A 115343-nucleotide genomic window follows, 5' to 3' on the forward strand; every position below is an offset into this window, starting at 1 on the left:
AGACAGACACCCCCATCTGCCTTTCCAATTCGGTTTACTCAGGTAACTTAAAGTCAGTTACCGATTCACGTAATGATTCAGCCATGTTTGCCAACTCAGAAACTGAGCGCGCTGTATCAAACGTTGCAGTTGTTGTTTGTGAAGTAATTTCCTGTACGACATTCATCGTAGTTGCAATATGGCTGGCAGATGCAGACTGAAGTTTTGCTGCATCCGAAATGCTCGCAATCAGTTTTGCCAAGTCGCCCGATACCGTTTGAATCTCATCCAGTGCAATCCCCGCATCTTTTGCCAAGTTCGCACCACGTACAACTTCCGACGTGGTTTGTTCCATCGAAATTACGGCTTCGTTGGTATCGGTTTGAATGGTTTTTACTAAGCTTTCAATCTGCTTGGTTGCTGATGCAGAACGTTCTGCAAGACGCTGTACTTCATCGGCTACGACCGCGAAACCACGACCAGCTTCACCCGCCATCGATGCTTGGATCGCTGCGTTTAATGCCAAGATGTTGGTTTGGTCGGCAATATCGTTAATCAACGAGACAATGTTACCAATCTCTTGAGAAGATTCACCCAAACGTTTAATACGTTTTGAAGTCTCTTGAATCTGTTCACGAATATGATCCATACCTTCGATCGAACGGTTTACCACTTGCGCACCATTGGTTGCAATTTGTACCGAGCGTTGTGCTACATCAGCAGATTCAGAAGCGTTGGCAGATACTTGGTCAATTGACAATGCCATTTCGTTCATCGCCGCTGATGCACCTGCAATTTCTTGCGCCTGATGTTCAGAAGCTTCTGCTAACTGGTTGGTAATGCTCTGCGTATCTTGGGTATAACGTGCAACTTCTTGCGAGGTATCGGTAATTCGAGATACAAGGTCACGTAACTGGTCAATCGCGAAGTTAATCGAGTCGGCAATCGCCCCCGTAAAGTCTTCCGATACTGTTGCGTAAGAGCGTAAGTCACCATCCGCTAAGTCGGCGATCTCATCCAGTAAACGTAAAATCGCGTTTTGGTTACGGTCATATTCGTCTTGTAGACGCGTTACACGTTCTTTATCAGTATTACTACGTAATGCAAGTAATTGTAATGCTGAGAATACAAGTAAACCCAAAGCGCCAATCAGTACAATACCTGCAACTACATTATCCCAACCGCCTTCGGCTTTATTTGATAAATCATTGAGCGAAGTTAAAAGTGCATCGGACTGAGAGAAAATTTGTGAAGATGCCTGACGTACACGAACAATCTGGTTGGCGTTTTGCAATACCGTTGCTGCCGCAGATTTCAATACGGCATCATAATCAGATTTAATGCTGTCTACAGATTCGCGCAATGCTGCTGAACTGATGCGGTCTACACCAAGCTCTGAGCTACCATTTAACTGTGCATTTAAATACACGCCAAAGGTATCAATATCGGCACCAAAGTCATTCGCCGACACGTTTGAGTTGTCCGTACCGACCAATACCGAGTTGATTGAACGTAAAATACGTTCTGCAATGAACACTTGGTTTTTGGTGATAATTACCTGACTACTTGGCATGTTTTCACGTACCATCTGATCGACCATCAAGTTATATTCCGCCTGAATCTCAGGAATGGTTTCACTGATCGAGATGTTGGTATCGTAAAGCTGGTTAATAACTTTTTGTTGCGATGCAATCAGGTCAATATTCTTGGCAACAGTATCCCAAAGACCACTCACCTTCTTGTACTCATCAGAGCCTTTACCGTACACACTCTCAACAGTGTCTAGGTTTTCAGCAAACTGCTTCTCTGATTCAACTAGTTTTTTCATCGCTTCTGGCGTACCAGATGCAGTTGCTTCAGTTGCTTGACGCGAAATCGTTTGCGATAACAAACGCAATTCACCCAAACTACGGGTCAACTGGTTCGAGCGCGGAACACTCACGAATAAGTAAATTAAGAGGATAACTGCAAGGGCCAAAGCAATTAAAGCACGATAGATAATCGGTTTCGATTTCTCTGTTTCACCGAATAAGCGTGAAAACTGGTCAAGTTGCGCTTTAATATTATCTAAAAACGCACCACCTTTTTTCAGCCCTGCACTATCGCCATTGCCGTTCTTTTTTTTAAGTTTAAAGCCCATATCAGCTTCTCCCCTGAATACGCGTTTATGTTCCGTAGCGTATAAATTAGTTTATAAATTTTATTGATGCGTTCATGTATTGTGGATTGCTGAGCAACCGACTCAATAAAAACACATGCCATTGTTGATTATGTTGGTGGAAGTGACCTTGGCAATAATCTTTCAATTTATTATCCAGCTCATTATTTTGAGAGAAAAAACTCTTTTTATTAAAGTGTTGAATCCCCAAAACCTGATCGACGACCAACCCCACATAATGGTCTTGATGGCTAATACAAATCACTTTTTGCGTTGGGGAAAACTGACTTCGTTGCCCTGAAATAAAATGTGTTAAATCAGAAACTGAAAGTAGTCGTCCACGAATATTGGCCAAACCACGTACCCACGCCTGAGTATTTGGTACTGGTGTATATTTCGGAGGATAAATCACCTCCGAAATTTCCCCTAAAGGCGCAACAAAATATTGCCCTAACATCTCAAATGCGATACCAGACCAACGGCTGACTTCATTTTGAGTTGAAGTGTATTGTTTATTGCCTCGCTTGGATAAACGAAGCAATTCGATAAATCCATTTGCTGCCATACCCTATCCCGTATTGAGAAGGCTCATCTTGAGCAAAAAATTAACTTAATAATTGTTTAATTACATCAATAAGCTGCTGTTCATCAATCGGCTTAGTCAAATAATCACAAGCCCCTTGACGTTTACCCCATACACGGTCTGTCGCCTGATCTTTGGTACTCACGATTACAACAGGAATATGCTGTGTGTCTTTGCCCTTACTAATCTGGCGTGTTGCTTGAAAGCCATTCATCCCTGGCATCACCACATCCATCAATACCAAGTCAGGCAATTCTGCTTGAGCCATAGTGACCCCGTCAGCACCATTGGTCGCTTCAATAACGTCATAACCGTGCTTCGTCAAAATTTCTCTAAAGCGAAATGTTTCAGTAGGTGAATCATCTACAATAAGTATACGAGCCATTTTTTCCTCAATCTTAAATTTTATGCGCTAACGTGGTTGCGAATCGCATTTAACAATTCATCTTTACTGAATGGCTTGGTTAAATATTCATCCGACCCCACAACACGCCCTTTCGCTTGATCAAACAAACCGTCTTTGCTTGACAACATAATTACTGGAATATTTTGATAATTTAGAGAGTTTTTGATTAATGCACAGGTTTGATAACCGTCTAAACGAGGCATCATAATGTCTACAAAAACGATATCTGGATTGGCTTCTGCAATTTTTGACAATGCTTCAAAGCCATCAACCGCAGTGATCACTTCACAACCTTCACGTTGTAATAAGGTCTCAGCTGTACGGCGAATCGTTTTTGAATCGTCAATTACCATCACCTTTAAATTTTGAAATTTATCGTCCATTTATTGTCCTGCCCCAATACTCAATACAAACTATGGTTGGTTTAATTTGTTTTATACAGATTAGTTGATATTTTTAACATATCTTTACTTGCATTATCAATGAAGTTTTTTGAACCAACCTATCAGTTTCGCTTAACAATCACAAACAGTTCACACTTTTGATTAAATTCCTAATTTTTTTGCTGAATAACTATTTTTAAATGTCTAAATTAGCACTAATATACAACTGATTATTATTTAAAAATAAGTGATTTAATTAACTTTTTTACGGGGAATGTAATGACTGGTTCGTTAAAGTGCGGTTTCCGCATTCGTCACTTTACAACGATTACTCGTAGTTACATTTGTTGTTTTTTTCTATTGCTATTTGTCAACAGTTCCACTTTTGCAGCAACTGAACAGGTTAAACCTGTTTGGTATCGTTATTATGACAAAAATGGTGTTGCCAATGTCAGTACCTCAGTCACGCCAGAACACATCCGACATGGTTATGAAGCACTCGATCGTAATATGCAAGTGATCAAACGTAATCGTGCTTATAATGCCGCTGCCGATGTTCAGCAATCAGCCCAACGTGAGTCTCTCGCACGCCGTCGTGAACAGGATTTAAGGCTCAAACGCGCCTATGGCAGTCCACAAATCGCAGCAACAAAACGCGATCAAATTTTAGCAAACCTCAAAAAACAGCTGAATTATCAGCAAGAACAGTTACAGCAATTACAAAAGGATAAGATTGGTTTCAAACGCCAAGAAATGGAATATCACCGCAAAGGTGAAATGCTACCTGCCCAGCTTAAAAGCAATCTAGAAAATAATGCTCAAAATATTGAAAACGTCAAAAAAACCGTTGAAAGCTTACGCAATGCCTATCACAAGACTGAAGTAGAATATAGCGACATTATCAATCGCTTAAATGCACTCGGCTCGACTTAAGCTCAAAATCTTGTATAAATCCCTCCCCCTCAATATTAATTTTTAAACAATTTCAATATTTAAACATATGCCAGTGCTATATACTGCGCGAAATTGAATGTTTCATGTCATAATGCCCATTGCTCAAAACTGAGCACATTATTTTTGCTCATTTTATAGCACTTTTTAAATAACACTTAACTTTAGGACAGTTTCCATGCGCGCAAGCCGCTTTTTATTTGCAACGTTAAGAGAAACCCCAAATGATGCTGAAGTGATTTCACACCAGCTCATGTTACGTGCGGGGATGATTCGTAAACTCGCTTCTGGCTTATACTCTTGGTTGCCCATGGGAACGCGCGTTTTAAAGAAAGTGGATGCGATTGTTCGCGAAGAAATGAACCGTTCAGGCGCATTGGAAGTGTTCATGCCGGTTACACAACCTGCTGCGCTTTGGGAAGAATCTGGTCGTTTCGAACAATACGGCCCAGAGTTATTACGCTTTAAAGATCGTCATGACAATCCTTTCGTACTGGGTCCAACTCACGAAGAAGTGATTACCGACTTAGCCCGTAACGAGCTGAAAAGCTATAAGCAACTGCCATTGAATTTTTATCAAATTCAAACCAAATTTCGTGACGAAATTCGTCCACGTTTTGGTGTGATGCGCTCGCGTGAATTTATCATGAAAGATGCTTATTCTTTCCATGCTGACCAAGCATCATTACAAGAAACCTATGATGTTATGTACGACACCTATAGCCGTATCTTTACCCGTCTAGGTTTGGACTTCCGTCCAGTACAAGCAGATACAGGTTCAATTGGTGGTTCTGCATCGCATGAATTCCATGTACTTGCATCAAGTGGTGAAGATGACATCGCTTTCTCGACAGAGTCTGACTTTGCCGCAAACGTTGAAATGGCAGAAGCGCTTTTAGTTGGTGAACGTGCTGCAGCAACTCAAGCATTAACCTTAGTTGATACACCAAATCAAAAAACCATTGCTGATGTTTGCCAGTTCTTAAATGCTGATGCCAAACAGTCTGTTAAAGCATTGCTGGTACAAGGTCCAACTGACGACAAAGGCAATACACCAGTTGTTGCATTGTTCCTTCGTGGCGACCATGAACTCAATGATATTAAAGCTGAAAAGCATCCATTGATTGCTGCACCTTTAGCTTTTGCAACTGAAGAACAATTGCAACAACACGGCCTAACAGCTGGTTTCTGCGGTCCTCAAGGTCTGCTTGAAAAAGGCTTAACTGTGATTGTGGATCGTGCTGCATCGGTATTGTCTGACTTTGTAGCGGGTGCAAATGAAGTCGACAAACATGCAACGGGTGTAAACTGGGACCGCGATGCGAGATTCACGGAAGTGTTTGACCTACGTAATGTAGTTGAAGGTGACCCTTCTCCAGATGGTAAAGGGACAATCCAAATTAGACGTGGTATTGAAGTTGGTCATATTTTCCAACTCGGTACAAAGTATTCTGAAGCTTTGGGCTGTAAAGTCTTAGGTGAAGATGGCAAACCATTTACCGTCACCATGGGTTGTTACGGAATTGGTGTAACACGTGTTGTCGCTGCTGCGATCGAACAAAACTTCGATGATAAAGGTATTATTTGGCCACAAGCGATTGCACCTTTTGAAGTTGCAATTGTGCCAATGAATGCACATAAATCACCACGTACGCTTGAAGCAGCTGAAGCGCTCTATGCTGAATTACAAGCACAAGGCTATGACGTATTATTAGATGATCGTAACGAACGCCCAGGCGTGAAATTCTCTGATCTTGAGTTGATGGGTATTCCACACCGTATCGTGATCGGTGAGAAAGGTTTGGATGCAGGTACTTTTGAATATAAAGGCCGTCGTGATGCTGAAGCGACTAACCTTAATAAAGAAGAATTATTAGCAAAACTTGTTCGCTAATCTCAACTCTATCTGTAAAAAAGCCGTTTCATTGAAACGGCTTTTTTATTACTGATTTAAACAGTTAAATCTTTAATGGTTTCTGATGGTCCATTATTTTTAACAGACTCAATGCCTTTATCACGCGATTGTTCATTTGAATACAGTTGACTGGTACCAATCACCTGATGGTTAGCAGCTTTTAAATTAAAATAAGGTTTATCATTCTTAGACGTTAATCGCTCATAACGTGCATCATCTGGACTATTTTTTTGTACAGATGCAATTCCATTCTGCGCAGCTGCTTTGGTTTTATATAATTCACTATTTAAAATTGGCTCACCATTTCCTGCTTTTAATACAAAACGATATTGCCCATCACTCGCTTGACTTACTTCGAACCATCCTGCCATAAGGACCTCTATTTTTGGAGTTAGTACTGATTGTTATCTCATCCAATATAGATCAGCTCTCATCGTTTAAGAAGATTGTTTTTTGTTCACTTTTGGTAATTTGTATCAGGTAGAAAAAGGAGCATTTTCATGCTCCTAAATAAGAATTTAAACTTTCTTCACAAACTCAGATTTTAATTTCATGGCACCCACACCATCAATTTTACAATCAATGTTATGACCATCGCTTGCATCAGGCACCAAACGAATACTTTTTACCTTCGTTCCCACTTTAACGACAGATGATGAACCTTTAATTTTTAAATCTTTAACAACCGTAACGCTATCACCATCAGCCAATACATTACCGTTGGCATCTTTAATAATGTCTTGCAATTCTGAAGCAGATGCTTCCCCCTCCTTCCATTCATGTGAACATTCAGGACAAATCAATAAGTCGCCATCTTGGTAAGTGTATTCTGATTGGCATTGTGGGCAATGTGGAAAAGACATAAAAGAAACTCAAAACGACTATTATGATGGATAGACACAGTTTTTCAAAATTTAGGCTTGAATCGCTTTGCCAAGTAAATAATTTTTAAGTACCAAAGCATGATTCAGCTCAGGATCTTTTGCTGCATAAATTAGCGTCAACTGCTGTTGCTCTGCCATTTCTCGGAGCTGGTGCACATAAGGATTATCTTTAAGCTCTTGATAATACCCTTCTTGAAAGCTGAGCCAGTGCTCAGCCTTATGACAAAAGGCCTGCCGCAATTCTGTAGTAGGTGCAATTTCCTTGAGCCAAACATCCAAATGCGCACGCTCTTTAGAAATTCCTCTTGGCCACAAACGGTCAACCAGTACACGCTGCCCATCGGTTGGTTCTACAGGATCATAAATACGTTTGATCTCGATTTGCACATGACTCTCCAGCACCTTATCCGTTCAACTTTCCATTGAAATATCTATGACCTGCCCTTTGGAGTCAAAGCTCACACAAATCACATAGTTGGTGATTTCGTCTGGCAAGGTAAAATCCAGCATATCATAACTGTCTAAGTCCTCATCTTCCCACTGATGGGCAAGCACCAAAAACTCTAACACCTGTATAGGTGATGGCGTTGAAGTTGCAAAGTGCTTTTTCCAATATGCTGGCTCCACTTCCTCCAGATGGTGTTGAATAAACAATTCCACACTATCTTCGGCTTGTTGATTTTCCAAAGCTTCCCGCATGGCGATACGCGCAAGTTGTTCACGGCGTTCAACAATCGCTTGTTCTGACATAGCATCCCCCAATGTAATGATCATCAAAACTCTGTATTTAAGATTTAAACTGTTTTTCTTATTGATCTGGTATGTCTGCTTGCACCAATAAGCTCAATAAATAAAGTGATTCTTGCCACCCCAGATAACATGCCTCTACAGGAATCACATCCGGGATTCCCTCTTGTGTAATCTGTATTTCTGTGCCGACAAGCACTTGCTTCAATTGAATTGTGACTTGAATGTCACCCGGTAAATTCGGATCGTCAAAGCGATCGGTATAACGCAGAAGCTCATTGGACACCAGTTCAACATAGGTTCCACCAAAGGAATGCGAGCTCCCCGTTGAAAAATTGGTAAATGACATTTTATAAGTTCCACCTTGTTGTGGATCTAAATGATGAACTTTTGCGGTAAATCCATGCGGAGGCAGCCATTTAACCAATGCATCAGGATCAAGAAATGCGTTATACACACGTGCAGGTGGCGCATTAAATACGCGATGTAATCGAACTGTGCCTGTCATTATTATTCTCCAATATCACTATTATTCTGTTGGATCGATTCATCATAGCGATTTATTGTACAAAAGCTATGCCTTCAATCGCTCATTTGAGCACGAATATCGAGAATCTCAAGCTGCTTTTTTGTGAAAAATGGCGCAAAATAACAATCCATCTTTTAGTGTTCAGAACGCAGATTTAGGATTGATCTATGAGTCAGCTTGGTTTTACTGCTTTTAGTTTAAATGGTGTCGATGCACAAAAATTTTTACAAGGTCAAGTGACGGTTCATGTAGAACGCTTGCCTGAAAATGAAAGTCGCTATACTGCTATTTGTGATTTAAAAGGACGTATTCATTTTGGTTTATGGATTAAAAGATTAAATCCAGAAAGTTTTGAACTTGTGACTACTCAAGATCAGGCAGAAGAATTTTCTAAGCATATTAAAAAGTTTGGTGCCTTTTCTAAAATGAAGTTAGAAGAAGTTGGAACAGTTTATCCAACTGTTGTCGGTACACAAACCGAGTTTTCTACAACAATGACAGATATCGATACTTGGCAAGTTCAGGCAATTCAGTCTGGACAGGCTTGGATTACCCAAACAACGGAACATTTGTTCCAACCTCAAGAATTACGTTTACATCAACGTGATGGCGTGCATTTTGATAAAGGCTGTTACCTTGGTCAGGAAATCGTGGCACGTCTTTGGTTTAAAGCTAAACCAAAACACTGGCTTCATTTAATCCAAGCCAAAGGTGATCTTCCTGCCTCTGCAACTCAACTCAATAAAGATGTTGAAGTGGTGAATAGTATTGCGTTTGAAGAAGGCTATTTAGCACTGGTGATTGCCAAACCCGTTGCTTTAGAAGAACTCGGCGTAATCGTTTTAGATTTACCAGAAACGCTTAATGGTGATGTAGCAAGACCAAGCTAAATACTTGTAAAAATCAGGCTTTGATTTTATATTGAAAACTCATGTGTTATCGCGGCTGCTGAACCCGATCAACTCATGAGTTTTTTAATATGGATGATGTAGCACAACAACGTAATCGAGCGTGGCGGCGTAAACAAAAATTTCTATTTCGTGGTCGAGACTGTAGGCATAATTCTCTCTGTTGGAAACCTCCCAAACAATGGAAATATCTGTATACACGACAAGATAAACTTGCACGTGCCAAGCAATTAAGAATTGAATATCCTCGAATTTCCAAAGCAAAATATTTACGTGAAGCTCATTTCAACTCTTGGATTTAACATACTGAACACTCTTTTCATTTGCAGTCGCAATCAATGGCGCAGTCCTACAGCCGAACGTATTTTCGCTCAAGGGTATGGCTTACATACCCGTTCAGCAGGGACTAGCCGTCACGCCAAACATACTCTCTCTTTAAAGGATATTGCTTGGGCTGAACAAATTTTTGTAATGGAGTCTCGACACAAGCAACAGATCAAACAACAGTTTTCCAAACAGCTCCTGCATAAGCAAGTGTTCGTGCTCGATATTCCCGATGACTATCACTATATGGATGCTGAGTTAATCGAATTGCTGCAATTGGCAATGCAGCCTTATTTGAAATAAAGTTTAACGATCATTCTTGTCGAGAATCGAAATGAAGGTTATTGTTCACCTATTCTCAATACAACCGATTTCTCATGAAAATAATGATCAAAACATGGTTATCTGCACTCAGTCTGAGCCTTCTCAGCGTACAAAGCCTACATGCCGATAGCAAAACACTGGAACGAAACTTCAAACAGAATTATCCTGATATTCCAGTCAAATCCGTCAGCCCCTCTCCTTTACCCGGTATTTATGAAGTCTATGCCGCAGGTAAAATTATTTATACTGATGAAACAGCCAAATACCTATTTTTTGGTAACCTCCTCGATGTCAAAAATAAGAAAAACCTAACCGAAGAGCGCTTGGCTGAATTTGGTAAAATTGATGTTAAACAGCTGCCGCTCGATCAAGCAATTAAATATGTAAAAGGTAATGGGGAACGTATCCTCTATGTCTTTAGCGATCCTGATTGCCCTTATTGCCAAAAGCTTGAGCAACATATGACTTCGGTTGATAATGTCACCGTGTATCTGTTCTTGTTCCCGCTTAAGAGACTACATCCTCAAGCAGAAACGATTGCGAATAAAATTTGGTGTTCGAAAAACCCGTATGAAGCTTGGGAAGATTATATGCTGCACCGTAAAGCACCTAAAAATGCAGCACAGTGTGAAACCCCTATTCAGAAGAATCTCGCCCTAGGTCAAAAATTACAAATCGATGGAACACCAACTTTATTTTTGCAAAATGGGATGCGGCTCTCTGGTAGTCCACAAAATGCTGAACAAATTGAGCAACTTTTACAAGAAGCCAGTCCCCCAAAATAAAGATTAAATATGAAGGCTTGTTGACTTTTCTGCCACAAAAAATCTCAAGCCTTCTTTCATATTTTTCAACCTAAGACATTAACTTTAAACAACTAAATAAAAATAAAGTTCCAGTTCAGTCTCTTCCATTTGCTAAGATTTATACAAAATCCTTATTTACATTTTTAACTAAACTTTTATGATGGGAACAGCATATTGAGTTCTGCTATGCAAAGGATGAAAGCAGATCAACATGAAAGGAAAAAATAAACATGAAAAAATTGCTTATCGCAAGTTTAATGACGATTGCAAGCCATGCAACATTCGCAGCTGCCCCTAAAACGTCAACGATTAAACCTGATCCTGCATTTACTAAAGCGACTCAACTTTATGAAGCAAAGGATTACCCTGCTGCCTTCCAAGAAATGCAACGCTTAGCCACAACAGGAAATAAGCAAGCTGTCTATAATCTTGGTTATATGACTCAACTTGGCCAAGGTACAGTAAAAGATGATAAAAAAGCGTTGCAGTATTACCAAGAGGCATCTAATAAAGGCTATGGACCAGCAAGCTATGTCCTAGCGCAGGCCTACCATAAAAGTACGCTTGGCTTAACACATAATCCGCAAAAATATAAAGAGTATTTAGATAAGGCCTCGACTCAAGGCTCAGATGAAGCAACTGTTGAGTTTGCTGATTTATTATTCAGACAAGGAAAACCTGAATATGACCAAATTGCCATTCAGAGGTTGCTCCCTTTACTCCGAAAGGACTATTATCCAGCGAAGAATTTAAAAGCAGTATATGATCTTGGCATTGGCGTAAAGAATAAAAACCCTTTCATGCAACAACAAGCGGTTGAAAGCTTGAAAGATCTTGCCAAGAAAAACTATGCGCCATCTCTAATGATTTTGGGTAACATGCTCGCCAACGGCAATATTATCGATCAAGATTTAGAGCAGGCAAAAAATATTTTCTCTCGTTTAGCTGAAGCAAACTATCCCAATGCGAAAGAATCTTTAGCCAAGGTTGAAGAAGCAATCGCAGCAAAAAAAGCAGCAACTAAAAAGTAGAAAACAAAGAGCAGCATAATAAATGCTGCTCTTTTCACTTAGAATTGTTTGCTGACTTTAATCCCCGCACTCCAGTTGCGCCCATCTGCAGGTTCGAAGAAGCGGCTATTGCTATCATTCACAATCACAGAACTCGCATAGTTTTTATCAAACAGGTTGTCGACACGCGCAAAGCCATTTATGCCCCAATCTGCATATTTCCATGCATATCCAGTATAGATTGAAGCAATGGTGTAACTTGGTGCTGCATCACTATTGATATCATCAACATAGACCTTGTCCATATACTGAGTATCAACACCTGCATAGAAGCCTTGCTCTGGTTTCCACGCCAAGCCAAGAAAAGCTTGGTTCTTGGCAATCCCCGGAATTGCATTGCCCTTTTCAACAGCCTTGACCGTACCTACAGCCGGAATTGTGGTATCAAACTTGGCATCTAAATAACCATAACTGCTACTGATTTCCAGATCTTTCCAGAGCTTTTTATTCCATGCCAACTCAACCCCTTGGCGCAAGGTTTTATCAGCATTCCGAAAGGTCGCACGTCCATTTGAAGTGCCTGCTGAAACAATATCATCTTTGGTTTTACTTTGGAAAACAGCCAAGGTGAAATCACCTAGCGGATTTTGTGATTTTAAGCCAAGTTCATAATTATCACTAGTCGATGGTTTTAGATCAAAGTTAAACCCAGACTTTTTAGGATCAGCTTGATAAGCCATTTCAGTAAACGTTGGGGTTTCAAAACCTTTAGCATAACTGGCATAGGCCAATAACTCAGGTGTAATTTGCCAGCTTAAGGCAGCCGATGGTAACACCTTGTTATAATCCGTTTTATCACTATCATTGCCATTGCTTAAATAACGATCCTTAGATTTATAATGCACATTGCTATAACGCACACCGGTATCTAAACGCCAAGTCGGTAAAAACTGCCAAGAGGCTTGTAAATAGGGATCAACATTCCACAAGGTATTGTCTTCATCACGACGCAATGTGCCTTTTACCCCATAAGACGGCGACCCATTAACAAGATTAAAGTTCTCATACCCTTTGCGGTCTTCATCCATGCTATCAACCGCAAGCCCTGCACTAAAAGTGGTATTCGGCAACAGTTCTTTACCTGTCCAACGGAAATCAGCACCATAATAATTGCGTTCAAAATCAATCACCCCACCAGCGTGATTAGGATTTTTTTGCGCGAATTGGGGAATTGATTGATATTGAGTCACCTGACGATTGCCGAAATAAGCCATCGCATACAACTCATGCTGATCATTAATCGGTTTAGACCAAGTCACACCCGTTTGCGTTTGTTCTATATCTTTACGAACGTTATATATATTATTCGCATCATTCACCTGACGCGGATTTTGCTGCCATTGAGTTCGATTTAGGCCTTGAGGATCATCGGCATGAATCTTGACATAATTGGTGACCCAGTTAATTTTAGTGCCATCATCCAAATTCCACGTCAGCTTCGCATTATTTAAAACTTTTTCTGCACTGCTGTGGTCTCGATAGCCATCGGTATCAAAATACGAGGAACTGATGATATAGCTCGGTTCATTTTGATTTTTTGCACCGCCCTGTAGTACCAGACCTGCACGATTCTTGTTATGACTGCCTCCCGCATAACTCATCTCAATCGAATCTTTGCCTTGGCCTTCTTTGGTCGTCGCCAAGATTGCCCCACCTGATGAGTTGCCATACAGTGATGAAAATGGACCAGTTAATACTTCAAGATGACTGAGGCTACTTAAATCAATATTCGAGGTTTGACCTTGACCATCTGGCATCGTTGCTGGAATACCATCGGTATATAAACGGATCCCGCGCACACCAAAGGTAGAACGCGCACCAAAACCACGCATCGAGAGCTGCAAATCTTGCGCGTAATTTTCGCGATTGCGTAATTGAACACTTGGAATCCCTTTCACCACTTCGGTTAAGTTCACCTGCGCAGATTGATCATTTTGAGGCATATCGACCCTAAAAATTGATGCAGGCGTTTGCATATAAGTGGTATCTGTACGTGTTGCTTCAACTTTGATCGTTGGAAGCTGCACCGCTTGATCCGCATCTGATTCAGCTGCCCAGACAACGCTACTACCCGCCCCCATACACATTGCGACGCAACCGTATAAAAGGTTAATTTTCAGTGAAGGCATGAAGATTCCTTATTTCTCAAAATTTCGAAAGGATGATTTTTAAAAGTAAGCATCTGATTATTTTATATTTGTCTTACATCATTAACTTTAGCCAAAATCATCAATAATCTGGTTACTGATTGGCATTGGTAAATAAAATTAAATACCGCCATAATTGTAAGTGAAACATTTGCCCTCATTGTATCGTTGTTGAAACAACTTGAGCTTTCTATGCCCGAACTTCCTGAAGTTGAAACCACCAAAACCAGCCTGCTGCCGTTGTTGCAACAACGTGTGCAAGCGGTCAACGTCTTGAATGCAAGTTTACGCTGGCCCATTCCAAACGATCTCGAAAAACTGGTTGGACAACGTTTGACTCAACTTAAACGTCGCTCGAAATACATTTTAGCTGAATTTGAACAAGACCATATGCTCTGGCATCTGGGCATGTCTGGTAGCTTTCGTCTATGTGAACCCAATGAAGCACTCAGAAAGCATGATCATCTGGTGATTGATTTTGAAGATCTGCAACTTCGCTACCATGATCCACGTCGCTTTGGCTGTATTTTGTGGTTAGACCAACAGAATCAAAGTAAATTGATCGACACGCTTGGTCCTGAACCACTCAGTGAAGACTTTAACGCAGCTTATTTACACGAAAAGCTGAGTAAAAAGAATGTCGGCATTAAAATTGCTTTGATGGATAACCATGTGGTGGTTGGTGTCGGCAATATTTATGCGACTGAAAGTTTATTCAACATCGGGGTTCATCCAGCACAACCTGCTTCGACGCTGAGCAAAGCACAAGTGGAAAAATTGGTCATTGAAGTTAAACGCATCTTAAAACAGGCGATTGACTTAGGTGGCTCAACCTTACGTGACTATAGCAATGCGATGGGTGAAAATGGTTATTTTCAGCAGACGCTTTTGGCCTATGGGCGTGCTGGTGAAATGTGCGTGAATTGTGAAACCACATTGGAAAATATGAAATTAGGTCAGCGTGCCAGTGTATTCTGCCCGCAATGCCAGCCACTGAAGTTAAAAAAAGCGTAAGCTTATGAAATGTACGAAGGAGAACACATCATGCAAACTGCGATTGTTCGACATATTCTAGTTAAAGACAAAGACTTGGCTGAGCAGCTAAAAAAACGGATTCAGTCGGGTGCGGATTTCAGCAAGGTTGCCAAGCAATATTCAACCTGTAATTCAGCAAAACGTGGTGGTGAACTCGGTGAAGTGAAAAAAGGTCAGTTGGTCCCTGTGATCGATAAACTGGTCTTTAGCGCAGCAGAGCGTATTTTACATGGTCCGATTAAAAGCCAGTTTGGCTTCCATCTGGTCGAAGTCAAATTCCGTATGGATGGTTTGAGATAATCGCTGGGGTTGAGCTTAAATTCTAATTTAAGCTCAACAGCCTGTTCCAAGAATAAACCTTTTAATCCTGAGGCTTCATCACATAAGTCCATGCCAATCTTGTGCTGCCATCAGACAACTGAACCTGAACCTTTACACGTTGATATTGTATCCCTTCAAAATCATCCAACATTTGCCAATTCTGTTCTAATTTTTCTGTGCTAAACAAATAACCTTCAACCAACGGATCAGCCTCATTCAAAACCATTGCAGGTAAACCTTGATCTGGCCCCCAATCCAAAATATGAATGGTGCCATGCACCGAAGCCTGCTGCCAGTCACCGCCTATTCCACCCAAAATATGGGCATTTTCTCGATTTGGGCACAGCGTGCCGTAAACAAATAATTGGTTCATGTTGGTTAATCCCCCGATCATATGCACAGCATCTTAAAATGAAAGCAGCAATTTTTCTATGTGAAATGATGATTTTCACCGCATTATCCAGTGCCAATCTATTTTAATAGGCAATAAAAAAACGGCATTTCAAATGCCGTTTTTTTATTCAAGACAAATTAACCTTGTTTTTTCAACTCATCACGAATTTCACGTAACAATTGAACATCTTCAGGTGTTGCTTCAGGCTCAGGCGCAGCCTCTTCTTGTTTGCGGATACGGTTCATCACTTTCACCAACAAGAATACAACCCATGCCAATAACAAGAAGTTAATCAGAATAGTTAAGAAGCTACCATAAGCAAATACATTCAGTCCTGCATCCTGTGCTGCTTTCAGGGTTGTCACATTGTTCGGGTTGTCGCCGAGGATAAGGAACCAATTGGTGTAATCCACATCACCACCCAAGATCCATGAAATCACTGGCATCACAATATCTTTCACTAATGAATCAATGATTTTACCGAAAGCACCACCAATGATGACACCAATCGCTAAATCCATCATATTGCCTTTGATGGCAAATTCTTTAAATTCTTTAATAATACTCATCTATAACTCTCCAGAGTTGAACTTGATCGCAGCCTGTTTTTGCATTGTTTATTACACAGGCGCAGTTATCCACATAATGTTGATAATTTAATATTTTTATCAAAAAAAGAAAGTTATTTCACACTTTAACAACACTTTTTATTTTAATAAAAATATGTGTTTAAGCATGTCCCTCCCCTTAGGTTTATGCAATAAAAAACCGCTAAATAAATTTAGCGGTTTTGTCATTTTTCAGTGAAGAAAAATTATTTATCGCGGTTACGCTTACGTTCGTTTTCAGTTAAGTAACGCTTACGAATACGAATCGATTTTGGAGTTACTTCAACTAATTCATCATCTTCAATGAATTCAAGCGCTTGTTCAAGCGTGTATTCCATTGCAGGTGTTAAAGTCAAAGCTTCATCAGTACCTGATGCACGAACGTTAGTTAACTGCTTCGCTTTAGTTGGGTTAACAACCATGTCATCAGAACGAGAGTTAATACCGATGATCATACCTTCATATACTTCTAACTGTGGTTTAGCGAACAGACGACCACGGTCTTGAAGTGTGAAGAGTGCATAGCCCAAGCAAGTCCCTTGAACCATAGAGATCAACACACCGTTTTGACGCTTCGCAACAGTACCTGCTTTTGCTGGACCGTAATGCGAGAAGCTTGATGTCATGATCCCTGTACCAGAAGTCATGGTTAAGAATTCTGAACGGAAACCAATCAAACCACGTGAAGGTACAGTTGCTTCAATACGGATACGGCCTTTACCGTCAACTTCCATATTGGTCATCTCACCTTTACGGAAGCCCATTTGTTCCATTACAGAACCTTGGTGTTGTTCTTCAACGTCAAAAGTTACGTTTTCAAATGGCTCTTGTTTTTCGCCATCGATTTCTTTCATGATTACTTGTGGACGTGATACGCCCATTTCGAAGCCTTCACGACGCATGTTTTCGATCAATACTGAAAGGTGAAGTTCACCACGACCAGAAACTTTGAAACGGTCTGGACTATCAGTATCTTCAACACGTAATGCTACGTTATGAATCAATTCGCGATCAAGACGTTCACGAATGTTACGTGAAGTTACAAACTTACCTTCTTTACCAGCAAATGGTGAGTTGTTTACTTGGAACGTCATCGAAACTGTTGGTTCATCTACAGACAATGGCGGTAAAGCTTCTACATTTTTCGGATCACAAATCGTGTCAGAAATGTTTAATGCATCAATACCTGTAATACAGATAATGTCACCAGCTGATGCAGATTCTACATCAACACGCTCTAAACCGTGGTAACCCATGATTTTTAAGATACGACCGTTACGAGTCTTACCTTCTTTATCAATTACAGTCACTTGAGTGTTTAATTTTACTGAACCGCGCTGGATACGACCAACACCGATTACACCTACGAAACTGTTATAGTCAAGTGATGAAATCTGCATTTGGAATGGACCATCAACATCAACTGCTGGTGGTTCAACGATATCTACAATTGTTTGGAACAACGGTGTCATGTCTTCCGCTAATTCTTCTGGTGAAGGACCAGCAACACCACGTAAGCCTGAAGCATAAACGATTGGGAAGTCTAACTGTTCGTCTGTACCACCAAGGTTATCAAACAAATCAAATACTTGATCGATTACCCAATCTGGACGCGCGCTTGGCTTGTCAACTTTGTTGATAATCACGATTGGCTTCAAACCACGCGCGAACGCTTTTTGCGTTACGAAACGAGTTTGTGGCATTGGACCTTCTTGTGAATCTACAAGAAGCAATACACAGTCAACCATCGACATTACACGTTCCACTTCACCACCAAAGTCGGCGTGTCCTGGGGTGTCCACAATGTTAATGCGGTATTCGGTGTTTGTACGTGCGTCTAACCATTTGATTGCAGTGTTTTTTGCAAGAATGGTAATACCACGTTCAGACTCAAGCGCGTTAGAATCCATAACACGTTCAATCTCGCCTGCGCGATCACCAAGAGCACCTGATTGTTGTAAAAGTTTGTCGACTAGAGTCGTCTTACCATGATCGACGTGCGCAATAATGGCAATGTTACGGAGAGTTTTAATATCTGACATGTAAAATTCGATACGCTTTAAATTTGAGGGCAAATTATACAGAAAAATACTAAACTTTAGTAGTGACAGTTTATTGACAGTGCACTTTTTTTCTGACGAAGTGTCATAGAATCGTTGGTAAAGCGAACTAACTCTATTAGAATATTCCACTAATGCCTCTCGCTTTTTATACTCCCATGTCGAATTCACAACCTCAGCAGCAGCTTGATCTGGTCTACGGACTCAATGATCGACCGAAACCTTTTGTTGCATTTTTAGCCGCTCTACAGCATCTTTTGGCGATTTTAGTCCCGATTGTCACCCCTGGTTTACTGATTTGTTTAGCACTTGGCGTCTCTCGCGAAGACACCAACATGATCCTTTCGATGTCTTTAATCATTTCAGGAATTGCAACCTTTTTACAGTGTAAAAAGGTTGGTCCATTTGGTGCTGGACTCCTCATTGTCCAAGGTACAAGTTTTAACTTTATCGGCCCAATTATTGGTATTGGGAGTGCAATGGTTGCTGCGGGTACACCTGTTGAGCAAGTCATGGCAGCCATTTTTGGTGTTGTGATTGCGGGTTCATTTATTGAAATGGGCGTTTCTCGAATTTTGCCATGGGTAAAAAAGCTGATTACGCCGTTAGTCACTGGTATTGTGGTGCTGTTGATTGGTCTTACTTTGATTAAAGAAGGCTTGATTAGCATGGGCGGTGGTTATACCGCAATGCAGGACAACACCTTTGCCAATGCAGATAACCTAATTATGTCATGCACCGTGCTTGGCATTATTATTCTATTAAATCGTATCAAAATTATTTGGGTAAAAAGTTCAGCAATTTTAATCGCACTGGTGATTGGCTATATTCTTGCTGGATTCATGGGCCATTTAAACTTTTCAGTACTCAATGATGCACCTTTAATTCAAATTCCAACACCGATGCATTTTGGACTCAGCTTCTCATGGAGTTTGTTCATTCCAATGGCATTCATCTATTTAGTTACTTCTCTCGAAGCGATTGGTGATGTTACTGCGACCAGTAAAATATCTAATCAGCCGGTCGATGGCCCAATCTGGATGCAACGGATTAAAGGTGGCGTACTCGTCAACGGTGCCAACTCTTTCCTAGCTGGTATCTTCAATACCTTCCCAAGTTCTGTATTTGCCCAAAACAATGGCGTGATTCAATTGACTGGTGTGGCAAGTCGTTATGTCGGGATTTGGATTGCCGTACTCCTAGTTATTTTAGGCTTATTCCCTGCTGTTGCTGCCGTGATTCAAGCCGTACCGCAAGCGGTACTTGGTGGCGCTGTGATGGTGATGTTTGGGGCTGTTGCGGCTTCTGGTATCAATATTCTTTCCAGTATTCACCTCGACCGTCGCGCTTTGCTGATTATTGCAATTTCGCTCGCACTCGGACTCGGTGTTGCACAAGTACCCCAGATTCTTGAGCATCTACCTGAACTATTTAAAAATATTTTCAGTTCTGGTGTCGCAACAGGTGGTATCGCGGCCCTAATTTTAAATATTGTTTTACCTGAAACACATAAATAATCATCCAACCATGACAAGTGCCCAGTTTCACGACTGGGCTTTGTTTTTGATGAGAGATCAAAATGGATCCACGTAGTGAAGTTGTCATCAGACAGCAAGATTATTTAAGCGGGCAAGTTTTACTGATTAATGCCCCAAATGATCAACTCGCCAAAAATTTACCCAATAAAGTCCAAGCCTCAGTATGGACTTGGAATTATGCTGATCATCAAGGTTTTATCAGCTCTGGAATTCGCTCTCATTTTTCCGTGGAATTCCCACAAGCACAGTTTGATCAGGTTGTTATTTTCGTTCCAAAGTCTAAAGAACTCCTGAATTATATTCTGCACGTTGTGGTTAGCCATTTAAAACTTGATCAAAATATTTTTCTGGTTGGTGAAAAAAAAGGGGGCGTTGAGCGGGCAGCAAAACAATTATTGCAATATGGCAAAACACTAAAACTTGACAGTGCACGTCACTGCCAACTTTGGCAAATGAAGATCGAAAGAACAGAGCAGTTAAAACCACTTGAACACTGGTTAAAAACTTATACAGTTCAAATAGATCAAGAACAGTTAAATATCTGTGCCTTGCCTGGTGTATTTAGTCAAGATCATTTAGATGTCGGAACAGCTGTATTAGTCCCTTACCTTAGTCAAGTAAAATCAGGTAAGATTGCCGACTTTGGTTGTGGCGCTGGAATTATTAGTGCCTATTTGGCCAAACTAGATTCGAATCGGCAAATTTTTGCACTTGATGTTGATGCATTTGCATTACGGTCTACTGAGATGACTTTTCAACGAAATGGTCTGAATTTAACTCAGTTAAATCTCCAAGCTGTCACTGGTTTTGTAGATGCACCGAATGATTTAGATGCGATCGTCAGCAATCCGCCTTTTCATCAGGGAATTCATACCAATTACGATACGAGTGAGGAACTTTGCCAACGTGCGAAAAGACATCTGAAAAATTCAGGTGAATTATGGATCGTAGCAAATCGTTTTCTAAACTACCCTCCTATCATTGAACAAAGCTTTGGTGAATGTCTGGTGAAAGCCGATCAACAAGGATTCAAGGTGTTATATGCCTGTGCAAAATAAACATTTTAAGGAATTTTTATGAGCGATACATCTGCTCCTCAACACCTTCAGCGCAAGCTCGGGGCTCGCCACCTGAACATGATTGCCATTGGTGGATCGATCGGCACAGGCTTATTCCTTGCTTCAGGTTCAACCATTGCCACTGCAGGTCCAGGTGGTGCGTTATTGGCCTATGCCCTCATCGGTATCATGATTTATTTCTTGATGACCAGCTTAGGTGAGTTAGCCACACACAATCCAACGTCTGGTGCATTCTTTACCTATGGTAGCCGCTATGTCGAAGATGGCTTTGGTTTTGCCTTGGGTTGGAACTATTGGTATAACTGGGCGATTACGGTTGCCTTTGAATTGGTTGCCGTCCAGTTCATCATGAAGTTTTGGTTCCCCGATATTCCGGGGTTCTACTGGAGTGCCATTTTCCTTGCCATTATTTTTGGTATTAACGCCTTAACAGTCAAAGGGTTTGGTGAAAGTGAATTCTTATTCTCTTTGATCAAAGTGATCGCGATTATCGTGTTTATCATTATTGGTATCTGGATGATTTTTAAAATCATGATGACACCCAATGTATCGGTATTTCAGCACTGGACTTATAAAGAAGCGCCTTTTGTGGGTGGTTTGCAAGCCTTAATCGGTGTGGCCATGATTGCTGGATTCTCCTTTCAGGGAACTGAAATGGTTGGGGTTGCCGCAGGTGAATCGAAAGATCCTAAAAAGACCATTCCATTGGCAATTAAACAAATCTTCTGGCGTATTTTACTGTTCTATATCCTTTGTATTTTCATCATCGGTACATTGGTCAGCTATGATGATCCACTGCTATTAAAAGCAGCGCAAAGTGAAGATATTGCCCTCTCACCATTCACCTTATTGTATGAAAAAGCAGGCTTTGCCTTTGCAGCAAGTTTGATGAATGCGGTTATTCTGAGTGCGATCTTATCTGCTGGTAACTCGGGCATGTATTCTTCTACCCGTATGTTATTTGATATGGCAAAACAAGGTCGTGCACCTAAGTGGTTCTCAAGACTAGATGGCCGTGGCGTACCAATGAATGCACTCTATGCGACCACTGCGGTTGCTGCACTGTGCTTCCTAACCACCTTTATTGGCGAGAAACAAGTCTTCAACTGGTTACTCAACATGTCTGGGATGTGTGGCTTCATTGTCTGGCTAGGTATTGCGATTTCACACTACCGCTTCCGTAAAGGCTATATTGCTCAGGGTTATAAAGTTGAAGATCTGGCTTACCGTGCCAAATTCTTCCCATTTGCACCTTGGTTTGCATTTATTCTTTGTTCAATCATCATTTTAGGTCAAAACTACCAAGCTTTACTTGGCGGAAAAATTGACTGGTTAGGTTTAATTTCAACCTATATTAGTATTCCATTATTCTTAGCGATTTGGCTGGGTTATAAGTGGAAACACAAGACTAAACTGATTGCATATAAAGATATGAATGTGAAAGAAGGCGAATAAAAAAACCGCTTTTTTACTTGACCCAATTGAAAATATGAGTAAAATCTCGCTCATATTTTCAACGGCACCATATGATAGGAGGACGACATGCCATTACCACAAGGAACTACACAATAAGGTTTGGCACTGTCGACTCACGGACAAGTGTACAAATCTATTGATCACTTGTCCGAATGCTCTATTCAACCTAGCATTCGCTAGGTTTTTTTATGCCTATTCGGACGAAAAATTAAAATATCCCGAGACAAGAAAATGGGCATACAAAAAATACTCAATGCAGATGCTCAATATGGCGTTCCGGTGAAAATCTTCACCAACGATATTGATAGTGAAAGTATTGAACAACTGAAAAAAATGGCACAACTGCAATTTGTTTATTCACATATTGCCGTGATGCCTGATGTACATGTGGGTAAAGGTGCTACCGTAGGCAGCGTCATTCCGACCAAACACGCCATCATTCCTGCCGCTGTAGGTGTTGATATTGGTTGTGGAATGAACGCAATAAGGCTCAATCTAAAAGCTACACAGCTTCCAGACAACCTTGCACCGCTACGTCATGCAATCGAACGCAAAGTCCCTGTAGGCTTTGAATTACACAAACAGGTGAAAGCAAAAGCTTCGAGTATCATCCCACTTGAAAAACGCTTACAACCCATCATTAAAAAACATTCTGGCTTGATTCGAATGTTAAGAAAGTTTGATGCCACTTGGCAGAAACAACTGGGAACTTTAGGTGGTGGTAATCACTTTATCGAACTCTGCCTTGATGAAAATCAGGATGTCTGGGTGATGCTACATTCAGGCAGCCGTGGCTTAGGCAATGTCATTGGAACCTACTTCATCGAACTGGCAAAGAAAGAAGCTCAGCATCGATTTGGACATGTACCAGATAAAGATTTGAGTTATTTTGCGGAAGGTTCAAATAGCTTTAATGATTATGTGGAAGCCGTTGAGTGGGCACAAGAATATGCGTTTGAAAATCGACGTGAAATGATGCGTCTGATTTTAGAGGCAATTCGACCATTACTCCCCCCTTTTCAAATGACCAAAGAAGCGATTAATTGCCACCATAATTACGTCAGTCAAGAAACTCATTTTGGTGAGGATCTCTTAATCACACGTAAGGGGGCAATTCGAGCGGGCCAAGATGAATTAGGCATCATTCCAGGTTCAATGGGAGCTCGTTCTTATATCGTTAAAGGTAAAGCGAATCCTGAGTCCTTCTGTTCATGTTCACATGGTGCAGGACGAAAAATGAGCCGCAGCAAGGCAAAACTGCTGTTTAGCCAAGATGACTTGATTCAGCAGACCCAAGGCATCGAATGCCGAAAGGACAGTGCGGTGATTGATGAAATTCCGGCTGCTTATAAAGATATTGATCAAGTCATGGCAAACCAATCAGACTTGATTGAAATTGTGCATACCCTTAAACAAATTTTATGTATCAAAGGATAATCAAATGAAACTCAAAGAAATGCCAAAAATTAAGGTCCGTAACCCTGTAGCGCTTTCACCTTTATTACACAAAGGTGGAGTTCATGAAACCGAGAAGCCTCGAGCACAACATCGTCGTGAAAGACAAAATACTAAGCAGCAGTTAAAAAAAGAGATATGGTAAATAATTGATAGTGATTGAAATACCTTAACCCCATTAAACAAAAAGGAGAATCCCAATGCTTTATTACTTAAATCCCTCATATAAAAAAAGCGACTCTGACGAGTCGCTTTTTTCAGTTCATAAACTCAAATTACTGAGCTTGTTGACCTGGTTGTACTAAAACAGTACGGCTACCAGAAATCGCAGCGAATACGCGACGGTTCATAGCACGACCTTCTTTAGTTTTGTTGTCAGCAATCGGTTGATCCCAAGCGAAACCTTGAGTTGTCAAACGAGTTGCATTCACGTTGTATTCATTTACAAGTGCAGACTTAACAGAGTTAGCACGTGCTAAAGATAAACGTTCGTTCAACTTACGTGGACCAGTGTTATCTGTGTGACCTTCAATACGAGCAGTCGCATTCGGGAACTCAGCTAACTTCTCAGCAACTTTAGCGATTTCAGTTTTGTATTGTGGTTTGATAACAGATTTGTTCGTATCAAAGAAGACACGAAGTTCCATGTTAAGATCTTCAGTCAACTCTTGTGGTTGCGGAGCAACTGGAGTTGGTTCAACTGGAGCAACTTCCACCACTGGAGCAGCAGCAGGTTTCAAGTGGCCACCAACAACAACTTGAAGTGCTGCCAAGGCTTGACCTTCCCACCACTTATTGTCGTAGTTATAAACTGCACGACCTTCTGTACGAAGTGTTAAAGCATCGTTTACTTGCCATAACACACCACCACCTAAGTTGCTGATTGTGTCATATGAACGACGATCCCAACCTGGGTTATCTACTGTAATTTTAGAATGACCAACACCTAATAAAGCATACGGCTTGATTTTACTGTCATAATTACCAGTAAACACATCAGCAGTAGCAATTGCATTCAAACTTAAAGTTTGTTGCTTAGCATCCCACGGCTGACCATTAAAGTTAGTTTTCTCATTACGAGCTGCGTCAGCTTTTGTTTGTTGATATTCAATCTCTGCTTGTAACCAAGGAGTTAACTCAACACCAATTGCAGCACCAACAAGTAAATCACTCTGTAACGCAACGCCATTTTTTAAGCTTCCAGCATCACCACGACCCTGCGGATCACGATCTGTTAAAGTATCACGCATTTTGTCCTGAGCATTCTCAGGGTACCAGTGATAACCAAGCATTAATGGAGTGACTGTTACACCCGCATTCGCAGCAGCTAAAGGAGCAGCAACAAGCATAGCAAGTGCAATACGACTCATTTTCATGGAATATCCTCCAAAAAACAAAAAATTGTTTGTTCTCTAAACTCTAATAGTTTTTGAATACTGAGAAATAATCTTATTGTATCTTTTTCAGTCATTCACTTTATGTTGAATCATACAAATACCTGATCAATTTTCCAAGTATTTGACAACATTTAGTTAGCAGCCACTGAAAAAACCACTTATTTCTCTCCCAAAAATCTAGAAAATTCTATTTTAACAACATCTAATAAAGCTGTGAGAGCTTATCACTTTTTAATCAAAATTTTAACAAGGTATCAAAATCTTTTCAATAAAACTAAATAATTCCCACAATGTATCCAAAGTTAAGGCAAGATTATTCTAGTTTTGAATCCTTATGTTTTAGTTTTACATCAATGCTACAAAAACCTATATATACATAAAAAAAAGCGACTCTAACGAGTCGCTTTTTTTTAGTTCATAAACTCAAATTATTGAGCTTATTGACCAGGTTGTACAAGAACAGTACGGCTACCAGTGATCGCAGCGAATACGCGACGGTTCATAGCACGACCTTCTTTAGTTTTGTTGTCAGCAATCGGTTGATCCCAAGCGAAACCTTGAGTTGTCAAACGAGTTGCATTCACGTTGTATTCATTTACAAGTGCAGACTTAACAGAGTTAGCACGCGCTAAAGATAAACGTTCGTTCAACTTACGTGGACCAGTGTTATCTGTGTGACCTTCAATACGAGCAGTCGCATTCGGGTATTCAGCTAACTTCTCTGCAACTTTAGCAATTTCAGACTTATATTGCGGCTTGATGTCAGACTTGTTCGTATCGAAGAATACGCGAAGTTCCATGTTAAGATCTTCAGTCAACTCTTGTGGCTGTGGAGCAACTGGAGTTGGAGCAACTGGAGTAACTTCTACTACTGCAGCAGCAGGTTTCAAGTGACCACCAAGAACTACGTTTAAGCCAGCAAGTGCTGTATATCTCCAATACTTCTCATCAAAGTCGTAAGTACCACGAGCTTCTGTACGAAGTGATAAAGCATCGTTTAAACGCCAGAAAGCACCTAAACCAGCATTACCAATAGTATCTTTCTTAACTTCATAGATACCATCAAAATCAGTTTTAGTTTGACCAGCACCTAATAATACGTACGGCTTAATTTTGCTGTCATAGTTTTTAGTGATTAGGTCAGAAGTTGCATAGAAATTACCAGCAACTGTTTGTTGTTTATATTCAGCATTAGCTACGCCAGTACCGTCAAGATCACCTTTCACTTGGTTATATTCAACTTCAAAACCTAACCAAGGTGTTAATTCAACGCCTAATGCAGCACCAACAAATAAATCATCCTGCAACTCAGCATGAGTTGTTAGGTTGTCATTATTATGCTTACTGTCTTGCCAGCTATAACCAACCAATAATGGAGTTACAGTTATGCCCGCATTCGCAGCAGCTAAAGGAGCAGCAACAAGCATAGCAAGTGCAATACGACTCAATTTCATGGATATCCTCCAGAGATAACAATTGTTTTGTGTAAGCTCAGCCTATGATTTTTCGTCCTGAGAACACAGGTGTTCTACAGTATTATTTTTTCAGCTATTCACTTCACTTTGAATCATACAAACACTTGATGAATTTTCCAAGTGCTTGATAACTTTAACCTCATAAATTATTGACAAAATTTCTTACAATTTCCGTTGTAGTTCAGTAAATTTTCAATTCCCATCGGGTATCTGATTGAATTATTGTTCGGAAACTTGTGCTTTAGTATATCTTAATTTTTTTTTTAGAAATACTCACTAGCAAAATTAAGTTTTCATTTAACACACTGTTAATAAAAAAATTAATAAAAATAGATAGGTAGAATATGTTTAAACCATTTGGCTTTACTTTGATTGAATTAGTCATCACCCTTGGAATTCTGACAATTTTGATTACTGTTGCAATCCCCCATTTTCGTGAAATGATGATCTCTGCTGAAGTAAACTACCTTAAAAGAATCCTCACAATTCATATACAAAAAGCAAAAACGGATGCACAACTTCATCATAAAAATGTGATGCTGTGCCCAAGTTCAAATTTTGAGAACTGTGACACAAATTGGAATAAAGGTTTTATCGGATTTATTGATATTAATCGAAACAACCAACGTGATCAGAATGAGACTCTCCTCTTTAGCGTTCCTTTGAACCATAAATATGGTTACCTCAACTTTAGGTCTTTTGGACGAAGCCCCAACTCTCTTGTTTTTCAAGCTGAGAACGGCCTTCCCTTTGCCTCCAATGGCAGCTTTGTCTACTGCTCTGAATCCCCTCAGCACCATACGAAGATTGTTTTAAGTCGGATGGGCAATATTCGCTTTGAAAAGTTATCAAGTTGCTAAAAACTCCTCAGTCTAGCCTAAAATAAGTAAAACCCTTTATTCCGATCCTTTTTTTACTATACTGCTTAAGTTTGGAACATTTTTATAAATTATAAGTGTGGAGACACATCATGACTGATATCGTAATCGTTAATGGCGCTCGTACAGCAATGGGCGGCTTCCAAGGTGCATTATCTGGTGTTACAGCGCCAGAATTAGGTGCAGTTACCATTAAAGAAGCAATTGCCCGTTCTGGCCTGCAACCGACTGATGTAGAAGAAGTAATCATGGGTTGTGTTTTACCTGCAGGCTTAAAACAAGGCCCTGCGCGCCAAGCAATGCGTAAAGCGGGCTTACCAGACTCTACCGGTGCAGTGACCATTAACAAACTGTGTGGTTCTGGCATGAAAGCAGTGATGCAAGCAGCAGATATGATTAAAGCAGGGAGTGCAGAGATCGTGGTTGCAGGTGGTATGGAATCAATGACCAATGCACCATATGTATTACCCAAAGCACGTGCTGGCTACCGTATGGGTCATGGTGAAATTAAGGATCATATGTTCCTTGATGGTTTGGAGGATGCTGAAACTGGTCGTTTAATGGGTTCATTTGCCCAAGATATGGCGAATAAACGTAGCTATACCCGTGAACAGATGGATGACTTTGCCATCCGTTCTTTGCAGCGTGCACAAAAGGCGATTACTGAAGGTTACTTCAAAGATGAAATCGTTCCTGTAACAGTTTCTACCCGTAAAGGTGATGTGGTTGTTGATCAAGACGAACAACCATTAAGTGCAAAAATCGATAAAATCCCATCATTAAAACCAGCATTTGCAAAAGATGGTACGATTACTGCTGCGAACGCAAGTTCAATTTCTGATGGTGCATCAGCATTGGTATTAACCTCAAGTGAAGTTGCGGCACAACGTGGTTTACAACCTTTGGCAAAAATTCTGGCAACTGCTTCTAACTCTCAACATCCTTCTGAATTTACCATTGCCCCTGTCGGTGCAATCGAAAAAGTATTGAAAAAAGCTGGCTGGGATGCGCAAGACGTAGACCTATGGGAAATCAACGAAGCATTCGCCATGGTGACCATGTGCCCAATCGATGACTTCAAATTAGATGCTGAAAAAGTCAATATCAATGGCGGTGCATGTGCATTGGGTCACCCTGTTGGCTCTACAGGCTCGCGTATCATCCTGACATTAATTCACGCGCTTAAACGTACTGGCGGTAAGAAAGGCGTTGCAGCCCTATGTATCGGTGGTGGTGAAGCGACTGCGGTTGCGATTGAATTAATCTAAGCCCTTTGAATGCAATAAAAATCCTGCTTGATGCAGGATTTTTATTTTTTGGATTACAAAAAATAATGCACCCATTGTTAAATTCCCGATAAGTTATGCTGTGTATAAAAAAACAACAAGGAGTACAACATGCAACTTAATCATTATCTAAATTTTAAAGGACAAACAGAACAAGCATTCAATTTTTATAAATCTGTGTTTGGTGGTGAATTTGCCATGCTCAGCCGTTATAGCGATATGCCACCTACTGAAGGCGTCAGCCTTTCAGAAGCGGATAAGAACTTGGTTTTACATGTTTCCCTACCCATCAATGAATTTACCGTATTGATGGCTTCAGATGTTAATGATCAATTCTGCGCTCAAAATAGCGTATTTACCCAAGGTAACAACCACTATATTTCAATTAATCTTGATCCTGATGAACAAGACGAAGCACAACGATTATTCAATGCCTTGTCTGCAAATGGCCAAATTGAGATGCCCTTAGAAAAAACCTTCTGGGGTGCGCTCTATGGCGCATTCACTGATCAGTTTGGAATTAAATGGATGATCAATTGTCAGTTAGATGAATAATCATTGTGAACTTAGCAATTAAAGCAAAAAAAGCTGAACCAAGGTTCAGCTTTTTTCTTTCAATCTGCTTATGCGCCAGTTTGATAGCTTGCTTGTGGTACAGCAGTCGATGCTTGATAAGGATTGGTAAAATCTTGAAGCCCTGCAGCAGCTTCATGAATATCTTTCCCTTCTTTGACGACAAAAGTATCAAAGCCAGAACGTTTTAAATAGTTTAAAACATCCTTAAATATATCACCGACTGCACGTAATTCACCTTGATACCCTTGGCGACGCAATAAGGCAGCGAATGAATAACCACGGCCATCATTAAAACCAGCAAATTCAATAAAAATGGCATCTAGCTCATTCAATGGAAATTGATGGGTTTCAGGTGAATCATTCACCGTAATGTAAAGCGCCTTTTTGCCTTGCACCTTTGCCAATTGATCCAACTGTTCAGCTGTTACAACCACATCACCTTGTGGAATCGCTCCATCTTCAGCAATGACTTGATAAGTATTGTCTGCAATTGTGCCATCTTTAGAGAGCACTTGTAGCGTTGTATTAAGCATAAGCACGCTCCTTAAATGGTTGAATCCCAACACGGCGATAGGTATCGATAAAACGCTCACCTTCTGTACGTAAGTCAAGGTAAGTATTCAAGATTTCATCAATCACATCTGGTACGACTTCAGCGGCAAAAGAAGGCCCTAAGATATCACCAAGTGATGCATCATGATCTGCATGACCACCTAAAGTGATTTGATAGAACTCAGCACCTTTCTTATCTACACCTAAAATACCGATGTTACCGACATGGTGATGACCACAGGCATTCATACAACCCGAAATGTTCAGATCAAGTTCACCCAGATTATAAATGGTGTCTAAGTCGTCAAAACGACGACTGATCGCTTCTGAAATTGGAATCGATTTGGCATTTGCCAATGAACAGAAGTCACCGCCTGGGCAGCAAATAATATCGGTAATAAAACCAATATGTGCACGTGCCATGTCGCTGTGTTCAAGCGTTTGCCACAATTCAAATAGATCTTTCTGCGGCACATCGACCAATGAAATGTTCTGTTCGTGCGTGGTACGGAACTCACCGAAAGTATATTTATCGGCCAAATCCGCAATTAAGTTCATTTCTTCGCTGGTGACATCACCCGGTGCAATACCTGCACGCTTCAAAGAAATCGTAACGATACGATAACCTTTCACTTTATGTGCATTGGTATTGACGTTAAACCACTGTTTGAATTTTGGATGTGCAGCGAATAAGTCGGTGAAGTCCTCATCTTCTAAATCTTGATAATTAAATGGGGTAAATTCTTCATCTAATTTTTTCAAGATTTCAGGTTGAATCTTCAATGTTTCACGCGTGTGCTCAAATTCAGCTTCCACTTTTTGTGCAAACACTTCTGGTGTCAAAGCTTTCACCAAAATTTTGATACGCGCTTTATATTTGTTATCACGACGGCCATGTAAATTATAAACACGCAATGTCGCTTCTAAATAAGCAATTAAATCTTCACGTGGTAAAAACTCACGGATCACGCTACCAATAATCGGGGTACGGCCCAGACCACCACCGACCATGATTTTATAACCCATCTCACCTGCATCATTACGAACCAGATAAACACCGATGTCGTGGAATGCAGTGGCAGCACGGTCTTTTTCTGCTAAAGCCGATACCGCGATTTTGAACTTACGTGGTAAGAAAGCAAATTCAGGGTGGAAGGTACTCCACTGACGAATCAATTCACAGGTCGGACGTGGGTCGGCAATCTCACCTGCAACCACACCTGCAAACTGGTCAGTGGTGGTATTACGGATACAGTTACCTGAAGTTTGTACGGCGTGCATTTGTACCGTTGCTAGCTCAGCTAGAATGTCAGGTACATTTTCCAATGCAGGCCAGTTCAACTGAATATTTTGACGGGTTGAAACGTGCGCATAACCACGATCGTACTCTGTCGCAATTTCAGCAATTTTTCTGAGTTGTTTGGTATTCATCAAGCCATACGGCACAGCGATACGGAGCATAGGTGCATAACGTTGCACGTACAGACCATTTTGCAAACGTAATGGACGATATTCGTCTTCTGTTAATTTTCCAGCTAAATAGCGTTCTGTTTGATCGCGAAACTGAGCAACACGTTGGTTAATCAGTTGTTGATCGAAATCCGTATATAAATACATGGCGTATGGCTAGTCATTCATTATAAAGGCGACTAGCATAGCGAGCTTTTATTCATCAACAAAATGCTTTTTTTGCATATTTAATAACGGTTTTATTGATAAGCCTATCTAATTGCCACAAAAAGAAAAAGCCCAGATAAATCTGGACTTTTAATCTCCCCTCACCCTGAGCCACGATTATAGTGGCGCAAGGATTAAATTAGAGAACTCCTCCCTTTCATAAAGGGAGGTTGGGAGGGATTTAAGGTAAAGCATACGCAACGAGATAATCACCCATTTTGGTACCGAATGAACCATGTCCACCGGCCATAATCACCACATATTGTTTGCCATTGGCTTCATAAGTCATTGGGGTTGCTTGCCCACCTGCAGGTAAACGTGCTTCCCATAACTTATCGCCATTTGAAACATTGAATGCACGAATGTAGTTATCTTGGGTTGCACCGACAAACATCACATTACCCGCAGTCGAAATCGAGCCGCCTAAACCAGGTACACCAATTTTCACTGGTGGTAACTGGAATAAGGTTGGCAAGCTGTCACGAATGGTACCAATACGTTTTTTCCATACCACTTCATGAGTTTTCAAGTCCACACCTGCAACAAAGCCCCAACCTGGTTGTTTACATGGTAAACCCAATGGAGATAGGAACGGGCTGATATCAACACCATATGGCGTACCATACATCGGTTGCATACCCTGTTCAGTACCAGCACCACGTGCCACAGGTTGACGGTTTGGATCTGCAGGAATTAGACGACTTACGAATGGCAAGCCAATCGGGTTCATGACTGCAACCTGACGATCAGCATTCACTGACATACCGCCCCATTCAAACACACCTAAGTTTCCAGGAAATACCAAAGTTCCATTTTCAGAAGGTGGTGTATAGATACCATCGTAATTCAGACGTTTAAATTTCACACGACACATCAACTGATCAAACATGGTGGCACCCCACATATCTTTATCAGTCAATTTATCTTTCGGTGCTAAATCAAAGTCAGAGAATGGTTGAGTTTTTGAGTAGAACTCACCTTTGGTTTGTGGTCCCCATTTCACAGTTTGCGGAACAGGTTTCTCGGTAATTGGTACAATCGGCTGACCATTACGACGATCTAAAACAAAGGCATTGCCTGTTTTAGTCAATACATAAATCGCTGGAACCGTTTGACCAGATTTATCTTGAATATCAGCCAATGACGGTTGTGATGGTACGTCCATATCCCACAAATCATGATGTGTGGTTTGGAAATGCCATACCAGTTTACCTGTCGTAGCATTGATCGCCAGCATTGAGTTCGCATAACGCTCTTTCAACTCAGTACGGTCTCCACCCCAGATATCTGGTGTACCCACACCTGTTGGGACATAGACGATATCTAGTTTTGAGTCATAGGCAAGTGGCGCCCATGCATTTGGTGAATTATGAACAAACTGAGTGTCTTGACCTGGCATTGCATTTGGATCAGCTGCGCCTGTATCAAATACCCACAATAATTTACCTGTGTTCACGTCATAACCACGAATCACACCTGATGGCTCTTTATTCGAATGGTTATCTGTTACAGAACCTGCAATCACTACAGTGGTACCAGAAACCACACCCGGAGATGTTGGGTTATAACCACCTGGATATGCATATGGCATGAATTCTTGTAAATTCACTTCACCATTTTGACCAAAGTCAGAACATGCTTTACCTGTATCTGCATTAACTGCCACTAAACGACCATCATTTACAGGAACAAAGACTTTACGCGGACACTCGGTTGAGGTCGACTTTTTCGCCTGTAAACTGGTTGCAAATTCAGTGGTATTGGCAGCATCGTAGTACATCACACCACGACAAGTTAAATGCTGGAAGGTTTTATCGGTTTTGAGCTTAGGATCAAAACGCCATTTTTCCTTACCTGTCGCAGGGTCAATCGAAATTAAATGTTGATGTGGTGTACACATAAACATGTTATTGCCGATCTTGATTGGTGTTACTTGGTTGGTGGTTTCACCCGAATCATTTTCAGTTCGGAAATCACCAGTACGTAATGTCCAAGCCACTTTGAGATCTTTGACGTTTTTATCGTTGATCTGTGTCAATGGAGAATAACGTTCACCGCCCTGACTACGACCATATGCAGGCCAATCTTCAGGGGCAATACCATCCACGGCTTTCGCTTGTGCTGGCTGTGGCGTTTGAATCACACCATTAATTTCTTGTGGATCATTAAAGATCGAGTACACCATCACCACAATTGCAATGGCTAAAGTCGATGACAATGCCACTTTACTTGAAGTGAGGTTATCAATCCCACGCGTCACCGCTGGAATGAGTAACCACAAACCTAAGATGCCAAGGATATCAAGACGTGGTGCCAGTGCCCAGAAGTCGGTCCCAACTTCCCATACACCCCAAACCACACTACCTAACATCAATGCCGCATAAACCCATAAAGGACCTGAGGCACGTTTATAAAGTTGTACTGCTACAATGAGCAACAGCACGCCCGCAATCACATAATAAAAAGACCCGCCAATTGCTGCGAGCCAGATACCGCCAACGAGCAAGAACAATGCAATGAGGGCGATAATCACCACCGTCAAAGTTCTAAGCCCAGATTTTGAAGCAGATTGATTCATAAGATCACCTTGCATCTTTTATATTTTAGATCCATAAAAAGCAAGAAAAGTCTCTTTTTATGGTCGAGTTCAAATCACAACAAGAACTTTGCAGATATCGCCCATCGTATGAACTGCGTCTGCAAAATTGCTCGAGTATCAAAATTAGAAAATGGTTTGGAACTTAATACCGCCCACCCAGGTCTTATCCCCATCCTTCAATGCACCGACATGGTGGACATATTGAATATTTGGACGGATGGTGAGCCAGTTGGTGGCATGAATGCCGTAATACAACTCAGTGTTATATTCTTCATCCAATAGACTATTGTTTTTGTCATTAGCGTGAATACGAGCAACACCTAAGGCAATTTCATCTTGAGGACGTTGATCCAACAAACCTTTATAGACCAATCCAACATTTTGCATGTCTTTAATGGCATTGGTTTTAGAATCATGCACTGTGACATTGACAAAGCCAGTTAAACCACGATCTGACTGACCATCATGACGAGTCAACTGTTGTTTCGCAGTAAACCAACCGCCTTGTTTATGTCCAGTCTTGGCAGGATTCTCGATTTCTGCGGCATCCGCTGTACTGTAGTAATAACCAAAACGGTATTCACCTGGCAAAGCAAGTGCACCCAGTTTAGGATTCCAGACCACTTCTGCTGGAATAATCGCACCACGAGAGCCATCGGTACTTAGGTTAAAACCTTTGCCACGCTGTAAGTTCTCAGGGTTATATTCATACGCCCCGATTTGTGCATAAAGATCTGGCTGTAGGTTATATTTGACACGCAATGCCCATTGGCTCACAGGCCAGTTGTACCATTGGTCACCAACCCAGTTACCCACCTGAGAACCACATAGCGATAAGTTCTGGAAATCACAGTTAAAACTGTTGAAATCTTCACCTTCACCAAAACGACCCACTTTAATATCTAAAGCTTGATCTAAAAATTTCTTTTTGATCCAAAGGTCGGTTAAACGCCACGTTTGACCACGCCCCCAAACTTCTTGTACAGAACTTTGGTGACCTTGTAAGCCATCTGCGGTTTGTGACAAAGACTGACCATCACGGTATGTCACCGTGATCTGCGCCTCAGTATCTTGCCAACCTAAAATTTTATTTAGGTCGAAGTTTGTGCCCAACGCCAATTGTCCAGTGAATTCACTGCCGTGGCTTGAGTATTGTTTAGAATCTAAAACCCCTGCAAATTCACCTGTGTAATCAGCAGAAAATTTGTAACCCTGTTCTTGCAACGCAGTGCGTTGACCGTTCCAATCACCAAACAGCCATTGACCATTTGGGTCAAATGCGGAAGATGCTGCTTGAGTATGTTGTGTGAAAAGACTCAATGATAGAACGGATAAACAAGAAACAATCAAAGACTTAGAGATTGTCATGTTTACGTAACCTTTTATGTTATTGTGTATAAAAGGTTACTCTCATTTTTAAATTACAACTTATTCAAAATGTTAACAATCTGTACAATATTTTAACAATCAGTGATTAGTCGCACATATTTTCTACCATTTACCCTCACCCAAACCCTGACCGATAAAGGCATACTTCATTTGCGAACGGGAAAACTTGATCGGACAGGCCAACTGTGGCTCAGTTTGTGATGCATTTTCCGATACTGGCACATCAACCACCCAGCCTCTTTGTTGAGCCATTGGCGAGACCAACGCTTCATCCAGACTGAGTACAGGTTCAACACAAATATCTAAGCTTTGGAACAGATGCTGCCATTCTGCAAAGTCTTGTGTTTTAAACTTTTCCCGCAAGGCTTGCTTTACCGCTTGACGATCTTCTGGGTCAAACGATGTTCCTTTTACAAGCAGTACAGGTAATTCTAACGCTGCAGCCAAGCCTGTCATAAATTGTGGCTCTAAACTTCCCACTGAAAAATAGCGACCATCTTTGGTTTGATAATAATCATAGAAGCTTGCACCATTCAGCATTCCCGCCTCGGGTGCTTGTGGCGTTTTACCTGCCAGACTTGCAGAAGCAGCCATACTATTCAGACTCGCCACACAATCGGTCATTGAAATATCAAGATATTGACCTAGACCACTGCGTTGACGCTCGACCACCGCAGCAAGAATACCAATCACTGCATGCAAAGAACCACCTGCCACATCTGCAATTTGAATGCCCAATGGAGGCGGTCCACCATCTTGACGACCACTATGCCCAGACACGCCTGCCAACGCTAAATAGTTAATGTCGTGTCCTGCACGATCTTTATAAGCCCCTGTTTGACCATAACCTGTAATCGAACAATAGATAAGTCGTGGATTAATCTCCGCTAAAGTCTCATAGTCCAAGCCCAAACGGCGCATCACATCTGGACGGAACTGTTCAAGCACGATATCGAACTCAGAGATTTTATTTTTGATCAGTTCAATATTGGCTGCATCTTTGAGGTCAAGTGCAATCGACTGTTTATTCCGATTCAGATAACTGTGCGCAGTGGCCTGACCATTGGCATAGGGTGGCATAATCCGTACAAGGTCTGGACGAGTCGGTGATTCCACATGGATAACTTCTGCACCCATGTCGGCAAGGTACATACTGGCAAATGGCCCTGGTAATAAAGTCGAAAAATCGAGGACTTTCAATCCCTTTAGTGCAGATGGCATAATAATTTTTACTCAATTTGTTCAAATTTTCTTTTATACTAGGTATGGATAAACACAAAAACAATGTCATGTTCAGCCATTTACCTTGATAGTTTCGGCAATTTAACATGTACACAGAGCGCAATTATTTTTCTTGTCAATTGCCCAATTTGATATTTTAGACGGTTATTTAGGTCAATTATCGTGAATAGTAAAGAAACTGAAGGATTCAATATGAGCCGTGATACGATCAGCATCCACTTCGTGAATGCGGCTTTAACAGGTGTTAAACGCCTAGGCATGGACGTTGAAACGTTACTTTCACATGTCGGCATAGAGGCTGAACTGCTTCGCCAACCAAAGGCTCGAATCTCTCCTGAACAGTACACCCGTTTTGTAAAAATGTTATGGATGGTCACCCAAGATGAACACGTGGGTTTCGATGTACAGCCACGTCGCTTGGGTACATTCGCAATCATGTGTCAATTAATCATCCATTCCAAAACTCTTGGACAAGCACTCGAACTTTCCTCTCAATTCTACAAACTGTTTGGAGATGAATGGTCCGTTAGCTTGGAACGTGACAAGCATGAAGCACGTTTAGTCCCCCACATTCCTAAAGCTTTAGACCCTGATCACTTCATTACTGAAAGCATGCTGATGATCTGGCATGGTCTAGCATCATGGTTGATTGAACGCCGTCTCCCTTTAGAACGTGTTCATTTTGGTTATGAGCGTCCAAACCATGCTGATGAATACGATGCATTGTTCTTTGCGCCCGTGATGCAATTCGATGCACCACGTACCGAAATTACCTTTGCTGCAGATTATTTGGATCTCCCAATCCGTCAAGATGAAAAGACTTTAGAAGAATTCTTGAAAGCAGCACCTGCCCAGTTGTTAGTGAAATTCAAAAATACCAACTCGTTGACTTCGCGTATTCGTGATGTATTGAAGAGTCAGATTGGTGAAGAAATGCCAACGCTCAACGATGTCGCAGCAATGTTATATTTATCACCACAAACCTTACGTCGTCGTTTGGCTGCGGAAGGCAAAAGCTATCAAGGGGTTAAAGATGCCTTGCGTCGTGATGCTGCAATTCATTTATTGTTGACTCCAAATCTCACCCTTGAAGATGTAGCGCAACAAGTCGGCTTTAGTGAAACCAGTACTTTCCACCGTGCCTTTAAGAAATGGACAGGTGTGACTCCTGGTTTATATCGTCAGTTGCATGGTCATCACAACTAATAACGACAATGCAGTGTTCAACTTTATATAGTTGAACACTGCATTTTAAATATGCTAATAATCAAGCAGCCCCCTACGATTTGCTTGAATAACAATGACCATTAAAAAAGCTGACTTTTCTCACCCACAAGTACAAAATTTGATTTATATCCACTTGCATAGCCTGCATCAAAATACCCCACTTGAACATAGTTTTGCATTAGACCTCAGCAGTCTGCAAAAAGATTCTATTAGCGTCTATACCCTGTGGAACGATGATGAGTTACTGGGCTGTGGCGCAATCCAAGAACTGACACCCGACCATGCAGAAATCAAATCTATGCGGACTCATCCTGCCCATTTGCGTCAAGGGGTCGCAGCACAGCTACTGGAATACTTACTAGAACTTGCCCAGCAACGTCACTATCAAAAAGTCAGTTTAGAAACAGGAAAAGACGTTCATTTTGATGCAGCAATCAAACTTTATAAAAAATTTGGCTTTGTTGAAGGCGCAGCTTTCGCAGAATATACCGAATCACCTTATAACCAATTCTTTCATTTAGATTTATCGAATGAGTCCATAAACTCAACTTGAGATGATCTCGCATTGAATAGCCATTGCTCAATGCCTTTTGGATAAACAGGATATTGAGTGAGTGCGATTTGTTCTCGACTCAGCCACTGTGCGATATAACTATGTCCATTGGGTTCACAACCCTGTATGTGGTGTCGCTGATATATATACGAGTCTACAAATTCAGCATCATATACAAACACAATTTCATGGCCTTGCTGCCCATCAAAGCTAAATAGATTTTCCATGACGCAGATAAGTTTAGGCTGTGTCAGCTGCTGCTGAATTTCTTCCAAGACCTCTCTTTCAATTGCCTGAATAGATGTTTCCCCAAACTCGATACCACCACCGATGGGTCTGAAAAAATATTCATCCTTGTTGGGATCATACGCTTTTGCAAGTAACACCTTATCATTATGACGAAATAGGCATAACGCTTTTGCTCGAATAGACGTCATTGCATGGCCTTAATCTGTTCTAAAAATTTTTCTGCTTGTTGTGGAGAGGTTAAACGAATAAACCGGATATGCTGATAGTCAGGGTCTTGCATCAAAGCTAAGTATTTTTTTCGGTTTTTTGGATAGGATTTAATTAGCCAGATAAAAATAGATTCTTTGGACAGCATCAATTTTAAACTTTCCCGATTATTTGAATCTTCCCATAACTTTTTCCGACTGATCACACGCCCGAATGTACGCTTGGTCAAACGATATAAATTGATGTGAAAGGAATAATCTAACCAGATGACGGTATCTACTTTCTCCATCATCATTGGAATAGTGCGGGTATAAAGACCATCAATGACCCACCCTGTCGCAGCATTTTTCATTGAGATTTTCAGCTTCAAAAACAAGGCTTCATTTGTCAATTCTTGCCAATCATCCAGCCAAAGTAAATTATCAAGTTCGATATATTTTAATTGTTGTTTTTGCACCAACTGTCGGGCAAACGTCGATTTACCTGAACCTGTCGTACCAATAATATTAATAAACTTCATTTGTTATTAGCACAATAAAACGGCATGTGAGTTTAAACAACTTGCATCGGCTTGTGAACCAGCCGATGCAAGTTATAAATCAATTACTTATCTCTCGCCGCTTGAATAAGTTTCACAGCATTGTCCCCTGTCACCTGCCAAGTGAGGCAACGCACGCTACCGCCCATTGGACAAACACTTTCAGCATTTACAGGAATGACTTTCTTACTGGTATTCTGCTTGATGATCGTTAATGCTTTTTGATCATGCGGCATATTAAAGGTTGGCACATAAATATTGTGATGTGTGACCGTGGCATTTAAATTCACACCACATGCTGACTCAAAACCTTCCCATTGCCCTTTGGGATTGGTCTTATATTCAACAGGCACTTCCACAATTTTTGCAGTTGGAAATGATGCTTTTAACTCCTTCATTACGGTTGTTCTAAATGATGGTGTTTTTGAATAGTCATTCACAAGCAAAGTATTTTTATCCACCCAACTGACCATGCCATCTGAATGTGCCAGCACTTCTTCATCTGGTTCTAAGATGGCAACTTCGGTTGCACCCAACGTAGCCTTTAACTCTTGTTTGGCCTCGTTATAGCTAAGCTCATTATCTTCCATAAAACGTGTAGTGGTAATGACACGACCCGCATAATCATCAACAAGGTTACCACCATCAATCATCAAATCAGTTTTAGCTCTTTGAATTTTATAACGATCAGCAAACTGACTGAAACTTTTTTGCACATCTTTACTTTGTTTCTTGGTCATCGAGGCCCAAGTATAGGTAAATTGCACAGGCTGCATTGGATTAACCGTAGTAAAGTCGCGCATCCAGATATCACGGACATCATCCACCAGTAAAATATCTTCAGGCACTTTGCCCGTGAAATAAGGCTTGGTATCCTCATCCACCAAAATCACGACATTGTCATTACCCAAAATTGATTTTGCATAATCAATCTGAAAATCTACAATTCGTTGAAAAGCAGATTTGTAATACGGATCATGTACAGAAGGTGCAGACAACACCAATAGCATTTTGTCATCAGCAGCTTGATTTGAATAGGTTTGGCTCACCTTGTTTTTATCCTCGATTGCTTTGTTATTTTCAATATTCCGTCCAGATGAATCACATCCAAAAAGTGACAAGATCAATGCCATGGCAGCATAGTGACGCTTTAGTTTTATCATGTGCTTTCGCCCATCTTTTCTATCAATCATTTCCAAATGCTAGTCTAATCGAAGATGTCACAAGACATGCAGAAAAATACCAAATTTAACGCTTGGCTTGATTACTCACGCAACCTATCAAATTGGCGAAAAGCATCAAACTTGCCAATGTTTATCATCATTGCACTGACACTTAAATTGAGTACACTCGATAAACAACAATTTTAAGGTGATACAAGGAAAACCTATGAGCGAGGCCTACATTATTGATGCCATTCGCACACCACGCGGAAAAGGGAAAAAAGACGGCTCACTTCATGAAGTCAAACCGATTACTTTACTCACATCATTACTCAATGAATTACAACAACGTCATCAACTTGATACGTCAAAAGTCGATGACATCGTCTTAGGTTGTGTCACACCGATTGCTGACCAAGGTGGTGATATTGCTAAAACTGCAGCCATTGCAGCAGGTTGGAATGATGATGTTGCTGGTGTGCAAATCAACCGTTTCTGCGCATCTGGTTTGGAAGCAGTCAATTTGGCAGCACAAAAAGTCCGCTCTGGTTGGGAAGATATCGTCGTCGCAGGCGGTGTGGAATCCATGTCACGTATCCCGATGGGCTCTGATGGCGGCCCATGGGCACTTGATCCTGAAACCAACTTAAAATCTTCTTTTGTACCACAAGGCGTTGGCGCGGACTTGATCGCAACATTAGATGGCTATAGCCGAGAAGATGTCGATGCCTTTGCAGTCGGCTCACAACAAAAAGCAGCGGCAGCACAGGCCAAAGGTTATTTCGATAAATCCGTCGTTCCTGTTAAAGATCATTCGGGTGTACTGATCTTAGAAAAAGATGAATTTATTCGAGGTGCGACCACCGTTGAAGGCTTGGCAAAACTGAATGCCAGCTTTGAAATGATGGGACAAATGGGCTTCGATGCGGTTGCGCTACAGAAGTATCCTGAGGCACAAAAAATTAACCATGTACATCATGCAGGTAACTCCTCAGGCATCGTTGATGGTGCTGCGGTGGTGTTATTGGCTTCTGAAAAAGCCGTCAAAGAACAAGACTTAAAACCACGCGCCAAAGTACTTGCAACGGCATTGGTGGGGACTGACCCAACCATTATGCTGACAGGCCCTGCCCCTGCTGCACGTAAAGCCTTAGCCAAAGCTGGCCTAACGATTGATGATATTGACCTATTTGAAGTCAATGAAGCTTTTGCTGCCGTGGTGATGCGTTTTATCAATGAACTGAACGTTCCAGCCGAGAAAGTCAATGTGAATGGTGGTGCAATTGCGATGGGTCATCCATTGGGTGCAACAGGCGCCATGATTTTAGGAACTTTGCTGGATGAATTAGAACGTCAAGGCAAAAAACGTGGCCTAGCCACATTATGTGTTGGTGGTGGAATGGGGATTGCCACCATTATTGAAGTTGTATAAACATCCAACTCTCCCAGAAATATGATACTCGGAAAGGTCATTCGCAACCTGCATAGTATATGCAATTTATTGTTTCTACGATCAATTTTATAAATGAAGAAATTGAACAGGTTTTGCGAATGACAATGGTTTTGCCTACTTTTGCCGAAACAAAAGTAGGTCGAACCGAAGGTTTATCCTGAAATTAGATGAGAGCTAAACAAGACTCTGCTATGCGTATTTTCATAAATACAGATAAGCGGGTGACTTGAAACAAAGCTTATAAAATATTGGACGATGATATATGAGCGCTATTAAATACGAAAAAAACGCTGACAATATTGTAATTCTTACCCTTGATTCATCGGGTCAATCTGCCAATACCATGAATGCAGAATTCCGTGAATCACTCAATGACGTCAGCCAAAAGCTTAAAACAGAAACTGATCTAAAAGGCATTATTTTCCGTTCAGCCAAGAAAACCTTCTTTGCAGGCGGTGACTTGGATGAGTTGATTCAGGTTCAACCTGAACATGCCACTGAGTTCTTCAAAATGATTGAAGAACTCAAGGGTGACTTACGTGCGATTGAAACTTTAGGTGTACCTGTTGTTGCTGCCTTAAATGGTACGGCGCTCGGTGGCGGTTGGGAAATTGCTTTAGGCTGTCATTACCGTATTGCCATCAATGATCCAAAAACCAAATTTGGTTTACCTGAAGTGACTTTAGGCTTGCTGCCAGGCGGTGGCGGTATCGTGCGTATGGTACGTTTGCTTGGCTTACAAAATGCGTTTCCATTCTTGATGGAAGGCAAACAGTTTGGTGTCGATAAAGCTAAATCGCTCGGATTGGTACATGACACTGCTGAGAACGAGCAAGAGTTATTAGATAAAGCACTTGCTTGGGTCAAGGCCAATCCAAAGTCACAACAACCTTTTGATGTCAAAGGCTACAAAATTCCAGGTGGCGATCCTAAGACCCCTGCTGTGGCGCAAGTCCTTGCGATTGCTCCAGCGATGCTACGTGATAAAACCAAAGGCTGTTACCCTGCACCTGAAGCGATCATGGCTGCTGCGGTTGAAGGTGCACAGGTTGATGTTGATACCGCTTTGCGTATCGAATCACGTTACTTTACTCAACTCACGGTCAGTCAAATTTCTAAAAATATGATCGGCACTTTTTGGCATGGTCTCAATGCAATCAAGTCTGGTGCAAGTCGTCCTGCGGATGTTGCAAAATGGCAAGCGACTAAAGTGGGTGTATTAGGTGCGGGGATGATGGGTGCCGGCATTGCCTATTCAACTGCAATCAAAGGCATCCCTGTCATCCTCAAAGATGTCTCTGTTGAAAATGCTGAAAAAGGCAAAGCCTATTCACAAAAATTACTCGATAAACGTGTTTCACAAGGCCGTATGACGGCAGAAAAACGTGACCAAGTCTTAGCACTGATCACCGCAACGGCGGATGCGGCTGATTTGCAAGGCTGTGACCTGATCATCGAAGCGGTGTTTGAAAACCAAGAACTGAAAGCCAAAGTGACTCAGGAAGCTGAACAATATTTGGCTGAAGGTGGAATCTTTGCATCGAATACCTCTACCCTACCAATTACTGGTTTGGCGACGGCGAGTAAAGATGCTCAAAAGTTCATTGGACTACATTTCTTTAGTCCAGTCGATAAAATGCAATTGGTTGAAATTATCAAAGGTAAACAGACCTCTGCTGATACATTAGCGAAGGCTTACGACTTTGTTCAGCAAATTGCCAAAACCCCAATTGTCGTGAATGACAGCCGAGGCTTCTTCACCAGCCGCGTGTTTGGTACATTCATTCAAGAAGGGATGCGTTTACTTGCTGAAGGTGTGCATCCAGCCAAAATTGAAATGGCAGCACTGAAAGCAGGTATGCCGGTTGGCCCACTTGCCATTCAGGATGAAGTCTCTCTAACCTTAACTGAACATGTTGCAGCAGAAACCCGTAAAGCTCTGCAAGCAGAAGGTAAAGATTTACCGAAAACCCCAGTGGATGACGTGGTGCACACCATGATTCATGAGCTGAATCGTAAAGGTAAGGCTGCAGGTGCAGGTTTCTATGACTACCCTGAAAATGGCAAAAAGCATTTATGGGATGGGCTCAGCCGCTGGCAGAAAGACAATAGTATTTCTGAGCAGGACATGATTGATCGTTTCCTGTTTGTACAAGCACTGGATACTTTACGCTGCTATGAAGAAGGCGTTTTAGAATCTGTGATTGATGCCAATGTCGGTTCGATATTCGGGATTGGCTTTGCTCCATGGACAGGTGGTGCCATTCAATTTCTGAATCAAAATGGAATTGAAAAATCATTGCAACGCGCCGAGCAACTGGCGGCACAATATGGTGAGCGTTTTACGCCGCCAAAATTATTGAAAGAAAAAGCACAGCAAAATACTGTGATTCAATAATCTTGATTTAACCAAGCCGATTAAGGCCCGTATGGAACTCCTTGTCTATACGGGCTTTTTTATGCGCTCGACAAAATCACAGCAAAACATCTGAGTAATGCATCACAATTTATGCTATAAGTTTGGTAATTCTGCTTTATTTTTTTGCATCATTTGGAAATTTCTTATGTCTGAAAAACTCTGCCCAGAAACTTCGCCTTGGGGCTGGAAAGCATTAATTATCACCACAATTCTCAGCGTACTGTTTATGGTGATTTTCTACTTGGCTATTAATAATGAACCAGATTATATGCCAATGAATCAAAAGAAAGCGGCTACCCCAGCTGAAATGTCACAATCATCTGTGACAACAGAAACAGGGGCAACGGAAGCACATCAACACAATCACTAAAGTGTTATTGCCGAATATGATAAATCTGTGTAAAACATGGGTTTATCATGATATTCGAGATTTTCAATGCTTCAACAAAATCGTCAGGCACTGGTCGTTGAAGGCGGTGGAATGCGCGGTGCATTCACCAGCGGTGTCTTAGATGCATTTTTACAGCAACAATTTAATCCCTTTGATCTTTGTGTCGGTGTTTCTTCTGGTTCAACCAATGTCGCCAACTACCTTGCAGCACAACAAGGTCGTACCTTACAAATTTATTTAGATCATTCGCTCCGCACTGAATTTATCCAATATGGTCGCTTTTTCAAAGGTGGTGACTTACTGGACTTAAAATGGATGTGGGATGTGGTAGAACAAGAGCATCCGCTCAATCAAGCCCATCTATTTGCCAATCATCCCGAATTTTATATGGTATTGACCCATGCCATTTCAGGTGAAGCCACCTATATCAAAGCGTCCAAAGACAATATCTTAGAAGGTTTAAGAGCATCCAGTTCAATTCCTGTCTTAACTCGTCAAGCGGTTGAAGTCTTCGGTGAACCTTATTTTGATGGCGGTGTTGCAGATGCCTTACCCGTGCATTGGGCAGCACAACAGCATGATGTTTCTAAGTTAATGGTCCTCAGAACTCGTCCAAAAAATTATTATAAGGCCAGCAGTAAAGGTGATCAATTGCTTGCCAAATACCTGTTTAAACAGCAACGTGGTTTTGCGCAAAGTTTATTAACGCGGACTCAACGTTATAACGATGCTGTCGAATTTACCCGCTCAGCCTCTGGTCAGAAAATCTTGGAAGTTTGCCCACCTGATTTAAAAAATATGGCAGGTCGACTTTCAAAGAATAAATCCAAGATCCGTTATAGTTATGATGTCGGGATAGAAACAGGTTTAAAGGCAATTGAGGACTGGAATAGGCTTTAATCCTGATCCAATCAATTTCAATTCTACTTTGGATAGCGAAGCGTTTTTAAATTCAACCATGACAGCAGGCGCTTGGTAATACGCTTCGCTATCTAAAGTATGAGCTCATCTCTTATCCTCAATTCCATCTTTCTACTTGGCAAATCAGCCCTAAAAGGCGCAGAATCTAGTTTTGTTTTTTTGTTATTTTTGGAATTTATTATGAATAATCAACCATCCCCAAAAAAAGATTCAAATGAAGAAACGGTATTGGGATGGAAATTTGTCATCATTGTTGGTGTACTGAGTACCATCTTTTTAAGCTTTTTCTATTTGGCCATGACCCAAGAACCGGATTATATGCCAGGCGCACAACGTAAAGCACAACAACAGGAACATGCTCAAAATAGCTCTTCAGCGAGTTCTGAAGTGGCTGCCCAAACTCAGCAACAGCCATAAACTCACTCCAATTCAAGCTCATTCACTTCATTGTGAATTTACTGTAGATGTGGCATCCGCATTTCAATATGAGGGATGCCACATTCATCATATTCATCCCCTTGCACCACAAAACCAAGCTGCTGATAAAATGACATCGCATGGACTTGTGAAGACAAATGCAGGAATGCACGTTCCTGCTGCTTCGCAAAGGCAATAATATCCAGCATGATCATTTGACCAAGACCTTGCCCTCGATAGGCCTTAAGCACAGCAACGCGCCCCACACTATTATTTTGTAATAATCGTCCTGTCGCAATCGGCTGATCCTGATCATAGATAACAAAGTGTTGTGAGATCGCATCTTGCTCATCCCACTCATCCGCTTCAGCAATACCTTGTTCCTGAATAAAAACCAATGTTCGGATCAATTTCGCATCTTGCTGTAATTGATCCCAATTTCCCTGTTTGACTTGGTACATCGTTTTCTCTGTTTTAATTAACACTTACAGCCAATATTCTCGACTGGCATCTGATCTTGCAATAATAATTCCAGACTCTGTTTTTCAATCCCATACATGGTTTTCAACGCTTGGATTTGCTGCATGATTTTTGCATCAGGTTGTTGAACATCCTTTCGTTTTGTCGCCAAAATCATTTTATTCTTACTAGTATGTTCCAAAGACACAAACTCAAAAACTTTGGTTTCATAACCATAGGCTTTCAGCAATAAAGCTCGCAAGGTATCAGTGAGCATTTCAGCCTGTTGCCCCGCGTGAATACCAAATTGCAACATCGGCTGTAACACCTCTGGACTTTGTAGCTGTGGGCGGAGTTCCTTATGGCAACATGGTGCACACATAATCATGGATGCATTCAGACGAATACCAGTATGAATGGCAAAGTCAGTCGCAATATCACAGGCATGCAATGCAATCATCACATCTAACTTTTCTGGCTGATAGCTACGCACATCCCCTTCAAAGAAATCCAGATGACTAAAACCCGTTTGATCAGCCACATTCTGGCAAAACTCAACCAGATTCGAACGCAGTTCAACCCCCGTAATTAACGGTGTTTTCTGCTGCGCCTGCAAATAGTCATATAAAGCAAAAGTTAAATAGCCCTTACCTGAACCAAAATCGACAATATTCAATTCTTGCTGTGAAGCGTCAATCTGCTCATAGGCATGCGAAAAAATTTCAATAAATTTATTAATTTGCTTCCACTTGCGCGCCATACTTGGAACGATTTGTCCTTTTTCATCAGTAATACCAAGATGCTTTAAAAATGGACTTTGCTGTTGTACATAACGCTGCTTTTCACGATCGTGCTGCTGTTGCCCTACTTTGTCGGTAGATGCCTGTTTCTTCTGAGTGTTCAACATGGCTTTCTTCTTATTTTTCTTGAGTTGAACGTCTTGTTCAGTACTAAAGAGATTGGCTTGCTTAGACAGACTCAATAACTCAGCAATCTTTTCCAAACCTTCGGCAATACTATAATTTTTAGTGATGTCTTGTGTAGTGTGATGATATAAGCAAGACAAGGTTGCCTGTCCCTGCAGTTCAATCACACGAAATGTCATCTTTTCTAGTTGCGCTATTTCACCTTTGTACTGACTCAAAATCAGGCGGTCAAAGCTTTTATTTTCAATAGATTGCTGGATATCCAAGAAAAACTGCTGTTCTTGTTCAAAAGAAAAATTCGGCGCAAACATAATGAAAACCTGACAAATAGAAACTAAATTTTAAAGCGTCTTACTTTAAAAGGGAAATTGCATTACGATACAGTTGTATTTTTATGCAACCAGATCGCTTGATGAACACAAACACATTGCTGGACTATGACCCCAAAGAAGAATTGATTAATGCTTATAGTCATGGGGCTGGCGCAGTACTGGCTTTAATTGCCTCAATCTTTTTGATCATCAAAGGCTATGGCCTGCCTTTAGGGCAGTGGATCAGCTTATGGGTCTATGGCTTTAGCTTGGTTCTGTTGCTCAGTAGTTCCATGCTGTATCACTTTGCCCAAGATGAACGTAAACGCTATTGGTATAAAAAACTGGATCATACCGCGATTTACTATCTGATTGCAGGCACCTATACCCCTTTTCTCAGTATTGCCATTCCCACAGCCAAGGCGCATTACTTACTGATCGCCTTATGGGCCATTGCCCTGATCGGTACACTGTTCAAACTGGTATTCATTCATCGCTTCCAAAAAATTTCTTTAGCCGCCTATTTAGTCATGGGTTGGCTGGCGGTTTTGGTGATGGATGATATGCAACGTTACTTGTCTCGAGAAGCGGTGCAACTACTGATTGCAGGTGGTTTGGCTTATACCATCGGCACATTGTTTTATGCCTTAAAAAAGGTAAGATATACCCACGCAATTTGGCATGTTTTTGTGCTATTAGGCGCAGGATTACACTTTTTGGCAATCTACTGTTATGTATTATAAGTCCATATATAGCATTAAGTTTTCGAAGTAAAACTGCACATTCAAAAGGAATTTTCAAGACAACCGCTATTCTGTTTCTTGAATGAATAACATGAAGGTCTTGTATGTCGTCAAGCACTACGACTGCCACCCCAGAAGTGGCCAGCAATTCAAAAGTACGGGTATTATTTGCTAGCCTTGTCGGTACGACAATTGAGTTTTTTGACTTTTATATCTACGCCACAGCAGCAGTACTCATTTTTCCACACTTATTTTTCCCTGAAAGTAGCGATGGCGCTGCGGTGCTCAAGTCACTTGCGACCTTTGCGATTGCTTTTATCGCCCGCCCAATTGGTGCTGCAATTTTCGGACATCTCGGTGACCGAATCGGACGTAAAGCCACATTGGTTGCTGCTTTACTGACGATGGGTATTTCAACTGTCTGTATCGGTCTACTACCAACCTACGCACAAATTGGCCTTGCTGCACCTCTATTGCTCGCCTTATGCCGTTTAGGCCAAGGTTTAGGCTTAGGCGGTGAATGGAGTGGTGCGGTACTGCTTGCCACTGAGAATGCACCAGAAGGCAAACGCGCTTGGTACGGGATGTTTCCACAACTCGGCGCACCAATCGGTTTCATCCTTGCAACAGGTTCCTTCCTGCTACTCAATGCATTTATGTCTGAACAAGCATTCATGACATGGGGTTGGCGTATTCCATTTATTGCAAGTGCAGTGTTGGTTTTAGTTGGTTTATACATCCGTTTAAAGTTGCATGAAACCCCCGCTTTCCAGAAAGTATTAAACAAGCAAAAAGAAGTGAATGTCCCGTTTAAAGAGGTCATGACCAAGCATTTACCAATGCTCATCCTCGGTACGATCGCAGCAATCTGTACTTTTGTGGTGTTCTATCTCACCACCGTATTTGCCTTGAACTGGGGCACCACCAAGCTCGGCTATGCTCGTGGTGAATTCCTAGTATTGCAACTGGTAGCGACTTTATGTTTTGCTGCCTTTATTCCCCTATCTGCAATTTTTGCAGAGAAATTTGGCCGTAAAAATACATCAATTGCGGTATGTATTCTTTCAGCCTTGTTCGGACTGTGTTTTGCGCCACTACTCGGTTCAGGTAGCCCAATTCTGGTGTTCTTGTTCTTATGTATCGGTCTTTCGATTATGGGCTTAACCTATGGTCCAATTGGTACCGTATTGTCAGAAATCTTTCCAACTTCAGTTCGCTATACAGGCTCAGCTTTAACTTTTAACTTGGCAGGTATTTTCGGCGCATCCTTTGCACCGTATATCGCAACTAAGTTGGCAGAAAGTTATGGCTTAGGCGCAGTTGGTTTATATTTAAGTTTGGCTTCCATTTTATCGTTGATCGCATTTTTAATGATTCGTGAAACCAAGCATGATGATGTAAACAACCAAATTTAATCATTATTTTTCAGATGATCTGTGAAAAATACACGCTCAGATCATCTGAAATACCATTCAATTGCATAGTTTTTATCTTATAAAGTTGCGCTTAGGGCTGCATTCTTCCAAATATTTTTTGTGCTAAAATAACCGCCTTCATTTTTTTTAGACGATTGTGTTATGTACGCAGTGATTATCGTTGCCGTATTTTTAGTCAGCTTTTTGTATACCTATTTACGGGGTAAAGAGCGCTTAAAAGCATCTCGACAATTATTTGACCATTCGACATTTTTAGCACCGATCAACATGTTTATGACGGGCTTTTCTAAGTTGCCGAATCAGGCTTTCTTCGATGTGGCACAGTTCCCAGAACTGAAACCATTGCAAGATAACTGGCAAGTGATTCGTGAAGAAGCAATTCAACTGCAAAATCAAATTAAAGCTTCTGAAAAAAACAATGATGCAGGCTTTAATACCTTCTTTAAACGAGGCTGGAAACGCTTTTATCTGAAATGGTATCAAGATAGTCATCCATCTGCACATCAACTCTGTCCAAAAACGGTGGCGTTACTAGAAAGTATTCCATCCGTCAAAGCAGCCATGTTTACCGAATTACCTTCTGGCAGCTACTTAGGTAAACACCGTGATCCTTATGCAGGATCGGTACGTTATCATCTTGGTCTAGTGACACCCAATAGCGATGATTGCTTTATCGAAGTCGATCAAGAGCGTTATAGCTGGAGAGATGGTGAAGCTACCGTCTTTGATGAAACCTTTGTGCATTGGGCTGAAAACAAAACCGATGAAACCCGTATTATCTTATTCTGTGACATCGAACGCCCGATGAAATGGGGTTGGGCACAAAAGTTTAATCACTGGTTTGGTCGTAATGTCATGTCTGCGGCAAGTTCGCCCAATGATGACCAAGACAAAACTGGTTTTATTAACCGTATTTTCAAATACGGCTATGCCGTGCATCACTATGGCCGTGGTTTAAAAGAGCGTAATCGCCCACTTTACTACGTATCAAAGTGGCTGCTTTTTGCTATCCTGATTGGCTTAATTTTATTACCAAGCTTTTTATAATAAAATTCTTCCATAAAAAAAGAGATGCAATTGCATCTCTTTTTTATTTCAAACAAATTGAAATTAATTTGCTTTAGCAGTCTGCGTACCTGCAGTTTGTGCCGCAGCCGCATTGGCCGCCTGAACAGCTGTTTCACCGATTAAAGCAATCTTCGCTTTCTCTTGGCTTTGTGCTGATAATGCAGGGTTTGATGCCACAATACGGTTAATATTTGCTGAGTTTGCAGGTGCGATTGCAGCAGTTTGCAATACGATTGGGCGGTTGCCTGTATCACCTAAGGTATAGCGAATGCCAGTACGTGGACTAATCACAGTTGTTACTTCACGCTTGACTTGCGCTTCAGCTGTATTGGTACCTTTTGCTGCCAATACTTTATCCACAGTTGTGGTTTGTGGTGCATCGTCTGCAAATGCAAAACCAGATACCGCCGCAGTTGCCAAAATTAAAAGTTGTAATGGTTTTTTCATTGTCTTCCCGCTTTTAATGCGAACTCAATCAAGATCTGTAAGTCCAATAATGAAACTACAAAGCGTGCTTGGACTCAAGTAAATTCTCGTAAAAAAAGCAGAGGCTGATGCTCTGCTTTTTTTATTTCAGCTTAAATCAAGTCATGAACTTAGATTTTACCGTGACATTGTTTGTATTTAAGACCTGAACCACATGGACAAGGTGCATTACGACTTTCTGGTACTGGGAATGCATTTTCTGTCACTTCAGTTTCTTCAAAAGCAGTGACTTCACCCGTTAAGCCATCAACATCATCATGTTCGAAAGACAAACGCATTGATTCAGCCTGACGTTGTTGCTGTGCTTCAAGTTCAGCTAACTCTTCTGCTGTCGGCACATGCACACGAGAAAGGTCCGTCACGACATCAGACTTGATCACACCCAACATATTCACAAACAAGTTAAAGGCTTCTTTCTTGTATTCTTGCTCAGGATTCTTCTGCGCATAACCACGTAAATGAATACCTTGACGCAGATAATCCATCGCCGCTAAATGATCTTTCCAATGGCGATCAAGTGAATTCAACATAAAGTGACGTTCAAGCATTGCTGCTGATTCATCACCCATTTGTTCACGGCGTTGACGATAACGTGCAATTACTTCATCAGTAATACGTGCAATCAAACCTTCCTCATCTAAACGACGATCTTGGTCTAGCCATTGCTGTACAGGCAAGTCAATGCCTAAATCTGCATGTAAAGCATTTTCCAAGCCTTCGATATCCCACTGATCATGCACCGACTCAGGTGGAATAAAGTCCGCTATTAAGCCCTTCACCACTTCTTGATGCATTTCTTCGATGTAATCTTGTAAAGTGCTTTCAGCCAATACTTCATCACGTTGCGAATAAATGATCTTACGTTGTTCGTTGTTTACATCATCGTATTTCAATAAGTTCTTACGAATATCAAAGTTACGTGCTTCAACTTTACGCTGTGCATTCTCGATTGAACGACTGACCATTTTATGTTCAATCGCTTCACTTTCTTGTAAGCCCATCGCACGCATCATGGCAACCACACGATCACCCGCGAAGATACGCATCAAGTCATCTTCAAGCGATAAATAGAAACGAGATACACCAGGGTCACCTTGACGACCTGCACGGCCACGTAACTGGTTATCAATACGACGTGATTCGTGACGTTCAGAACCAATGATATGCAAACCACCCGAACTTAAAACATCCTCGTGATCTTTTTCCCATTGTGCTTGTAAGCGTGCTTCATCTTCAGGCGTTGAATTTTCAATTTTGGCAAGCTTGGCTTTCCAGTTACCACCCAGCAAAATATCTGTACCACGACCCGCCATGTTGGTCGCAATCGTCACCGCATTTGGACTACCCGCTTGCGCAATAATATCCGCTTCACGTTCGTGCTGTTTTGCGTTCAAGACTTCGTGATGAATACCTGCTTGTAGCAACTTAGAAGACAAGATTTCACTTGCTTCAATTGTCGCAGTACCAATCAAGATCGGTGCAACACCCTGCTGACGAATATTGGTAATTTCTTCAATAATCGCGGTGTATTTACCATTACGGTTTAAATAAATTAAATCGTTATGATCCTTACGAACCATTGGACGGTGCGTTGGAATAATGACAACATCTAGGCCATAAATTTCTTTCATTTCCGCAGCTTCAGTATCGGCAGTACCTGTCATACCTGAAAGCTTTTTATATAGACGGAAATAATTCTGGAAAGTTGTGGTTGCAAGCGTTTGGTTCTCAGGTTGAATTTCCATGCTTTCTTTGGCTTCAACCGCTTGGTGCAAGCCTTCTGACCAGCGACGACCAGGCATGGTACGACCCGTGCTTTCATCCACAATAATGACTTCTTCTTTCTGAGTCTGTGGATTAACGCCAATAATGTAGTGCACATTCTTTTGATAAAGATAGTGTGCACGAATCGCTGCAGTAACATGGTGAACTAAATTCAGGTTAGTTGCTGAATAAAGACTCTCGCCTTCAGCCAACAAGCCCATTTCAATCAGTTTTTGCTCAACCGTTTCATAGCCGACTTCAGTCATTTCAACTGAACGTTGTTTCTCATCGACCCAGAAATGCCCACCATCAGCCACTTTTTCTTCTTTCTGTGGACGTAATGTTGGAGGAATATTATTAATAAGCTGATAAAGATGAGATGAATCTTCACTTTGACCAGAAATAATTAATGGCGTACGTGCTTCATCAATTAGAATTGAGTCGACTTCATCGATGATGGCATAGCTTAAACCACGCTGCTTTTTCTCTTGTAGAGAAAACACCATATTGTCACGTAGATAGTCGAAACCGAATTCGTTATTGGTACCGTAAGTAATATCAGCAGTATACGCTTGTGCTTTTTCAGCAGGCATTTGCATGGAGTAAATCACACCAATGCTCAAGCCTAAGAATTCGAATAATGGACGGTTTAACTCAGCATCACGTTGTGCCAAGTAGTCGTTCACCGTAATCACGTGAACGCCTTGACCGCTTAATGCATTAAGATAACAAGCCAAAGTACCCATCAGGGTTTTACCTTCACCTGTACGCATTTCGGCAATTTTACCTTCGTGCAAGGTAATACCACCAATCAACTGCACGTCATAATGGCGCATGCCCATGACACGTTTTGCTGCTTCACGACACACCGCAAACGCTTCTGGCATTAACTTATCTAAACTTTCGCCATTACTAAAACGTTGTTTGAATTCTGGAGTTTTTGCAGAGAGGTCTGCATCGTTAAGAGCAGATATCGTCGGTTCAAGCGCATTAATTTGTTCAACAATTTTACGCATGCGTTTGAGCTCGCGCTCATTTTTTGTACCGAAGATACCTCCGATCAGACTTGCCAACATGAATAAACTCTCTAATCCTGTTTGTTATAAGGTTTGTCAATTTCAACAAACCCTAGGTCGGTTAATTTTTTCTTAGCTGTTATTATGGAGTCAGAAATAAGAACTACAAGTGCTTTGCATTCAAACAGGCAAAAAAATCTGCGAGGCGATTCTGACATCACACAACCAAAGAGCGTTAATGTAGCAAATTTGCATTTAACTTACATCGATTTGAATGTGTATTTCTGATCATTTTTTAGCATCACTACTTATTCATATCCAAAAAATTCATAACAAAATGAAAAAACAATCTTTTTATTTATAAAGAGAATACTGCATATTGAATAGAGATAGAAAACATAAAGAATGTATAGAGGACTGATCATGACATTACGTTTAGGCGACATCGCCCCAAATTTCCAACAACAATCAAGCCAAGGCGATATTGATTTCTATGGCTTTTTAGGGGATAGCTGGGGAATCCTTTTTTCCCATCCTGCCGACTACACCCCAGTCTGTACCACGGAACTTGGCTATACCGCAAAGCTAAAAGATGAGTTTGACAAGCGCGGAGTGAAAGCCATCGCCCTTTCAGTCGATGATGTTGAATCACATCAAGGCTGGATTCAGGACATCAACGAAACGCAGAACACCACGGTCAACTTCCCGATTATCGCGGACAAAGACCGTAAAGTTTCTGAGCTGTATGGCTTTATTCATCCAAATGCTAGTGAGACTTTAACGGTACGTTCATTGGTGATTATTGACCCGAACAAGAAAGTTCGTTTGATTATTACCTATCCTGCATCGACAGGCCGTAATTTTAATGAAGTATTGCGGGTGGTAGATTCACTACAATTAACTGACAAGCATAAAGTAGCAACCCCAGCAAATTGGCAACATGGCGAAGATGTGGTGATTGTGCCTTCATTGAAAGATGAAGAAGAAATCAAACAACGCTTCCCGAAAGGCTATAAGGCGGTCAAGCCGTATCTACGATTAACCCCACAGCCTGAGTGAGGATCAAACGAGCAACGCTCGTTACGAAACGCAAGGGGAACAGCTATGCTGTGAGTTAAGAGATTAAAGCGTATGCTTTAATCGCAGTGCAAGACAAACGAAGTACGTAGTAGAGGATAAACCCAAGCAGTAATAAAATAATATTAAATCTGAATAACATGCATCTCAGCCTATCCTCTGGATAGGCTTTTTTATATATAAGCTAAAATTGTTTTGGTATTTCTGAATCAATCGGTTATAAAAATAATTCGATCCGCTACACAATAAAAAAAGCATCATGATCTACAATATCTACCATCTACATTGCGGCAGCTTCTGCCCGACTTGTGCGCCATTATTTGGACAAAAAGGCTGGAAAGCACACCTCGTTTGTCATTGTCTATTGATTGAAACTGATCGTGGCTTAGTCTTAATTGACACAGGTCTAGGGCTTCAAGACTATTTACATACTGAACAGCGTTTAGGCCGTTTACTTAAACAGTTTGGTTCAATTGTACCGAATTTAAAACTTACTGCCATCCAACAAATTCAACAGCTCGGCTTTAACCCGAGTGACGTAAAACATATTTTTGTGACCCATTTAGATTTTGATCATGCAGGTGGAATTTCGGATTTTCCCAATGCCACCGTACATCTCTTAGCTGCGGAATTTAATGCCACTCAATCACTCACAGCCAAAGGCAAGCTCCGTTATAAAACGGAGCAATTCAAACAACATCGCCATTGGAGCTTTGCGGAACATAGTGAAGGTGAATCTTGGTTTAATCTACAAAAAGTCAAAGGATTAGCCTTATTTCAAGAGGAAATTCTGATGATTCCACTGATTGGCCATACTGCCGGACACTGTGGGATTGCGATTAAAAAGGCTGATGGCTGGGTCCTATTCTGTGGCGATGCCTATTACACCCATTTGGAGCTAAACCCGAAAAACAAACTCAGGGCTTTAGATTTCACTGAGCGCTTATTGGCTGAAAATAATCAACTGCGTTTGCAAAACCTCAAGCAGTTACAATATCTCGCTCAACATGAACCAAGCATTGAGTTAATTTGTGCGCACGATCCCGTCGAATTCAATCGTTATCAGTAATATGAAAAAAACACTCCTTACCCTCACACTCATTGCTACACTCAGTGTAGGCGGATGCATGAAGCATTCAAGCCTAGATGATGAACAACGTCCCAAAAACTGGGGAACACTGATTTCACAGCAGCATAATTTTTATCAAATTAGCAATGATGTATTTCGTAGTGATCAGCCCAGCAATGAACTCATTCCAAGCTTAAAACAATATAATATTGATACGGTCATTAATCTCAGAGCCAGAAATGAAGATGCCAAAGTTTTAAAAGATCAACCGTTTAATCTTGTGCATATTCCAATTTATACATGGGCCATCAATCGTCAAGATCTATTACAAACCATGCAAGCGATTCAAACAGCCAAAGAAAAGAATCATAAAATTTTAGTGCATTGCTACCATGGTTCTGACCGTACTGGTGCAACGATTGCCATGTATCGGATTATTTTTGAAAACTGGTCAATTGAAGATGCAGTCAAAGAAATGAAACAAGGTGGATATGGCTTCCATGTGATCTGGAAAAACATTGATCATTTATTTACGCCTGAAAATGTAAAATGGATTCAACAACAACTGTCTAATCCATCTCGCTAAATATTGTAATTATTTTGGACCAAGCTCTATTTATTTAATAGATAGAGCTTATTAAAGGAACTGGCTTATCCAGTCATTAGGAATCAATCTGCTCAAAATTGCATGATCACCAAGCAAGTTTTACTTCCCCTTCTAGTTTTCAAAAACTGAATGAGCCAACCAGACCTTTAAAATTTCAGAATCTCCGCCATCGCTATCCGTGACCAATAAGAATACTTCTCCATCGAATCTCGACTCTAACCAAGTAATCCCTTCAACTTTAATCGCGAGCGTTTTACTTTCTTCATCTTGAATCAAATGACTGGATAACGCCTTACCATCTGGCGAGAACAGCAAAATAAAACTACCCAGCACATCACCATCGTCATAGGTATTTAATGTTTGCTCAACCGCTGCCGTGGCGACAATTAGATTTTTATCCACAAAGAAATAGGCATCAGAAATCCCACTTGCAGCACCCTCAATCTCAGGCAAGTTGAGATTAAGCGAGTTGATAAACGCATTTTCTAACGATTTTCCTGCTTGAATTTCAGCTAAATCAAAAACTAAAACACCGTGATGGCGATTAATATTGCCACGTTGAAAGATATAGAGATGATGATGGTCTGAACAGATTGCTTCTATATTCAGTTCAGCTCCACCCGTTAATTCAACACTGTTTTCTAAAAAGTGATAATCAACTGCATCCAGAAAAATGCGGATTTGATTGTTAGATGGATTATAAAGTAATGCTTGTTTTCGATTTTCGGTAGAACCTGATCCCATCACCAGTAATTGCTGTTGCCCATCTAAGGTTATGCAACTTAATGCTTCAAAATCAGGCTTTTTTGCTTTGCTCAATACGCTAAATGATATTTGCTCAGACGACTCAGATAACGCAACTTTCTCAAAAACCGTTGCACTATCAATAGTGTTGTTTCGATTGGTTTTGAGTAAGTAACAAACATCGTCACCAACAAAATAAACATCATCCCCTATACAGGCGACACCAGACAGTGCACTAACATCAGAATCTTGTGAAAAAACAAATTGTTCTAATATTTTTATCGTTTTACTCATCCTCAAAATCCCCTATTGGTGGAACACTCACAGTAAAAGTAAGTGTTCCTGATTTAATCTAGGGGATGATCAAGGTTTATCTTTGGTCAAGTGGAACCCAATCAATCACCCAAGCAGATTTCATATTTAAGCTTTCATCCGTTGTGATTTTCTTACGCGTGTTATCCGCAGTATCACGATCCTTGGCAGGACCAACCATAATACGGATTCCTTTAGAGGTCTGGCTGGTCGTTACCTTGTAGCCTTTAGCACGTAATTTCGACACAACAGCGTCTGCATTGGCTTGGTTTGCAGCCAATGCCACTTGTACCATCCACTTTTTATCGCCATTTTCCATCAGATCGCGTGCTTTCTCAGCCTCAGCTTTCTTCTTGTTATCTTCGTCAGCTTTACGTTTTTTCTCATCAGCAGCTTTTTTCTCTGCTTCTGCCTTACGTTTATCTTCTGCAGCTTTCTTGTCAGCTTCTGCTTTGCGTTTATCTTCAGCGGCTTTCTTGTCCACTTCTGCCTTACGCTTATCTTCAGCAGCTTTCTTATCCGCTTCTGCCTTACGTTTGTCTTCTGCTGCTTTTTTGTCAGCTTCTGCTTTACGTTTATCTTCCGCTAACTTCTTATCAGCATCAGACTTTTGTTGATCTGCTTTCTGTTGTTCAGCGCGCTTCTTTTCATCCGCTTTACGTTTTTCATCCGCAAGTCGTTGAGCCTTGGCTTTTTCATCTTCAACCAATTCTGGTGGAATATTATCCGAGCTTTCTTGAGCTGCAGTACGACGTGCATTAATCGCTGCGTATTCTTCTGCAGCTTTACGTGCTGCTGCTGCTTCGGCCTGTTGCTGCATCTTTAAGAATTCAGCTGCACGCGCTTCTTGTTCAGCCACCGCTTTTTCACGTGAACGACGCTGTTCTTCCAGCAACCGCTTTTCTGTTTCCACATCGACAGCCAATGGTTGTAATGACACCATTTCGCTGTCTTGAGCTGGCTGTGCTGTTTTCGGTTTAGACTCAGTTTTGGGAATCGGATGAGTAACTGGAGCTTGCGTGTGATCTTGTTCAATTTCATCATTGCCCTTTAACAGCAATGCAGCTAATAAAACACCACCACCGAGTAGAACAACGCCGCCCATCCAACGTTGTTTGTTATTCATCGACATTCTTCTAAATACTCCCAGACCGCTTCTAAGGTATGAAACGAACCACAGACTAAAATCAGCTGATTGTTATTACTTTGTTTCAGCACAGTTTCAAACGCTTGCTGGATACTGCTGAACTCGTATACCTGTTGCCCTTGTAATGCATCATGTATCTGTTGCATTGGTGCGGCTCTAGGCACATCTAAATTAGCAATAAACCAATCTTTTACTGTTGTTTTTAGTAAATCGGTGACAGAAGCAATGTCTTTATCTGCCAGCATTGAAAATACTGCAACAACATCTGTGTACTGTTTATTGTATTTTAAGAATTTTCGCAACTGCTTCAATAAAAATTCGACGCCATGTGCATTATGCCCAGCATCAAAAATCACGGTTTTATCTTGGATTTGTCGTATTTCAAAACGACCTTGTAAGCGTGCTTGTTGAATCCCCGTAGCAATCGCTGCTTGCGAAACCTCAACACCACTCACCAATACAGCAGCTACTGCGGTAGAAATATTGTCGAGTGCCAGTTGTCCAACAGGAAGCTGTAAAGTTGTGCCAGAAGACGCAAATGACCAAGTTTGGCCATCATCATTCTGCTGGTAAAAATAATCTCGATTCAAAGCATATAGCTGAGCTTGGGTTTCAACCACTTTATCTTGAATGGCTTGCGGCAGTTGTTGCTGACCCGCGAACACCACTGGAATATTTGGACGAATAATCCCTGCTTTTTCAAATGCGATTTTTTCTACGGTGTCGCCGAGCCAATCTACATGATCTAGACCAATATTGGTAATTACAGCAATATCAGGATCGATCACATTGACCACATCAAGACGACCGCCTAGACCGACTTCAAGCACCCAAACATCACATTGTTGCTGTTTAAAAATCAAAAAAGCAGCCAAAGTGGTTGCTTCAAAAAAAGATAAACTTAAACCACATTCACGTCGTGCTTGATCGACTAGAACAAAAGCATCAACCAGACTTTGATCATCAACTTCAGCACCCGCCAGCTTTACCCTTTCATTAAAATGATAAATATGCGGTGATTGATACAGGCCAACCTTGTAACCTTGCGCATTTAAAATCGCAGCCAAGGTTGTGGTGGTTGAACCTTTACCATTGGTTCCAGCGACGGTAAACACCTTCGCTTGAGGTTGCATCACACCGAGCTTTTCAGCAACGGGAATGACGCGTTCTAAACCTAAATCAATGCCTGTAACATGAACATGGCCCCAATAATCGAGCCATGTTGTTAATGTGTCTGTTGAATGTGGAGCGAGTGGTTTCAAGGTAAATTCATCAGCTTAGCGACAAGTCTGTATACAGTATCACGTAATGCATGACGATGAACGATCTGATCGACCACACCATGATCAAGCAAATATTCTGCACGTTGGAACGGTTCTTCCAGTTTTTCACGTACTGTTTGTTCAATCACGCGTTTACCTGCAAAACCAATCATCGCTTTCGGTTCAGCGATATGGACATCGCCGAGCATCGCCAATGAAGCGGTCACACCACCATAAACTGGATGGGTTAATACTACCAAGTATGGAACACGCGCTTCTTTCATTTTTTGGATTGCAGCCGCAGTACGCGCCATCTGCATCAAAGACAACATGCCTTCTTGCATACGTGCACCGCCAGAAGCAGCAAAACAGATCATTGGTTGATGCAACGCGATTGCGCGTTCAGCGGCCTGTACAAAACGGTCGCCAACCACGGTACCCATTGAACCGCCCATAAAGTCGAAGTCAAATGCACACGCAACCAAGTCCAAACCTTTGAGTGAACCTTGCATAACAACAAGTGCTTCGGTTTCGCCAGTTTTGTCTTGTGCTTCACGCATACGATCTGGATAAGGTTTGCTATCCACAAATTTTAATGGGTCTTTGGCACTAAACTCCTGCCCCAACTCGCCATTCACTTGATCAAAGAACCAGTTCAAACGATCACGTGCACGCATCCGTAAGTGCTCATCACACTGAGGACACACATAGGCATTAAATGACATTGCAGTACGTGTTACCAGCGCATGGCACTCAGGACATTCAATCGTAGGCTCAGTAAAGGTCGCTTTAAATATCTGCTGTTGATCTGCAACCTGAATACCAGGGACATGACGCTCAGTCCAAGGTGTTGAAGGGTTAAGAACCTTCCCTGATGTTAACTCTTGACTCATACTAACTCATCGAGCGCAGCTCGAAGCTCCTTCACTTTATTCACCGTCTGTTGCGCAGCTTCATCCGCTGGCAATGTCGCAAAAGATTTAACGAAAGCACTTCCTACAATCACGGCATCGGCAACTTGACCCATCGCTTTTGCAGATGCAGCATCACTAATTCCGAAACCGACGCCCACGGGCACATTGGTCTTAGACTTAATTTTTGCAATACGCACTGCTGCTTCAGAGGTATCTAAAGTTGCTGCACCTGTCACACCTTTGAGTGACACATAGTAAACAAAGCCGCTCGCCTGATTGACCACATGTTGGATACGTTGGTCGGTTGAAGTAGGTGCAAGCAAGAATATCTGATCCATTCCATTTTGTTGAAGAACTTCACCTAATTGCTTAGACTCTTCTGGCGGTAAGTCCACCAAAAGCACTCCATCAACACCGCAGTCTTTCGCATAAGCAACAAACTTTTCATAACCAATGACTTCGACAGGATTTAAATATCCCATCAATACCACTGGTGTGGTTTGATCTTTTTCACGAAAGGCTTTCACCATATCCAATGCATCTAAGGTATTGGTTCCACCAGCCAAAGCACGCTCAGCGGCTAAAGCAATCACAGGGCCATCTGCCATTGGGTCAGAGAATGGAAGACCCAGTTCAATGACATCGACACCCGCTTCAACCATTTGGTGAAGCAATGGAACGGTTACCTGTGGATGCGGGTCACCTGCCATAACATAAGAAACAAGCGCTTTACGTTGCTGAGATTTAAGCTGTTCAAAACGAGTGGCAAGACGTGACATAGGATTATGCTTTCCTGATTTATATAAATTAAGGAGTTGTTTGTAGTCATACAAAAACACTGCATTGTAACGCTATTTTTTGTTCATTGAACAGAGTTTGACGTGATTGCGACAGTGAATCTTGCTACTTACAACAGCCTTGCTACATTTATCTATATTTTGAGTTTTTTCTCAATGATCAAAGCTTCCTAATTTTAGACTGATCGCGTAGCATTTTAGAAATCAGCCAAGCTCCTTTATACTAGCCGCAATTTTTAAGTTTTCTTTTTATTTTTTATGTCTGCCCACTCTCAGGAAAAAGTACAAAGCAATGCCCTTGCTTTGCTACCGCTATTGGTATTTTTGATCATCTTTCTCGGGAGTGGTGTCTATCATTCAATGATTGGGACAGAATTTGCCTTCTATCAAGTCAAGGCCCCTGTTGCAGCCATTCCAGCCGTGATTTTGGCGTTGTTGTTATATAAACAAAAACTAAATGCAGCAATTGAAGAGTTTTTGCAAGGTGCCAGTCACCCTAATCTGATTCTGATGTTTATGGTGTTCATGCTGGCCGGCGCTTTTGCCAGTGTCTCCAGTGCTATTGGCAGTGTCGATGCAACAGTACAGTTGGGACTTTCGCTTATTTCACCAGAATTTGTCTTGCCGATGCTGTTTATCATTGCCGCGTTTATTGCAACAGCAATGGGAACATCGATGGGCACCATTGCCGCCTGTGCCCCGATCGCCTTTGGTTTTGCCCAAGCCACTGATATTGCAACAGTATATGCCATTGGTGCTGTAGTTGGTGGTGCCATGTTTGGCGACAATTTATCGATGATCTCAGATACCACCATTGCTGCAACGCGTAGCCAAAATGTTGAGCTGAGAGATAAGTTTAGAGTCAATGTCTGGATTGCACTTCCTGCGGCTATTATTACCTTATTGGTCTACATTTCGATGAGCCATGAGGCGGAAGCAATTCAATCAACCCCTTATGATCTCTGGCTGATTTTGCCTTATCTGGCTGTGTTTTTCCTCGCTTTTACCCGCCTGCATGTCCTCGCAGTGCTAATGATCGGTGTGATTTTATCAGGGCTAATGGGCTTAATAGAAAAGCCAGATTTTGATATCCTCAAACTGAATAGTGCGATTTATGATGGCTTTGTCAGCATGTTTGAGGTGGCATTACTTTCCATGTTATTGGGTGGATTATCGACCTTGATGCAGAAAGAAGGTGGTTTGCAGTGGTTGATCCAACGTATCTATGCCATTACAAGGCTATTTAAATTCGGTAAACAACGTGCTGGTGAATTAGGGATTAGCTTTCTGGTGGTATTCTCGAATTTATTTGTGGCCAATAACACGGTTGCAATTATTTTATCTGGGGATATGGCACGTGAAGTGGCAAGAGAATATGGCGTAGATCCTAAACGCAGTGCGGCTTTGCTTGATATTTTCTCGTGTGTGGTGCAAGGGATTATCCCCTACGGCGCGCAATTACTGTTGGCCTGTTCAATTGCCAAACTCTCGCCTGTTGAATTGATTGGCAATATTTATTATTGCTGGATTCTTGCGATTTGCGCAGTCCTTGCTATTGTCTTTAATTATCCACGCCTCAAAACACGTTAAATCCTGTGCGAAATACGAGACTCGGAAATGTCGTTCACAACCTGAGCAAGCCAAAGCGACTGAAGCTTTGGTGAAGCGCAAGAACGAGGAAGTGAACCTTGCGGAGCTTCAATCGCTCCTCATGTGAATGACAATGGTTTTGCCTACTTTTGCCAAAACACTTGCGAAGCTTTAAACGCTTCTCAGGTCGAACCTGAACAAAGTTGAAATATATTTCAACTAAAGTGCAAGGCGTAGTGGTTTATCCAATAATTAGGTGAGAATACAGCAAGACTCTGTTGAGAAAATTTCTATTTAAATAAGACTTACGCCCAGTGGAAAGATTCATTTAAAATCTAAAGAGATTTTAAAAACTGCTTGGGAGTAACTCCTGTCCAACGCTTAAACGCCCGCCCAAACGCACTCTGATCGGCATAATTCAGTCGCTCCGCAATCTCAGAAAAAGACTTACCTTGCTGCAAATACAACTTGCTCTGCTCCAAACGATACTGGTCAAGTACATCCTGAAAATTCAGTTCATGGGCTTTGAGCTGACGTTGTAGCGTTCGTTCCGAACAATGTAGACGCTTCGCCACATAACTTTGCAACACCTCTTCCTGCTGCAATAAACCTTGCTCGATAAAGCCATGTATCTTTTGGCGGAATTGCTGCTGTTGGATTTCAAAAGAACTCACACTATTCAATGAATGCTGCGCTTGAGTAGATAAGACTTGGTTCAGTTGCAGGTCTGCGGCAATACTTTTTGCCTTTAAAATTTGATTGGAAAAACGGATCGCATATTGCCCCTGCTGGATCTGAATCGGACAACCATAAAATTTTTCAAAATGATAAAGCGCGGTATGCGGTGCATAGCCAAATTGGATCATCTGCGGTGGTACTAAAGCATCCTGCACAATCGATTGTGCAATTTTAAAGATTAAGGCCAGATTGAGTTCATACATTTCCCGATAATCGCTATAGGATGCACTCCAAACAATTTGAATATATTCAGAAAACTGCTGTACATCGAGTTGTTCTAAATTGGTTTGTTTAAACACCAACGAATAATAACGTTGTAATAATTGCAGTGCCTGTTGTAGATCAATACTGGTCGATGCCAAATAACCCATCAAACCCAAATCTTGTAGATTGGCATGCTCGGCCAATACCAAAGTAATCGGACGAGTGAAGTGTGGCTGAGCAGCCTGTAGCAACAAGGCATAGCGCTCGACATCAAAGTCACGCTCATCGGGATTTTCCAAACAGGCCTGAAAGGCTTGCCAAAGTTCAGGCGCAACAACTTTAGACAAATCAATTTGTTCTTGCTGTAAAACACGATTAAACAAACGCAAATATCCAATAATTATTTTAACTGACATACGCCAATCTCATCCTGATCTGTCGTTATTTGTATAAAACTTGGCTGTAACTGTCAAAACATTTCATCGGACTTTTTCCATACTGAGTGCATGAAGAAAAACAAGGAATAGTCAAGATGAATGCACATGTTTCCTATCAAGTTGATCCCGTTGTCAGAACCAAATTGGACTTCCACCTCGACCAAGCACCGCGCTTCTGGTTCGGTGGTGATCCATTCCGTACCCGCATGTTTGATGCTTTAAGCCTCACCTTCCCTGATGGCGAGCGTTACTTTATTGAATGTGTCCGTTTATTCCGTGACAAAATTGATGATCCAGACTTGCAGGAACGTGTTGCTGATTTTATCCGTCAGGAAGCACAACATGGCATTGCGCACGACAAAATGAACCAAGTCATGAAAGATCAAGGCATGCCTGTAGATCAATTCACCACGCGTTTAAAGAAAATTTTTAGATTTGAACTCAAGAATCGTTCTCCGCAATACAACATTGCCATGACCGCAGCAGCCGAGCATTTAACTGCGCTAATGGCCGATACTTTCTATAGCAAAAAAGAAACGTTGGCAGAAGCTGATCCTTTTGTCCGTGCACTTTTTGCATGGCATGCGATTGAAGAAATGGAGCATCGCGATGTGGCTTTTGATGTGATGCGCGAAGTCGGTGAAGTGCCTGAAGCAACCCGTCGCTTTGCCTTGGTATTCACCACAGTGATGATGTTTGGTTTTACTCTATATCGTACCGATGTGATGCTCAAAACCGATGGTTTTAATCTAAGACAACGTTTTGATATGGCACGTAAAGGTTTGCCTTGGTTCTTTGGTCGTAACGGTATTTTAACCGCGAAAAGAGCGCAATATAGCGACTGGTTTAAAAAAGATTTCCATCCAAATCAACATCCTGTTATTCGCCAATATGATGTCTGGATTGATACTTTAGCTAAAACCAATGATCCGATTGCTGCGGGTGAAGCTTTTTGGCAGGCAGGGCTTTAGTTCATTATTAGACATAAAGAAATCCCCTTCCAATTGAGGGGATTTTTTCTTTCACTCGCTACCACTTCGCATAATGCTGTTCTAACAAACCATATTCATTATCTAATGACACCAATTCAACCTGTTCATGGGCAACCGTCCCACTAACTTTGGCTTGCCATTGATTAAATTGGCTGCCGATCAACCGTAAATTAATATTTTCAAAACGACACCAGCCTGTTTTCACCATCAAATTCAAACATCCACCCAAAGAACGAATCGACCAAGTGTTTTCATTTTGCTGTTCAAATAAAACATCCGTCAGTGGAAACAAACGACCATTCACCCATAAGGCATTTTCATTACCAAAACTTTCATTGACTCCTGAAGCCAGATTAAGGCCAATCCGACGGTCCTGCGCATCACGGAACTGGCAAGACAACCAAAACCAAGCTGTTTCAGGGCGCAAAAAACCACAGGTATCATCCAAAGCTGCAAGACTCTGCGCATTAAATTCAATCTGTTGTCGATCAGGGCTAATAAAGAATCCCTCAACCGCCAATGTGGTTTGCTTCTGGGTATAAGTCCAGCCATTAATTCCCGTCGGGCTACACAAACTTAAGGCATCCGTACCTGCACAAAAAATTCGGGCTTTCAATTGTACTTCACCATGTTTGGTCACTTGAATGTAGCGCACCCCATTGGCATGCTGCATATCGAATTGATAAGCGGATTTTTTAAACGAACTTTGGCTAAATAAGGGTTGCTCGTCGAGTTGTGTTTTTAACGCTAAAGGTTGAATCGCATTCCATTCAATCACTTTTTTAGATTGATGGTCGTAGACATAGAAAAAACCATGACCTGCCCAAGATAAATCGACAATCGCAACCCCAATACTGTAATGCTCATGCTGCAAACCACAGAATTTAAATTTTTTATATTTAAGTTGTTTGCGCCAGCCTGTTAGCACCTGCCCAAAAGGCGTTTTATAAATATAGTCGTCCAGATTAATCCGCGAAGGGACTTGCTCAAAACGTCCATAACGCGGTTGACCATTGGCTTGTATCAAATCCATTTTATATTCCATGATTGCTAGGTCGCATCTACGCCCATAATAGACTGTAAGTGATCAAATTTACTACTATTTTTATATAAATAACTGCAACGAAATTCACATTTTACCGGATAAATCCAAGCCCTTAATGGACTTTTTTAGCTCACAATTTCATCAAATATTCATACAGACCTTTTATTTTAAAAAACAATCTTATACCACTCGATCAAAACCATGATGACTCAACGACTATTAAAAGCAAACGTGCTCTGTCTCATGATGCTTGCTTTAACAGCTTGTAACGACAATGATGACAATAACGAGACACCGACCGTTGAACGTAAAAATCAGAATATCAACATTCTCGCCTTCAATGATTTTCACGGTAATTTAGAACCACCAAAACGTTTCATTGAAGCAGATGATCCAACTGATAACAGTAAAACCGTACGTATTCCTGTGGGTGGAGTCAGTTATTTTGCTGACGCAATTAAAAAGCTACGTGCGCAATATCCAAACAATGCAGTGGTTTCAGCAGGCGACTTGATTAGTGCTTCACCACTCACGTCCTCGTTGTTCTTGGACGAACCCACTATTGAAGCCATGAATGATATTCAGATTGATTTCAATGCGGTCGGTAATCATGAATTTGACCGTGGTACAGATGAATTACGTCGTTTGCAAAATGGTGGCTGTCAGCAATATACCAGTGCAAAACCCTGCCAGATCAATCCAAAATTTGAGGGTGCCAAATTCAATTTCTTGGCTGCCAATGTCTCAATGAAGGCTGATCCCAAGAAAACCCTATTCCCTGCTTATAAAGTCAAAACCTATGGTGGCATTCCTGTTGCCTTTATCGGGATGACCCTGAAAGCGACACCAAGCATCGTATCCGCGGCGGGCATCAAAGATGTCGATTTCCATGACGAAGCAGATACTGTGAATGCCTTGATTCCTGAGTTAAAAAAACAAGGGATTGAAGCGATTGTGGTGGTGGTGCATGAAGGTGTAGCGCCTAGTACCAAGTTTAATAAAAAAACCTGTGATGGCCTCAGTGGCCCATTACTCGGTATCTTAGATCGCTTAGATCCTGCAGTCGATGTGGTGGTTTCTGGCCACACGCATCAATCTTATATCTGTGACTATGCCACCAAGAATCCACAAAAACCGTTTTTACTCACTTCTGCTGGTCAATATGGTACAGCCATTACCAACATCCAATTAGAACTGGATGGCAAAACAGGTGATGTGATTAAGAAAGATGCCAAACAAGTTCCGATTCAAAGTGAAGCCTATAGCTCTGGTTCAACCACAGTGAACTTGACGGATCTATACGAAAAATTTAATAAAACCCCAAGCATTGAGGCGATTCTGGATAAATATCGCCAAGCCGTCACCACCATTTCAGCCCGTGTGGTCGGTACAGCCAATGGTGTCATTAATCGTAATGCCACCGAAAGTGGTGAAAGTCCACTCGGTAATTTAATTGCCGATGCACAACAAGCGATGGCACTAACAGCAAGTAATCAAGGTTCTGACTTTACCTTGATGAACCCTGGTGGTGTCCGTGCTGATTTGTTGGTAAATAGCAGTAATAAGATCACCTTTGGTGATGTCTTTACCGTTCAGCCATTCGGCAATTCAATTGTGACGCTAAGCCTAACAGGCAAACAGATTCGTGATGTGTTAGAACAGCAATGGTCAGGTGCAAACGCAGCCACAGTTCGTATCTTACAGCCATCCAAAGAGTTCAGTTATTCATATAAGAAAGACAACTCGACTTCACCACGTGCCAGCAATATCTTGGTTGCAGGACAAGCGCTGAATGATAGCAAGGTTTACCGTGTGACGGTCAACAGCTTCCTCGCGGATGGCGGTGATAACTTCACGGTATTAAAAGAAGGTAAAAATCCAGTCGGTGGCGGACAAGATATCGATGCCTTAGAAAAGTATGTAGTGCAGCATTCTCCACTGACGGCACCTAAAACCGATCGAATCAAACTGGTTCCTTAACTATATACGCAATAAAAAAACAGGGAAGCAATTGCTTCCCTGTTTTCATTTTATCTGTCGATTAATCCAAGGTCAGATAAGTATTTTCCCAAATTGTTGGGCTAAACTCACCTTGAACTAAATGGATATAACGCCCTGCAACATGATCAATTGGAATACAATCATCGACATCCACCACACGATCGGTATGCGGTTTATGCCAATCTTGTTCGATAAATTGTTTACCCAACTGTTTTGCAATCACAGCATCTGGTGCAAGCACCAAATGATAGCGATGTAATTCACCAAAAGTATTCAGTGAATATCCACCTAAGTTGATCAAATATAATTTTTCATCCAAAGCCGACGGTGCGGCATCGGAAAACTGAATTTGATAATTCACACCTTGTGATTGAACACCTGAAATCTGTGCCCAAGCATCGATATGTAAGCCTTTCGACTCACCAAACCAAGCTTGTTTGAGCTGAGGTATGACTTCAGACAATGATTCACCTATTGCCATTACCACATCATGGACTTCGGTATTGGCTCTAGCATGTCGGCCACCCAACATCACCATAAACAAACTTGGCATTGTAAAAACTTACATCTCGACCATTTCAACGCCATCAATACGCGCAACCGTCATCAAGTCTTTATCACCACGGCCTGAAACCGTTGCAATAATGATTTGATCTTTCGACATGGTTGGCGCGAGTTTCGTGACATAAGCCATCGCATGTGAACTTTCAAGCGCAGGAATAATCCCTTCGATTTGAGTGAGATCACGGAAACCTTGTAATGCTTCATCATCATTGATTGGCACATATTCAACACGGTTCATGTCTTTCAGGAAACTATGCTCAGGCCCAACACCTGGATAGTCCAGACCCGCTGAAATACTATGTGTTTCAATGATCTGACCTTGCTCATCAGACATCAAATAGGTACGGTTGCCATGTAACACCCCCACATGGCCTGCATTTAATGGCGCAGAGTGTTTACCTGTTTCGATGCCATAACCTGCAGCTTCAACACCGTACATTTTCACGTCTTGATCATTCAGGAATGGATAGAACAAGCCCATCGCATTTGAACCACCACCTACACAAGCCACAAGAGCATCAGGTAAACGCCCTGCTTGTTGCTGGATTTGTTGACGCGCTTCACGACCAATAATTGACTGGAAATCGCGAACAAGCTGCGGATATGGATGTGGGCCAGCCACCGTACCAATCACATAATAGGTGCTATCCACATTGGTGACCCAATCACGCATTGCTTCGTTCATGGCATCTTTCAAAGTTTTTGAACCGCTTTGTACTGGCACAACCGTTGCACCCAACAAACGCATACGGTAGACATTCATAGCCTGACGTTTCACGTCTTCAGCACCCATGTACACCACGCATTCCATACCTAAACGTGCCGCAATAGTTGCGGTCGCCACACCATGCTGACCCGCGCCTGTTTCCGCAATGATGCGCTTCTTACCCGACAGCTTTGCCAATAAAGCCTGACCAATCGTGTTATTGACCTTGTGCGAACCAGTATGATTCAAGTCTTCACGTTTCAGGTAAATTTGCGCACCGCCGAGGTGCTGAGACCATCGTTCAGCATAATAAAGTGGACTAGGACGACCAACATAGAACGCAAGATCACGGTCAAACTCTGCCAAGAATTGAGCATCATTCTTCATACGACCATAAAGACTTTCGAGGTCTTCAAGTGCAGCCATCAGCGTTTCTGATACAAAACGTCCACCATGAATACCGAAATGCCCTTGAGCATCTGGAAACTGGGTGTAGTCAATCACGTTATTTTGCTGATCCACGTTGGACTCCTTGCATAAATTTTTCAATCAGTTGTTGGTCTTTTATACCTTTTGCGGACTCGACGCCTCCGCTGACATCTACAGCAAATGCCGCTGTAGTATCAATAGCTTCACTGACATTTTCAGGGGTCAACCCACCTGCCAAAATGAGTGGAATATCTAGTTGGGGAAATTGGGCCCAGTCAAAACTGTGTCCTGTGCCGCCTTTCAGTTCAGGATGCCATGCATCCAACAGCACTGCACTGGCTCCCGCTGCTTGATAGCGCTTGATTTCAGCCACAATATCTAAATCGGGTTTGACTTGAATGGCCTTATACCAACGGCGTTTACAGTGTGCTGCAATTAATTGACATTGTTCTGGCGTTTCATCGCCATGTAGTTGTAATACATCTAAAGGAACGGAATCAAGCACCGTTTGGATTTCTTCAGCACTGGCATTTACAAATAAGCCGACCAACTGCACATAAGCTGGTACCAGCTTTGCCAAGCTTTGGGCTTGTTCAATACTGACATGTCGTGGACTGGGTGGAAAAAACACAAAACCAATCGCATCTGCCCCTGCTTCTACAACGGCGTGGATATCTTGTGCTCGGGTAATTCCACAAATCTTGGCGCGGGTTCGCATTTGGCTTTGGCGCATGAGCTGTCCAATTTAAACTGAATATTTTTGAAACTCTCGCATTGTAATGCAATTTGACTTGCTTTGGGCAAAGTTCATTCGGAAATGCAATTGTTTAAAAAACGTTAACACTTTATACTTTGCGTAATCTTGCAACAAGTCTAAAGCAAATTCTTTTGTTTATAGGGAAGTTGGTGTAAATCCAACACTGCCCTCGCAACGGTAACACCGAATCACTCATCTCAGCTCAACGCCAAATCACTGCATCGGTATGATGTGGGAAGATGATGAGTAACATCATTCATTTGATGATTATAGTGAAGTCCGGAGACCTGCTTGTTGTTTATTTCCACATTATCATTCACGACGGGTGAATGTCTGGAGCGACATCATGTCTACTGTTTTTCAACCGACTCGTTTAGTTGGTGCTATCGCTATTGCGATGGGGTTTTCTTCACCTGCTTTTGCTCAAGATCAATCAAGCGATAAAACTGCGACGCTAGATACGATTGTTGTGACAGCATCTCGTACTGAACAAAAAATCAGTGAAGTTCCTGCGCGAATCAATATTATTGAACCTAAGATTCTGGAACAATCACCAATCGCTTCGTTACCCCAGTTATTACAAACTGATGCTTCAATCAATATGGTACAAACTGGTGGCTATGGGCAAGCTGCTTCTATTTTTTTACGTGGTACAAATTCGAATCACACGTTGCTTTTAAGAGATGGTGTTCGTCTAAACTCAAATACTTCTGGCGCAGCATCACTCCCATTTATTGATACCACAGATATTAAACAGATCGAAGTTCTCAAAGGCCCAGCCTCTGTTTTATATGGCGCTGATGCAATTGGTGGTGTGGTACAGCTGATTTCCAAAACACCTGAAAAAACATCAGCTTTTGTAACAGGCGAAATTGATGAAAATAAAACCTATAAATCTGTTATTGGTGCAGATCTGGCTGAAAATGGTTTTTATGCTCAAATTCGTGGACAACGTTTAGAAACAGATGGTACGCCTGTTACTGACGCAAAAGACAATAAAAAAGCGAGCTTTGATCAAAAAGGCTATAGTGCAAAAGTTGGCATTGATAAAGCGCAATATGCAGCTTCGGTTGACTATAGCGAGAACCAAGGTTATAGCGATTACGATAATTACGGTAACTTAGTTTCTCAAGACTTTAAAAACGAGGCTATCAATGTAAAAGGTCGCCTCAATGTTTTAGATAACCTTGCAGTGCATGCTCGTCTTTCACAATATAAAGATAATATTGATCAAAATACTTCTTCAGATTACGTACATAGTACAACTCAGGAAGCTGAACTTTACACAAAATGGCAAATAACGCCTGCCCAAAATATTTTAGTTGGTTCAACCTTTAAAGATATTAAAGGCGATGTCTACTCAAAAAATCTATACGGTGGACAAGACGTCAAATATAAAGAATCCGTAGATACCATTGGCTATTTTGCTCAACACCAATATCAGCACAATGGCTTAGACACCCAAGTGGGTATTCGTGTTGAAGATAATGATAAGTTTGGTACTCATACCGTTGGCCAAGGGGCTATTCGCTACCAAGTATTACCCCTTACAAGTGTATATGCCAATGTAGGTTCTGCCTTCCGTGCACCAACGACCAATGACTTATATGCCTTATCATGGGGTGCAAATCCTGATTTAAAACCAGAAGAAAGCTTTTCTTATGAAATCGGTGTAGATCAAAAGTTAAACTACAACATCGACTTAGGCTTATCTATTTATCGCAATAAAGTGGATAACCTCATTAGTTTTCAAGCAGGCAAGTTGATCAATGTTAATAAAGCAACTTTTACTGGTGGCGAAGCTTCATTTAAATGGCAGCAAGATGAACTCTTTTTAAGTACAACTTATGCTTATGTACAAGCAAAAGATGATGAAACCAAAAAAGATCTAACTCGTCGCCCACGTCAAAGCCTGACCCTTACAACAGGATGGGATGATGGAGAATATGGTGTTTCGGCTTCTGTTGTTGCGAAATCAAATTCAAAAGATTTTGCAGATTGGCCATCAACAACACCAACAACTACCCCTGGCTATGTCACCACGAATGTAAATGTGTATTGGCAACCTATCCCAATGATCAAACTCTTTGCAAACATTGAGAACATTGGTGATGTAAATTATAAAACTGCTTATAACGGTAACGGCGTGTACTACATCAACGGTGGACGTCAAGCCTCTGCAGGTGTCACATTCCGTTATTAATCGCGTGATAAAATAATAAAAAATATTTTCTTAACTCCAGTTTCGGGGTAATGTTCTGACCGACATTATCCCCTTTTTATTTTCAGGATCAGAGAAACAGAACTATGGGACATCGTTTAAGTAAAATCTATACCCGTACAGGCGACTCAGGTACAACTGGCCTAGGGGATGGTTCACGCGTTGCCAAAGATGATTTACGTATTGCTGCACTCGGTGATGTTGATGAACTGAATGCAACCATTGGCGTGCTTCGCGCACAAATCAGCGCCAGCAAAATTGAAAATAAAGTGCACTGGGACAAAAGCTTAAGCCTGATTCAGCATTGGTTATTCGATTTAGGTGGCGAAGTGTGTATTCCAAACTATCATTTACTGCAGCCTGTGAGCATTGAATTTCTGGAAAAAGAAATCGATCACATGAATGAATCACTGCCAATGTTAAAAGACTTCATTTTGCCATCAGGCACTCTAGCTTGTAGTTATGCACATCAGGCCCGTGCAGTGTGCCGTCGTGCCGAACGTGCTTTATTGTCTGTACACAATCGTGACCAAAATATTCAGGCAACCGCATTACAATTACTCAATCGCTTATCGGACTGGTTGTTCGTTGCTTCCCGTGCCTTGCAACGTGCTGAAGGTGGTAGCGAAGTGCTATGGCAAAAGAATATTAATGACAGTATTGATCAAGCATAATTTTTCAATAAAGGCAGAAACAAATGCGAATTATTGGTCATCGTGGTGCGCGTGGTGAAGCCCCTGAAAATACCTTAGGCGGCTTTCGTTATCTGCATGATTTAGGTGTACGTGCCGTTGAATTTGATGTGCGTCAACTGAAAGATGACCACTTGGTGGTGATTCATGATGATGATTTTGTCCGTACCGCGGGTCGTTCACAACAGGTAGAAAACTGTAGCTTAGTTGAAGCTCAGCAATTCGATCACCGCCATCAATGGCAGGCATGGGCCTTTGAAGAATACACACCAAGCCTGTTACATGTTTTAGACTGTCTCACTGACTTTGAGCATATCGAAATTGAAATTAAAGCGGTTGCAGATGAAGCAGCGGCTGAACGTTTGGTCTATCAACTGCATCAAGATTTAAAAGGTTTTGAAGCAACCGCGACCATTACCAGTTTTGATGTCAAAATCTTGGCAGCATTACAGCAACATCAGAGCCATTTTAAACGTGGACTATTGGTGGAAATCCCCATTGGGGAATATGCAATCGAACTGGCGCAGCAATATAGCTGCTGTCAAATTGGCTGGGGAGATGCCTTGGCAACAGATGAGATTATTCAACGTACCCAACAGGCCAATCTTGAGATTAGTGTCTGGACAGTGAATGAAGTTGAACGTGCCAAACATCTTCAGCAATTGGGCATTCAAGGTTTGATTACCGATGTACCCACCACGATGTTACAGCATTTGACGTAAGCAAAAGGCGGAATAAATTCCGCCTTTTTTATTTTATTATTTACGTTGCGCCTGAATAAGACGTTGCCCTTTAGCATCTAATAAATATAAGTTTGCCCCATCCAACTGAAAACGCTCAACCCGCTGAATTGCATCCATCAAGTCGGCCTCTTGTGCTAGAGCACGATTACAACTCTGATGTTGTGCCATCACATCAAAATCCAGTATGCGTTGAGTGAAATCATATTTATAGCGACCATAAATATTGTTGCATCCTGTATGACCTGTCACCATTTTTGAGACAGAGTTGAGTAAGAAACTTGGATACTGATTAAAGAACAATGCTCGCTTGCCCTGAATCGTTGTAATCTGCCATTCGATATCCTGAACACCATCTGTACTCTTACGCACTTGCATCGCTGGTGGTTGAACAACTCGCTTAGGTTGCAGGGTGCTTTTGGACGCAGGTTTTGGCTGGCTTTGGCAAGCCGCAAGCATGACCGCAGCAGAGAATATTAAAGTTTTGTTAAAAAATGCCTTCAAAGAAAAAATGGGATTTTTCATGGTAATTTGCTCAGACATTGATTTATTTCACCTTTTAATTCATTGATTAATTTTACAAATGAATTCTGTTACTGTTCTTTCGATACAACTGTAGAATAATGCTAGTGCTAATTGATTTGGACATGCTAATATCAGTGATAAAATAGCAATATATCGTCATGATTGGTTTTGCTATCTCGTTTAGTTTTATTATCTTGTGCAAACAAGGTTTTTAGGAGCGCTGACGGATATGACTTCCGCCCCACTCAAAAAAGCACCCATTAACTGGACTGCTAGCATTACCTTAATTGGAACACCAATTCTTGCTGCTATATTAATTCCTTTGTACGCCTATTATTATGATTTTAGTGTAAGTGCATGGGTGAGTATGATTTTCCTATTGGCACTCAGTAGCCTAGGAATTACAGCAGGTTATCACCGTCTATGGGCACATCGTGCTTATGAGGCAGCATTACCGCTTAAAATCTTACTCATGATTGGCGGCACCTTTGCTGTTCAAAACAGTATTTTGTTCTGGGCTTCAGGTCACCGTACCCATCACCGCCATGTCGATGATGTTGATGAAGATCCATATTCAATCAAACGTGGCTTTTGGTATGCCCATTTAGGTTGGATGATTCGCGATCACTCCCCATCTAAACCAGATTTTAAAAATGCACCTGATTTGATGAATGACAAATTAGTGATGTTCCAACACAACTACTATGTGCCAATGGTGATTGCAGTTCACGTTGGTGTATTAGGCTTGATTGGTTGGGCGACAGGCGATATCTGGGGTGTAATTTTACTTGGTGGTTTATTACGTTTGATCATCAGCCATCACGTTACTTTCTTTATCAACTCACTGTGTCATATGTGGGGTAAACGTCCTTATACTGATGAAAATACGGCGCGAGACAACTTCGTGTTAGCTATTTTCACTTGGGGTGAGGGTTATCATAACTACCACCACATTTTCCAATACGATTACCGTAATGGTGTGAAATGGTGGCAATATGACCCAACCAAATGGTTGATCTGGACCAGCTCTAAACTTGGTTTAGCAAAAAACCTACGTCGTATTCCTAGCTTTAATATCAAAAAAGCAGAGCTTGCGATGAAGTTCAAATATGCGGAACGTGACTTGGCGATTTATGGTCATGATGTCAATACTGACATCGTGCAAATGAAACAACGTATTGCACAAGAATATGAAGCTTTCACCCATACTTTAAATGATTGGGCTAAGCTAAAAGAACAAGAGCTTCAAGCGAAAAAAGCAGCGATGGCTGAGAAAATTCATCAGATGGATCACAAACTGAAAGTTGATTTCCAACTGCTTGAACATCGCTTAAGTCACCATCGTGAATGTTTAGAAACCTTGATGCGTAATATCAAAAAAGCGCCAGTTTCTGAATAACGAAATACCTACCGAAAATGGTCTCAAGAGAGGCCATTTTTTATGCCTGTTCATCTACCTTTCCCCTTCCTTAGGATTCCCCATTTCACACTAATTTTTGCTATAGTCATGATTCAGCTCTCTCTGATGTTTCAGTTATGCAATTCAATCCCCGCTATGCTTCCCTCAATCCTAAGCTCTATCACCAACAGCAGCCAAGTCCATTGCGTGGTGCCAAAGCAGGTCATTTCAATGAAGCTTTAGCAGATGAATTGCAATGGAGCGAAGAAGATAAAGCCAACTGGGTTGAAATTTGTAGCGGGCAAAAAACCTTTGCTGAATTTCCCCAACTTGCTATGGTTTATGCAGGGCATCAGTTTGGACAATGGGCTGGACAACTCGGTGATGGCCGCGGTTTGTTGATCGGGCAAATCCTAAATAAACAAGGTGAAACGATTGATCTACATCTCAAAGGTGCAGGTTCAACTCCCTACTCGCGTATGGGTGATGGCCGTGCTGTGCTGCGTTCGGTGATTCGTGAATATCTAGCTGGACATGCGTTAAATGCTTTGGGTGTTGCATCAAGTCATGCGGTTGGTTTTACCAGTTCGACACAAGGCGTACAGCGCGAAACCCTAGAGCTGGGTGCGATGCTATTACGTACCTCCGAATGTCATATTCGTTTGGGGCATTTTGAGTGGATCAATCAATATGCACCTGAACTTTTGGCTGAATTCACTCAGAAATGTATTGAATGGCATTATCCAGAATGCCTGAACGCTGAAAATCCAATTCTGTCTTTCGCAGAAGCCGTGATTGAGCGAACCGCGATCATGATTGCTAAATGGCAATTGGTTGGCTTTGCGCATGGTGTCATGAATACCGATAATCTTAATATTACCGGTTCAACACTCGACTTTGGCCCTTACGGTTTTATGGAACGTTTCCGCCCGAATTGGATTAACAACCATTCAGACTATCAAGGGCGTTATACCTATCAAAATCAGCCGAGTATTGGCCACTGGAATCTATGGACATGGCTAAATAATTTAATTCCCCTAGCGACCGCAGAAAATAAAGAACAGTTCAAACTCGATCTAGCAGCATGTTTAGAAAAGTTTGAGCCGACCTTCTTAGCTCATTATGGGCAAGGCTTATGTCAGAAAATGGGCCTACCCGATTTTCATAAGGACAGTCTGGATTGTAGTTTTGCCTTTCTTGGAATTCTGCAAACTGAGCAATTGGACTACACCCAAAGCTTTCTTCGTTTGCAGCAACACGATTACAAGGCCCTAAGAGGTGATTGTATCCATATACAACAGTTTGATGACTTCCTAACCCGCTATCAAAATATCCGACAACATCAAGATACTGATGCCTTAGATGAGCAAATGCAACAGGTTAATCCACAGTATATTCTACGCAATCATATGGCACAGAAAGCGATTGAACTTGCGGAGCGTGGTGATTTTAGTGAGGTTGAGCGTTTGTTTAAGCTACTGAATCAACCTTATCAAAAACAAACTGATTTAGAAACGGAAGCAGATACAGCACCATTGCCAAGCGATGTGCCTGAAATTTCTGTCAGTTGTTCATCTTAGCAGAAGAAATCTATGAAAATTGGGCTGATGATCGGATCTGCAATTTTAATCCTGTTATTGGGACTGGCTTATTTCAAGTATGGCAAGTTCATCCCAACAATGGGATCGGCACATCAGCCTCTTTCAGCTCATGAAATACAACAGCTTCAACAAAACAAACCCGTGACGTCAATTGAAGTGTTTAAAAGCCAGCGCATTTTGCAATTGAAACATCAACAGGAAGTCATTCGCAGCTATCCCATGCGTTTAGGCTTTGATCCGATCGGACACAAACAGTTTGAAGGCGATGGCAAAACACCTGAAGGGACTTATTCTATCGATTGGCGTAATCCTCAAAGCGCTTACTATAAGTCTTTGCATATCTCCTATCCAAATAAAATCGATCGCGCCTATGCCCAACAGCATAATCGATCTGCGGGTGGTGATGTGATGATTCATGGCACTGTGCCAACACGAGCCACATCCGTTCCTGCAAGTGCAACTTATATGCCACGTAAAGACTGGACACTGGGCTGTATTGCGGTGACCAACTCAGATATGGATGAAATATGGCTATTGGTCTCTGACCATACCCCTATTATTATTCACCCATGATGAGATAACCGTTCAGGTTGGTTTTGCGGATAAAGGCGGTGATTAAACTGCACAAGGCTTATGCAGAGGATAACTTTATCATCTGAAATCAGTCACAGTTCACCGTCACAACACATCACAAGCAATTGTAAAGTAATGTAAAATTTCTCTACTTCTAAAAAGCGGATACTTAAGTTATCACCCGAAAAGAAGATAATTTCGACAAAAGCTTTGCGAAACTATCCACATTTTCTGTGGATAACGCTGTGGTTATCCACAGGATAAAAGTTTTTGTAATTCCTCATCCCTTCTTATCATCAAGATCCATCTAATTTCAGCTTTACTATACGAAGGAAAAGAGACGAACTCATCCGTAGAAACTATTCCATATTTTCTTGGATATGAGCCGCGTTGAAGCGGCGCAAGGGCGACTATAGCAGTGCAAGGCGTTGAAGCGGCGCAAGGGGTAGCCACAGGATAAAACTTTTACACCCTCTCATCTATTGTCATCCATCAAGCCTCATCTTATTTCAGCCACACAATGCGAACAAAAACGATGCGCTATTTAAGAAAACTCATCCGTAATTTCTTAAGGATGAGTTCGATGTAAAACAGAATAAGGCCGACCAAAACAGCGCAGCTATAAACAAAGAATTATTTATTCATCAGGATATTCAAAACGATACCCCACCCCATACACCGCCTGAATCCATTCATGACGATTGCCTGTATCTGCCGCCTCTGAAATCTTACGGCGCAGGTTTTTAATATGGCTGTCGATTACGCGATCGGCTACATCGAAGCTATCCGGGTTAATATGATCAAGTAATTGCGCACGAGAATAAACCTGACCTAAGTGCTCCAAGAACAACTCTAATAAACGGAACTCAGTAGGGGTCAAAGTCAGTGCTTTTTGTTGATACCAAATACGTTGCTGCGCTTTATCAATACGAAATAAATCATTTTGCTCAGGCTCTGCTTTACGCTCTAAACGACGTAATACTGCTTGTACACGGGCAACCAGTTCTTTGGGACTGAATGGCTTACAGATATAGTCATCTGCTCCCATATTCAAACCTAAAACGCGGTCAATTTCCTCAGTACGTGCGGTGACCATAATAATCGGTAGATCAGACTGTTCACGGACTTTACGGCAAATGGTCAAGCCATCCATGCGTGGCACCATCAAGTCCAAAATCATCAAACTCGGTTTACGTTGCTGAAACTGAGTATAAGCATCCTGACCATCATGAAACATACTGACTTCAAAACCAGCAGCGTCTAAATAATCACGAACCAACTGTGCGAGTTCAACCTCATCTTCAACCAACATAATATGTTTCATGGTTTTCATCCTATCCATCATCCTCAACATAAGAGGATCTAAAAATTATTGAATTGATTTTGGGAAAGTCAGGACACAACGTAATCCACCTAAAGGTGAATGATCGAAAGTCAGTGAACCACCTAAAGCTTGTGCCAACTTACACGACAAGGCCAAACCTAGCCCCGTACCACCCGTACTGCGTGTACGTGAATCATCGACACGATAGAAACGCTCACCTAAACGTGCCAGTTGTTCATCATTTACGCCCAATGGACTATCATCTACATACATTATCCATTGTTGCTCATCTTGTTGAGTGTGAATCTGTATTTTTCCACCTTGTTCGGTGTAACGAACACAGTTCCCTAACAGATTGACGATAATCTGTTTAAAGCGATCCCGATCTAAAGATAGGACTGCCCCTGCTCCGGACAATGTCACTTCAAGCTGGTTTTGCTCAAACGTCGATCTAAAGTTTTCAACTTCTTGCAGTACCACATCCCACGGATTGACCTCAGCAAAATAGCATTTCAATTGTTGTGCATCGGCCTGCGCCAAATCTGCCAAGTCTTGGGTTAACTTTTTCAAGGTACTGACCTGACGCATCATGGCATTCAGGTGTTCAGGAGTCGCCTTACGAATCCCGTCCTGCACCGCTTCGATCTGTGCCTGCAACACCGCCAGAGGGGTTTTCAATTCATGTGAGGTATCAGACACCCATTGACGACGAGATTCTTCATGCTGATGTAAAATATCAGCCAAATGATTGAGTTGATTGGATAAATCACCGAGTTCATCATTTCTTTTAATCACAACTTGATGTTGATAATTGCCATCGGTCAGTTCTAAAGTTGCTTTTAATAAACGTTGAATCGGTTTTTTAAAATAGGTGGCCATCAGCAATGCCGCAACCAAACTTGAAAGTACCGTTAAAGCATAGACCAACAGCAAATATCGTTTTTGATTACTAAAGAAATTGATACTGGATGCATCATCTTGATCCAGTACTGGCTTTAATCCGAGGTAACCCACCACCTTTTCGTCAACGACAATGGGGCGGAACGAAATTTGGTCCGTTGCAGGTTCACCCACAATAAACTGCTGATTCTCATCGTATAAAGACAGCCGTGAGCTCAAACCTAAACGATCAGGAATCGAGACAAAGCGCTTTTTGCCCTGCTCAGCAGGTGCAGCATTGAGTTTACTGTCTTGTTTATCTTGTTTGCTATCCGTCTTTAAACGAAATTGACGCGGACTTAAAGGAAAGCGCAAGCCTTCAAAAGGTTGATACTCCGAAGGTAAATTCTGTTTGAGAATTTTTAATTCTTCATCATTAAATATCTGGCGGTTTTTGATCTCGACATTATTTTGCGCCAGCGTTGGAGACAGGCTGAGTAAGGTATGGTCATTAAAATAACGTTGTTGTAGAGCAATATCGTATTGACGGCGCAACCACCACTGAGACAGACGATCATAGTCATCTGGTGCTGCCGTGCCTTCAATTTGCAGAATCTGTGCCTGAATTGCATTGCCCCAGTCATGATAAACCGTATAGACGTTACCTAAATTGGCAATCAATCGGTCTAGCTTCTGCATTTCCACATCGGCCACATAACGCGCAAAGTTCTTTTGCATGGTCCAATGCAAAATCCCCAAGCTAATCGTTGCGATCAACAAGGTGGTCAGTAATACCGTTAAAAACAGGCGTAGGGCTAAGGGCACGCGGCGAACATTCAAAAGCAGATTCTCAATAGTGTTCTATTTGTGGATTGTAACCAACATGGTCGAAAAAAACTCTCCATTGTTTCTTCATCTTTATTATCTAATCTTTAACCATCGAATCACAACTGATCACGCTGGATAAAACAATGAACAAGACAAAAATCGTATTGATGACCACCCTACTCGGTTCTGTTTTAGGTTTGGCTGCCTGTCAGTCAACCACACCAGCGGAACAGTCAATGGATCGTGACCATCACCGCCATAATATGCAACGTGCACCACTTACACCAGAGCAACGTGCTGAATGGCAAGCCAAACGTGAACAGCGTTTAGAGCAACGCGAACAAATGCGTCAGGAACATCAAGCACAACGTGCCCAGATTGAACAAGCCTGCCAAGGAAAGCGTATCGGAGAACGTGTGAATGTTCAATGGAATAAGCGTGTAATTGAAGGCACCTGTGAGGTTCGTTTTACCCCAGATAAATCACAGTTCAAACGCCAAGCCAACGCAACCACTTAATCCCCCCTGTTCCTCATCGGCGCTTTTCAAGCGCCTTTTTTTATGGCCAAAGCATATTCATTTTTAAGTACACAGCTGCTTACGATTTTGCCGTTGCAGTTTCACTCAAAAGCCCAAAAAGCACCTACAATCTAAACGCTTAAACAGGTTGAACCATAAACTTTGACTTCACAGTCACTAAGAAATGACCTGCAAAAGCTTGTACCGAACTATAACTTGTTGCACGATTAGCAGTACAAAATGGTGCTGTTGGGCACATTTATCATTGACTAAGATTATAACTCTGGTTTAACCAGTATTGAGGAACCCGCTATGCCACAATACAAAGCACCCTTACGTGATATGCAGTTCGTATTGCACGAATTATTAAATGCTGAAGCACATTACGCGAAACTTCCTGCATTTCAAGACACTGTAAGCCGTGAATTGGTTGATCAATATTTAGAAGCAGCGGCTGATTTCTGCGAAAACGAACTTTCTCCTTTAAACCAAGTCGGCGACCGTGAAGGTTGTACTTGGAATGACGGTGTTGTAACAACACCTACAGGCTTTAAAGAAGCGTATCAAAAATATATCGAACTTGGCTTCCCATCTCTTTCTGCTGATGAAGAATTTGGCGGTCAAGCATTACCAAACTCTTTAGGGATCTCTATCTCTGAAATGGTGGGTACTGCAAACTGGTCATGGGGCATGTACCCTGGTCTTTCTCACGGTGCGGTTCGTACTTTAGAACATCACGGTTCTGATGAGCAAAAGAACACTTACTTGCCAAACCTTGTTTCAGGTGTTTGGACAGGGACCATGTGCTTAACTGAATCTCATGCAGGTTCTGACTTAGGTATCATCCGTTCTAAAGCAGAACCAAATGCTGACGGTAGTTATGCAATCTCTGGCGAGAAAATCTTTATCTCTGCTGGTGAACATGACATGGCTGAAAACATCATCCATATCGTACTTGCTCGTTTACCTGGTGCGCCAAAAGGCACTAAAGGGATCTCTTTATTCATCGTACCTAAATTCCACGTCAATGCTGATGGTTCAGTTGGCGAGCGTAATGCAGTACGTTGTGGTTCAATCGAACACAAAATGGGTATCCATGGTAACGCAACCTGTGTCATTAACTTTGACCAAGCAAAAGGTTATTTGATCGGACCTGAAAACCGTGGCTTAAACTGCATGTTCACCTTCATGAACACAGCACGTATCGGTACAGCGGTTCAAGGTTTATCTGCATCTGAATCTTCTTTCCAAGGCGCTTTAGCGTATGCGAAAGATCGTTTGGCAATGCGTTCTCTTTCTGGTCCTAAAGCACCTGAAAAAGAAGCTGATCCAATTATTGTTCACCCAGCTGTTCGTAACATGCTTTTAACGCAAAAATCATTTGCTGAAGGCGGTCGTGCGTTGGTTTACTTATTGGCTCAATATGCAGATATCGTTGAAAAAGGCGAAACTGAAGAAGAGCGTAAGTTTGCTGACAACATCTTGTCTTTGTTAACCCCAATTGCAAAAGCATTCTTAACTGAAACAGGTTCTGAATCTGCGAAGCACGGTGTACAAGTTTTTGGTGGTCACGGCTTCATCTCTGAACACGGTATGGAACAAATCGTACGTGATACACGTATTGCTTGCTTATACGAAGGTACAACTGAGATTCAAGCACTTGACTTGTTAGGTCGTAAAGTCTTGCAAACTCAAGGTGCAATGTTGAAAGACTTCACCAAGATTATCCATAAATTTGTTGAAGCAAACAAAGACAATGCTGCAATGCAAGAGTTCATTGCGCCATTGGCTGCTGCAAACAAAGAATGGGGCGATATCACCATGCAAATCGGTATGCGTGCAATGCAAAACCCGGATGAAGTTGGTGCAGCTGCGGTTGACTACTTATACTTCTCTGGTTATGTAACGCTTGCTTACTTATGGGCACGTATGGCGCTTGTTGCTCAAGAGAAATTAGCTGAAGGTTCAACTGAAGTTGACTTCTACAATGCAAAAGTGACCACTGCTCGCTTCTACTTTAAGAAGATCTTGCCACGTGTTCGCTCACATGTAGACGTACTTTCAACTGGCGTTGCGCCATTGTTTGAACTTGATGCGGAACACTTCGCTTTCTAAACATAGTTTAGAATGAGATGCAACGTTCATCACAGAAAAAGGACTGGTCAGTTTTGACCGTCCTTTTTTTGTTTAATCAATGCTAAATTTACACTATTCAATTTATTTGTTCGTTTTATTTGATCACTTTGCACATGAAACTGTGCGTAGAAGGGAACGATTATGCCAATTTACAATGCTCCTCTAGCAGACATGAAATTCATCTTAAATGATGTATTTAAAGCAGAACAATTTTGGCAGTCTAATGAGAAACTGGCTCATGTAGATGCTGCAACAGCTGAAGCAATTTTAGAAGAAATGGCGAAGTTTGCCCAAAACGTGACACATCCGTTAAACCGTACGGGTGATGAAGAAGGTGCACGTTGGGAAAATGGCGAAGTTTTCACTCCAGCAGGTTTCAAAGAAGCATTCCGTCAATACGCTGATGGCGGTTGGATCGGCTTAGGTGCAGACGAAGAATGGGGCGGTCAGGCAATGCCAAAAATGCTGACCGTACTGTCTGATGAAATGTTATTCGCGACAAATCCATCATTCATGCTCTACCCGCTTCTTTCTGTGGGTGCTGGTATGGCGTTAAACAGCTATGCATCACAAGAGCAAAAAGAAACCTATTTACCTAAAATCTACTCTGGCGAATGGTCAGGTACGATGTGCTTAACTGAACCCCATGCAGGTACAGATTTAGGTATTATCAAAACTAAAGCTGAACGCAATGAAGATGGTACGTATAACATTACCGGTACTAAAATCTTCATCACCGGTGGTGATAACGATCTAGCTGAAAACATCATTCATCTTGTTCTTGCTAAGACACCTGATGCTCCTGCGGGTTCACGTGGTATCTCGTTATTCATCGTTCCAAAATTCCTGTTAAATGAAGATGGTTCTTTAGGTGAGCGCAACCCTGTTGGTCCTGGTTCAATCGAACACAAAATGGGTATCAAGGCATCTGCTACTTGCGTGATGAACTTTGATGGCGCCAAAGGCTACCTCGTGGGTAAAGAAAACGAAGGTCTTGCTGCAATGTTCGTCATGATGAACTACGAACGTTTGTCAATGGGTATCCAAGGTCTTGGTGCTTCAGAATTTGCGTATCAAAATGCAGCACAATACGCAACTGACCGTTTGCAAGGCCGTAGCGCAGCAGGCGTTCAATCACCAAACAAACTAGCGGACAGCATTTTAGTACATGGTGATGTACGTCGTATGTTGCTCAATGTACGTGCGAATAATGAAGCATCACGTGCATTTGCCGTTTATGTAGGTCAACAGTTAGACATCACTAAATTCTCGACTGATGCAGAAGCTGTGAAGCAAGCGAATAACCGTGTTGCGCTGTTAACACCAATCGCAAAAGCTTACCTCACTGATACAGCCTTCCAAGCAACCTTAGATGCGCAAATGGTGTTTGGTGGTCACGGTTATATCCGTGAATGGGGTATGGAACAATGTATCCGTGATCTTCGTATTGCTCAAATTTACGAAGGGACTAACGGTGTTCAGTCTCAAGATTTAATTGGTCGTAAAACCATTAAATGTGGTGGTGCATTCATTGCTGAGTACATCACTGAAATCCGTGACTTTGCCAATGATCTAGACACTGATTTGAACTTCATTAAAGATGCAACTTTAGACGCTGCAACTGAAATTGAAGCCATCACGCAGTTCATTATTGAGCAAGCAGCTGAAAATGTTGACTTCCCGAACTCAGCTGCAGTTGACTACTTACATGCGGTGGGCTTACTCAGCTTCGCTTATATGTTTGCAAAAATCGCTGCTGCTGCAAAAGACAAGTCTGGTGATTTCTACCAAAACAAAATTGCATTAGCACAATACTTTGTAGACCGTATCTTGCCTGAATTAGATGCGCGTTTAGCGAAAATCAAAGCAGGTTCTGACTTGATCATGAACTTCAGCGAAGATTACTTCACCAACCAAGCTTAATTTTGGCGTGATGTTAAAAACTGCCTCAATCATTTGGTTGAGGCAGTTTTTTTATCGCTATAATCAAATCAGCATAAAACTTGCATAACATTCTAATGATCATGTTGAGAATATAAATCGCTATGTCGAACTCTAAAGAGAAACTTGAAGGCTTACCTCGCCTACTTGATCGCTTCGGTCACTACGCGGTTGAAGCCTTTCATTATTTAGCCTTATTTATTATCGGCTGTATGATTGCATGGTCAGCCGTACATACCGTGATTGAAATTCTAACGGTAAAACAGTACGCTACCATTGATGATATCTTACTGTTGTTTATCTATTTAGAATTAGGCGCGATGGTGGGGATTTACTTCAAGACCAATCACATGCCGGTGCGCTTTTTGATTTATGTCGCGATTACCGCACTCACCCGCCTGTTGATTGCCGATATTCAGCACAACCATAAAGCTTCTATGGATTTAGTCATTACCACAGGTTCAATCTTGATTTTAGCGGTGGCGATTTTGGTAGTCCGATTTGCGTCATGGAACTACCCTTCTGTGATTCGGGGCAAGGATCAAGAACAACAATTGCCTTCCAACAAAACACCTCGACCACAAGATGACGAACTAGCATAAATAAAAAAGCAGGCATATGGCCTGCTTTTTTATTGCATCTGCTATGCAACTCGGAAAACACGATATTTCGAGTCCACCAACACATATTTACCTTGTACCTGCATCCAGTTATAACCACGAGGTGGTTCATATAAACGGTGAGTACGATAGTTCGAAACTACATAACGATTACTACGGAATTCTGAGGGTAAACGCTCGCCACGCTTGAAGTTAATACGTTGACCATAATGATTACCACGGTCGCCATTCGACCAGCGCGGTTGTTCACGATGATCGTAACGGTGGTCATAACGATCATAGCGATTATCGTAGCGATCTTTATGATCATGATTCCAACGATTTGAATCTGCCATAGCTGAGGCAGAAACACCCAGCATAAGTGTTGATACCAGTAATACGGCTGTCTTCTTCATTCTTTAATCCTCTGTTTTTCGATCTGAAATCAGATTAAGAAAAACTCAAGGAGAAAGCATGAATAAAACTCGCAACATTGCAAAGCTTTGTAATGAATAGCGAGAAATTATGGAGAATCCTCGAGAGATTAAATTTTAGAAAACCATCAAAAATCAGCGAATAATCTCAATGGTAAAATTATCATCAGTCACTAAAAGATAACGTCCATCCACGACGACCCAATGTCTGCCACGTGGGGGTTCACGTAAGGAATAATAATCCCAGTCCCGAACCACATAACGCTCACTGCGGAACTCACCCGGTAATTCATTGCCCACCACAAAAGACTCACGGCGATAGCTGCGGTCATATTGCGTATCTGGATAATATTCGACACGGACACCCGATCGATGATTCGGATGAGGATAATAGTTATTTTGATTGGGTTGATAGTAGTAACCTTTCGGTGGCGCTGTCGGTGTATAACGCTGATTCGAAAAAGCAAATGGATCTTGTGCTGGCGGCTGATAGGCAGGAGTCGTCTGATGAGAGGAGCGGCGTTCTACCCCACTATAGCCACTCCAAGCATTGTCGGCATAGCTCATCACTGGGAGATAGCTCAATACAGCTGCCAAGCCATAAATATAAGGTTGAAATTGCTTCATCTTGATCTCCCTAAAAGCAGAGTATCTGTCTATTTTAGAATAAAAAATAAGCATAACTGTTGTAATAATATTTTTTCAGATTAGCTGTTGAATTCCCAAGATAAACAGCAGCGAGCTACAGCTCCGCCGAGATATGCTAAAATCACATTTTTGGTTTTAAGGCAACATCAGTGGCTGAAATGAATTTTGATCGTCTCTATCAATTCTTCTGTAAAGTGCCAAGCGTGCAAGAAGCGCGTATTGTTGCACATGGCGCAGATGGTCAACACGCATGGTGGTTTAAATTTAATATTGATGTTGAACATCCGTTGGCATGGCAAACCGTTCAAGAACTTGGACATGTACTCAATTATTTATCCACCAATGAGCGTTTACCGACTCAGTTCTTCCCAGTGTCTCCACCACCCTATATGAACGGTGAAGCCAAAGATTTTTTGGCTTGGGTCATTCAGTGCAATCATCCAGAATTCACTCCAGATGTGGTCTGTGACTGGCTAGAAGCACGCTTACCGAATCCTGTGGATGATGAAAGTCAGTGGAAAATCAAAACCGATTTAAGTGAACTCGAGCAAATGGCTGATAAGGATTTAGATCAATTGATTCCTCCAAGCCCTTAATTTTTTTCTTGAGGATGTAGGTCTTTCAACAAGCTGAATCGCAAATAAACATCCACATTCAGCTTGTTGAACTCTCGTTATGAATCACGATAAGTCATAACCCAAATATTCTTGTGGGGATTCTGAATAAGGTAAAATCAGATAATCATTTTTTAAAATCAGGTCTTTCATTGCCTTTTGATGAGCAAAATCTAAAGGATAAATCAAAGCCAAATCCTGAATTAAATCATTCATCTTTTCAGCTTTAAAATCTGGGGTTTTAGTCCATCCCAATAAGGCTGCTCCAAGTCCGATAAATTCGAAGCCATAGTGCTGCATTTTCTGAATCAGCGCATAATTCTCGAAGGGATCAAAATCACAAGAAAAATAGCCATTTGGTAGCATCGCCAGTTTTAATGCTTCGGTTTCAATATCAGCCACTTTAACTGCGATAACACTGTCTAATGAAATCAATAGATGTTGATTGAAATAAAGCAGTGCTTCTAAGTCATTTTCATCATAATGCTGCATTTTTTCAGCTAGGCTTTCAAAACGCTGCTGCTGTGCGGGATCATTCAACTGTTGAAGATAATGCTGCAATTGCTTTGGAACACACACATTTTGATAAGTTTGCTCCCACCGTGGATCATTGACTTCAATTCCCTTGAGGTCGTCACTAAAATCGACATACAGACGGTCATCCTCGACCGCATGCATCGAGGTATATTTTGCTTGTGCGGCGTCATCTAAAACTAGAAACACTTTTTTAGGATAAACATCTTGTTTAAGGGAGCGATAACATTCTAAGAGTTCTGCCCAACTTTGAATTTCAACGATATCTGCATAATGATTAAATTGATGTACCTCTAAATCAATCTGCTCATCCTGTCTGATATTCAGTTTAATTTTCGCCATTGCGTAGAACCCTCGTTATGCTGAATTAAAAAGTGGATAAACCCGACCATTCCATAAAACGATAGATCCAGTATTTTACTTTTGACTCATCAGCATATTTTGCATAATCCACCGTGATTTGACGTGCATTGGCGTTGGTCCATGCTGCATCAAAATACTGTCCCGCATCTTTAAACACAGGCGCTTGTGCTGCACCAATCACGCGCATGTCGGTTTCAAGATTATAATTTTTTAGATTACGTGCAGTTAAGTTAGCTGAACCGAGAATGATCTCCGCTTGCTGGGCGTTTGATTTAAGCAGCATTTTGCTATGACATTGTTCGCCACGGGTATCACACCAACGGATTGGAATACCAACTGCATTCAGTTCTGAAGCCACTTGGCGATTGGGAATACCATTCTTTTGACGACCAAACGCATCTTTATTCGGGTCAAGCATAATACGAATGTTGACACCACGTTGCTGTGCCTGCTTGAGTGCATCAATGATATTACGTTCTGATAAATAGAACATCGCCATATCTAAATGCTCTTTACTTTTCGCAGTCTGAATCATTTTTAAGACAGCATCATAAATTGCTTTTTCAGTCAGCACTTGCACTTGTGGCAATGTTTTATCTTCGGCGAGTCCGCCCATAATCACAAATGGGCTCGAACCTTTGGACATATTGGCCACAGTTTGTTCAGTTTGCAAGACATCAATCGCGGTTGGCCCATCCACCACCAAGGCCACATTGCTATGATGTGAACTACCATCATGTGGATTGGCCGAAGTTACTAAGCTTTTCCATCCGTCAACCGTATCAACCACCAAGGTTTTACGATGATTGGCTTTGAAATTAAACAATTCCAGATAACTACGCAGAGTAATTTTATCATTGCCAAATGGGCTACTTAACCAGCCACCTTCAGGATTATTGCCCAAGTTCTGACAACAGATATACCAAAAACCTGACCACAATGGATTCGAAGCACGCAATGGCTTTAAATCAGTTTCGATGACATCCACACCTGCTTGGCGTAGTTGTAGATAATGCTTTGGCGTTAACCCACCATAAACCGAATTAATCGGATCGGTAATCACTACAACTTCAACATTTGGATGCAAACGACGCTTCACGATTAAGGCATCGGTGAGCTCTTGCATTAAAGGAAACTGTTTGACTGTCGACTTACCCACTTCCTGATTAAACAGGAACATATCCAGCACAATGGTAGTCTGTGCCTGATCAATCAACTGAAACACTTCTTTGAAAATATGCTGATCTACTTGTTGCTGACCTTGCGCATCGATATAAGTCTGATCGGCTAAGAATTTCACATTGGCATGACGTAATTGCCCAGTAAAATCCAATCCCTTTGGGAGTGGTTTTACGGTGTGATAGATTGCCGAAGCAATGTATCCAATCGCAAAAATACACAATATGACTGCCATGTAACGTCGACCTGACCAGTTTAATTTTCGATGGATTCGTTGGAAGATACGCATATAAACAAAAAAAGCCCTAGCCTAATGAGTTAAGGCTAGAGCTTATGCTTTGATTTTTCAATGCTAATTTGGTGATCATTTAAAAAATCAAAAATTAAATTTTCACTTAGAAGTTAAAATTCACTCCAACCGTGAAATTACGTCCCACTTGTGGAATCGTTGATAAGAACGATGCATGTTGGTACACCTGATCATCGAGCAAATTATTGGCATTCAGATAAACACGATAATCTGTAACTTTACTATATTTACCTGTGTATGCCACACCTAAATTCAGCATGTTATAGCTTTGCGTATCATTTTCATAAGCCGCAATCTTGTCTTGTTGGAATACATGATAGTATTCAGCTGAACCGCTAAAGCCATCGCCAAAATCAGCATTCACTTTAGTCCCTAAACGACCTGCTGGAACACGTGGCGCATTTTCATTGTCGATTTTGCCACGCACATAGTCACCAAACACACCGACTTTGTACATATCCGAGATCTGATAACCCGCTTCTGCCTCTGCACCATAGAAACGCGCCTGATCTTGGGTATATTGCACCAAGCGAAAATCTTTATAACGGTCTAAAGTTTGAGCGTAGATATAGTCATCAAACCAGTTGTGATAGACATGCACATGGTAATCAAACTTGTTATTGTCATAATGGAAACCGAGTTCCACATTATTGGATTTTTCTTTCTTCAATTGATCATTACCTAGTTCATAGGTATTGGTCGCAAAATGTCCACCATTGGCATAGAGCTCTTGCGCTAAAGGTAAACGTTCTTGATGTGAAGTCACCAAAGAGAGTTTGTAGTTGGGCGCAAACTCCCAGTTGGCAGCGCCAGAAACAGAAAAGGCTGAACCGTCGAAATCTTTTTTGCTTGAGTCATCAATATCAATTTTTTGTTTTTCTGCGCGTGCTGCCAGCTCAACATGGACATCATTAAATTGTGCATGCTCTAAACCAAAGATGCTCCACTTCTTCGTGGTATTGGGTGCCAAGAATGCTTCTTCACCGGTGAGTTCCAGTTTTTGTTGACCATATTGGGTTCCAATTACCCCTTCCCATGGCCCAATTGGGTTATGTACCAATTCTAAACGGCCATCATAACCCTTATTTTTAAAGCGAGTCGCGATGGTGTCTTCTTCAATTTCATCGTGTTTATAATCAGTATAGCTGGCCTGAGCACGTAACTTTTTAAAACCTGCAAACGGATCATTCAATTCAGTACGGACATCATAACGCTCAGATTTCAGATCAATCCAAGGGCCTGCCTCATGTGCATGATCGTGGTCGTGATCGTCATGACCATGGTCATGATCATCGCCATCTTCGTGATCATGGTCGCCACAATGTAAATGAGGACGTCCTGAAAGATGAGCACTACAGCTCTCATATTCATGGCTATGTCCAGGTAGACCATACTTATCTTGGCGATTGCTATATGAAATTCCCGTAAAACCGCGATCATAAATCCAAGACAAACCGACATTCACCGTTTCACCTTTGGCAAAGGTATTACCGACACGACGCTCTTTCTCACCTTCGTGCACATAGTTCGGCGCGATATAGTCATTGGCTTCACGATTTAAGCCTTCAACTCGTAAGGCCACTTGATCACCCAAAGCAACTGTTACACCAGCCGTTGCCAGTTTTTCATCACTGCCAGTGTTGTAACGTAAGCCCACATTTCCCTCATAACCATTTTCAGGCATTTTGGTTGGAATCTTGCTATCCGTCACATTCACCAAACCACCCACTGTTCCTGCACCAAACAACAAAGTCGATGGTCCACGAATCACTTCAACCTGTTGCGCTAATGCAGGATCTACAGTCACTGCATGGTCAGGAGATAGCGTCGATACATCAATATTTTCAGAGGAGTTTTGCAAAACTTTTACCCGTGGGCCATCTTGACCACGGATCACAGGGCGGCTTGAGCCCGCACCAAATTGATTGGAATAGATCCCAGGTTCACTGCTCAATGCCTCACCAATGGTGACAGCGCCCTGTTGCAAGCGTTTTTGATCTACGACGGTATCGGCAACCGCAAAGTCTTTCGATGTTTGCTCTAATGGATGTGCTTTTATTCGTATTGTCTCTAAGCTTGTCACTTGCTCATTTTCTGCTGCAAAAGTAGATACAGATACAACAGCTAAAATAGATAAGGTCAAAATATTCTGTGGAAATGACATATCGGGTCTCGAATCAGTCGATCGTTGTTTTTGTTATATTATAACATTTCGTTTATTTTGCAATAAAAAACAGTGCAACAATGAACATTTGCTACACTGCTTCTCCATGATTCAATGAATGGTCGTTTTTCAACGATATGCCTTTTACACTTTCTCATGCAGTCCTTGCCCCACCTTTATCTAAATTAAGTCAGGGTCATTTGCCTGTCGCAGCATTGGCGATTGGATGCATGGCACCCGATCTTTATCGATTATTTACCCAAGAAAATATCGTTTTAACACACCAATGGTCAGGTATCTTATTTCCGAATCTACCAATTGGAATATTCTTTTGCCTCTTGTGGTATTTAATCTATCGCCCTGTAAGCTATCGCTGTCTTGAAATCCAACATCCTTTAAATATTCACTCACTGGATGATTTTATTTCTTTCAGCTTTCTCAGTTGTCTAGCACTTATAGTCGGGATCAGCACGCACTTAATCTGGGATGGACTCACCCATCTTGATTTTCGAACGTTTGCTTTTAAAGGGATTCTGGCTCAGAACATTTCACTGTTGGGTTTTAGTTATCCATTACATTTTATATTACAGATCGGGTCATCCATTATTGTTTTGCCGTTCCTCATAAGAATGTGCTGGCATTATTATAAGACCCATCAACATCCCGATCCCGTCCCAGCTAGACTCAAAGGATTTGCACTCATCAGTGCCATCTTCTCCATCTTATATGGACTGTTCTCAGTTTTAGACTATAGCCGTCATATCAGCTCTGATCTTTGGAACAGTGAACGCTATTTTTTTATTGGCAAATCGATTAATGAATTTACCCAAGCTGGCCTAACTGTCTTTAGCATGGCTTGTCTATTATTCTTATTTTTGGATCGAACAGAGCGTCTAAAATCATTTTAACAAAAAGCGTCTGTTTAAAATTCGCTTGAAAACATTAAGACTTGAGACTAAACGTTCAACAAGGCATAATCTCCCCTTCATTGGTGGTGCGCTGTTTACGCATTCACCGTCTACAGCCAATATAGTTTGGATACATAATTCAATATGATGCGCACTCATTACTGTGGCTCTTTAACTGAAGCCCAAATCGATCAAACAGTTACTTTATGTGGATGGGTTCATCGTCGCCGTGACCATGGCGGTGTAATTTTCCTTGATATGCGTGACCGTGATGGTCTCGTACAGGTGGTGATCGATCCAGATACGCCTGAAGCATTCGCAACAGCAGATAAAGCACGTTCAGAATTTGTATTAAAAATTACAGGTCGTGTTCGTCGTCGCTATGAAGGTACTGAAAATGCCAACATGGTGAGTGGTCAGATTGAAGTTTTAGGTAAAGACATCGAAGTTCTTGCAGCTTCTGATACTCCGCCATTCCCATTGAATGACGAAAACACCAATATTTCAGAAGAAATTCGTTTAAAATACCGTTTCTTGGACATCCGTCGTCCTGAAATGTTAGAGCGCTTGCGTTTCCGTTCTAAAGTGACCAACTTGATCCGTAACTATTTTGAAGATCATGGTTTCTTAGATGTTGAAACACCAATTTTGACACGTGCGACACCAGAAGGTGCACGTGACTATTTAGTGCCAAGCCGTGTTTCAAATGGTAGCTTCTACGCACTTCCACAATCACCACAATTGTTCAAACAGTTGTTGATGGTGGGTGGTATCGACCGTTATTACCAAATTGCGAAATGTTTCCGTGACGAAGATTTACGTGCAGATCGTCAGCCTGAATTTACCCAAATCGACGTTGAAACATCGTTCATGAGTGACGATGACATCATGGATTTAATGGAAGGCTTAACGGTTAAAATGTTCAATGAATTATTGAATGTAAAATTCGATAAATTTGAACGTATGACCTATGCCGACGCAATGCGTGACTATGCATCTGACAAGCCAGATATGCGTATTCCATTGAAACTGGTTGACGTTGCAGACTTGATGCAAGACGTAGAGTTCAAAGTCTTCGCTGGCCCTGCAAAAGATCCTAAAGGCCGTATCGTTGCTTTACGTGTTCCTGGTGCTGGTTCATTGCCGCGTAGTGCGATCGACGAATACACTAAATTCGTTGGTATCTACGGTGCAAAAGGTTTGGCTTACATCAAAGTCAACGAACTTGAAAAAGGTATTGAAGGTCTTCAATCTCCAATCGTTAAATTTATCGAGCCAATCGTGCTTGATCTATTAAAACGTGTTGGCGCTGAAAATGGCGACATCGTGTTCTTTGGTGCGGATAAAGCTAAAGTTGTAAATGATGCGATGGGCGCACTTCGTGTCAAGATCGGTCATGACTTGAAGCTGACGACGTGCGAGTGGGCACCGCTTTGGGTGGTTGACTTCCCAATGTTTGAAGAAACTGACGATGGCAAATGGACTTCTGTTCACCACCCATTCACGCTGCCAAAATCAAGTGTTGAAGAAGTGAAGAGCAATCCAGGTGAAGCACTTTCTGTTGCCTACGATATGGTACTGAACGGTACTGAAATCGGTGGTGGTTCACTTCGTATCTATACTTTAGAAATGCAAAAAGCAATTTTTGAAGCTTTAGGTATTGGTGAAGAAGAAGCAGAAGAGAAATTCAGCTTCTTATTGAATGCATTACGTTATGGCGCGCCTCCACACGGTGGTTTGGCATTTGGTCTTGACCGTTTGATCATGCTCATGACCGGTGCGTCTTCAATTCGTGATGTAATTGCATTCCCGAAAACCAAGACAGCCGAATGTCCATTGACACAAGCACCTGCACCAGTTGAAGCAAATCAATTGCGCGACTTAGGTATTCGTTTACGTGAAAAGCCAAAAGCTGAAGAAAAATAAACCTTAAGTTTATGCTTCAACAAAAACCCTGCTTCATGCAGGGTTTTTTATCTTCGAGTTTTACTTTGCGAACAAGTCCGCTAGTGGCATAATAGGCTGCTTTTTATTGAGAGATCCGTCTTATGGCAATGCGTCCTGATGTACGTCGACATGCAATTGTACTTATTGTATTTTCACTTGCTCAATGGTTTTTCATGCGTTACATCTTGGCAAATGAACTCTTCAATATGGACACCAATCAACGCATTTTATACTTCTGTGTAAGTAGCTTGGCAGGTGCTCTACTGATTTTTGTCGCATTGATCTATATGGTGCTTAAAGGCAACGTAGATAAACAAGACTAAGATCATGTCTTTTTACGCTACCCTACTTCGTATTCTCCCTTTAGCACTTTTGCGTAGTATCGCAAAAGTGGCGGCATACTTTATCAATCAAAATCCGAATAAAAGTATGCTGTGGAAAACCAGAGTCAACTTAGGTCTAGCCTATCCTCAACTTAGTCTAGAACAAAAAGAACAGCTCGCGAGAGAAAGCGTCACCAAACAATGCCTCAGCTATATTGAATCTGGTAAATGCTGGGCGATGCTACCTGAATGGAGCATCCAACAGATTCATACGGTACATCATCTGGACGTATTAACCGATGCGCTTAGTGATCCAAGAGGTGCACTGATCATTACCCCGCATCTGGGCACATGGGAAATGATGAATGCATGGGTACATCAATACGGTATTCCAACCATCATGTACAAACCCATGAAAGATTCTGGCTTTAATGCTTTTGCTTTACATGCCCGTCAGCGTCTTAACGCCACTTTAGTCCCAACTGATGCATCTGGTGTAAAGGCCTTGTTTAAAAACCTAAAACAAGGTGGCTTCAGTGTCATCTTGCCCGATCATGTCCCAGACCCGTCTGGTGGTGTTGTGGTTCCTTTTTTTGGAGTTCCATGTCTCACAAGCACACTTGCCAGTAAAATGGCACAAAAAACCCAATGCCGCTTAGTCGGCTTAAGTTGTTTCCGTCGTGAAGATGGTAAAGGTTTTGATGTGTATTGTGATAACCTGAATGATACACAACTATATGATCGAGATATCGAAGTTGCCACAACAGCACTCAATCAAGCCGTTGAACAGATGATTAACCGCTTTCCTGCTGAATATATGTGGGGTTATAAACGGTTTAGAGGTGGTCAACAGGATCACTACGTTTGATCTCCAAAAGTAAGCCCCCCCCTACTCACTTAATTTTAAAGCCTGTAACACCGTCGTACGCATATTTTCTTGAAAGCCTTCAACACTATGTCTGTCTTTAATATATTGAATCGCTTGCTTGCCTAATATCTGGCGCTTTTCATCATCAAGCATGAGGTTTCGAATTGCATCGACAAAAAGATCAACTTTATCAAAACCATCTCCCAAAACATCACCAACATAAATACCAAACTTCTCGGTTAATTCTTCTGGATTCCGATTACTTACAAGCAATGTACCAAAAGACAGAGCCTCTAAAAATGAGATCGGAAGTGCCTCATGAATGGAGGTATTCACCAATATCTTCGCATCTTTCAGATATTGCTCTTTTTCTACCCCATCAACATGACCAGCAAAATGCAGATTCTCAATTGCATAATAATCTTTCATGATTTCAGAGTTTTTTTCATCTTCTCTAAAGGTTTGACCTAATACAAAAAACTCATATTCAGGCATTTTTTTAGCAATTTCACAAAACAACCAACCTCGCTTCACCGATTCAATTCGACCTAAAAAAATAATCATATTTTTTTTCTGGTGTATATCAAAATGAAAATTTTCATCGATATCAATTGGATTTGGTAGATACTGGATATCAACATCATCATTCAATTGATATAAATCTTTGGCTTTTTGATTTAAAAAATATCCTTGTGATATGAACTTAACCCGGTCTTGTTTATACCATTCATGAACTAGGTCATATATTTTTTGATTATAATATGACGTTTCTGGGAATAGCTTTACGGTATTAATTTCATCCCACTCATAGTGAGGTCTTGGGTCTTGAACCCATAAAATTAATTTCTTGTTTGGATTCGGCTCATGTTTTAAAACATATTCATATGTGAGTTCAATGCTTAAGTAGAGATCGTAATCTTGTTTTTTTAACCATTCTTTCGCAAACCACTTCCCACGAGGTAAACGGTAGACATTCACATCATCGACTTGATATGACTCAGCAAAAAACCTGCGCTTTCCTCGTCCGAGCAAAACATCTACCTGAAAATCCTCATTCGGAAGATATTTGGCAATATGTCGTCTAGCTAAAAAACCATATCCACCATAAGCGGTACCAACTGCACCAAAAAACTCATCAATAATTAAACCTATTTTGATCTTTTTATGTGCCACATTCATCTTAAATTTTTTCTCTACACTTAAATTTCATTTCTAAACATTTTAGCCAAAATACTTTCAGGGGCAATTTTTTCTAAATCGACATTTCTCAACATTTCATTATATAAATGTACGCAGACTGTCTTAGAGCTTACAATATCTTCAATCTGTAGCCTTGGGTCCAATAACTGTCCAATACACTGATAATGTACAGGGTAAAAAAGATCGATAGGTTGGACTTGATCAACCAACTGGAGTGCATTGACAAAATAAGTAATTGCATCAGGGCCAATCACCCCCCATGGCATATCTGATATGTGTTGCCCAATACCCAACATTTTTTTAAATTTCAATCGTTTTTGACGAGACTTCTTATACCATGGTGGTACAAAAAATGGATTATAAGCTGCATCCAATAATGATTTTAATAAAGAACTGTCTTGTGGCAGTGCTAATACCGCACCATTAATCTTGTTGTCACTTTCATAGCCTAAAAGATAACGAGACTCAGGAATTATCATTGGTTTTAAACAATAGACATCACAATCAACATAAATACCAGAAACCTTCGTTAACAACTCGTATCTAAACACATCTGAAAACAGTGCATAACTGCCTGTTTGATTGTGCTTAAAAATCTTCTCTGCTGGAATAATTTGATTTGCATCTACACACTGTACGCCTTTAGGTACATCTGAAACTGTACCATAGGTATGCAAAAAGACCGTATGTCCTCGCATAACAAATGATTGAAGGCAAGAACTTGATATTTTACCTAGTGTATTACCAATCCATAGAGCATGAATCGTTGGAAGTTCCATTAGTACCTCATTAACCTAATCTATAAATTACTTAAAGATAATTTTCACTTTAAAAGGCAGTCGATATAACTGTAAAAAGACTCTTGTCAGTTCTCTTTTAATTTTATTTAAAGGACTCTGTTCTTTCTTTTTATAAGAATCTCTCCAAGATAAACTAGACTGGAATTTCTTATCATCTGGGTATAAAAGATACTCCTGAATACATAATGCAGGATTGACCTGATAAACTGGATATTCGCCATATTTCAAATACTTTTTAAACATAATTTGATCAACATGATCAACCACAGATAAATTCTGTATATAGCAAAGTAAGCTTTGAGCTGCTTTATTCGAAAGAATATATCCTGCTGTACCAAAATTAGGATTTAATAATCTTGAGATTATTCGGCCATTTTCCAGAGAGGTCTTATCTGTTAAAGATAAATAGTTAAATGCTGAATTCTTCTCTATCTTGATAATATCCCATTGAGCTTTTATCCAACCATGATCACTAAGAAAAGCTTTGGCCTGTCCCCCTAAATAAATATCATCTTCAAAGATCCCAATATAGTCGATGTTTTCATCAATTGCTTTTTTCCAAAGCAAAATATGACTAAATAAACACCCCAACTCACCTTGGCTTAAATGACAATTATGAATACGAACTGACAAGCGTGCTGCGAGTTCTTCAACCTGTTGAGGCTCTATGGCATCAAAAAAACTAAAAGCGATCCCTTGCTGCATAAATTGATCTTCGATATGTGTTCGACGATCAACTGCCGTTTTCAAGCTCACGACAAAATTTTTCACCACTTCATTTCCTTATTTAAATCCAACAGATTTTAGGAAAATAATATTTTTGATTTGCTGAAATACTCTAAAAAGCTCAAGCAATATTTTATCAACCCCACTTTTCTTATTATATTTCATCCGAACCTGACGCTCTTTATATAAGTGACTTGCAAACTTCACACTATCTTTGGTTGAATAAAGTGTCACATCTTGAATACACAACGCTGGCTTCATTTGGGAGACAGATAAAATTTGATCCTTGATCAAGCTCTCAAACATTAAATGATCTAAGGCAATCAGCTTATCCAACGACTGAATATAGCTCATTAATTGCTTAGCACCACTCAACGATAAAATATAACCTGCTGTACCTAAATTCTTACTTTTTAGATCAAACATAGCTCTTTGTGGCTGACTCATGAATTCTTTAAGTTTCGTCCCCAATACAACCTTCGGTGTAAATTCCTCTATTTTAATTAAATGCCAATCAGGCTCAATCCATCCATCATCTGCGAGAAATTCTTTAACATTTTCACCCAAATAAATATCATCTTCGAAAATTGCCATATGTGGAATATTTTCTGAAATTATTTTTTCCCACAAAAATACATGACTCATAAAGCATGCCACTTCACCTTTTGTCAGTGTATATTCATCAGTATTTAGACCAAGCCCTTGGGCAAATAATGCTGCAGGCTCTGGTGTTAAAGCATCAAAAAATTCGAAATCAATACTTTTTTTACCGAATTCACTACAAATATGCGCTCTACGCTCATGTGCGGTGGATAAACTAATAACAAATTTTTTCATAACAATGGAAACTTCGATCTTAGCTATATTCTACTGCCTTCCTCTTCCCCTTTCATCAATATTCTATTCCTCTATTGTTAAGAAATGTCCAACAAAGAATCCTTTAGATACATGCCTTTTTCATAATAATGACTCAGGGTTTTTCTTTCCTTTCCTGCAAGCTTGATCAACCTTGGCATTTGTTGAGGTGGGTAGTTGATTGCTATATCGATCAGTACTTTTTCTTTCACCCATTGATGCTTCACTTGGAAAAATAAGGCATTTTGATCACAGTTAATTAAGCACATACTCGGCAAATGATTACGCATCACTTTCTGACAGGCCACATAGGCCACTAGATATTCCAGACGACCAATCTGTTGAAACATATCCTGATAATCAGGTTCTGTTTCTTTCAATTTTTGCAGATAGGCTTTAGGCGTCATTTCAATCGCTTTCGCCAGTTCATCAAACCATTCTTTAAAGAAAATATTTTTCTCTGCACTGGCCAATAGCCAATTCTCTAAGACGGGAAAATCTTTAAGTGTTGTATTCTTGGCACGGTAATAGGCAAAGCTGTTGGTATGATTCTTCGCTATCAGTTCCTGAATCCAGTCTAAGCTTTCATAAACAAGGATGCTTGCATCCAACCAAATTCCTCCATGCTGATAAATCAACTCAAAACGGAGCAAATCGGCCTTTTGTTGTGGCGTTGCCTTTGGGAAACGACCAAAATCAATATTACAAAAGTTTTTCACTGTGTCTGGCGTGAGAAAATGAACCTCATAATCTGGATTGGTCTTTTTAACCTGTTCAACACATTTTTCCACAAATCCAGCCAGTGGTCCTTCCCAATACATCCAGATTTTTTTAGGAATTACCGCATTCTGCACAATCGGATTAAGTACAATCAGATCTGCTTCATTGTCTATGGCTTCGTTAACCCCTCTCTTTTTGTTCGAATACATCGTATAGAACTTTAAGAGATAGAATATTTTTTTAAATATTTTCATACAGATCACTCAACCATATCTTCAAATCATCTCAGCTTTTTACTCAAGTGATTTGCCCAGAATATTTAGTTAAAAGTAAAGATGCTTAAAAGCATAAAAACGGTCACGCCACATTCGTTTCTGTTTCTTTAGACCATGAGACGAATCGCGCTTTTCCAAGTCTTTACGCTGAATACCCTGTGTTGCAACCGTACCCAAAATATCACTGTCCAATCCAGCAGGTTTAACAAAAGGCTGCCAAACGCCGAGGCCTTTTCCATTCTTGCTGAGCCAGCCTTGGAAAAAGATATCGACAGGCACATGAATATTTTTACCTAATTTGACAAACTCTTCTGCACCTTTACGCGACCAAAGCAGTCCAACCCCACGAATCGGGAAATAATAAGCATGCCACAGGTTGTATTGATCCATCTGTAGAATATCTTTGGCGAGTTTTTTCTTTTTCGCCGCCATATTCACCACATACCAGTCTAACTCTTTATGTTGATCTAGATAGTTCAGTAGTGATTGCAGATTATTTTTAAAGTTCGGTAAAACCTGAATATCATCTTCCAACACCACCAAATAATCGGCATCTGTTTGGAGAAATTTTTCGACACAACCATAATGGCTCAGATAACATCCCAGCTCTGAATTCATCAGACTACGACCTAAAATTCGTTGAGCTTCGGCATCATCATATTGCTTAAACTCTGATAAGGCCTTACCACGCCCATCATAGGCCGAAAAACGGGTAAACGGCCATCCCTGTTGCTGTAATTGTGCAGTCGCACTCACCAGACGCTGATCACTGCCATCAAGGTTAATTAGATAAGTTTCAACTTTCATCATTTATCCTTTGGCCGTTTCAGCCAATAAAACTTTCGGGATATAGCCTGCCAATTTTTGATTTAAAGCTGCATAAATTTCTGCCGCTGCCGCATCACTCAATTGATCCAGACTTTGCATACACCCATATTTAATCTGATCATTACCCAAGCTTTGCAAGAAGCTGCTTAAACTGCTTTCATTTTTCAAATAGGCAATCTCAAGGTCAGGCTTTAACAAGGCCTCATCCTTTTGAATTTTCAAATGATTCATCAATGAAATCGGATTGATTTGTTCGACACTGCGGAACTTATACTGAATCTGTTTTTCTAGAAACTTAGGATGAGCAAGTAAATAATCTTGTAATATTTTACGGTCAACCGCGTGCGGATAATGGTGAATCTCAAAAAACTTTTTAAATCCAAGCATATCTGCACCTAACATTTGCGCAATCATATGTTTAGGTTGTATCGGCTTGGAAAAATATTGATTTAAAACCTGACGATACCAAAGCTTGGCCTTGAGCACAAAACTGTTTTGCCAATGCCCGTAAATCACCATTTTCTGATCAATCAGAATATCTTCTAATTGTGCTGGCGCATTAAAAAAGAAATCATCATTCAAGTAGAAAAAGTAATCGGATAAGCCCTGAATATTCCATAGCATGGTTTCAATCGAACGTGTATTGAAAGTGGGTAAGTATTGCTCATACCCCGTAAATATTTCACGATGATCAACAATCCGAATTTTACCCGCCTCACAAATCCCATCCTGAACAAAGTCATCAATCCATTGCGGTTGCTGACCATCTGTCACAATATAGATATGTCGACAAAATGGCACATATTTTAAAATAGATGCAACGTTATAATAAATTTCATGGTTGCTGGCAAAACGGGTATCGCTGACGGCATCAGAAGCTTGTGTTTTGCCCTGATACTGCATGCGCTTCTGTTTTAACTTCGGATCATTGCCATCCACCCAAGCAATCACTACATCAACCGGTTGCATCATTTCACTCATCAATTCACTCTTAAACGACCCGAAAGCCCGAAAATACGGCCAAACATGTTTAATCTAGAAGCATATGATAACATCACTGATCTGTTCACAGGCAGTCTCTTTTCGTAATGGCAGACATCTTGATTGTGCAATCATTCCATATAAATCAATATATTATAATTGTTTAAATTTTAATATCGATGAGGTAATCAGCAGATATATAATTCCACCTTATTTAGTGGCTTTATTAACATCAGCTTAACCCCTGACAATCCCTAACAAAATCAAACCTTTTGGAATCATTTTACACCTAAAACCACCACATTTTTATTAGACGAATTTAGGTATTTTTATTATAATTACAGGTTACTTTGACGGGATTTAATCTTTTGACTGATGATTTATAACTACTTTGAGTATCAAGCAAAAATAATTAGAACTAAATTTGTTTCAGATAAAGCGTATCTCACTAAACGGTTTATCTGCAAATTAGGTTATACCCCTGATTTTTGCTCACCAAAAAGCTTCAATGAAAAAGTCACTGCCCGAATGATTTTCGAGCGGAGCCCCCTGTTCACAAAATTAGCAGATAAATGTGCAGTCAGACAGTTGGTTTCAGCAAAGGTTGGTGATGCCTATTTTGTTCCATTGATTGGCATTTACAAATGTATTGATGAGATTGATTTTAACCAGTTACCCAATCAATTTGTTTTAAAATGCACTCATGACAGTGGCAGCGCCATGGTCTGTCGCGATAAAAGCAAGTTTAGTGTCGAAGCAGCAACCGCTAAAATCAAAAATCACCTTAAAATGAATATGTATTTTAGAAAGCGTGAATGGCACTACAAAGATATTTGCCCTAAAGTACTGGTTGAAGAATATGTAGAGCTCTATGTTGATCCTGCCAGTCAATCTGCCATTACCACGTGTCGTGTGCACTGTTTTGAAGGCCGTCCGGAATATCTAGAAATTGATGTCCAAGATGCTCAAGGCAACGACTACTCAAATATGTATGATACACAATGGCAGTTACAGCCATTTCGGGTCGATCTAAAAGATAACTCTCCATCCGCTTTGGCTGCACCGAAACAATTGCAAGAGATCATTCAACTGTCAGAAAAGCTTTGTTTTGCGTATGGTTATAGCCGAGTAGATTTCTTACTCTCTCAAGATCACGTGTATTTTAGTGAAATCACCCTCACTCCGAATGCAGGACGAATGGTGATTACACCTGTAGAATGGGATTTAAAATTAGGCTCACTCTGGTTATCCTATTAGCCGTCCATCATGTATATCGAATCTGTTAGGTACTTATGAAAATAGCGATTGCTGGAACAGGATATGTCGGGTTGTCAAATGCAATGCTATTTGCACAACACCATGAAACCATCGCCCTGGATATCCTACAAAGTAAAGTAGATTTACTGAATAACAAAGTATCACCGATTCAAGATCATGATATTTCATTTTTTTTAAAAGAAAAACAGCTCAATTTCACGGCGACTACCGATAAACAGCAGGCTTTTCAAGATGCTGATTTTATTATTATTGCCACTCCAACTGACTATGACCCTCAAACCAATTACTTTAATACGCAAAGTGTAGAAAGCGTGATTCAGGATGTACTGGCCATTAACCCCAATGCAACCATGATCGTCAAATCTACAGTTCCTGTGGGTTTCACAGAGCAAGTCAAAAATAAATATCAGACTGAAAACATTATTTTCTCGCCTGAATTCTTACGTGAAGGTAAAGCCCTACACGACAACCTCTACCCCTCGCGTATCATCGTTGGTGAACAGTCTGAACGTGCCCAACAATTTGCCGATTTACTGGTAGAAGGTGCGGTAAAACAAGATATTCCAGTCTTGCTGACGCATTCAACTGAAGCTGAAGCGATTAAACTGTTCGCCAATACCTATCTGGCGATGCGGGTGGCCTTCTTCAATGAATTGGATACTTACGCACAAAGCTTTGGCCTAGATACGAAGCAAGTCATTGATGGTGTTTGTCTCGACCCTCGTATCGGCAGTCATTATAACAATCCATCTTTTGGCTACGGCGGCTATTGTCTACCAAAAGATACCAAGCAGTTATTGGCCAACTATAACAACGTACCCAGCAATCTAATTAAAGCGATTGTGGATGCCAATCGAACACGTAAAGATTTTATTGCGGATTCGATTCTGGCAAGAAACCCAAGCACGGTGGGAATCTATCGTCTGGTGATGAAAAGCGGCTCAGATAATTTCCGCGCTTCTGCGATTCAAGGCGTGATGAAGCGATTAAAAGCCAAAGGTCTGGAAATCATTATCTACGAACCGACCTTTCACGAAGACAGCTTTTTTAAGTCTAAAGTGACTCAAGATCTAAATGAATTCAAACAATCTTGTGATGTGATTATTGCCAATCGCCTCTCCAATGAATTGCTAGATGTACAAGATAAAGTTTATACCCGAGATATTTTTGGAGGCGATGAATGAAAGTTCTAGTCACAGGTGCTGCTGGATTCATCGGCTTTAGTGTTGCAAAAAAACTGCTGGAACGCGGTGATGATGTGGTCGGTTTTGATAATTTTAACGATTATTATGATCCATCCCTGAAAGAGGCCCGTGCTCAGCAATTACAACTGCTGGCTGAGCGCAACGATACAGGCAGTTTCACTCTGATTCGTGACAATCTCGCCAATAAAGCCGTGGTGGATCAATGCTTCCAAGATCATCGTTTTGATCGTGTGATTCATTTGGCCGCGCAGGCCGGTGTACGCTATTCACTTGAAAATCCACATAGCTATGTGGAGAGCAACCTGATTGCATTTACCAACATTTTGGAAGCCTGCCGTTACGCAGCAACACCCCACCTAACCTATGCCAGCACCAGTAGTGTCTATGGTGCTAACACCACCATGCCTTTTAGCGAGCAACATGGTGTGGATCATCCGCTGCAATTCTATGCTGCAACCAAACGCGCCAATGAATTAATGGCACATAGCTACAGTCATTTATTTAAATTACCAACCACAGGACTGCGTTTCTTTACCGTCTATGGCCCGTGGACACGCCCAGATATGGCCTTGTTTAAATTCACCAAGAACATTTTTGAAGGCAAACCAATTCCTGTGTTTAATCATGGCAATCACACCCGTGACTTTACCTATATCGATGATATTGTTGAAGGGATTATCCGTACTAGCGACAAGATTGCGACCCCTGATGAGACTTGGGACAGCAACCATCCAAATCCATCCACCAGCAATGCTCCGTTTAGAATTTTCAATATTGGTAATAACCGTACGGTAAAACTGATTGAATATATTCAGGCGATTGAAAAAGCAGCAGGTAAAGAAGCAATTTTAGACCTGCTTCCTCTTCAGCCTGGCGATGTACCAGATACCTTTGCCGATAGTTCTGCGCTAGAAAATTATGTGGACTACAAACCAGCTACTTCAGTGGTTGATGGCGTGAAAAACTTTGTCGATTGGTATCGCCAATATCACAATATTTAATAACTCTTAAAGCAAAAAAATCAGGCATTCCGCCTGATTTTTTTGCTTTATCCATCCCTTCATTTTCAGGATAAATAACGCTTGGATTACTGCCAAGACTCTTTGATCCAATCCGATGGCAATACATAGCGATACCATTTACCACCGCCACCACTGATCGCATCAGGTGGATTAATCTCACCATGGAAAATAATGATTTTCGCGCCTTTTGGTTTGATAGGCGGCTGGAAATAAGCAAATGGCACTCGTCTTAAACAGTGGTATTTATAGCTTTTGCACCACTCTTTATTCCAATAACTCAATTTGCCTTCTTTATGCACAAACCAAGACAGGTACTCTTGTTCATTACGGAACTTTTGACTGATCTCTTTAAAGTTTGCACGGAAGTACGGCAAGATATCTGGAAAAGCACCCAGTTTAAAACGATAAACCGAACTATTGCCTGTGATACGCCAAGGGCGTTTCCAGTCGTGAATCACCAAGAACTCACCTTCCGCTTGGAAGAAGCAGTCAATATTATCAATAATGACCACGTCCAAATCGAGGAATAAAGCATTGCCTTTTAAGCCATACAGATCAGGTTCAAAAGTCGAGAGTTTATTCCAGCCACGCTCAGGGCTACCAGCAGGTAAATCCAGAGATGGAATTGGAAAACATTGAACATTCGGATCAATGCCCTCGGTACGATCAGTCAAGCACACCATTTTAAAAGGCAGAGTCAAATGACGTTTGACCATGTTATACAAACGGTTGACGTACTCAGCACCATACTTGGTTCCCCACTTCATGCACAAGATCACATTGTCTTCATGAGTTGCCGAATTTTGTTGAATATCTACCATCTGATAACCTTAAATGCTTGAGATACGAGGCTACACTTTGTCCAAAAAAACAAAAGTGTTCAATCATATGCACTGAATATACGCTCATCTTAGCATAGAGCGGATTGTTTTTTTTAGTATTAATTCGTCAATAAAAAAGCGAAGCCTAAGCTTCGCCTTTGTGCACGATTACAGCTTATTTAATATAAGTTAACCAGTGTGCATATTTGTCATTGCGACCTTGTACTGCATCAAAGAAAGTCTTTTGAATCACAGTGGTAATCGGACCACGTGAACCACAACCAATTTCACGGTCATCATATTCACGAATCGGGGTTACTTCCGCAGCAGTACCTGTAAAGAATGCTTCATCTGCAATGTAGAATTCATCACGAGTAATACGACGTTCAACCACTTCATAACCCAGGTCTTTAGCAATGGTAATCACGGTTTGACGGGTAATCCCTTCTAACGCGCCACCGGCTAAATCAGGGGTATGCAACACGCCATCTTTGATCAGGAATACGTTCTCGCCCGCACCTTGGCAAACAAAGCCTTGTGGGTCAAGCAACATTGCTTCGTCATAACCTGAACGTGCCACTTCCTGATGTGCCAAGATCGACACAGTATAGTTACCGCATGCCTTTGCTTTACACATGGTCACATTTGGATGGTGATGCGTGAATGAAGAGGTTTTTACACGAATACCACGTGCCATTGCTTCTTCACCAAGGTATGCACCCCAACCCCATGCTGCAACTGCGGCATGAATGGTGTTGTCAGTTGCGGCAATACCGAGTTTTTCAGAACCAATCCAAATCAATGGACGTAAATAGCAAGATGCTAATTTATTTTCACGCACCACATCGATTTGTGCTTGTTCTAGTGTCGCTTGATCAAATGGAACATTCATTTGATAAATTTTTGCTGAATTTAATAAGCGTTTAGTATGATCTTGCAAACGGAAGATTGCTGTACCATTCGGAGTTTCGTAAGCTCTGACGCCTTCAAAGACACCCATGCTGTAGTGTAGTGTGTGAGTTAAGACGTGAATTTTTGCATCACGCCAATCAACTAATTTTCCATCTTGCCAAATAAAACCATCACGATCAGCCAAACTCATCGCACATACTCCATTTTCTTTTTTACACAATTATTCACTTTCCAATGCTTGCGCAGTTGGATCAATTAATCTTTGCCATAACTTGCAAACGATCTCGCGGGTATCGTGCCAATCCGCAGCATTGACTTGCATAGATTGATTTGCAAGCGCTAGACGGTGGCTCTCAGCTCGTTCACGGAGATAAGCGTGTATTAATGCTGTGGCATCTTCACTGGATAAGCAGCCTGCTTTAGCAGCATCTTCTAGAATTCTTACATTATCGGAAAAATGGGCGAGATCTGTATTCGTCCCACTCCATGCAAGCACAGCATACTGTGCCATAAATTCGATATCAACGATACCACCTGAGTCCTGTTTTAAATGAAAAATCCCATGTTTTTTTTGCTCAGAAGATGATCCCAAATGATCTTTCATCTTTTGACGCATTTTCAACACTTCTTCACGCACCACATTTTCATCACGTACTTGCGTCAAGATTTGACAGCGAATCTGTTCAAATTGCGTGCATAATCCAGCATCTCCCGCAATCGAGCGAGCACGCACCAAGGCTTGATGCTCCCATAACCAGGCACTTTTTTGTTGATATTGCTCATAAGCTTTTAAACTGGTGACCAACATCCCCGCTTCACCCGATGGTCGCAGACGGGTATCAATTTCATAGACACGCCCGTCCAAGGTTTGTGTGGTCATCAAGGACATAAACTTCTGCGCCACACGAATCGCAAACTCGGCACCACTAATACCCTTACGGCCATCAGTTTCACTTTGCTCTTCAAAGGCATGAATAAACACCAAATCCAAATCTGAGCCATAGCCCAACTCAATGCCACCCAATTTACCATAGGCAATCACGGCAAAGCCTTTGTTATCGAGACTGCAACGCTGCCCATCATTGCCAACTGGATACCCATGACGCTGCGCAACCGCCTCATAAGCCAAGCGTAAAGTCGCCTGTACACTGACTTCGGCAATATCAGTCAAGGCATCGGAGACTTTCATCAACGGACTTTCTGCCAGTACATCACTGGCGGCAACCGTCAATACATTACTCTTTTTAAATAAGCGCAGTACCCGCATCTGATCTTCAACTTGATCAATCTCGATGCGTAATAATTGTTGACGCAGTGAATCTTCCAGATCTTTGCGTTGTGGCAAACCAAAATCCATCGACAGGAATTCATCCAACAACACTGGATACTGCGCCAGTTCCTCACAAATCCATGGACTAACGGTTGCCATCTTGACCAGTCGCTGTAACGCGCCACGGCTTTCCATCAACATGACCAGATAAACGGTACGACGCAGCACCGATTCCACCAATGGCATCAAACGCAACAGCGCCATTTGTGGTTGATCCGACTGCAAAATCGCTTCGATCAAATGCGGCCAAAATTTCTTTAAACGCTCTAAGGCACTGACAGGGATTTTGCGTAGCGCCTGCCCATGCCAAAAGTTTTGAATCAGGTTCTTGGCGTCATCATCCAGTACTGCATGGAGTTTTTGCTCAAGCTGTACAAAATCATCAACCGGCTCAGCAAACTCTTTTTCCTGAATCAACTGCTTAAACTGGACTTTGACCTTGTCACGTTTCTGATTGAGTACATCCAAGAAGGCAGCCCAATCGGCAAAACCAAGCGTATCCAACATGCGTTGTCTCAGCTCAGGTTCAGTTGGCAAGGATTGAGTTTGCTGATCATTCAGGGCTTGAATGGCATGTTCGACTCGTCTCAGGAATAGATAGGCATCTTCCAGATCAATCACTGCTTGCTGATCCAGCAGCTCCGCTTCACCCAAATGATGTAAATTGACTAAACACTGTCGATCTTGCAGTTCGCGCTTTGATCCACCATAGATCAACTGGAATACCTGCACGATGAATTCGATTTCACGAATCCCGCCTGCACCCAGCTTAATATCCTCTTCGATATTACGACGCATGACCTCACGTTCGATCATGGCCTTCATTTCACGCATGGCGGCGAAAGCGGAATAATCGACATAACGACGGAATACAAAGGGACGTGACATGTCTAGCAATTCTTCGCCCTCTTTGCCACCCGTTATCACTCGTGCCTTAATCCAAGCATAACGTTCCCACTCACGCCCATGCTGGCTTAAATATTTTTCCAAACCACTATGACTAATCGCCAAGGCTGAACCATCGCCCCACGGACGCAAACGCATATCGACACGGAATACAAAACCATCTGCAGTAATATGATCGAGCAGATAAATCAGCTTCTGTCCCCACAGAATGCAGAACTGCTGTACATCAATACATTTACGCCCATTGGTTTCGCCTTGTTCATCGAAGGCAAAAATCAGGTCAATATCACTAGAAAGGTTCAGCTCTTGGGCACCGAGCTTGCCCATGCCAATGACTATCAGATCCTGTAACTGACCTGAATAACCGATGGGCTCCCCATGTTTGGCTAATAAAGGCGGTAATGCAAAAGCTTTGGCGGCACAAATACTGGCATCGGCAAAATCTGATAGCTCACGTGTTAGTGTCACCACATTGGTGAGTTGATTGGCATCTTGCCAAATCCAGCGAAACATCAGCTTGGCACGGAGTACGCGTAAGGCTTTCACCCATGATTGTTCATTGCTGACGTCAGCTACAGCCAGTTGCACTTTTTGATAGATGGTTTCAGTCGACAGCGAGTCAAGAAATTGATCTTCAGAATAGTCTTGTTCTAATTGTAATGTGTATAAATTTAAAACTTGTTCAGCATATTGGCTTGCAACTAAGGTTTTTTGTAGCTGTTGCGCATTCATATAAAAAGGCTCGACTGATGTCATGTCATCTAGGTTAGTTATATCAGTTACAAGCTTATCTTTAAAATCTCTTTAGACTAATTTCGCTTTGCTTTTTTGTTGATCCGTACATAAATCAACCTGTTCACGTTCGATTGGCAGCAACACCGTAAACACCGTACCTTCGCCCTCATTGGAGGTGACATTGATTTCACCTAAATTCATTTCTACAAAGCGCTTACACAGACTTAAGCCCAGACCTGCACCCTTCTCTCCTGCGGTGCCTTTATAACTCATGGTAATCCGTGGCTGGAATAGATCGTTGATTTGTTGTTGAGTCATGCCAAGGCCAGTGTCTTTGACATAGACTTCAACATAAGTGCCTTTATGCTGTGCTTGGATATAGACTTTGCCCTTACCATCCACATCGGTAAATTTCAGCGCATTAGACACCAAGTTCTGAATCACCGAGGTGATCATATTCATATCGGCATAGACTTTAAGATTTTCATCGACTTCATTAATCAGTTGAATATTCTTCTTAATGGCCAAGGTTTTGAGAATATCGGTCACGATATTGGTGATCTGACGCAACTTAAAGTTGATGGGATGATAGACAAACCGCCCACCTTCGGCCATCGCCCAATTCAGCAAGCTTTCCAATAAGTTATAAGTCGATTGCGAAGTATCATAAAGATAATCGGCAATATTCTGAATACTGGATTCATCTAAGGTTTCACGTTCTTTCGCCAAGATTTCGGAGAAACCCAATAGCCCATGAAATGGTGCACGTAAGTCATGGGAAATAATCGAAAAGAATTTAGTTTTACTAAAATTGAGTGCAGCTTCTTGTTCGTATAATTCTTTCAGCTCATCATGATTAAACTTCAATTCCAGTTGTTGCATGAAGTTGATGCAATGTTCTTGCAGGAGTTGTTTTTGTAGATCGCTAAAGCCTTGTGCAGCTTCATCAAACAGGATGATATAACCCAGTGAAGTTTGGTCTGGATGTCTAAGATGTAGGGCGACTGCAGTTTGGATTTTCTTTTTCAGTGGTGCAAGGAATGCCAGTAAGGTTGAGTATTGCGGATGGTCGCTATCGACTAGATCACCATTCACAAATAGGGTGTTTAGACTTTTGATAATCTTTGCGGAATCAATGGCTTTGAGTTTTTCAGGGCAACGATGCCAAAGGTAAGGTTCTTGGTGAAATGACAGCAATGCGGTACTGGCTTGCATCAGTTTTCGGTTGAACTGTAAAAATTGCTCAAGCAAGTTCTGCTCTGAAGTCAACCCCAAAGAAAGAGAGATTTTACAAGCACTTAACTTTTCGGCTTGCTGTAGTTCTAATAATTGAATCGTCATTCCCGCCTCTCGAATATTTTCGTTATACGGTTCTTTACGTTTTATAAAAAAAATGTGAAAACTATCACTTAGTATTAACAAACTTTAACAGAAAAGGCAATTGTTGATTCAATCAATTCGCAACAAAACGTGAAATTTCATTAAATTTTAACTTTGCAATTATCTTGTATAAATCTGACCTAAGGTAAATGTATTCGATAAAAGTGAAAGGAAAAATTTAGCATATGGTTCTATCCAATGTTAATCGGGACTATTTTGGGTTCAATCTTAAGTAGCTTAATAATTTTGTACTATTTACCTTTAATATAGCCTTATTAAAAGGCTATATTAAATAATGATACTTCTTAGAAGACTATTGACTTATTTCTATCGCTCTAGGCTTTTATTTAATTATCAACATTATTTATCTATACATATCTTTTTACTTCGGTGCTCCTTGAAATACTGGCACTGGTGATTTGTTTATCCTAAAGTTCTGATCAAAGTTTTTGTTATGATCTTTCAAAGTGTATTCTTTCAATTCAGTCAAATTTTTATCTTGAGTAAATTCAAAAACTTTTGGCGCTGTATGACTATTTACATCAGCTACACCTCCAGTTTTAACCGTTATTGTACATCCCTGCTTATTAGAGCATAATTCTTGTATTGGTTTTAATGCCACAGGATTAGCAACATTAGCGGTAAACTTACTGATACTATCACTTTCAACGCCCTTAGCATTAATTGGAACTTTAGCATCCTTATGCATATTAGCTTTAATCAATTTTCCAGCAGTTTCTTTAACTTTTTCACAATTTTGACCATATTTAAAAATATCCCAGAAATCATCCTTATGTGCATAAGCTACTTG

General features: G+C 41.2%; 108 protein-coding genes and 1 riboswitch (1 of these 109 cut by a window edge). Of the genes, 51 read left to right on the forward strand and 57 right to left on the reverse strand.

Features of this window, described 5'->3' with window-relative positions:
* Nucleotides 1-34: 34 nt before the first annotated feature.
* Genes F902_RS19265 through pilG form a run of 4 tightly spaced genes read right to left on the reverse strand, consistent with a single transcriptional unit; the run spans nucleotide 35 to nucleotide 3509 of the window.
* Nucleotides 35-2119: a methyl-accepting chemotaxis protein gene (locus F902_RS19265; protein WP_005206063.1), complete on the reverse strand. Its 2085-nt coding sequence runs from the start codon at nucleotides 2117-2119 to the stop codon at nucleotides 35-37.
* Between the two features lie 46 nt (nucleotides 2120-2165).
* Nucleotides 2166-2702, reverse strand: a complete 537-nt coding sequence (locus F902_RS19270) for a chemotaxis protein CheW (protein WP_005206065.1) — start codon at nucleotides 2700-2702, stop codon at nucleotides 2166-2168.
* Between the two features lie 40 nt (nucleotides 2703-2742).
* Nucleotides 2743-3105 carry a response regulator gene (locus F902_RS19275; RefSeq protein ID WP_004652355.1) on the reverse strand — a complete coding sequence of 121 codons (363 nt, stop codon included), beginning with the start codon at nucleotides 3103-3105 and terminating at the stop codon, nucleotides 2743-2745.
* Nucleotides 3106-3125: 20 nt separating this feature from the next.
* A complete protein-coding gene (pilG, locus tag F902_RS19280) occupies nucleotides 3126-3509 on the reverse strand; it encodes a twitching motility response regulator PilG (RefSeq protein WP_004802929.1) in 384 nt (127 codons plus the stop codon).
* A gap of 279 nt (nucleotides 3510-3788) precedes the next feature.
* Between pilG and F902_RS19285 the strand changes: the two genes are divergently transcribed.
* Nucleotides 3789-4442 carry a hypothetical protein gene (locus F902_RS19285; RefSeq protein WP_005206068.1) on the forward strand — a complete coding sequence of 218 codons (654 nt, stop codon included), beginning with the start codon at nucleotides 3789-3791 and terminating at the stop codon, nucleotides 4440-4442.
* A gap of 196 nt (nucleotides 4443-4638) precedes the next feature.
* The gene (locus F902_RS19290) at nucleotides 4639-6354 is read left to right on the forward strand and encodes a proline--tRNA ligase (protein ID WP_005206069.1); all 1716 of its coding nucleotides are present in this window, start codon (nucleotides 4639-4641) and stop codon (nucleotides 6352-6354) included.
* A 56-nt stretch (nucleotides 6355-6410) separates the two neighbouring features.
* On the opposite strand, the gene F902_RS19295 is transcribed toward F902_RS19290, so the two are convergent.
* The 5 genes from F902_RS19295 to F902_RS19315 form a co-directional block, all read right to left on the reverse strand.
* Nucleotides 6411-6746, reverse strand: a complete 336-nt coding sequence (locus F902_RS19295) for a YegP family protein (RefSeq protein ID WP_005192866.1) — start codon at nucleotides 6744-6746, stop codon at nucleotides 6411-6413.
* A gap of 147 nt (nucleotides 6747-6893) precedes the next feature.
* Complete coding sequence (locus F902_RS19300) at nucleotides 6894-7238, reverse strand: zinc ribbon domain-containing protein YjdM (protein WP_004802922.1); 345 nt, start codon at nucleotides 7236-7238, stop codon at nucleotides 6894-6896.
* A gap of 51 nt (nucleotides 7239-7289) precedes the next feature.
* Nucleotides 7290-7646, reverse strand: a complete 357-nt coding sequence (locus F902_RS19305; protein WP_005206071.1) for a DUF488 domain-containing protein — start codon at nucleotides 7644-7646, stop codon at nucleotides 7290-7292.
* A gap of 24 nt (nucleotides 7647-7670) precedes the next feature.
* Nucleotides 7671-8033: a DUF2004 domain-containing protein gene (locus tag F902_RS19310; protein ID WP_005206072.1), complete on the reverse strand. Its 363-nt coding sequence runs from the start codon at nucleotides 8031-8033 to the stop codon at nucleotides 7671-7673.
* Nucleotides 8034-8067: 34 nt separating this feature from the next.
* Complete coding sequence (locus tag F902_RS19315) at nucleotides 8068-8520, reverse strand: SRPBCC family protein (RefSeq protein WP_171061110.1); 453 nt, start codon at nucleotides 8518-8520, stop codon at nucleotides 8068-8070.
* A 182-nt stretch (nucleotides 8521-8702) separates the two neighbouring features.
* On the opposite strand from F902_RS19315, the gene ygfZ reads away from it, so the two are divergent.
* The 5 genes from ygfZ to F902_RS19340 all read left to right on the forward strand — a co-directional run bounded on the left by ygfZ (nucleotide 8703) and on the right by F902_RS19340 (nucleotide 11928).
* Nucleotides 8703-9425 carry a CAF17-like 4Fe-4S cluster assembly/insertion protein YgfZ gene (ygfZ, locus tag F902_RS19320; protein WP_005206074.1) on the forward strand — a complete coding sequence of 241 codons (723 nt, stop codon included), beginning with the start codon at nucleotides 8703-8705 and terminating at the stop codon, nucleotides 9423-9425.
* A gap of 89 nt (nucleotides 9426-9514) precedes the next feature.
* Nucleotides 9515-9745, forward strand: a complete 231-nt coding sequence (locus tag F902_RS19325) for a hypothetical protein (protein WP_005206076.1) — start codon at nucleotides 9515-9517, stop codon at nucleotides 9743-9745.
* Nucleotides 9717-10070: a low molecular weight protein tyrosine phosphatase family protein gene (locus F902_RS19330; protein ID WP_005206077.1), complete on the forward strand. Its 354-nt coding sequence runs from the start codon at nucleotides 9717-9719 to the stop codon at nucleotides 10068-10070. Before F902_RS19325 ends, F902_RS19330 begins: the two co-directional genes overlap by 29 nt.
* An 83-nt stretch (nucleotides 10071-10153) precedes the next feature.
* Nucleotides 10154-10876: a DsbC family protein gene (locus F902_RS19335; RefSeq protein ID WP_017402217.1), complete on the forward strand. Its 723-nt coding sequence runs from the start codon at nucleotides 10154-10156 to the stop codon at nucleotides 10874-10876.
* A gap of 251 nt (nucleotides 10877-11127) precedes the next feature.
* A complete protein-coding gene (locus F902_RS19340; protein ID WP_005206079.1) occupies nucleotides 11128-11928 on the forward strand; it encodes a tetratricopeptide repeat protein in 801 nt (266 codons plus the stop codon).
* A gap of 38 nt (nucleotides 11929-11966) precedes the next feature.
* Here F902_RS19340 and F902_RS19345 read toward each other — a convergent pair whose 3' ends face one another.
* Nucleotides 11967-14096 (reverse strand): TonB-dependent receptor family protein, encoded by a 2130-nt coding sequence (locus F902_RS19345; RefSeq protein WP_005206082.1) that lies wholly within the window; start codon nucleotides 14094-14096, stop codon nucleotides 11967-11969.
* Nucleotides 14097-14306: 210 nt separating this feature from the next.
* Here F902_RS19345 and mutM point away from each other — a divergent pair, with 210 nt between their 5' ends.
* Nucleotides 14307-15128, forward strand: a complete 822-nt coding sequence (gene mutM / locus F902_RS19350) for a bifunctional DNA-formamidopyrimidine glycosylase/DNA-(apurinic or apyrimidinic site) lyase (protein ID WP_005206084.1) — start codon at nucleotides 14307-14309, stop codon at nucleotides 15126-15128.
* A 30-nt stretch (nucleotides 15129-15158) separates the two neighbouring features.
* Nucleotides 15159-15449, forward strand: a complete 291-nt coding sequence (locus F902_RS19355) for a peptidylprolyl isomerase (RefSeq protein WP_004802898.1) — start codon at nucleotides 15159-15161, stop codon at nucleotides 15447-15449.
* Nucleotides 15450-15510: 61 nt separating this feature from the next.
* Here F902_RS19355 and F902_RS19360 read toward each other — a convergent pair whose 3' ends face one another.
* From F902_RS19360 to typA, 3 genes are all read right to left on the reverse strand, one after another.
* Nucleotides 15511-15843 (reverse strand): gamma-glutamylcyclotransferase family protein, encoded by a 333-nt coding sequence (locus F902_RS19360; protein ID WP_005206086.1) that lies wholly within the window; start codon nucleotides 15841-15843, stop codon nucleotides 15511-15513.
* Nucleotides 15844-16001: 158 nt separating this feature from the next.
* Nucleotides 16002-16433, reverse strand: a complete 432-nt coding sequence (mscL, locus tag F902_RS19365; RefSeq protein WP_004652374.1) for a large conductance mechanosensitive channel protein MscL — start codon at nucleotides 16431-16433, stop codon at nucleotides 16002-16004.
* A gap of 245 nt (nucleotides 16434-16678) precedes the next feature.
* Nucleotides 16679-18514: a translational GTPase TypA gene (gene typA / locus F902_RS19370; RefSeq protein WP_017402215.1), complete on the reverse strand. Its 1836-nt coding sequence runs from the start codon at nucleotides 18512-18514 to the stop codon at nucleotides 16679-16681.
* A gap of 176 nt (nucleotides 18515-18690) precedes the next feature.
* Between typA and F902_RS19375 the strand changes: the two genes are divergently transcribed.
* The 5 genes from F902_RS19375 to F902_RS22750 all read left to right on the forward strand — a co-directional run bounded on the left by F902_RS19375 (nucleotide 18691) and on the right by F902_RS22750 (nucleotide 24225).
* Entirely contained in the window at nucleotides 18691-20049 is a 1359-nt protein-coding gene (locus F902_RS19375) for a uracil-xanthine permease family protein (RefSeq protein WP_017402214.1), read from the forward strand.
* A 62-nt stretch (nucleotides 20050-20111) separates the two neighbouring features.
* The gene (locus tag F902_RS19380; RefSeq protein ID WP_005206089.1) at nucleotides 20112-21128 is read left to right on the forward strand and encodes a class I SAM-dependent methyltransferase; all 1017 of its coding nucleotides are present in this window, start codon (nucleotides 20112-20114) and stop codon (nucleotides 21126-21128) included.
* A gap of 18 nt (nucleotides 21129-21146) precedes the next feature.
* Nucleotides 21147-22604 (forward strand): amino acid permease, encoded by a 1458-nt coding sequence (locus F902_RS19385; RefSeq protein WP_005206090.1) that lies wholly within the window; start codon nucleotides 21147-21149, stop codon nucleotides 22602-22604.
* A gap of 252 nt (nucleotides 22605-22856) precedes the next feature.
* The gene (locus F902_RS19390; RefSeq protein WP_005206092.1) at nucleotides 22857-24062 is read left to right on the forward strand and encodes an RtcB family protein; all 1206 of its coding nucleotides are present in this window, start codon (nucleotides 22857-22859) and stop codon (nucleotides 24060-24062) included.
* 4 nt (nucleotides 24063-24066) lie between these two features.
* A complete protein-coding gene (locus tag F902_RS22750) occupies nucleotides 24067-24225 on the forward strand; it encodes a hypothetical protein (protein ID WP_005206101.1) in 159 nt (52 codons plus the stop codon).
* Between the two features lie 130 nt (nucleotides 24226-24355).
* Here F902_RS22750 and omp38 (F902_RS19395) read toward each other — a convergent pair whose 3' ends face one another.
* Together omp38 (F902_RS19395) and omp38 (F902_RS19400) are read right to left on the reverse strand one after the other, a co-directional pair.
* Entirely contained in the window at nucleotides 24356-25456 is a 1101-nt protein-coding gene (omp38, locus tag F902_RS19395; protein WP_004802880.1) for an outer membrane protein Omp38, read from the reverse strand.
* 458 nt (nucleotides 25457-25914) lie between these two features.
* Nucleotides 25915-26931: an outer membrane protein Omp38 gene (gene omp38 / locus F902_RS19400; RefSeq protein ID WP_005206103.1), complete on the reverse strand. Its 1017-nt coding sequence runs from the start codon at nucleotides 26929-26931 to the stop codon at nucleotides 25915-25917.
* A gap of 365 nt (nucleotides 26932-27296) precedes the next feature.
* On the opposite strand from omp38 (F902_RS19400), the gene F902_RS19405 reads away from it, so the two are divergent.
* From F902_RS19405 to F902_RS19415, 3 genes are all read left to right on the forward strand, one after another.
* Entirely contained in the window at nucleotides 27297-27812 is a 516-nt protein-coding gene (locus F902_RS19405) for a GspH/FimT family pseudopilin (protein ID WP_005206104.1), read from the forward strand.
* Nucleotides 27813-27922: 110 nt separating this feature from the next.
* The gene (locus F902_RS19410; protein ID WP_004802873.1) at nucleotides 27923-29098 is read left to right on the forward strand and encodes a thiolase family protein; all 1176 of its coding nucleotides are present in this window, start codon (nucleotides 27923-27925) and stop codon (nucleotides 29096-29098) included.
* 129 nt (nucleotides 29099-29227) lie between these two features.
* Entirely contained in the window at nucleotides 29228-29671 is a 444-nt protein-coding gene (locus F902_RS19415; protein ID WP_005206105.1) for a VOC family protein, read from the forward strand.
* A gap of 68 nt (nucleotides 29672-29739) precedes the next feature.
* On the opposite strand, the gene F902_RS19420 is transcribed toward F902_RS19415, so the two are convergent.
* The 5 genes from F902_RS19420 to F902_RS19440 all read right to left on the reverse strand — a co-directional run bounded on the left by F902_RS19420 (nucleotide 29740) and on the right by F902_RS19440 (nucleotide 37130).
* Nucleotides 29740-30225: a DUF934 domain-containing protein gene (locus F902_RS19420; RefSeq protein ID WP_005206106.1), complete on the reverse strand. Its 486-nt coding sequence runs from the start codon at nucleotides 30223-30225 to the stop codon at nucleotides 29740-29742.
* Nucleotides 30218-31861: a nitrite/sulfite reductase gene (locus F902_RS19425; RefSeq protein ID WP_005206107.1), complete on the reverse strand. Its 1644-nt coding sequence runs from the start codon at nucleotides 31859-31861 to the stop codon at nucleotides 30218-30220. The genes F902_RS19420 and F902_RS19425 overlap by 8 nt, the downstream gene beginning before the upstream one ends.
* Before the next feature lie 241 nt (nucleotides 31862-32102).
* Nucleotides 32103-34499, reverse strand: coding sequence for a glucose/quinate/shikimate family membrane-bound PQQ-dependent dehydrogenase (locus tag F902_RS19430; protein WP_004652391.1), 2397 nt, complete (start codon nucleotides 34497-34499; stop codon nucleotides 32103-32105).
* A 144-nt stretch (nucleotides 34500-34643) separates the two neighbouring features.
* Entirely contained in the window at nucleotides 34644-35867 is a 1224-nt protein-coding gene (locus tag F902_RS19435; RefSeq protein ID WP_171061108.1) for a carbohydrate porin, read from the reverse strand.
* Between the two features lie 144 nt (nucleotides 35868-36011).
* Nucleotides 36012-37130, reverse strand: a complete 1119-nt coding sequence (locus F902_RS19440) for a CaiB/BaiF CoA transferase family protein (protein ID WP_005206108.1) — start codon at nucleotides 37128-37130, stop codon at nucleotides 36012-36014.
* A 213-nt stretch (nucleotides 37131-37343) separates the two neighbouring features.
* Between F902_RS19440 and F902_RS19445 the strand changes: the two genes are divergently transcribed.
* Both F902_RS19445 and F902_RS19450 read left to right on the forward strand, forming a co-directional pair.
* Nucleotides 37344-38357 carry an AraC family transcriptional regulator gene (locus tag F902_RS19445; RefSeq protein ID WP_004652394.1) on the forward strand — a complete coding sequence of 338 codons (1014 nt, stop codon included), beginning with the start codon at nucleotides 37344-37346 and terminating at the stop codon, nucleotides 38355-38357.
* Between the two features lie 94 nt (nucleotides 38358-38451).
* On the forward strand, nucleotides 38452-38931 hold the full coding sequence (locus tag F902_RS19450; protein ID WP_005206109.1) for a GNAT family N-acetyltransferase: 480 nt from the start codon (nucleotides 38452-38454) through the stop codon (nucleotides 38929-38931).
* On the opposite strand, the gene F902_RS19455 is transcribed toward F902_RS19450, so the two are convergent.
* From F902_RS19455 to F902_RS19465, 3 genes are all read right to left on the reverse strand, one after another.
* A complete protein-coding gene (locus F902_RS19455) occupies nucleotides 38892-39368 on the reverse strand; it encodes an NUDIX hydrolase (protein ID WP_005206110.1) in 477 nt (158 codons plus the stop codon). The two genes, F902_RS19450 and F902_RS19455, sit on opposite strands and share 40 nt — an antisense overlap.
* Nucleotides 39365-39907, reverse strand: coding sequence for an AAA family ATPase (locus tag F902_RS19460; RefSeq protein WP_005206111.1), 543 nt, complete (start codon nucleotides 39905-39907; stop codon nucleotides 39365-39367). The genes F902_RS19455 and F902_RS19460 overlap by 4 nt, the downstream gene beginning before the upstream one ends.
* A gap of 83 nt (nucleotides 39908-39990) precedes the next feature.
* Complete coding sequence (locus F902_RS19465) at nucleotides 39991-41088, reverse strand: agmatine deiminase family protein (RefSeq protein ID WP_005206113.1); 1098 nt, start codon at nucleotides 41086-41088, stop codon at nucleotides 39991-39993.
* 226 nt (nucleotides 41089-41314) lie between these two features.
* Here F902_RS19465 and F902_RS19470 point away from each other — a divergent pair, with 226 nt between their 5' ends.
* From F902_RS19470 to F902_RS19495, 5 genes are all read left to right on the forward strand, one after another.
* Nucleotides 41315-42520, forward strand: a complete 1206-nt coding sequence (locus F902_RS19470; RefSeq protein ID WP_005206127.1) for an acetyl-CoA C-acetyltransferase — start codon at nucleotides 41315-41317, stop codon at nucleotides 42518-42520.
* Between the two features lie 283 nt (nucleotides 42521-42803).
* The gene (locus F902_RS19480; RefSeq protein ID WP_005206129.1) at nucleotides 42804-44939 is read left to right on the forward strand and encodes a 3-hydroxyacyl-CoA dehydrogenase NAD-binding domain-containing protein; all 2136 of its coding nucleotides are present in this window, start codon (nucleotides 42804-42806) and stop codon (nucleotides 44937-44939) included.
* Between the two features lie 166 nt (nucleotides 44940-45105).
* The gene (locus tag F902_RS19485) at nucleotides 45106-45330 is read left to right on the forward strand and encodes a hypothetical protein (protein ID WP_005206131.1); all 225 of its coding nucleotides are present in this window, start codon (nucleotides 45106-45108) and stop codon (nucleotides 45328-45330) included.
* Between the two features lie 66 nt (nucleotides 45331-45396).
* Nucleotides 45397-46251, forward strand: coding sequence for a patatin-like phospholipase family protein (locus F902_RS19490; protein ID WP_005206133.1), 855 nt, complete (start codon nucleotides 45397-45399; stop codon nucleotides 46249-46251).
* 201 nt (nucleotides 46252-46452) lie between these two features.
* Entirely contained in the window at nucleotides 46453-46689 is a 237-nt protein-coding gene (locus tag F902_RS19495) for a hypothetical protein (protein ID WP_005206134.1), read from the forward strand.
* Nucleotides 46690-46727: 38 nt separating this feature from the next.
* On the opposite strand, the gene F902_RS19500 is transcribed toward F902_RS19495, so the two are convergent.
* Both F902_RS19500 and F902_RS19505 read right to left on the reverse strand, forming a co-directional pair.
* Nucleotides 46728-47150 carry a GNAT family N-acetyltransferase gene (locus F902_RS19500; protein ID WP_005206135.1) on the reverse strand — a complete coding sequence of 141 codons (423 nt, stop codon included), beginning with the start codon at nucleotides 47148-47150 and terminating at the stop codon, nucleotides 46728-46730.
* A gap of 17 nt (nucleotides 47151-47167) precedes the next feature.
* Complete coding sequence (locus tag F902_RS19505; protein WP_005206136.1) at nucleotides 47168-48385, reverse strand: class I SAM-dependent methyltransferase; 1218 nt, start codon at nucleotides 48383-48385, stop codon at nucleotides 47168-47170.
* 101 nt (nucleotides 48386-48486) lie between these two features.
* Between F902_RS19505 and trhA the strand changes: the two genes are divergently transcribed.
* From trhA to lpxO, 3 genes are all read left to right on the forward strand, one after another.
* Entirely contained in the window at nucleotides 48487-49128 is a 642-nt protein-coding gene (trhA, locus tag F902_RS19510) for a PAQR family membrane homeostasis protein TrhA (RefSeq protein WP_032812046.1), read from the forward strand.
* Nucleotides 49129-49232: 104 nt separating this feature from the next.
* Nucleotides 49233-50543 (forward strand): MFS transporter, encoded by a 1311-nt coding sequence (locus tag F902_RS19515; protein WP_005206138.1) that lies wholly within the window; start codon nucleotides 49233-49235, stop codon nucleotides 50541-50543.
* A gap of 162 nt (nucleotides 50544-50705) precedes the next feature.
* The gene (lpxO, locus tag F902_RS19520) at nucleotides 50706-51611 is read left to right on the forward strand and encodes a lipid A hydroxylase LpxO (protein WP_005206139.1); all 906 of its coding nucleotides are present in this window, start codon (nucleotides 50706-50708) and stop codon (nucleotides 51609-51611) included.
* Nucleotides 51612-51674: 63 nt separating this feature from the next.
* Here lpxO and F902_RS19525 read toward each other — a convergent pair whose 3' ends face one another.
* A complete protein-coding gene (locus F902_RS19525; RefSeq protein WP_004802827.1) occupies nucleotides 51675-52079 on the reverse strand; it encodes a thioredoxin domain-containing protein in 405 nt (134 codons plus the stop codon).
* A 149-nt stretch (nucleotides 52080-52228) separates the two neighbouring features.
* The gene (gene secA, locus F902_RS19530) at nucleotides 52229-54958 is read right to left on the reverse strand and encodes a preprotein translocase subunit SecA (RefSeq protein WP_004802826.1); all 2730 of its coding nucleotides are present in this window, start codon (nucleotides 54956-54958) and stop codon (nucleotides 52229-52231) included.
* 363 nt (nucleotides 54959-55321) lie between these two features.
* Between secA and F902_RS19535 the strand changes: the two genes are divergently transcribed.
* The 3 genes from F902_RS19535 (at nucleotide 55322) to F902_RS19545 (ending at nucleotide 57630) form a co-directional block, all read left to right on the forward strand.
* Nucleotides 55322-55957, forward strand: a complete 636-nt coding sequence (locus F902_RS19535; RefSeq protein WP_004802824.1) for a peroxiredoxin — start codon at nucleotides 55322-55324, stop codon at nucleotides 55955-55957.
* A 277-nt stretch (nucleotides 55958-56234) separates the two neighbouring features.
* The gene (locus F902_RS19540; protein ID WP_005206141.1) at nucleotides 56235-57044 is read left to right on the forward strand and encodes an MBL fold metallo-hydrolase; all 810 of its coding nucleotides are present in this window, start codon (nucleotides 56235-56237) and stop codon (nucleotides 57042-57044) included.
* 1 nt (nucleotide 57045) lies between these two features.
* The gene (locus F902_RS19545; RefSeq protein ID WP_026057530.1) at nucleotides 57046-57630 is read left to right on the forward strand and encodes a dual specificity protein phosphatase family protein; all 585 of its coding nucleotides are present in this window, start codon (nucleotides 57046-57048) and stop codon (nucleotides 57628-57630) included.
* Between the two features lie 132 nt (nucleotides 57631-57762).
* Here F902_RS19545 and F902_RS19550 read toward each other — a convergent pair whose 3' ends face one another.
* From F902_RS19550 to trpA, 5 genes are all read right to left on the reverse strand, one after another.
* Entirely contained in the window at nucleotides 57763-58689 is a 927-nt protein-coding gene (locus F902_RS19550; protein ID WP_005206144.1) for a DUF6929 family protein, read from the reverse strand.
* 76 nt (nucleotides 58690-58765) lie between these two features.
* Complete coding sequence (locus F902_RS19555; RefSeq protein ID WP_005206145.1) at nucleotides 58766-59839, reverse strand: SPOR domain-containing protein; 1074 nt, start codon at nucleotides 59837-59839, stop codon at nucleotides 58766-58768.
* Nucleotides 59830-61116, reverse strand: coding sequence for a bifunctional tetrahydrofolate synthase/dihydrofolate synthase (gene folC, locus F902_RS19560; RefSeq protein ID WP_005206147.1), 1287 nt, complete (start codon nucleotides 61114-61116; stop codon nucleotides 59830-59832). The genes F902_RS19555 and folC overlap by 10 nt, the downstream gene beginning before the upstream one ends.
* A complete protein-coding gene (accD, locus tag F902_RS19565) occupies nucleotides 61113-62009 on the reverse strand; it encodes an acetyl-CoA carboxylase, carboxyltransferase subunit beta (RefSeq protein ID WP_005192992.1) in 897 nt (298 codons plus the stop codon). Before accD ends, folC begins: the two co-directional genes overlap by 4 nt.
* Entirely contained in the window at nucleotides 62006-62809 is an 804-nt protein-coding gene (gene trpA, locus F902_RS19570; protein ID WP_005206148.1) for a tryptophan synthase subunit alpha, read from the reverse strand. Before trpA ends, accD begins: the two co-directional genes overlap by 4 nt.
* 276 nt (nucleotides 62810-63085) lie before the next feature.
* Here trpA and F902_RS19575 point away from each other — a divergent pair, with 276 nt between their 5' ends.
* Nucleotides 63086-64417 carry a Na+/H+ antiporter NhaC family protein gene (locus F902_RS19575; protein ID WP_005206149.1) on the forward strand — a complete coding sequence of 444 codons (1332 nt, stop codon included), beginning with the start codon at nucleotides 63086-63088 and terminating at the stop codon, nucleotides 64415-64417.
* A 335-nt stretch (nucleotides 64418-64752) separates the two neighbouring features.
* On the opposite strand, the gene F902_RS19580 is transcribed toward F902_RS19575, so the two are convergent.
* A complete protein-coding gene (locus F902_RS19580) occupies nucleotides 64753-65775 on the reverse strand; it encodes an AraC family transcriptional regulator (RefSeq protein WP_005206150.1) in 1023 nt (340 codons plus the stop codon).
* Between the two features lie 116 nt (nucleotides 65776-65891).
* Between F902_RS19580 and F902_RS19585 the strand changes: the two genes are divergently transcribed.
* Complete coding sequence (locus tag F902_RS19585) at nucleotides 65892-66767, forward strand: metal-dependent hydrolase (RefSeq protein WP_005206151.1); 876 nt, start codon at nucleotides 65892-65894, stop codon at nucleotides 66765-66767.
* 58 nt (nucleotides 66768-66825) lie between these two features.
* Here F902_RS19585 and F902_RS19590 read toward each other — a convergent pair whose 3' ends face one another.
* Nucleotides 66826-67821, reverse strand: a complete 996-nt coding sequence (locus F902_RS19590; RefSeq protein WP_005206152.1) for a DUF2804 domain-containing protein — start codon at nucleotides 67819-67821, stop codon at nucleotides 66826-66828.
* 213 nt (nucleotides 67822-68034) lie between these two features.
* Here F902_RS19590 and F902_RS19595 point away from each other — a divergent pair, with 213 nt between their 5' ends.
* Nucleotides 68035-69813, forward strand: coding sequence for a bifunctional metallophosphatase/5'-nucleotidase (locus F902_RS19595; RefSeq protein ID WP_005206153.1), 1779 nt, complete (start codon nucleotides 68035-68037; stop codon nucleotides 69811-69813).
* A 61-nt stretch (nucleotides 69814-69874) separates the two neighbouring features.
* Here F902_RS19595 and F902_RS19600 read toward each other — a convergent pair whose 3' ends face one another.
* The 3 genes from F902_RS19600 to F902_RS19610 are packed head-to-tail and all read right to left on the reverse strand — an operon-like array spanning nucleotide 69875 to nucleotide 72266.
* Nucleotides 69875-70387, reverse strand: coding sequence for a DUF1543 domain-containing protein (locus F902_RS19600; RefSeq protein WP_017402203.1), 513 nt, complete (start codon nucleotides 70385-70387; stop codon nucleotides 69875-69877).
* Between the two features lie 9 nt (nucleotides 70388-70396).
* Nucleotides 70397-71626: a tryptophan synthase subunit beta gene (gene trpB, locus F902_RS19605; RefSeq protein WP_005206155.1), complete on the reverse strand. Its 1230-nt coding sequence runs from the start codon at nucleotides 71624-71626 to the stop codon at nucleotides 70397-70399.
* Nucleotides 71610-72266, reverse strand: coding sequence for a phosphoribosylanthranilate isomerase (locus F902_RS19610; protein WP_005206157.1), 657 nt, complete (start codon nucleotides 72264-72266; stop codon nucleotides 71610-71612). The genes trpB and F902_RS19610 overlap by 17 nt, the downstream gene beginning before the upstream one ends.
* 119 nt (nucleotides 72267-72385) lie before the next feature.
* Nucleotides 72386-72599: riboswitch (cobalamin riboswitch) on the forward strand.
* A gap of 37 nt (nucleotides 72600-72636) precedes the next feature.
* Between F902_RS19610 and F902_RS19615 the strand changes: the two genes are divergently transcribed.
* The 3 genes from F902_RS19615 to F902_RS19625 all read left to right on the forward strand — a co-directional run bounded on the left by F902_RS19615 (nucleotide 72637) and on the right by F902_RS19625 (nucleotide 75925).
* Nucleotides 72637-74493 (forward strand): TonB-dependent receptor plug domain-containing protein, encoded by a 1857-nt coding sequence (locus tag F902_RS19615; protein WP_005206159.1) that lies wholly within the window; start codon nucleotides 72637-72639, stop codon nucleotides 74491-74493.
* A 104-nt stretch (nucleotides 74494-74597) separates the two neighbouring features.
* A complete protein-coding gene (locus tag F902_RS19620; protein WP_005206161.1) occupies nucleotides 74598-75185 on the forward strand; it encodes a cob(I)yrinic acid a,c-diamide adenosyltransferase in 588 nt (195 codons plus the stop codon).
* 23 nt (nucleotides 75186-75208) lie between these two features.
* Nucleotides 75209-75925 carry a glycerophosphodiester phosphodiesterase gene (locus tag F902_RS19625; protein WP_005206163.1) on the forward strand — a complete coding sequence of 239 codons (717 nt, stop codon included), beginning with the start codon at nucleotides 75209-75211 and terminating at the stop codon, nucleotides 75923-75925.
* Between the two features lie 36 nt (nucleotides 75926-75961).
* On the opposite strand, the gene F902_RS19630 is transcribed toward F902_RS19625, so the two are convergent.
* Nucleotides 75962-76486, reverse strand: a complete 525-nt coding sequence (locus F902_RS19630; RefSeq protein WP_005206165.1) for an META domain-containing protein — start codon at nucleotides 76484-76486, stop codon at nucleotides 75962-75964.
* A 211-nt stretch (nucleotides 76487-76697) separates the two neighbouring features.
* Between F902_RS19630 and F902_RS19635 the strand changes: the two genes are divergently transcribed.
* The 3 genes from F902_RS19635 to F902_RS19645 all read left to right on the forward strand — a co-directional run bounded on the left by F902_RS19635 (nucleotide 76698) and on the right by F902_RS19645 (nucleotide 80041).
* Nucleotides 76698-77867 carry an acyl-CoA desaturase gene (locus F902_RS19635; RefSeq protein ID WP_005206167.1) on the forward strand — a complete coding sequence of 390 codons (1170 nt, stop codon included), beginning with the start codon at nucleotides 76698-76700 and terminating at the stop codon, nucleotides 77865-77867.
* 137 nt (nucleotides 77868-78004) lie between these two features.
* Nucleotides 78005-79447: a protein adenylyltransferase SelO gene (locus F902_RS19640; protein WP_005206170.1), complete on the forward strand. Its 1443-nt coding sequence runs from the start codon at nucleotides 78005-78007 to the stop codon at nucleotides 79445-79447.
* A 12-nt stretch (nucleotides 79448-79459) separates the two neighbouring features.
* Nucleotides 79460-80041, forward strand: a complete 582-nt coding sequence (locus tag F902_RS19645; protein ID WP_005206172.1) for a L,D-transpeptidase family protein — start codon at nucleotides 79460-79462, stop codon at nucleotides 80039-80041.
* Nucleotides 80042-80678: 637 nt separating this feature from the next.
* On the opposite strand, the gene F902_RS19650 is transcribed toward F902_RS19645, so the two are convergent.
* Nucleotides 80679-81365 carry a response regulator gene (locus F902_RS19650; RefSeq protein ID WP_005206175.1) on the reverse strand — a complete coding sequence of 229 codons (687 nt, stop codon included), beginning with the start codon at nucleotides 81363-81365 and terminating at the stop codon, nucleotides 80679-80681.
* A gap of 45 nt (nucleotides 81366-81410) precedes the next feature.
* Nucleotides 81411-83084, reverse strand: a complete 1674-nt coding sequence (gene baeS / locus F902_RS19655) for a sensor histidine kinase efflux regulator BaeS (protein ID WP_005206177.1) — start codon at nucleotides 83082-83084, stop codon at nucleotides 81411-81413.
* 131 nt (nucleotides 83085-83215) lie between these two features.
* Between baeS and F902_RS19660 the strand changes: the two genes are divergently transcribed.
* The 4 genes from F902_RS19660 to F902_RS19675 all read left to right on the forward strand — a co-directional run bounded on the left by F902_RS19660 (nucleotide 83216) and on the right by F902_RS19675 (nucleotide 88269).
* The gene (locus F902_RS19660) at nucleotides 83216-83590 is read left to right on the forward strand and encodes a hypothetical protein (RefSeq protein WP_004652439.1); all 375 of its coding nucleotides are present in this window, start codon (nucleotides 83216-83218) and stop codon (nucleotides 83588-83590) included.
* 312 nt (nucleotides 83591-83902) lie between these two features.
* Nucleotides 83903-85705 carry an acyl-CoA dehydrogenase C-terminal domain-containing protein gene (locus tag F902_RS19665; RefSeq protein WP_005193034.1) on the forward strand — a complete coding sequence of 601 codons (1803 nt, stop codon included), beginning with the start codon at nucleotides 83903-83905 and terminating at the stop codon, nucleotides 85703-85705.
* 162 nt (nucleotides 85706-85867) lie between these two features.
* Nucleotides 85868-87649: an acyl-CoA dehydrogenase C-terminal domain-containing protein gene (locus tag F902_RS19670; protein ID WP_005206180.1), complete on the forward strand. Its 1782-nt coding sequence runs from the start codon at nucleotides 85868-85870 to the stop codon at nucleotides 87647-87649.
* Between the two features lie 122 nt (nucleotides 87650-87771).
* Nucleotides 87772-88269: a phosphate-starvation-inducible protein PsiE gene (locus tag F902_RS19675; protein ID WP_005206182.1), complete on the forward strand. Its 498-nt coding sequence runs from the start codon at nucleotides 87772-87774 to the stop codon at nucleotides 88267-88269.
* A gap of 41 nt (nucleotides 88270-88310) precedes the next feature.
* Here the strand turns inward: F902_RS19675 and F902_RS19680 are convergent, their stop codons facing one another.
* Together F902_RS19680 and F902_RS19685 are read right to left on the reverse strand one after the other, a co-directional pair.
* Nucleotides 88311-88682, reverse strand: a complete 372-nt coding sequence (locus tag F902_RS19680; protein WP_004652446.1) for an RcnB family protein — start codon at nucleotides 88680-88682, stop codon at nucleotides 88311-88313.
* A 153-nt stretch (nucleotides 88683-88835) separates the two neighbouring features.
* Nucleotides 88836-89327 (reverse strand): RcnB family protein, encoded by a 492-nt coding sequence (locus F902_RS19685; protein ID WP_005206184.1) that lies wholly within the window; start codon nucleotides 89325-89327, stop codon nucleotides 88836-88838.
* Nucleotides 89328-89506: 179 nt separating this feature from the next.
* Between F902_RS19685 and F902_RS19690 the strand changes: the two genes are divergently transcribed.
* Nucleotides 89507-89944: a hypothetical protein gene (locus F902_RS19690; protein WP_004802764.1), complete on the forward strand. Its 438-nt coding sequence runs from the start codon at nucleotides 89507-89509 to the stop codon at nucleotides 89942-89944.
* 84 nt (nucleotides 89945-90028) lie between these two features.
* Here the strand turns inward: F902_RS19690 and F902_RS19695 are convergent, their stop codons facing one another.
* The 3 genes from F902_RS19695 to znuD all read right to left on the reverse strand — a co-directional run bounded on the left by F902_RS19695 (nucleotide 90029) and on the right by znuD (nucleotide 94512).
* Nucleotides 90029-90838 carry a hypothetical protein gene (locus F902_RS19695; RefSeq protein ID WP_005206187.1) on the reverse strand — a complete coding sequence of 270 codons (810 nt, stop codon included), beginning with the start codon at nucleotides 90836-90838 and terminating at the stop codon, nucleotides 90029-90031.
* A gap of 25 nt (nucleotides 90839-90863) precedes the next feature.
* Nucleotides 90864-92327, reverse strand: coding sequence for a phospholipase D family protein (locus F902_RS19700; protein WP_017402201.1), 1464 nt, complete (start codon nucleotides 92325-92327; stop codon nucleotides 90864-90866).
* Between the two features lie 106 nt (nucleotides 92328-92433).
* Complete coding sequence (gene znuD / locus F902_RS19705; protein ID WP_005206193.1) at nucleotides 92434-94512, reverse strand: zinc piracy TonB-dependent receptor ZnuD; 2079 nt, start codon at nucleotides 94510-94512, stop codon at nucleotides 92434-92436.
* Nucleotides 94513-94649: 137 nt separating this feature from the next.
* Between znuD and F902_RS19710 the strand changes: the two genes are divergently transcribed.
* The 4 genes from F902_RS19710 (at nucleotide 94650) to F902_RS19725 (ending at nucleotide 98558) form a co-directional block, all read left to right on the forward strand.
* A complete protein-coding gene (locus F902_RS19710; protein ID WP_005206195.1) occupies nucleotides 94650-95420 on the forward strand; it encodes a DUF4184 family protein in 771 nt (256 codons plus the stop codon).
* 144 nt (nucleotides 95421-95564) lie between these two features.
* Nucleotides 95565-97346 (forward strand): aspartate--tRNA ligase, encoded by a 1782-nt coding sequence (gene aspS, locus F902_RS19715; RefSeq protein WP_004802753.1) that lies wholly within the window; start codon nucleotides 95565-95567, stop codon nucleotides 97344-97346.
* Between the two features lie 122 nt (nucleotides 97347-97468).
* Nucleotides 97469-97690 (forward strand): hypothetical protein, encoded by a 222-nt coding sequence (locus F902_RS19720; RefSeq protein WP_004802750.1) that lies wholly within the window; start codon nucleotides 97469-97471, stop codon nucleotides 97688-97690.
* A 4-nt stretch (nucleotides 97691-97694) separates the two neighbouring features.
* On the forward strand, nucleotides 97695-98558 hold the full coding sequence (locus tag F902_RS19725) for a lysophospholipid acyltransferase family protein (RefSeq protein ID WP_005206197.1): 864 nt from the start codon (nucleotides 97695-97697) through the stop codon (nucleotides 98556-98558).
* 21 nt (nucleotides 98559-98579) lie between these two features.
* On the opposite strand, the gene F902_RS19730 is transcribed toward F902_RS19725, so the two are convergent.
* From F902_RS19730 to F902_RS19760, 7 genes are all read right to left on the reverse strand, one after another.
* Nucleotides 98580-99737 (reverse strand): glycosyltransferase family 4 protein, encoded by a 1158-nt coding sequence (locus tag F902_RS19730; protein ID WP_005206198.1) that lies wholly within the window; start codon nucleotides 99735-99737, stop codon nucleotides 98580-98582.
* Nucleotides 99738-99757: 20 nt separating this feature from the next.
* Entirely contained in the window at nucleotides 99758-100537 is a 780-nt protein-coding gene (locus tag F902_RS19735; RefSeq protein ID WP_005206199.1) for a glycosyltransferase, read from the reverse strand.
* Nucleotides 100538-100564: 27 nt separating this feature from the next.
* The gene (locus F902_RS19740) at nucleotides 100565-101329 is read right to left on the reverse strand and encodes a glycosyltransferase family 25 protein (RefSeq protein WP_026057528.1); all 765 of its coding nucleotides are present in this window, start codon (nucleotides 101327-101329) and stop codon (nucleotides 100565-100567) included.
* A 12-nt stretch (nucleotides 101330-101341) separates the two neighbouring features.
* Nucleotides 101342-102121 (reverse strand): glycosyltransferase family 25 protein, encoded by a 780-nt coding sequence (locus F902_RS19745; RefSeq protein WP_005206201.1) that lies wholly within the window; start codon nucleotides 102119-102121, stop codon nucleotides 101342-101344.
* A 77-nt stretch (nucleotides 102122-102198) separates the two neighbouring features.
* Entirely contained in the window at nucleotides 102199-103113 is a 915-nt protein-coding gene (locus tag F902_RS19750) for a glycosyltransferase family 32 protein (RefSeq protein WP_005206202.1), read from the reverse strand.
* A 69-nt stretch (nucleotides 103114-103182) separates the two neighbouring features.
* A complete protein-coding gene (locus F902_RS19755; RefSeq protein ID WP_005206203.1) occupies nucleotides 103183-103941 on the reverse strand; it encodes a glycosyltransferase family 25 protein in 759 nt (252 codons plus the stop codon).
* Between the two features lie 3 nt (nucleotides 103942-103944).
* The gene (locus tag F902_RS19760; protein ID WP_005206205.1) at nucleotides 103945-104943 is read right to left on the reverse strand and encodes a Stealth CR1 domain-containing protein; all 999 of its coding nucleotides are present in this window, start codon (nucleotides 104941-104943) and stop codon (nucleotides 103945-103947) included.
* A gap of 375 nt (nucleotides 104944-105318) precedes the next feature.
* Here F902_RS19760 and F902_RS19765 point away from each other — a divergent pair, with 375 nt between their 5' ends.
* Genes F902_RS19765 through F902_RS19775 form a run of 3 tightly spaced genes read left to right on the forward strand, consistent with a single transcriptional unit; the run spans nucleotide 105319 to nucleotide 108427 of the window.
* The gene (locus F902_RS19765) at nucleotides 105319-106200 is read left to right on the forward strand and encodes an ATP-grasp fold amidoligase family protein (RefSeq protein ID WP_005206207.1); all 882 of its coding nucleotides are present in this window, start codon (nucleotides 105319-105321) and stop codon (nucleotides 106198-106200) included.
* Nucleotides 106201-106235: 35 nt separating this feature from the next.
* Nucleotides 106236-107405, forward strand: coding sequence for a nucleotide sugar dehydrogenase (locus F902_RS19770; RefSeq protein ID WP_005206209.1), 1170 nt, complete (start codon nucleotides 106236-106238; stop codon nucleotides 107403-107405).
* Nucleotides 107402-108427 (forward strand): NAD-dependent epimerase, encoded by a 1026-nt coding sequence (locus F902_RS19775; protein WP_005206211.1) that lies wholly within the window; start codon nucleotides 107402-107404, stop codon nucleotides 108425-108427. Before F902_RS19770 ends, F902_RS19775 begins: the two co-directional genes overlap by 4 nt.
* An 86-nt stretch (nucleotides 108428-108513) precedes the next feature.
* On the opposite strand, the gene F902_RS19780 is transcribed toward F902_RS19775, so the two are convergent.
* The 5 genes from F902_RS19780 to F902_RS19800 form a co-directional block, all read right to left on the reverse strand.
* On the reverse strand, nucleotides 108514-109269 hold the full coding sequence (locus tag F902_RS19780) for a hypothetical protein (protein ID WP_005206212.1): 756 nt from the start codon (nucleotides 109267-109269) through the stop codon (nucleotides 108514-108516).
* Between the two features lie 175 nt (nucleotides 109270-109444).
* Nucleotides 109445-110371, reverse strand: coding sequence for a branched-chain amino acid transaminase (locus F902_RS19785; protein WP_004652473.1), 927 nt, complete (start codon nucleotides 110369-110371; stop codon nucleotides 109445-109447).
* 30 nt (nucleotides 110372-110401) lie between these two features.
* Entirely contained in the window at nucleotides 110402-113149 is a 2748-nt protein-coding gene (glnE, locus tag F902_RS19790) for a bifunctional [glutamate--ammonia ligase]-adenylyl-L-tyrosine phosphorylase/[glutamate--ammonia-ligase] adenylyltransferase (RefSeq protein ID WP_005206215.1), read from the reverse strand.
* A gap of 72 nt (nucleotides 113150-113221) precedes the next feature.
* Nucleotides 113222-114493 (reverse strand): sensor histidine kinase, encoded by a 1272-nt coding sequence (locus F902_RS19795; RefSeq protein WP_005206217.1) that lies wholly within the window; start codon nucleotides 114491-114493, stop codon nucleotides 113222-113224.
* A 421-nt stretch (nucleotides 114494-114914) separates the two neighbouring features.
* A protein-coding gene (locus tag F902_RS19800) for a hypothetical protein (protein ID WP_005206220.1) crosses the window boundary here: on the reverse strand, nucleotides 114915-115343 show its 3' portion. It continues 165 nt past the right edge of the window; only the last 429 of its 594 coding nucleotides appear in the window; the start codon falls outside the window, past its right edge — the gene reads right to left on this strand; it ends in the stop codon at nucleotides 114915-114917.

This window comes from Acinetobacter higginsii (assembly GCF_000369525.1).
Lineage (GTDB): Bacteria > Pseudomonadota > Gammaproteobacteria > Pseudomonadales > Moraxellaceae > Acinetobacter > Acinetobacter higginsii.

Coding starts and splice junctions, on each gene's coding strand:
- znuD (WP_005206193.1), bottom strand. CDS start 94,512: ATGTCATTTCCACAGAATATTTTGACCTTATCTATTTTAGCTGTTGTA.
- trhA (WP_032812046.1), top strand. CDS start 48,487: ATGAACACAAACACATTGCTGGACTATGACCCCAAAGAAGAATTGATT.
- F902_RS19640 (WP_005206170.1), top strand. CDS start 78,005: ATGCAATTCAATCCCCGCTATGCTTCCCTCAATCCTAAGCTCTATCAC.
- F902_RS19615 (WP_005206159.1), top strand. CDS start 72,637: ATGTCTACTGTTTTTCAACCGACTCGTTTAGTTGGTGCTATCGCTATT.
- F902_RS19325 (WP_005206076.1), top strand. CDS start 9,515: ATGGATGATGTAGCACAACAACGTAATCGAGCGTGGCGGCGTAAACAA.
- F902_RS19300 (WP_004802922.1), bottom strand. CDS start 7,238: ATGTCTTTTCCACATTGCCCACAATGCCAATCAGAATACACTTACCAA.
- F902_RS19600 (WP_017402203.1), bottom strand. CDS start 70,387: ATGCCAAGTTTGTTTATGGTGATGTTGGGTGGCCGACATGCTAGAGCC.
- F902_RS19680 (WP_004652446.1), bottom strand. CDS start 88,682: ATGAAGAAGACAGCCGTATTACTGGTATCAACACTTATGCTGGGTGTT.
- F902_RS19625 (WP_005206163.1), top strand. CDS start 75,209: ATGCGAATTATTGGTCATCGTGGTGCGCGTGGTGAAGCCCCTGAAAAT.
- ygfZ (WP_005206074.1), top strand. CDS start 8,703: ATGAGTCAGCTTGGTTTTACTGCTTTTAGTTTAAATGGTGTCGATGCA.
- F902_RS19500 (WP_005206135.1), bottom strand. CDS start 47,150: ATGTACCAAGTCAAACAGGGAAATTGGGATCAATTACAGCAAGATGCG.
- F902_RS19700 (WP_017402201.1), bottom strand. CDS start 92,327: ATGCGTATCTTCCAACGAATCCATCGAAAATTAAACTGGTCAGGTCGA.
- F902_RS19695 (WP_005206187.1), bottom strand. CDS start 90,838: ATGGCGAAAATTAAACTGAATATCAGACAGGATGAGCAGATTGATTTA.
- F902_RS19590 (WP_005206152.1), bottom strand. CDS start 67,821: ATGGATTTGATACAAGCCAATGGTCAACCGCGTTATGGACGTTTTGAG.
- omp38 (WP_005206103.1), bottom strand. CDS start 26,931: ATGAAATTGAGTCGTATTGCACTTGCTATGCTTGTTGCTGCTCCTTTA.
- F902_RS19725 (WP_005206197.1), top strand. CDS start 97,695: ATGTCTTTTTACGCTACCCTACTTCGTATTCTCCCTTTAGCACTTTTG.
- F902_RS19375 (WP_017402214.1), top strand. CDS start 18,691: ATGTCGAATTCACAACCTCAGCAGCAGCTTGATCTGGTCTACGGACTC.
- F902_RS19450 (WP_005206109.1), top strand. CDS start 38,452: ATGACCATTAAAAAAGCTGACTTTTCTCACCCACAAGTACAAAATTTG.
- F902_RS19535 (WP_004802824.1), top strand. CDS start 55,322: ATGACATTACGTTTAGGCGACATCGCCCCAAATTTCCAACAACAATCA.
- F902_RS19335 (WP_017402217.1), top strand. CDS start 10,154: ATGATCAAAACATGGTTATCTGCACTCAGTCTGAGCCTTCTCAGCGTA.
- F902_RS19735 (WP_005206199.1), bottom strand. CDS start 100,537: ATGGAACTTCCAACGATTCATGCTCTATGGATTGGTAATACACTAGGT.
- F902_RS19770 (WP_005206209.1), top strand. CDS start 106,236: ATGAAAATAGCGATTGCTGGAACAGGATATGTCGGGTTGTCAAATGCA.
- F902_RS19525 (WP_004802827.1), bottom strand. CDS start 52,079: ATGAAAAAACCATTACAACTTTTAATTTTGGCAACTGCGGCGGTATCT.
- F902_RS19485 (WP_005206131.1), top strand. CDS start 45,106: ATGTCTGAAAAACTCTGCCCAGAAACTTCGCCTTGGGGCTGGAAAGCA.
- F902_RS19575 (WP_005206149.1), top strand. CDS start 63,086: ATGTCTGCCCACTCTCAGGAAAAAGTACAAAGCAATGCCCTTGCTTTG.
- F902_RS22750 (WP_005206101.1), top strand. CDS start 24,067: ATGAAACTCAAAGAAATGCCAAAAATTAAGGTCCGTAACCCTGTAGCG.
- F902_RS19545 (WP_026057530.1), top strand. CDS start 57,046: ATGAAAAAAACACTCCTTACCCTCACACTCATTGCTACACTCAGTGTA.
- F902_RS19275 (WP_004652355.1), bottom strand. CDS start 3,105: ATGGCTCGTATACTTATTGTAGATGATTCACCTACTGAAACATTTCGC.
- F902_RS19430 (WP_004652391.1), bottom strand. CDS start 34,499: ATGAATCAATCTGCTTCAAAATCTGGGCTTAGAACTTTGACGGTGGTG.
- F902_RS19595 (WP_005206153.1), top strand. CDS start 68,035: ATGATGACTCAACGACTATTAAAAGCAAACGTGCTCTGTCTCATGATG.
- F902_RS19730 (WP_005206198.1), bottom strand. CDS start 99,737: ATGAATGTGGCACATAAAAAGATCAAAATAGGTTTAATTATTGATGAG.
- F902_RS19265 (WP_005206063.1), bottom strand. CDS start 2,119: ATGGGCTTTAAACTTAAAAAAAAGAACGGCAATGGCGATAGTGCAGGG.
- F902_RS19765 (WP_005206207.1), top strand. CDS start 105,319: ATGATTTATAACTACTTTGAGTATCAAGCAAAAATAATTAGAACTAAA.
- F902_RS19620 (WP_005206161.1), top strand. CDS start 74,598: ATGGGACATCGTTTAAGTAAAATCTATACCCGTACAGGCGACTCAGGT.
- aspS (WP_004802753.1), top strand. CDS start 95,565: ATGATGCGCACTCATTACTGTGGCTCTTTAACTGAAGCCCAAATCGAT.
- F902_RS19795 (WP_005206217.1), bottom strand. CDS start 114,493: ATGACGATTCAATTATTAGAACTACAGCAAGCCGAAAAGTTAAGTGCT.
- F902_RS19410 (WP_004802873.1), top strand. CDS start 27,923: ATGACTGATATCGTAATCGTTAATGGCGCTCGTACAGCAATGGGCGGC.
- secA (WP_004802826.1), bottom strand. CDS start 54,958: ATGTTGGCAAGTCTGATCGGAGGTATCTTCGGTACAAAAAATGAGCGC.
- F902_RS19420 (WP_005206106.1), bottom strand. CDS start 30,225: ATGCTTAATACAACGCTACAAGTGCTCTCTAAAGATGGCACAATTGCA.
- F902_RS19505 (WP_005206136.1), bottom strand. CDS start 48,385: ATGTTTGCGCCGAATTTTTCTTTTGAACAAGAACAGCAGTTTTTCTTG.
- F902_RS19310 (WP_005206072.1), bottom strand. CDS start 8,033: ATGATCATTACATTGGGGGATGCTATGTCAGAACAAGCGATTGTTGAA.
- F902_RS19425 (WP_005206107.1), bottom strand. CDS start 31,861: ATGTATTTATATACGGATTTCGATCAACAACTGATTAACCAACGTGTT.
- F902_RS19720 (WP_004802750.1), top strand. CDS start 97,469: ATGGCAATGCGTCCTGATGTACGTCGACATGCAATTGTACTTATTGTA.
- F902_RS19340 (WP_005206079.1), top strand. CDS start 11,128: ATGAAAAAATTGCTTATCGCAAGTTTAATGACGATTGCAAGCCATGCA.
- F902_RS19645 (WP_005206172.1), top strand. CDS start 79,460: ATGAAAATTGGGCTGATGATCGGATCTGCAATTTTAATCCTGTTATTG.
- F902_RS19295 (WP_005192866.1), bottom strand. CDS start 6,746: ATGGCAGGATGGTTCGAAGTAAGTCAAGCGAGTGATGGGCAATATCGT.
- mutM (WP_005206084.1), top strand. CDS start 14,307: ATGCCCGAACTTCCTGAAGTTGAAACCACCAAAACCAGCCTGCTGCCG.
- F902_RS19665 (WP_005193034.1), top strand. CDS start 83,903: ATGCCACAATACAAAGCACCCTTACGTGATATGCAGTTCGTATTGCAC.
- accD (WP_005192992.1), bottom strand. CDS start 62,009: ATGAGTCAAGAGTTAACATCAGGGAAGGTTCTTAACCCTTCAACACCT.
- F902_RS19675 (WP_005206182.1), top strand. CDS start 87,772: ATGTCGAACTCTAAAGAGAAACTTGAAGGCTTACCTCGCCTACTTGAT.
- F902_RS19760 (WP_005206205.1), bottom strand. CDS start 104,943: ATGAGTGAAATGATGCAACCGGTTGATGTAGTGATTGCTTGGGTGGAT.
- F902_RS19270 (WP_005206065.1), bottom strand. CDS start 2,702: ATGGCAGCAAATGGATTTATCGAATTGCTTCGTTTATCCAAGCGAGGC.
- F902_RS19785 (WP_004652473.1), bottom strand. CDS start 110,371: ATGAGTTTGGCTGATCGTGATGGTTTTATTTGGCAAGATGGAAAATTA.
- F902_RS19710 (WP_005206195.1), top strand. CDS start 94,650: ATGCCTTTTACACTTTCTCATGCAGTCCTTGCCCCACCTTTATCTAAA.
- F902_RS19460 (WP_005206111.1), bottom strand. CDS start 39,907: ATGAAGTTTATTAATATTATTGGTACGACAGGTTCAGGTAAATCGACG.
- F902_RS19385 (WP_005206090.1), top strand. CDS start 21,147: ATGAGCGATACATCTGCTCCTCAACACCTTCAGCGCAAGCTCGGGGCT.
- F902_RS19670 (WP_005206180.1), top strand. CDS start 85,868: ATGCCAATTTACAATGCTCCTCTAGCAGACATGAAATTCATCTTAAAT.
- F902_RS19455 (WP_005206110.1), bottom strand. CDS start 39,368: ATGACGTCTATTCGAGCAAAAGCGTTATGCCTATTTCGTCATAATGAT.
- F902_RS19685 (WP_005206184.1), bottom strand. CDS start 89,327: ATGAAGCAATTTCAACCTTATATTTATGGCTTGGCAGCTGTATTGAGC.
- F902_RS19405 (WP_005206104.1), top strand. CDS start 27,297: ATGTTTAAACCATTTGGCTTTACTTTGATTGAATTAGTCATCACCCTT.
- F902_RS19415 (WP_005206105.1), top strand. CDS start 29,228: ATGCAACTTAATCATTATCTAAATTTTAAAGGACAAACAGAACAAGCA.
- omp38 (WP_004802880.1), bottom strand. CDS start 25,456: ATGAAAATGAGTCGTATTGCACTTGCTATGCTTGTTGCTGCTCCTTTA.
- F902_RS19445 (WP_004652394.1), top strand. CDS start 37,344: ATGAGCCGTGATACGATCAGCATCCACTTCGTGAATGCGGCTTTAACA.
- F902_RS19285 (WP_005206068.1), top strand. CDS start 3,789: ATGACTGGTTCGTTAAAGTGCGGTTTCCGCATTCGTCACTTTACAACG.
- F902_RS19540 (WP_005206141.1), top strand. CDS start 56,235: ATGATCTACAATATCTACCATCTACATTGCGGCAGCTTCTGCCCGACT.
- F902_RS19480 (WP_005206129.1), top strand. CDS start 42,804: ATGAGCGCTATTAAATACGAAAAAAACGCTGACAATATTGTAATTCTT.
- F902_RS19585 (WP_005206151.1), top strand. CDS start 65,892: ATGAATGCACATGTTTCCTATCAAGTTGATCCCGTTGTCAGAACCAAA.
- F902_RS19610 (WP_005206157.1), bottom strand. CDS start 72,266: ATGCGCCAAAGCCAAATGCGAACCCGCGCCAAGATTTGTGGAATTACC.
- F902_RS19495 (WP_005206134.1), top strand. CDS start 46,453: ATGAATAATCAACCATCCCCAAAAAAAGATTCAAATGAAGAAACGGTA.
- F902_RS19580 (WP_005206150.1), bottom strand. CDS start 65,775: ATGTCAGTTAAAATAATTATTGGATATTTGCGTTTGTTTAATCGTGTT.
- mscL (WP_004652374.1), bottom strand. CDS start 16,433: ATGAGTATTATTAAAGAATTTAAAGAATTTGCCATCAAAGGCAATATG.
- F902_RS19470 (WP_005206127.1), top strand. CDS start 41,315: ATGAGCGAGGCCTACATTATTGATGCCATTCGCACACCACGCGGAAAA.
- F902_RS19355 (WP_004802898.1), top strand. CDS start 15,159: ATGCAAACTGCGATTGTTCGACATATTCTAGTTAAAGACAAAGACTTG.
- F902_RS19780 (WP_005206212.1), bottom strand. CDS start 109,269: ATGGTAGATATTCAACAAAATTCGGCAACTCATGAAGACAATGTGATC.
- typA (WP_017402215.1), bottom strand. CDS start 18,514: ATGTCAGATATTAAAACTCTCCGTAACATTGCCATTATTGCGCACGTC.
- F902_RS19755 (WP_005206203.1), bottom strand. CDS start 103,941: ATGAAAGTTGAAACTTATCTAATTAACCTTGATGGCAGTGATCAGCGT.
- pilG (WP_004802929.1), bottom strand. CDS start 3,509: ATGGACGATAAATTTCAAAATTTAAAGGTGATGGTAATTGACGATTCA.
- F902_RS19465 (WP_005206113.1), bottom strand. CDS start 41,088: ATGATAAAACTAAAGCGTCACTATGCTGCCATGGCATTGATCTTGTCA.
- F902_RS19290 (WP_005206069.1), top strand. CDS start 4,639: ATGCGCGCAAGCCGCTTTTTATTTGCAACGTTAAGAGAAACCCCAAAT.
- F902_RS19690 (WP_004802764.1), top strand. CDS start 89,507: ATGAATTTTGATCGTCTCTATCAATTCTTCTGTAAAGTGCCAAGCGTG.
- F902_RS19550 (WP_005206144.1), bottom strand. CDS start 58,689: ATGAGTAAAACGATAAAAATATTAGAACAATTTGTTTTTTCACAAGAT.
- F902_RS19440 (WP_005206108.1), bottom strand. CDS start 37,130: ATGCCATCTGCACTAAAGGGATTGAAAGTCCTCGATTTTTCGACTTTA.
- F902_RS19345 (WP_005206082.1), bottom strand. CDS start 14,096: ATGCCTTCACTGAAAATTAACCTTTTATACGGTTGCGTCGCAATGTGT.
- F902_RS19650 (WP_005206175.1), bottom strand. CDS start 81,365: ATGAAACATATTATGTTGGTTGAAGATGAGGTTGAACTCGCACAGTTG.
- F902_RS19515 (WP_005206138.1), top strand. CDS start 49,233: ATGTCGTCAAGCACTACGACTGCCACCCCAGAAGTGGCCAGCAATTCA.
- F902_RS19635 (WP_005206167.1), top strand. CDS start 76,698: ATGACTTCCGCCCCACTCAAAAAAGCACCCATTAACTGGACTGCTAGC.
- F902_RS19750 (WP_005206202.1), bottom strand. CDS start 103,113: ATGAAAATATTTAAAAAAATATTCTATCTCTTAAAGTTCTATACGATG.
- F902_RS19380 (WP_005206089.1), top strand. CDS start 20,112: ATGGATCCACGTAGTGAAGTTGTCATCAGACAGCAAGATTATTTAAGC.
- F902_RS19630 (WP_005206165.1), bottom strand. CDS start 76,486: ATGTCTGAGCAAATTACCATGAAAAATCCCATTTTTTCTTTGAAGGCA.
- trpA (WP_005206148.1), bottom strand. CDS start 62,809: ATGTCACGTCTTGCCACTCGTTTTGAACAGCTTAAATCTCAGCAACGT.
- F902_RS19490 (WP_005206133.1), top strand. CDS start 45,397: ATGCTTCAACAAAATCGTCAGGCACTGGTCGTTGAAGGCGGTGGAATG.
- lpxO (WP_005206139.1), top strand. CDS start 50,706: ATGTACGCAGTGATTATCGTTGCCGTATTTTTAGTCAGCTTTTTGTAT.
- F902_RS19555 (WP_005206145.1), bottom strand. CDS start 59,839: ATGTCGATGAATAACAAACAACGTTGGATGGGCGGCGTTGTTCTACTC.
- F902_RS19390 (WP_005206092.1), top strand. CDS start 22,857: ATGGGCATACAAAAAATACTCAATGCAGATGCTCAATATGGCGTTCCG.
- F902_RS19660 (WP_004652439.1), top strand. CDS start 83,216: ATGAACAAGACAAAAATCGTATTGATGACCACCCTACTCGGTTCTGTT.
- F902_RS19775 (WP_005206211.1), top strand. CDS start 107,402: ATGAAAGTTCTAGTCACAGGTGCTGCTGGATTCATCGGCTTTAGTGTT.
- F902_RS19745 (WP_005206201.1), bottom strand. CDS start 102,121: ATGAAAAAATTTGTTATTAGTTTATCCACCGCACATGAGCGTAGAGCG.
- F902_RS19360 (WP_005206086.1), bottom strand. CDS start 15,843: ATGAACCAATTATTTGTTTACGGCACGCTGTGCCCAAATCGAGAAAAT.
- glnE (WP_005206215.1), bottom strand. CDS start 113,149: ATGAATGCGCAACAGCTACAAAAAACCTTAGTTGCAAGCCAATATGCT.